Annotated in this window: 84 protein-coding genes, 1 tRNA gene and 3 pseudogenes; 34 read left to right on the forward strand and 54 right to left on the reverse strand. The window is 62.8% G+C overall.

What is annotated here, in order from left to right; all coding sequences use genetic code 11:
* A pseudogene (locus J6524_RS33410) lies at positions 1-128 on the reverse strand (IS110 family transposase); the annotation flags it as partial.
* Between the two features lie 196 nt (positions 129-324).
* On the opposite strand from J6524_RS33410, the gene J6524_RS33415 reads away from it, so the two are divergent.
* Positions 325-1,407, forward strand: a complete 1,083-nt coding sequence (locus tag J6524_RS33415) for a D-TA family PLP-dependent enzyme (RefSeq protein WP_225678158.1) — start codon at positions 325-327, stop codon at positions 1,405-1,407.
* Positions 1,408-1,509: 102 nt separating this feature from the next.
* Here the strand turns inward: J6524_RS33415 and J6524_RS33420 are convergent, their stop codons facing one another.
* From J6524_RS33420 to J6524_RS33455, 8 genes are all read right to left on the reverse strand, one after another.
* Complete coding sequence (locus J6524_RS33420; RefSeq protein ID WP_225678238.1) at positions 1,510-2,739, reverse strand: BaiN/RdsA family NAD(P)/FAD-dependent oxidoreductase; 1,230 nt, start codon at positions 2,737-2,739, stop codon at positions 1,510-1,512.
* A 152-nt stretch (positions 2,740-2,891) separates the two neighbouring features.
* Positions 2,892-3,809, reverse strand: a complete 918-nt coding sequence (locus J6524_RS33425; RefSeq protein WP_225678159.1) for an SDR family NAD(P)-dependent oxidoreductase — start codon at positions 3,807-3,809, stop codon at positions 2,892-2,894.
* Positions 3,810-3,946: 137 nt separating this feature from the next.
* A complete protein-coding gene (locus J6524_RS33430) occupies positions 3,947-4,426 on the reverse strand; it encodes a MaoC family dehydratase (protein ID WP_225678160.1) in 480 nt (159 codons plus the stop codon).
* Between the two features lie 3 nt (positions 4,427-4,429).
* Positions 4,430-6,160, reverse strand: a complete 1,731-nt coding sequence (locus J6524_RS33435) for an AMP-binding protein (protein WP_225678161.1) — start codon at positions 6,158-6,160, stop codon at positions 4,430-4,432.
* Positions 6,161-6,304: 144 nt separating this feature from the next.
* On the reverse strand, positions 6,305-7,192 hold the full coding sequence (mmsB, locus tag J6524_RS33440) for a 3-hydroxyisobutyrate dehydrogenase (RefSeq protein ID WP_225678162.1): 888 nt from the start codon (positions 7,190-7,192) through the stop codon (positions 6,305-6,307).
* A gap of 33 nt (positions 7,193-7,225) precedes the next feature.
* Complete coding sequence (locus J6524_RS33445) at positions 7,226-8,299, reverse strand: enoyl-CoA hydratase/isomerase family protein (RefSeq protein ID WP_376712111.1); 1,074 nt, start codon at positions 8,297-8,299, stop codon at positions 7,226-7,228.
* On the reverse strand, positions 8,296-9,441 hold the full coding sequence (locus tag J6524_RS33450; RefSeq protein WP_225678164.1) for an isobutyryl-CoA dehydrogenase: 1,146 nt from the start codon (positions 9,439-9,441) through the stop codon (positions 8,296-8,298). The genes J6524_RS33445 and J6524_RS33450 overlap by 4 nt, the downstream gene beginning before the upstream one ends.
* A 20-nt stretch (positions 9,442-9,461) precedes the next feature.
* On the reverse strand, positions 9,462-10,958 hold the full coding sequence (locus tag J6524_RS33455; RefSeq protein ID WP_225678165.1) for a CoA-acylating methylmalonate-semialdehyde dehydrogenase: 1,497 nt from the start codon (positions 10,956-10,958) through the stop codon (positions 9,462-9,464).
* An 89-nt stretch (positions 10,959-11,047) separates the two neighbouring features.
* Between J6524_RS33455 and J6524_RS33460 the strand changes: the two genes are divergently transcribed.
* A complete protein-coding gene (locus tag J6524_RS33460) occupies positions 11,048-11,962 on the forward strand; it encodes a LysR family transcriptional regulator (RefSeq protein WP_225678166.1) in 915 nt (304 codons plus the stop codon).
* Positions 11,963-12,100: 138 nt separating this feature from the next.
* Here the strand turns inward: J6524_RS33460 and J6524_RS33465 are convergent, their stop codons facing one another.
* Positions 12,101-13,258, reverse strand: coding sequence for an acyl-CoA dehydrogenase family protein (locus J6524_RS33465; RefSeq protein WP_225678167.1), 1,158 nt, complete (start codon positions 13,256-13,258; stop codon positions 12,101-12,103).
* 103 nt (positions 13,259-13,361) lie between these two features.
* Here J6524_RS33465 and J6524_RS33470 point away from each other — a divergent pair, with 103 nt between their 5' ends.
* A complete protein-coding gene (locus J6524_RS33470; protein WP_225678168.1) occupies positions 13,362-14,267 on the forward strand; it encodes a LysR substrate-binding domain-containing protein in 906 nt (301 codons plus the stop codon).
* Positions 14,268-14,313: 46 nt separating this feature from the next.
* Here the strand turns inward: J6524_RS33470 and J6524_RS33475 are convergent, their stop codons facing one another.
* Positions 14,314-14,931 carry a TetR/AcrR family transcriptional regulator gene (locus J6524_RS33475; RefSeq protein WP_225678169.1) on the reverse strand — a complete coding sequence of 206 codons (618 nt, stop codon included), beginning with the start codon at positions 14,929-14,931 and terminating at the stop codon, positions 14,314-14,316.
* Between the two features lie 61 nt (positions 14,932-14,992).
* Entirely contained in the window at positions 14,993-15,532 is a 540-nt protein-coding gene (locus tag J6524_RS33480; protein ID WP_225678170.1) for a PaaI family thioesterase, read from the reverse strand.
* Positions 15,533-15,667: 135 nt separating this feature from the next.
* On the opposite strand from J6524_RS33480, the gene J6524_RS33485 reads away from it, so the two are divergent.
* Positions 15,668-16,438, forward strand: a complete 771-nt coding sequence (locus J6524_RS33485; protein ID WP_225678171.1) for an enoyl-CoA hydratase — start codon at positions 15,668-15,670, stop codon at positions 16,436-16,438.
* Positions 16,439-16,725: 287 nt separating this feature from the next.
* A complete protein-coding gene (locus J6524_RS33490) occupies positions 16,726-18,012 on the forward strand; it encodes an MFS transporter (RefSeq protein WP_225678172.1) in 1,287 nt (428 codons plus the stop codon).
* A gap of 121 nt (positions 18,013-18,133) precedes the next feature.
* On the opposite strand, the gene J6524_RS33495 is transcribed toward J6524_RS33490, so the two are convergent.
* Both J6524_RS33495 and J6524_RS33500 read right to left on the reverse strand, forming a co-directional pair.
* The gene (locus J6524_RS33495; protein WP_225678173.1) at positions 18,134-19,693 is read right to left on the reverse strand and encodes an acyl-CoA carboxylase subunit beta; all 1,560 of its coding nucleotides are present in this window, start codon (positions 19,691-19,693) and stop codon (positions 18,134-18,136) included.
* The gene (locus J6524_RS33500) at positions 19,623-20,600 is read right to left on the reverse strand and encodes an IclR family transcriptional regulator (RefSeq protein ID WP_225678174.1); all 978 of its coding nucleotides are present in this window, start codon (positions 20,598-20,600) and stop codon (positions 19,623-19,625) included. Before J6524_RS33500 ends, J6524_RS33495 begins: the two co-directional genes overlap by 71 nt.
* Positions 20,601-20,734: 134 nt before the next feature.
* Here J6524_RS33500 and J6524_RS33505 point away from each other — a divergent pair, with 134 nt between their 5' ends.
* The 4 genes from J6524_RS33505 (at position 20,735) to glsA (ending at position 26,276) form a co-directional block, all read left to right on the forward strand.
* A complete protein-coding gene (locus tag J6524_RS33505) occupies positions 20,735-20,956 on the forward strand; it encodes an acyl-CoA carboxylase biotin carboxyl carrier protein subunit (RefSeq protein ID WP_225678175.1) in 222 nt (73 codons plus the stop codon).
* 158 nt (positions 20,957-21,114) lie between these two features.
* Entirely contained in the window at positions 21,115-22,278 is a 1,164-nt protein-coding gene (locus J6524_RS33510; RefSeq protein WP_225678176.1) for a TAXI family TRAP transporter solute-binding subunit, read from the forward strand.
* A gap of 52 nt (positions 22,279-22,330) precedes the next feature.
* Complete coding sequence (locus tag J6524_RS33515) at positions 22,331-24,394, forward strand: TRAP transporter permease (protein WP_225678177.1); 2,064 nt, start codon at positions 22,331-22,333, stop codon at positions 24,392-24,394.
* 22 nt (positions 24,395-24,416) lie between these two features.
* On the forward strand, positions 24,417-26,276 hold the full coding sequence (glsA, locus tag J6524_RS33520) for a glutaminase A (RefSeq protein WP_225678178.1): 1,860 nt from the start codon (positions 24,417-24,419) through the stop codon (positions 26,274-26,276).
* A gap of 139 nt (positions 26,277-26,415) precedes the next feature.
* On the opposite strand, the gene J6524_RS33525 is transcribed toward glsA, so the two are convergent.
* Positions 26,416-28,749 carry a Tex family protein gene (locus J6524_RS33525; protein ID WP_225678179.1) on the reverse strand — a complete coding sequence of 778 codons (2,334 nt, stop codon included), beginning with the start codon at positions 28,747-28,749 and terminating at the stop codon, positions 26,416-26,418.
* A gap of 227 nt (positions 28,750-28,976) precedes the next feature.
* On the opposite strand from J6524_RS33525, the gene J6524_RS33530 reads away from it, so the two are divergent.
* Positions 28,977-30,233: an Hsp70 family protein gene (locus tag J6524_RS33530; protein WP_225678180.1), complete on the forward strand. Its 1,257-nt coding sequence runs from the start codon at positions 28,977-28,979 to the stop codon at positions 30,231-30,233.
* 14 nt (positions 30,234-30,247) lie between these two features.
* On the opposite strand, the gene J6524_RS33535 is transcribed toward J6524_RS33530, so the two are convergent.
* Complete coding sequence (locus J6524_RS33535; protein WP_225678181.1) at positions 30,248-30,775, reverse strand: carboxymuconolactone decarboxylase family protein; 528 nt, start codon at positions 30,773-30,775, stop codon at positions 30,248-30,250.
* 316 nt (positions 30,776-31,091) lie between these two features.
* Between J6524_RS33535 and J6524_RS37500 the strand changes: the two genes are divergently transcribed.
* Positions 31,092-31,217, forward strand: a complete 126-nt coding sequence (locus J6524_RS37500) for a hypothetical protein (protein WP_283809278.1) — start codon at positions 31,092-31,094, stop codon at positions 31,215-31,217.
* Positions 31,218-31,306: 89 nt separating this feature from the next.
* Here the strand turns inward: J6524_RS37500 and J6524_RS33540 are convergent, their stop codons facing one another.
* From J6524_RS33540 to J6524_RS33600, 13 genes are all read right to left on the reverse strand, one after another.
* Positions 31,307-31,660: a Zn-ribbon domain-containing OB-fold protein gene (locus tag J6524_RS33540; protein WP_225678182.1), complete on the reverse strand. Its 354-nt coding sequence runs from the start codon at positions 31,658-31,660 to the stop codon at positions 31,307-31,309.
* Positions 31,657-32,793 carry a thiolase family protein gene (locus J6524_RS33545; RefSeq protein ID WP_225678183.1) on the reverse strand — a complete coding sequence of 379 codons (1,137 nt, stop codon included), beginning with the start codon at positions 32,791-32,793 and terminating at the stop codon, positions 31,657-31,659. The genes J6524_RS33540 and J6524_RS33545 overlap by 4 nt, the downstream gene beginning before the upstream one ends.
* A 124-nt stretch (positions 32,794-32,917) precedes the next feature.
* Entirely contained in the window at positions 32,918-34,084 is a 1,167-nt protein-coding gene (locus J6524_RS33550) for an acyl-CoA dehydrogenase family protein (RefSeq protein WP_225678184.1), read from the reverse strand.
* A gap of 11 nt (positions 34,085-34,095) precedes the next feature.
* On the reverse strand, positions 34,096-35,298 hold the full coding sequence (locus J6524_RS33555) for a CaiB/BaiF CoA transferase family protein (protein WP_225678185.1): 1,203 nt from the start codon (positions 35,296-35,298) through the stop codon (positions 34,096-34,098).
* Positions 35,299-35,418: 120 nt separating this feature from the next.
* A complete protein-coding gene (locus J6524_RS33560) occupies positions 35,419-35,634 on the reverse strand; it encodes a hypothetical protein (RefSeq protein ID WP_225678186.1) in 216 nt (71 codons plus the stop codon).
* A gap of 124 nt (positions 35,635-35,758) precedes the next feature.
* A complete protein-coding gene (locus J6524_RS33565) occupies positions 35,759-36,928 on the reverse strand; it encodes an acetyl-CoA acetyltransferase (protein ID WP_225678187.1) in 1,170 nt (389 codons plus the stop codon).
* 56 nt (positions 36,929-36,984) lie between these two features.
* On the reverse strand, positions 36,985-37,635 hold the full coding sequence (eda, locus tag J6524_RS33570) for a bifunctional 4-hydroxy-2-oxoglutarate aldolase/2-dehydro-3-deoxy-phosphogluconate aldolase (protein ID WP_225678188.1): 651 nt from the start codon (positions 37,633-37,635) through the stop codon (positions 36,985-36,987).
* A gap of 9 nt (positions 37,636-37,644) precedes the next feature.
* Positions 37,645-38,577, reverse strand: coding sequence for a sugar kinase (locus J6524_RS33575; RefSeq protein ID WP_225678189.1), 933 nt, complete (start codon positions 38,575-38,577; stop codon positions 37,645-37,647).
* A gap of 33 nt (positions 38,578-38,610) precedes the next feature.
* Positions 38,611-39,597, reverse strand: a complete 987-nt coding sequence (gene denD, locus J6524_RS33580) for a D-erythronate dehydrogenase (protein WP_225678190.1) — start codon at positions 39,595-39,597, stop codon at positions 38,611-38,613.
* Positions 39,598-39,705: 108 nt separating this feature from the next.
* Positions 39,706-40,641, reverse strand: a complete 936-nt coding sequence (locus J6524_RS33585) for a carbohydrate ABC transporter permease (protein WP_225678191.1) — start codon at positions 40,639-40,641, stop codon at positions 39,706-39,708.
* A gap of 83 nt (positions 40,642-40,724) precedes the next feature.
* Positions 40,725-41,678, reverse strand: a complete 954-nt coding sequence (locus J6524_RS33590; RefSeq protein WP_225678192.1) for a carbohydrate ABC transporter permease — start codon at positions 41,676-41,678, stop codon at positions 40,725-40,727.
* Between the two features lie 105 nt (positions 41,679-41,783).
* Complete coding sequence (locus J6524_RS33595) at positions 41,784-43,103, reverse strand: ABC transporter substrate-binding protein (protein WP_225678193.1); 1,320 nt, start codon at positions 43,101-43,103, stop codon at positions 41,784-41,786.
* A gap of 56 nt (positions 43,104-43,159) precedes the next feature.
* Positions 43,160-44,227 carry an ABC transporter ATP-binding protein gene (locus J6524_RS33600; RefSeq protein ID WP_225678194.1) on the reverse strand — a complete coding sequence of 356 codons (1,068 nt, stop codon included), beginning with the start codon at positions 44,225-44,227 and terminating at the stop codon, positions 43,160-43,162.
* Positions 44,228-44,421: 194 nt separating this feature from the next.
* Between J6524_RS33600 and gntR the strand changes: the two genes are divergently transcribed.
* The 7 genes from gntR to J6524_RS33635 all read left to right on the forward strand — a co-directional run bounded on the left by gntR (position 44,422) and on the right by J6524_RS33635 (position 50,684).
* A complete protein-coding gene (gntR, locus tag J6524_RS33605; protein WP_225678195.1) occupies positions 44,422-45,453 on the forward strand; it encodes an HTH-type transcriptional regulator GntR in 1,032 nt (343 codons plus the stop codon).
* Positions 45,454-45,645: 192 nt separating this feature from the next.
* Positions 45,646-47,466, forward strand: a complete 1,821-nt coding sequence (locus J6524_RS33610) for an IlvD/Edd family dehydratase (RefSeq protein ID WP_225678196.1) — start codon at positions 45,646-45,648, stop codon at positions 47,464-47,466.
* A 113-nt stretch (positions 47,467-47,579) separates the two neighbouring features.
* Positions 47,580-48,311 (forward strand): SDR family oxidoreductase, encoded by a 732-nt coding sequence (locus J6524_RS33615; RefSeq protein ID WP_225678197.1) that lies wholly within the window; start codon positions 47,580-47,582, stop codon positions 48,309-48,311.
* Positions 48,312-48,334: 23 nt separating this feature from the next.
* Entirely contained in the window at positions 48,335-49,081 is a 747-nt protein-coding gene (locus tag J6524_RS33620) for an SDR family NAD(P)-dependent oxidoreductase (protein ID WP_225678198.1), read from the forward strand.
* Between the two features lie 7 nt (positions 49,082-49,088).
* Positions 49,089-49,481 (forward strand): GFA family protein, encoded by a 393-nt coding sequence (locus tag J6524_RS33625; RefSeq protein ID WP_225678199.1) that lies wholly within the window; start codon positions 49,089-49,091, stop codon positions 49,479-49,481.
* 50 nt (positions 49,482-49,531) lie between these two features.
* Entirely contained in the window at positions 49,532-50,212 is a 681-nt protein-coding gene (locus J6524_RS33630) for a site-2 protease family protein (protein ID WP_225678200.1), read from the forward strand.
* A 40-nt stretch (positions 50,213-50,252) separates the two neighbouring features.
* Positions 50,253-50,684 (forward strand): hypothetical protein, encoded by a 432-nt coding sequence (locus J6524_RS33635; RefSeq protein ID WP_225678201.1) that lies wholly within the window; start codon positions 50,253-50,255, stop codon positions 50,682-50,684.
* A 36-nt stretch (positions 50,685-50,720) separates the two neighbouring features.
* Here J6524_RS33635 and J6524_RS33640 read toward each other — a convergent pair whose 3' ends face one another.
* On the reverse strand, positions 50,721-51,632 hold the full coding sequence (locus tag J6524_RS33640) for a helix-turn-helix domain-containing protein (RefSeq protein WP_225678202.1): 912 nt from the start codon (positions 51,630-51,632) through the stop codon (positions 50,721-50,723).
* Positions 51,633-51,801: 169 nt separating this feature from the next.
* Here J6524_RS33640 and J6524_RS33645 point away from each other — a divergent pair, with 169 nt between their 5' ends.
* From J6524_RS33645 to J6524_RS33670, 6 genes are read left to right on the forward strand one after another with little or no spacing between them, the layout of a single operon-like run.
* Positions 51,802-53,028 (forward strand): amino acid ABC transporter substrate-binding protein, encoded by a 1,227-nt coding sequence (locus tag J6524_RS33645; protein ID WP_225678203.1) that lies wholly within the window; start codon positions 51,802-51,804, stop codon positions 53,026-53,028.
* A 30-nt stretch (positions 53,029-53,058) separates the two neighbouring features.
* Complete coding sequence (locus J6524_RS33650; protein WP_225678204.1) at positions 53,059-53,928, forward strand: branched-chain amino acid ABC transporter permease; 870 nt, start codon at positions 53,059-53,061, stop codon at positions 53,926-53,928.
* Entirely contained in the window at positions 53,925-54,866 is a 942-nt protein-coding gene (locus J6524_RS33655; protein WP_225678205.1) for a branched-chain amino acid ABC transporter permease, read from the forward strand. The genes J6524_RS33650 and J6524_RS33655 overlap by 4 nt, the downstream gene beginning before the upstream one ends.
* Positions 54,863-55,612: an ABC transporter ATP-binding protein gene (locus tag J6524_RS33660; RefSeq protein WP_225678206.1), complete on the forward strand. Its 750-nt coding sequence runs from the start codon at positions 54,863-54,865 to the stop codon at positions 55,610-55,612. Before J6524_RS33655 ends, J6524_RS33660 begins: the two co-directional genes overlap by 4 nt.
* A complete protein-coding gene (locus J6524_RS33665) occupies positions 55,605-56,336 on the forward strand; it encodes an ABC transporter ATP-binding protein (protein WP_225678207.1) in 732 nt (243 codons plus the stop codon). The genes J6524_RS33660 and J6524_RS33665 overlap by 8 nt, the downstream gene beginning before the upstream one ends.
* Before the next feature lie 22 nt (positions 56,337-56,358).
* The gene (locus J6524_RS33670) at positions 56,359-57,810 is read left to right on the forward strand and encodes an aldehyde dehydrogenase (protein WP_225678208.1); all 1,452 of its coding nucleotides are present in this window, start codon (positions 56,359-56,361) and stop codon (positions 57,808-57,810) included.
* Here the strand turns inward: J6524_RS33670 and J6524_RS33675 are convergent.
* The 4 genes and pseudogenes from J6524_RS33675 to J6524_RS33690 form a co-directional block, all read right to left on the reverse strand.
* Positions 57,807-58,616, reverse strand: coding sequence for an energy transducer TonB (locus J6524_RS33675; protein WP_225678209.1), 810 nt, complete (start codon positions 58,614-58,616; stop codon positions 57,807-57,809). The two genes, J6524_RS33670 and J6524_RS33675, sit on opposite strands and share 4 nt — an antisense overlap.
* Positions 58,613-59,080, reverse strand: a complete 468-nt coding sequence (gene exbD, locus J6524_RS33680; RefSeq protein WP_057855220.1) for a TonB system transport protein ExbD — start codon at positions 59,078-59,080, stop codon at positions 58,613-58,615. The genes J6524_RS33675 and exbD overlap by 4 nt, the downstream gene beginning before the upstream one ends.
* Before the next feature lie 3 nt (positions 59,081-59,083).
* Positions 59,084-60,049: a tonB-system energizer ExbB gene (exbB, locus tag J6524_RS33685; RefSeq protein WP_376712112.1), complete on the reverse strand. Its 966-nt coding sequence runs from the start codon at positions 60,047-60,049 to the stop codon at positions 59,084-59,086.
* Positions 60,046-60,483, reverse strand: a pseudogene (locus J6524_RS33690) (2OG-Fe(II) oxygenase family protein); the annotation flags it as partial. The gene exbB and the pseudogene J6524_RS33690, both read right to left, overlap by 4 nt.
* Before the next feature lie 644 nt (positions 60,484-61,127).
* Here J6524_RS33690 and J6524_RS33695 point away from each other — a divergent pair.
* Positions 61,128-62,297 (forward strand): efflux RND transporter periplasmic adaptor subunit, encoded by a 1,170-nt coding sequence (locus tag J6524_RS33695; RefSeq protein ID WP_225678211.1) that lies wholly within the window; start codon positions 61,128-61,130, stop codon positions 62,295-62,297.
* Positions 62,294-65,434, forward strand: a complete 3,141-nt coding sequence (locus tag J6524_RS33700; protein WP_225678212.1) for a multidrug efflux RND transporter permease subunit — start codon at positions 62,294-62,296, stop codon at positions 65,432-65,434. The genes J6524_RS33695 and J6524_RS33700 overlap by 4 nt, the downstream gene beginning before the upstream one ends.
* A 469-nt stretch (positions 65,435-65,903) precedes the next feature.
* Here the strand turns inward: J6524_RS33700 and J6524_RS33705 are convergent.
* The 8 genes from J6524_RS33705 to J6524_RS33740 all read right to left on the reverse strand — a co-directional run bounded on the left by J6524_RS33705 (position 65,904) and on the right by J6524_RS33740 (position 72,845).
* Positions 65,904-65,977 (reverse strand) — tRNA-Gln (locus J6524_RS33705).
* 196 nt (positions 65,978-66,173) lie between these two features.
* Complete coding sequence (locus J6524_RS33710) at positions 66,174-67,208, reverse strand: tagatose 1,6-diphosphate aldolase (RefSeq protein ID WP_225678213.1); 1,035 nt, start codon at positions 67,206-67,208, stop codon at positions 66,174-66,176.
* Positions 67,208-68,110 carry a PfkB family carbohydrate kinase gene (locus J6524_RS33715; protein ID WP_225678214.1) on the reverse strand — a complete coding sequence of 301 codons (903 nt, stop codon included), beginning with the start codon at positions 68,108-68,110 and terminating at the stop codon, positions 67,208-67,210. Before J6524_RS33715 ends, J6524_RS33710 begins: the two co-directional genes overlap by 1 nt.
* The gene (locus J6524_RS33720) at positions 68,107-69,081 is read right to left on the reverse strand and encodes an alcohol dehydrogenase catalytic domain-containing protein (RefSeq protein ID WP_225678215.1); all 975 of its coding nucleotides are present in this window, start codon (positions 69,079-69,081) and stop codon (positions 68,107-68,109) included. The genes J6524_RS33715 and J6524_RS33720 overlap by 4 nt, the downstream gene beginning before the upstream one ends.
* On the reverse strand, positions 69,078-69,893 hold the full coding sequence (locus J6524_RS33725) for a carbohydrate ABC transporter permease (protein ID WP_225678216.1): 816 nt from the start codon (positions 69,891-69,893) through the stop codon (positions 69,078-69,080). Before J6524_RS33725 ends, J6524_RS33720 begins: the two co-directional genes overlap by 4 nt.
* Positions 69,887-70,831 (reverse strand): carbohydrate ABC transporter permease, encoded by a 945-nt coding sequence (locus J6524_RS33730; RefSeq protein WP_225678217.1) that lies wholly within the window; start codon positions 70,829-70,831, stop codon positions 69,887-69,889. Before J6524_RS33730 ends, J6524_RS33725 begins: the two co-directional genes overlap by 7 nt.
* The gene (locus tag J6524_RS33735; protein ID WP_225678218.1) at positions 70,797-72,098 is read right to left on the reverse strand and encodes an ABC transporter substrate-binding protein; all 1,302 of its coding nucleotides are present in this window, start codon (positions 72,096-72,098) and stop codon (positions 70,797-70,799) included. Before J6524_RS33735 ends, J6524_RS33730 begins: the two co-directional genes overlap by 35 nt.
* Positions 72,099-72,131: 33 nt before the next feature.
* A complete protein-coding gene (locus tag J6524_RS33740) occupies positions 72,132-72,845 on the reverse strand; it encodes an SDR family NAD(P)-dependent oxidoreductase (protein WP_225678219.1) in 714 nt (237 codons plus the stop codon).
* A 215-nt stretch (positions 72,846-73,060) separates the two neighbouring features.
* Here J6524_RS33740 and J6524_RS33745 point away from each other — a divergent pair, with 215 nt between their 5' ends.
* On the forward strand, positions 73,061-73,840 hold the full coding sequence (locus tag J6524_RS33745; protein WP_225678220.1) for a DeoR/GlpR family DNA-binding transcription regulator: 780 nt from the start codon (positions 73,061-73,063) through the stop codon (positions 73,838-73,840).
* A gap of 79 nt (positions 73,841-73,919) precedes the next feature.
* Here J6524_RS33745 and J6524_RS33750 read toward each other — a convergent pair whose 3' ends face one another.
* The 8 genes from J6524_RS33750 to J6524_RS33785 all read right to left on the reverse strand — a co-directional run bounded on the left by J6524_RS33750 (position 73,920) and on the right by J6524_RS33785 (position 81,408).
* Positions 73,920-75,128: a cytochrome P450 gene (locus J6524_RS33750; RefSeq protein ID WP_225678221.1), complete on the reverse strand. Its 1,209-nt coding sequence runs from the start codon at positions 75,126-75,128 to the stop codon at positions 73,920-73,922.
* 214 nt (positions 75,129-75,342) lie between these two features.
* Positions 75,343-76,293 carry a catechol 2,3-dioxygenase gene (locus J6524_RS33755; protein WP_225678222.1) on the reverse strand — a complete coding sequence of 317 codons (951 nt, stop codon included), beginning with the start codon at positions 76,291-76,293 and terminating at the stop codon, positions 75,343-75,345.
* A 144-nt stretch (positions 76,294-76,437) separates the two neighbouring features.
* The gene (locus J6524_RS33760) at positions 76,438-77,283 is read right to left on the reverse strand and encodes a type 2 periplasmic-binding domain-containing protein (RefSeq protein WP_225678239.1); all 846 of its coding nucleotides are present in this window, start codon (positions 77,281-77,283) and stop codon (positions 76,438-76,440) included.
* Positions 77,284-77,290: 7 nt separating this feature from the next.
* Positions 77,291-77,983 (reverse strand): 4-carboxy-4-hydroxy-2-oxoadipate aldolase/oxaloacetate decarboxylase, encoded by a 693-nt coding sequence (locus J6524_RS33765; RefSeq protein WP_225678223.1) that lies wholly within the window; start codon positions 77,981-77,983, stop codon positions 77,291-77,293.
* Positions 77,980-78,705 carry a PIG-L deacetylase family protein gene (locus J6524_RS33770; RefSeq protein ID WP_225678224.1) on the reverse strand — a complete coding sequence of 242 codons (726 nt, stop codon included), beginning with the start codon at positions 78,703-78,705 and terminating at the stop codon, positions 77,980-77,982. Before J6524_RS33770 ends, J6524_RS33765 begins: the two co-directional genes overlap by 4 nt.
* A gap of 53 nt (positions 78,706-78,758) precedes the next feature.
* Entirely contained in the window at positions 78,759-79,760 is a 1,002-nt protein-coding gene (locus tag J6524_RS33775) for a Bug family tripartite tricarboxylate transporter substrate binding protein (protein WP_225678225.1), read from the reverse strand.
* A 13-nt stretch (positions 79,761-79,773) separates the two neighbouring features.
* Complete coding sequence (locus J6524_RS33780) at positions 79,774-80,643, reverse strand: amidohydrolase family protein (protein ID WP_225678226.1); 870 nt, start codon at positions 80,641-80,643, stop codon at positions 79,774-79,776.
* Positions 80,644-80,682: 39 nt separating this feature from the next.
* On the reverse strand, positions 80,683-81,408 hold the full coding sequence (locus J6524_RS33785; protein ID WP_225678227.1) for a TetR/AcrR family transcriptional regulator: 726 nt from the start codon (positions 81,406-81,408) through the stop codon (positions 80,683-80,685).
* 92 nt (positions 81,409-81,500) lie between these two features.
* Here J6524_RS33785 and J6524_RS33790 point away from each other — a divergent pair, with 92 nt between their 5' ends.
* The 3 genes from J6524_RS33790 to J6524_RS33800 all read left to right on the forward strand — a co-directional run bounded on the left by J6524_RS33790 (position 81,501) and on the right by J6524_RS33800 (position 86,538).
* On the forward strand, positions 81,501-82,478 hold the full coding sequence (locus J6524_RS33790; RefSeq protein ID WP_225678228.1) for a tripartite tricarboxylate transporter substrate binding protein: 978 nt from the start codon (positions 81,501-81,503) through the stop codon (positions 82,476-82,478).
* 251 nt (positions 82,479-82,729) lie between these two features.
* Positions 82,730-85,129 (forward strand): alpha/beta hydrolase family protein, encoded by a 2,400-nt coding sequence (locus J6524_RS33795; RefSeq protein ID WP_225678229.1) that lies wholly within the window; start codon positions 82,730-82,732, stop codon positions 85,127-85,129.
* 11 nt (positions 85,130-85,140) lie between these two features.
* The gene (locus J6524_RS33800; protein WP_225678230.1) at positions 85,141-86,538 is read left to right on the forward strand and encodes an esterase/lipase family protein; all 1,398 of its coding nucleotides are present in this window, start codon (positions 85,141-85,143) and stop codon (positions 86,536-86,538) included.
* Here J6524_RS33800 and J6524_RS33805 read toward each other — a convergent pair.
* From J6524_RS33805 to J6524_RS33815, 3 genes and pseudogenes are all read right to left on the reverse strand, one after another.
* Positions 86,535-87,191, reverse strand: coding sequence for an ABC transporter ATP-binding protein (locus J6524_RS33805; RefSeq protein ID WP_225678231.1), 657 nt, complete (start codon positions 87,189-87,191; stop codon positions 86,535-86,537). The genes J6524_RS33800 and J6524_RS33805 overlap by 4 nt on opposite strands.
* A gap of 83 nt (positions 87,192-87,274) precedes the next feature.
* The gene (locus J6524_RS33810) at positions 87,275-88,534 is read right to left on the reverse strand and encodes an MFS transporter (protein ID WP_225678232.1); all 1,260 of its coding nucleotides are present in this window, start codon (positions 88,532-88,534) and stop codon (positions 87,275-87,277) included.
* A gap of 87 nt (positions 88,535-88,621) precedes the next feature.
* A pseudogene (locus J6524_RS33815) lies at positions 88,622-90,391 on the reverse strand (putative bifunctional diguanylate cyclase/phosphodiesterase); the annotation flags it as partial.
* 564 nt (positions 90,392-90,955) lie between these two features.
* Here J6524_RS33815 and J6524_RS33820 point away from each other — a divergent pair.
* The 3 genes from J6524_RS33820 (at position 90,956) to J6524_RS33830 (ending at position 93,935) form a co-directional block, all read left to right on the forward strand.
* Positions 90,956-92,725 carry an ATP-binding protein gene (locus J6524_RS33820; RefSeq protein WP_225678233.1) on the forward strand — a complete coding sequence of 590 codons (1,770 nt, stop codon included), beginning with the start codon at positions 90,956-90,958 and terminating at the stop codon, positions 92,723-92,725.
* Positions 92,726-92,834: 109 nt separating this feature from the next.
* On the forward strand, positions 92,835-93,419 hold the full coding sequence (locus tag J6524_RS33825; protein WP_225678234.1) for a peroxidase-related enzyme: 585 nt from the start codon (positions 92,835-92,837) through the stop codon (positions 93,417-93,419).
* A gap of 21 nt (positions 93,420-93,440) precedes the next feature.
* Positions 93,441-93,935 (forward strand): MgtC/SapB family protein, encoded by a 495-nt coding sequence (locus J6524_RS33830; RefSeq protein WP_225678235.1) that lies wholly within the window; start codon positions 93,441-93,443, stop codon positions 93,933-93,935.
* Positions 93,936-93,944: 9 nt separating this feature from the next.
* Here J6524_RS33830 and J6524_RS33835 read toward each other — a convergent pair whose 3' ends face one another.
* Positions 93,945-94,562, reverse strand: coding sequence for a ParB-like protein (locus J6524_RS33835; protein WP_225678236.1), 618 nt, complete (start codon positions 94,560-94,562; stop codon positions 93,945-93,947).
* A 262-nt stretch (positions 94,563-94,824) separates the two neighbouring features.
* Between J6524_RS33835 and J6524_RS33840 the strand changes: the two genes are divergently transcribed.
* On the forward strand, positions 94,825-95,202 hold the full coding sequence (locus J6524_RS33840; protein WP_225678237.1) for a hypothetical protein: 378 nt from the start codon (positions 94,825-94,827) through the stop codon (positions 95,200-95,202).
* Positions 95,203-95,676 lie beyond the last annotated feature (474 nt).

Genomic DNA, 95,676 nt, shown 5'->3' on the forward strand with positions numbered 1-95,676 from the left:
CGGAACCAGGCGATCAGCGCCTCCGGCTCGCTCGCCACCTTGGCCTCGCGCAAAATCTTGCCGTTGGCATCAACAACACACACGCTCGAGCATTCCAATGACACGTCGATTCCGGCATAGTGGTTCATGGTCGTCTCTCCTCGATGCTTGGAGCGAGGTCCGTCCTCGACTCCGTTTACACCATCAGTGTGAGGGACGACCGCCTCCCAAGCCAGCCGCGCGACGCGCGCTACCACATTGCGCCGTAGCTAGCGCGGCTGGCTTGGGAGGCCTCGGGGCCCGTTACCCCATCTACGGGTTCACGATTTCAACAGAGAGAAGAGCATGACAACGCCCCTCGCCGCCAAGATCGCCCGCGAATACGGCACGCCGTGCGCCGTGATCGACATGGACCGGGTCGAACGCAACATCGCCCGGGTCCAGGTCGCTTGCGACAAGGCCGGCGTCGCCAACCGGCCGCACATCAAGACGCACAAGAGCCCGATGCTGGCGCAGATGCAGGTCGCGGCGGGCGCGAAGGGCATCACGTGCCAAAAGCTCGGCGAAGCCGAGGTGATGGCGGAGGCCGGGATCGACGATATCCTGATCAGCTACAATCTGATCGGCGAGGAGAAGATGGCCCGCCTCGCTGCGCTGCAGGCCAAGGCCACCATGACAGTCGCCGCCGACAATTCGGTCGTCGTCGCCGACCTGCCGAAAGCCGCTGCTGCATCCGGGCGCACGCTCAACGTCGTGGTGGAATGTGACACGGGCCGCAAGCGCGCCGGTGTCGAAACGCCGGCCGAGGCGATTGCACTTGCCCGTGAGATCGCTGGCTCCAAGGGACTGCAGTTTGCAGGCTTCATGCTCTACCCAACCGAGACCGGCTGGGCCGAGGCGCAAAAGTTTTTCGACGAGGCGCTGGCCGGCGTCCGCGCGCATGGGCTTGATGCTGCGATGGTTTCAACCGGCGGCTCGCCGAACCTGAAGAACCTCGGCAAGCTCAAGGGCGCGACCGAGCATCGGCCTGGCACCTATATCTATAATGACCGCATGCAGGTCGCTGCCGGCGTCGCCGAATGGGATGATTGCGCGCTCAACATCTACTCCACGGTGGTCAGCCGCGCTGGGCCAGAGCGCGGCATTCTCGACGCCGGCTCGAAAACGCTGACCTCGGATCCGGGCGGCGGGCTCGACGGTTACGGGCTGATCCTGGAGCATCCGGAAGCCAAGATCGCGCGCTTTGCGGAAGAGCACGGCTTTCTCGACCTTACCCGCAGCAACACGCGGCCCAATGTCGGTGACGTCGTGCGGATCGTGCCCAACCATGTCTGCGTCGTCGTCAACATGATGGACGAGGTGGTAATGGTGCGCGGCGAGGAGATCATCGGCACGCTGCCGGTCGCGGCAAGGGGGAAGTTGCGGTAGCGCCCAACATCATCGAGGATTCGTAGGATGGGTAAAGCGCAGCGAAACCCATCATCCATCAGCTCGGCAATTCCCGATGGGTTTCGCTCCGCTCTACCTATCTTACGAATTGAGCCACTTCAACGCGCCGCGCCCCGCGGCCGCTCCCGTGGCAAAGGACGCCTGCAAGAGATAGCCACCTGTCGGCGCTTCCCAGTCCAGCATCTCACCCGCCGCGAACACGCCGGGCAAGCGGCGGAGCATGAAAGCGTCGTCGACTTCGTCAAACGATATCCCGCCGGCCGTCGAAATCGCGCGAGCGATCGGCGCGACACCGTTGAGCTGCACCGGCACCGCTTGGATCAAACGGGCCAAATCGGCGGGAGGAAGCGAAGCTAGCGTCATCCGCGATGCCTTGGCGGCCTCCTGCAAGAGGCCGATCGCGACGGGTGAAAGATTTGCCGCCTTGCGCAGAAAATTTGAGAAAGACTGCTTGCCCTTTGCAGTCGACAATTTCGTCGTCAGTTCGCCGACATCCACGTCAGGACGCAGGGCGATATTAAGCGTGGCTTTTCCATCACGCAGGATCGCCTCGCGCAATGCGGCTGACAGCGCGTAGATTGCGCCACCTTCGATGCCAGTGCGGGTGATGATGGCTTCTCCGCGAACGCCGTGCCTGCCGAATGCCAGAGCCACGCCCTTGAGCGGCTGGCCTTCAAAACGTTCGCGGAAAATATCCGACCAAGAGACAGTGAAGCCGGAATTTGCCGGCCTGAGTGGCGATATCTTCACGCCTCTCGCCGAAAGGATCTCCGCCCACGCGCCATCGGAGCCGAGCCGCGGCCAGCTTGCACCGCCGAGCGCGAGCACCGTTGCATCGGCATCGATGATGCGCGAGCCGCCCGGCGATTGAAAACACAAGTGGCCCTGCTCGTCCCAGCCGGTCCAGCGGTGACGCAGCTTCAACTTTACGCCCATCGTATCCAGCCGCCGCAGCCAGGCTCGTAGCAAGGGCGACGCCTTGAAGGCTTTTGGGAACACGCGGCCACTGGAACCGACAAAGGTTTCCTGCCCCAGCACCTCGCTCCAGTCGCGCAAGGCCTGCGACGGAAATGCTTCGATCGCGGCTTTCAGATGCGGCGTTGCCTCGCGGTAACGGGCAAGAAATGCGGGCAACGGCTCGCTATGGGTAAGGTTGAGCCCGCCTCGCCCGGCCATCAGGAATTTGCGGCCGGCCGACGGCATCGCGTCATAGACGGTGACGGCGGCACCGCCCTGCGCGAGCACTTCGGCTGCCATCAGGCCGGCGGGGCCGGCGCCGATGATGGCGACGTGTTGTGAAGTCGTAGGCATGGTGTGAGTGTAGGCCGAATTGGCCGCCACAATAACAGTCGTCATGCCCGGGCTTGACCCGGGCATCCACGTCAACTTCGGGCGGTGACAGAGACGTGGATGGCCGGGTCAAGCCCGGCCATGACGAGAGAATGTAACCGACGCAACGGCGCTTACAACTTGATCCCCGCCCGCGCCGCGGCCTGCGCGACATACTTCTGCGTCTGCTCGAACGCGCCCTGCAGTGCCTTGGCGTTGGAAGTGTCGCTGATCTCCGCAAAATGCGCCGCGATCGCGTCCGGCGTCCATTCCGACTCCGGCAGGTTGATGCCTTCGGTCTCGATGATCTTGATCACCGCGAAGGAGCCGGCGCCCGCGCCCATGATGGTGCGGGTTGGCGCGTCCTCGCTGAGCAGATATTCCACCGCCGGCGTGATCGCCTCGGGCTTCATCAAGGCCAGCGCCTGCGGCGGCAACAGCTCTTCCGTCATCCGGGTCGCAGCCGTCGGCGAGATCGTGTTCACGCGGATGTTGTTCTTGCGGCCCTCCTCGGCCAGCACGTTCATCAGGCCGACCATGCCGGCCTTGGCCGCGCCGTAATTGGCCTGGCCGAAATTGCCGAACAGGCCGGACGACGAGGTGGTGACGACGATGCGTCCGTAATTGCGATCGCGCATGCCGGCCCACACCGCCTTGCAGCAATAGAAAGTGCCGACGAGATGGACGTCCAGCACCTTCTGAAAATCTGCGACTTCCATCTTGCCGAAGGATTTGTCGCGCAGGATACCGGCATTGGCGCACAAGAGATCGACGCTGCCCCATTCCTTGGTGGCGCGCTCGACCATGGCGGAGACCTGCTCAAAATTCGAGACGTCGGCGCCGTCGGCCATCGCGGTGCCGCCCGCTTTACGGATTTCCTCGACCACGGCTTCGGCCGGCGACAGCGAGCCGCCGGTGCCGTCACGCGCGCCGCCGAAATCGTTGACCACCACTTTGGCGCCGCGGCTCGCCAGCCCCAGCGCATGCGCCCGTCCAAGACCATTGCCCGCGCCGGTGACGATTGCGACGCGTCCGTCAAACCCGATTGCCATGAGTGGAATTCCCGGATTCTCGTCATGCCCCGGGGCCTGCCCCGACTTGATCGGGGGTGACCAGGGCATCCATCAAAATGAAGGGCTTTTTGAGCAGTGATGGATTGCCGGGTCAAGCCCGGCAATGACGGCAGCGGTCAGTTGAAATAGATCAGGCCAATCCAGTCAGCGACCAAGGCCGGCTTTTCCTCGCCCTCGATCTCGACGGTGACGTTGGTGCGCGACAGCAGCTCTTTCGGCTTGCGCAACTTTGCTTCCGCGAGCGTAAACCGGCCGCGGACGCGCGAGCCGGCCCGCACCGGGGAGAGGAAGCGCAGCTTGTCAAAACCGTAATTGACGCCCATCGACGTGCCCTCGATGACCGGCATCACCTCATAGGACATGATGCTCATCAAGGACATCGTCAGGAAGCCGTGCGCGATGGTGTTGCCGAACGCGGTTTCCTTTTTCGCCCTTTCAGGATCGACGTGGATGAACTGATGGTCCTCGATCACGTCGGCATAGACGTTGATCCTGTTTTGGTCGATCAGGTGCCACGACGATACGCCGATCTCCTTGCCGACCATGGCCTGATAGGCCGATAGCGAGACCGGCGGCTTCTTCCAGACTTCGTTCATTCGTTAAGTCTCCAGCCCGGCGGTCCGCACCTTCTGCAGCTCCGGGAATTCTTCTTCGCGGAACTCGGCGCCGCGCAACGCATCGCTGCGATTATTCTCTTGTTCAAGCCGGCGCAACTGCACGCGGCGGATCTTGCCGGAAATCGTCTTCGGCAGTTCCGTCACCAGCTCGATCTTCCTGATGCGCTTGAACGGGGCGAGCCTTGTGTGCAGATGCTTGAAGATGGAGAGCGCCGTCTCCGGCGAACGCTCCACGCCCGATGTCAGCAGCACATAGGCCTTGGGGATGGCGAGCCTGATCGGATCGGGGCTTGGAACGACCGCGGCTTCCGCAACCTGCTCATGCTCCAGCAAAACGCTTTCCAGCTCGAACGGGCTGATGCGGTAATCGGAAGATTTGAAGACGTCGTCGGAGCGGCCGACGAAAGTGAGGTAGCCCTCATCATCCGCAAACACGACGTCGCCCGATCGGTAGAGATCGCCGTCTGCCCCGCTCAATTTGCCGTCCTCTCCTTGATAGCCCTGCATCAGGCCGGCGGGACGGTCGGCGCCCAGCAGCAGCGTCACCTCGCCCTCCTTGGTGATGTTACCGTCGATATCGGTAATCTGCACGCGATAGCCCGGCAGCGGGCGGCCCATCGAACCGATCTTGACCTTCTGGCCCGGAGAATTGCCGGCGAGCGCGGTGGTTTCGGTCTGACCGTACCCGTCGCGGATAGTGAGGCCCCACGCCGCCTTCACCTGATCGATCACTTCCGGGTTGAGCGGCTCGCCGGCGCCGCAGGCCTCGCGCAGGCTGACCTTGAAATCGGCGAGCTTCTCCTGAATGAACAGCCGCCACACCGTCGGCGGTGCGCACAGCGTGGTGACGCCGCAGCGGCCGATCGTTGCGAGCAACGCCTTGGCGTCGAAGCGCGGCTGGTTGACCACGAAGACGGTAGCCGCTGCATTCCACGGCGCGAAGAAACAGCTCCAGGCATGCTTGGCCCAGCCCGGCGAAGAAATGTTGAGATGCACGTCGCCCGGCTGCAGGCCGAGCCAGAACATCGTCGAGAGGTGGCCAACCGGATAGCTGCGCTGACTGTGCCGCACCAGCTTTGGCTTGGCCGTGGTGCCCGAGGTGAAATAGAGCAGCATCGGGTCGTCGGCGTTGGTCGGTCCATCCGGCGCAAATGCTTCGGAAGCACTCGCCGCTTCCTCGAAAGGTAGCCAGCCATCGTGCTTCGTCGTCGCGCCGACCACGATCCGCACCAGTCTGTCGCCTCCGATGCCGGCAAATTTTGTTACTTGATCTTGCGTGGCGACCACCGCCCTCGCCTTGCCGCGGTCGAGCCGGTCGCGCAGTTCGTCAGGCGTGAGCAGCGTGGTGGCGGGGATCACGACGACGCCGAGCTTCATCGCGGCCAGCATGGTCTCCCACAGCGGCACGACATTGCCGAGCAGGAGGAGCAGATGATCGCCGCGCTTCAGCCCCTGCGCGCGCAGGAAGTTGGCGACCTGGTTGGAGCGGCGCGATAGATTGCCGAATGAAAGCTTCGTCTCCTTGTCGCCGGGATCGACGATCCAGAGCGCAGCGCGGTCCCGGCTGTCAGGATTTTGCGCCAGTTCCGCATCGAACCAGTCGAGCGCCCAGTTGAACGGAACCGGATCCGGCCAGCGAAATCCCTTCACGGCCGCATCGTAGTCGGTGCGGTGCTTGAGCAGAAAGGCGCGCGCTTCCTGGAAGGTCGTCATACTCTTCTCTCTGATGCCTCCACACTCACGACCGTCATCCTGAGGAGCCGCGCCTGCGCGGCATCTCGAAGGATGGGCCACGCACACCGCCTTTATCATCCTTCGAGGCTCGCTGTCGCTCGCACCTCAGGATGACGCCATAGATCATTTCGCAGCGAGACTCCTAACGTGCTGGATAATACCGGAAAAATCCACCCCGCCATGGCCGGCGGCGTCGAAGGCCTTGTAAATCTCCTGCGCATGCTTGCCGAGTGGCGTCACGGCCCCAGTCGCGTTGGCGGCGTCCTGCGCCAGCGTCAGGTCCTTCACCATCAGATTGGAGGCGAAGCCCGGCTTGTAGCCGTTGTTGGCGGGCGACGTCGGCACCGGGCCGGGGACTGGGCAATAGGAGGTGAGCGCCCAGCACTGGCCCGAGGAGGTCGAGGCGACGTCGAACAGCGCCTGATGCGACAGGCCGAGTTTTTCGGCGAGCGCAAAGGCCTCGCCGACGCCGATCATGGTAATGCCGAGGATCATGTTGTTGCAGATCTTGGCCGCCTGCCCGGCACCCGCGCCGCCGCAATGGACGATCTTCTTGCCCATGTTCTCCAGCACAGGCTTTGCCGCCGCAAAGGCCTTCTCCTCGCCGCCGCACATGAAGGTCAGCGTCGCGGCCTTGGCGCCGCCGGTGCCGCCCGACACCGGTGCATCCACCGAGAGCATGTCGTTCTTGGCGGCCAGCGCATGCGCCTGCTTGGCGCTTTCGACGTCGATGGTCGAGCAATCGATGATCAGCGTACCCTTGGACATGACAGGAACGACCTCGTTCCAGACCGACAGCACATGCTTGCCCGCCGGCAGCATGGTGATGACGACATCGGCGCCCTTCACCGCTGCCGCCGAACTCTCGGCAATATCAGCGCCATCCGCCTTGGCCTGATCGCGCAACGCGGCAACCAGATCGAACGCGGTGACCTTGTGGCCAGCCTTGACCAGATTGGCCGTCATCGGCCCGCCCATGTTGCCGAGGCCAATGAATGCGATATTTGCCATCTCGAATCCTCCGCTTGCGATTGTTCTGTTTGATCAGGGAAATTTCAGTTCATCGGCGCCGATCTCGGCGAAGTAAGGCGTGACCATTTCAGGCGTCACGTCCTCGATCCGAGGCGGCGACCATTTTGGATTGCGGTCCTTGTCGATCACAGCAGCGCGCACGCCTTCGCGGAAATCGTCGCTGGCGAAGACTTCCAGTGCGGCGCGATATTCCCTCGCCAAGCACTCCTCGAGCGACGACGCCGTGCGTGCGAGGCGCAATAGCTTCAGCGTCACCACCATCCCGCGCGGCGATTTTTCGCTGAGCGTCTTCAGCGTCGCCTGCGCGAAATCAGAACCATCGCGCTGCAGCGCCGCGATAATGTCTTCCATGCGATCGTGGGAGAACAGCGCATCGATCTTCGCCCGCTGCGCAGCGACCGGCCCGGCCGTCTCTCCAGTCGAGAAGCCCTCGATCAGTTTTTTGATGTCGGCCGATGTCGTGCCAAGCGCCACCTCCGTCAGCGCCGCACGCAAGGCCGGCAGTTTTGCTGACGGTACCACCGCATCAGCGAATTTTGCATGGATAGCATCCGGGCCATTCATGGTCTGCCCGGTCAATCCGAAATAGGTGCCGATCTCGCCCGGCGAATGCGACAACAGCCATGTGCCGCCGACATCGGGGAAAAAGCCGAGACCGACCTCGGGCATCGCGAGCTTGGTCTTGTCGGTCACGACGCGGTGGCTGGAATGCGCAGAGAGCCCGACGCCGCCGCCCATCACGATGCCGTCCATGAAGGCGACATAGGGCTTCGGAAATTTCTTGATGCGGGCGTTGAGGATGTATTCGTCGCGCCAGAGGATCTTGCCGAGATCGCCCTTCACTTTAGAGCTTTCCCAGAGCGCGCGGATGTCGCCGCCGGCGCACAGGCCGCGCTCGCCCGCACCCTCCAGCAGAATTACGGCGACCGCGGGATCCGCCTCGAAGACATCGAGCGCCTTGTCGATATCGTGGAACATCTCCAGCGTCACGGCATTGATGGCCTTCGGCCGGTTCAGCCGGATAATGCCGGCCGAACCTTCCCTGCGCGCAATCAGGTCGCCTTCTGCACTGGCCGCATCCATCATCGCGCCCCCTCGATCAGCTTGCGCGACACGATCAGCCGCATGATTTCGTTGGTCCCTTCCAGGATCTGGTGCACGCGCAGGTCCCGCACGATCTTCTCGATGCCGTATTCGCTCAGATAGCCGTAGCCGCCATGCAGTTGCAGCGCCTGATTGGCGACCTCAAAACCGACATCGGTGCCGAAGCGTTTGGCCATCGCGCACAGCATGTTTGCATCCGGATCCTTGCGGTCGAGCGCGGCGGCCGCGCGCCACAGAAACGTTCGCGCCGCCTCAAGCTCGGTCGCCATGTCGGCGATCCGGAACTGCAGCGCCTGGAATTCATCGAGGCGCTTGCCGAAGGCCTTTCGCTCCTTCATATAAGCCAACGACTTGTCGAGTGCGCTTTGCGCGCCGCCGAGCGAACAGGCGGCGATGTTGAGGCGGCCACCGTCGAGCCCAGCCATCGCGATTTTGAAGCCGATGCCTTCCTCGCCCAGCCGGTTCTCGACCGGCACCCGGGCATTCTCGAACATCACCGCGCGAGTCGGCTGCGCGTTCCAGCCCATCTTGCGCTCGTTGGCGCCGAAAGACACGCCCGGCGTCTTGCCGTCGACGACGAGCGTTGAGACGCCGCCCGGGCCATCGCCACCGGTCCGCACCATCGCTACGAGGAGATCGGTGCCGCCGGCCCCTGAAATGAACTGCTTCTGCCCGTTTAGGATGTAATGATCGCCCTCGCGCACCGCGCGGGTGCGCAGCGCCGCGGCGTCCGAGCCGGCGCCCGGCTCGGTGAGGCAGTAGCTTGCGATCAGCTCCATCGTACAAAGCTTCGGCAGCCACTTCTGCCGCTGGGCGTCGTTGCCATAGGCATCGATCATCCAGGACGCCATGTTATGGATCGAGATGAAGGCTGACACGGTCGGGCAGCCCGTCGCCAGCGCCTCGAAGATTAACGCGGCATCGAAGCGGGTCATCGCCGAGCCGCCGACATCGTCCTTGATGTAGATTCCGCCCATGCCGAGGGTTGCTGCCTCGCGCATCACGTCAACGGGGAAATGCTTTTCCTCGTCCCAGCGCAACGCATGCGGCGCGATCTTCTCGGCGGCGAATTCGCGCGCCATGTCGCGAACCGCGATCTGATCCTCGTTGAGAGCGAACTGCATCCTTGCGCTCGCTCGCGCGCTTACTTCATCAGCGGGATCGAGAACTCCGCTCCCTCCTTGACGCCGGACGGCCAGCGCGAGGTCACCGTCTTGGTCTTGGTGTAGAAGCGGACCGAGTCCGGGCCGTGCTGGTTGAGATCGCCAAAACCCGACTTCTTCCAGCCGCCGAAGGTGTAGTACGCAATCGGGACCGGGATCGGCACGTTGATGCCGACCATGCCGACATTGACCTTGGCGGCGAAGTCGCGCGCAGCGTCGCCGTCGCGGGTGAAGATCGCGACCCCATTGCCGTAGTCATGCTCGGACGGCAGCGCCAGCGCTTCCTTGTAGTCGTGGGCGCGCACCACCGAGAGCACGGGGCCGAAGATCTCTTCCTTGTAGATCCGCATGTCCTTGGTGACGTTGTCGAACAGCGAACCGCCGAGATAGAAGCCGTTTTCATAACCCTGCATCTTGAAGCCGCGGCCGTCGACGGCGAGCGTGGCGCCCTCCTTGATGCCGATATCGATATAATTCTTCACCTTCTCGACGGCTTCGCGCGTGACCAGCGGGCCATAATCGGCCGCGGGATCGATCGAGGTGCCGATCTTCAGGCTCTCGACGCGCGGGATCAGCTTTTCCATCAACCTGTCCGCAGTAGTCTTGCCGACGGGAACCGCGACCGACACCGCCATGCAGCGCTCGCCGGCCGAGCCGTAGCCGGCGCCGATCAGCGCGTCGACGGTCTGGTCCATGTCGGCATCGGGCATCACGATGGCGTGGTTCTTGGCGCCGCCGAAGCACTGGCAGCGCTTGCCGGTCTGCGCTGCGCGCTCATAGATGTACTGCGCGATCGGGGTCGAGCCGACGAAGCCGATGGCCTTGATGTCGGGATCGTCGAGGATCGCATCGACGGCTTCCTTGTCGCCATTGACGACGTTGAGGATGCCGGGCGGCAGCCCCGCTTCCATCATAAGCTCGGCCAGCCGCATCGGCACGCCGGGATCGCGTTCGGAGGGCTTGAGGATAAAGGCGTTGCCACAGGCGATCGCGGGCGCGAATTTCCACATCGGGATCATCGCCGGGAAATTGAACGGCGTGATGCCGGCGACGACCCCGAGCGGTTGCCGCAGCGAGTAGATGTCGATGCCGGGGCCCGCGCCTTCGGTGTACTCGCCCTTCATCAGGTGCGGAATGCCGCAAGCGAATTCCACGACTTCGAGGCCGCGCTGGATGTCACCCTTGGCGTCGGGGACGGTCTTGCCGTGCTCGCGCGCCAGGAGCTCAGCGAGCTTGTCGTAGTCGCGCTGCACCAGTTCGAGGAACTTCATCATGATCCGCGCGCGGCGTTGCGGATTGGTATTGGCCCATTCGGTCTGGGCCAGCGCGGCGTTCTCGACGGCCGCACGAACTTCCGCCTTAGAAGCCAGCGCCACCTTGGCCTGGACGTCGCCGGTCATCGGCTCGAAAACGTCGGCCGTCCGGCCCGACGTGCCCTTGACCTCTTTGCCGCCGATGAAGTGTCCGATTGAGCGCATGGTAATCTCCCTAAGAGCCTGTTGAGGCTCTTTTTGACCCGCATTTCTTGGGATACAAGTCCAATATATTGCACCTTAGATGTGCGGAAATGCTGGATCAAGGCTCCGGGACGATCGACTGGGACGACTTCCGTTTTGTGCTGGCGATCGTGCGCGGCGGCTCGGTTTCGGCTGCCGCCAAGCAGCTATCGGTCGACCATGCCACTGTGATCCGCCGCGTCGACCGGCTGGAGCGGCACCTTTCGGCCAAACTGTTCGATCGCCGCAAGACGGGCTACCTCCTGACCGAAGCCGGCCAGCGTGTCGCCGACAGCGCGGAAGCGATGGAATCCACCATCGTCGCCAACCAGGAGGCCGTTGGCGGCTCGCGCGCCCAGCTCACCGGCACGGTCCGGATCGGCGCGCCCGACGGTTTCGGCAGCCATTTCCTGGCCGCCCGGCTTCTGAAATTCACCGAGCGGTATCCCGATCTCGACCTGCAGCTCGTCGCCACCGCCCGCCTGTTCAGCCTGTCGAAGCGCGAGGCCGATATCGCGATCAGCCTCTCGATGCCCAAGGAGGGTCGTATCGTCGGGCGCAAGCTGCTCGACTACAGCCTCGGGCTTTACGCCGCGCCGGCCTATCTTGATCGCGTGCCCATGATCAAAAGCCGCGCCGATCTGCCGGAGCATCGCTTCGTCGGCTATATCGAGGAACTACTGTTCACGCCGGAGCTGGATTACCTGCCGCAGGTCTCGCCAAAGATCTCGGCCAAATTCCGCAGCGCCAACCTGATCGCGCAGCTCAACGCCACCATTGCCGGCTTCGGCATCGCGGTGCTTCCGCACTTCATGGCGACCGCGCATCCCGAGCTGCGCCCGGTGCTGCCGGACGAGGTCAGGATTTCACGCTCGTTCTGGATGCTGATGCACGCCGACAGCAAGGACTTGGCCCGCATTCGCGCGGTGGCCGATTATATCCACGAGACAGTGGAGCGCGAACGCGCGCTGTTTGGCGGGCGGTAAGCTGTAGGTGGGTTAGGCGAAGCTGCTACCGATCGCGGGCGTGCCGCTTGTCCTAACTGTCGGCGGGCTACGCAGGCTCGCCCAGCCTACGATTCTGCCCCCTTGGCGCGACCCCAAGGGACCTCTCCGCAGCCGCACCTAAATGCGCGTGGTGCCGGGTTCCAGCCCCAGCATCAGGCGCCCCGCGACGGTGTAATTGTTCGCATTCATCGCCACATGCTTGGCGGCGGCATGGACGTCGCGAACCGAGCGCTCCAGCGTGCTGGTTTCGAAGATGGCTGCGGTGCCGGCCTCGGCAGCGATCGCATCGACAATTCGGATCGCAGTTTCGGCTGCGTTGGAGCAAGCGGCACGAAACAAGGCGCGCGCTAGCAAAAGGCGATGGCCTCCGACATCGGTCGCCACCATGAGCTCTGCCATGGCGTCAACGAGGTACGCGCGCGCGGCCCGCAGCGTTGTATCTGCACGACCCAGCATGCCCTGAACCAGCTCGCGATCGCGCATTAGTACGCTGCTACCCTGGCGCGCTTTCTTGCCGGCAAGGTCGATGAAGGCATCGATCGCTCCACGTGCGATCCCAAGCGGGACGACTGAAACCGTCCAGGCGAACGCCGATAGCCCGGGCAGGCGATAGAGCAGCGCCGGTTGCGTCGGCTTGAAGTCGATCAGAGGGTGCGTGTAGTCAATCGGCACAAACGTGTCGCGAACCTCGAAATCGCAGCTGCCGGTGCCACGCAGTCCTGAGACGAACCATGTATCGTGAAGCTGGACGTCCGACTTGACGAAATAGCAGCAGATGGGCGGCTCATCCCGGCCCTCGGCAGTTTTGACACCAGCCAGCCCCATAAATCTGGTCGCATGATGGGCTCCGCTGCCAAAAGGCCAGCGCCCGCTGACGCGATAGCCACCCTCGGTGGGCTCCGCTGTGCCGATCGCCCCAGTGGCGCTAACGATGAATGCGTGCTGGTCGGCGAACCAGTCCCGGGTCACCTTCTCAGGCAAGTAGCCGCCGATCCGGCTCATCCCGCCACCATTTCCGACCAGCCAACCAATCGAGCCGTCAAGCGCGGAAGCGGCCTCGACTATGGTCATGAAATCGAAGGGAGATAGTTCTGGCCCTCCCACCGCCTTCGGCAGATACAGTCGGAAGAGCCCTGCGTCGGCGAGTGCCTCGAACACCTCGTCAGGTATCCTGCGCTGCTCGTCGAAATGGCGTCGCTGGTGCTCAACAAGCGGCGCCAGTCGCTCGATGGCCGCCAAATATTCCGAGACACCGCCTTGAGCTGTCACGAGCACGAGCGTCTCCATTTTTCCAGCCGGTATCTTAGAGACCGGCAACCGGCGCAGCAAATTCGAAGAATTCAGGTGCAGATGAAATCAATTCATCTAGAATATCGGCATGCGCAAATTGCCGCCGCTCACCGAACTGCGTGCGTTTGAGGCAGCCGCTCGCCATCTCAGTTTCAAGCTGGCCGCCGCCGAGCTGGGCGTCACTCCGACTGCCGTCAGCCATCAGCTGAAATTGTTGGAGCGTCACTGCGGGCAATCGCTATTTAGACGACGTCCGCGGCCACTGGCGCTCACGCGTGCTGGTCAACAGCTTTTTCCCATAGTTCGCGACGGCTTCGAGACTTTCGCGGAGGCATTGAACAATATTCGCAGCGGCGGCGCTAGCGGACGGCTTAGCTTGACGGCGACCAATGCCTTCACCGCGCGATGGCTTGTGCCTCGGTTGCCCGACTGGCGTGCAATTCATCCGCGCCTGAAACTCGACATCATAGGTACCGATGCGGTGATCGATCTCGAGGCCGGCGATGCCGATGTTGCGATCCGCTACGCCCGCAAAGCTCCGACGATCGGTCCTTCCATCGAGCTGTTTCGCGACGAGTTTTACGCAGTGGCAAGCCCCAAGCTCGTTGGCGGTTTGCGACGATCGCTCAGTCTAGCTGAGCTCGGCCGGTTTCCTTTGATCGAAGCTGAGTGGCCAGCAACCGATTCCGATGCACCGCGATGGCAACGCTGGCAATTTGTGGCCAGTCGTCGCCATCGATCCGTGCCGGATATTGCGATGCTTCCCAGCCTCAGCTTTCGCGAGGAGTTACACGCCATCGAAGCAGCCATCGCAGGCCAGGGCATCGCGATCTGCAGCAATGTCCTCGTGCGGCCCGAACTGGCGAGTGGCGCTCTTGTGCCCGTCTCCCGGATCAAACTGCCGGGTTACGGGTTCTATATCGTACACCGCGCAGAACACCCAAAGATGGATTTAATCAAGGCGTTCATCAACTGGGCCCGGCTGATCAATTAGCAAGCTCAATGTGGCGAACGTCGGCAGCCCCGACGCGCTCGCGTACCTAGTTCGGCCTGGCGCGGGGCTTTCTTGCCGCCGGCTTCGCCTCGGCGCGCGCCAGCGCCGCCTCGCGGCCGGCGAGAAGAATTTCGTCGGAGAGCTCACCGCTGCCGGCGACGCGAGACATTACCAGCGTGCCCATCATCGTCGCGAGCGTGCCCATCGCCTGCCGGCGCGCGGTCTTCCGCGGCACGTCCGGAATCTGGTCGGCCATCACATCGATCAACTGGTCGAGCTTGGCGGCAAAGGCCTTGCGAGTCTTGGCGCTCTCGCGGGCGATATCGGCGCCGAGCGCGGGAACGGCGCAGCCGCGGCCGGGATCGTCGCGATGCACCGCCGAGACGTAGGAATCGATGATCGTCGGCAGCCGCTTCTCTGGCGGCGTCTCATCAGCGATCTTGCGCCAGTGCTCGATCGAGCGGTCCATCGCATAGGCAAAGGCCTCGATCACCAGCGCCTCGCGGGAATCGAAATGCGCGTAGAAGCCGCCATGGGTCAGGCCGGCTTCCTTCATCAGGTCGGCCACACCGATGCCATGCGCGCCCTTCTCGCGAAGCCGCACCGAGGCCTTCTTCACGATCCGGGCGTGGGTTTCCTGCTTGTGCTCTTTCGAATAACGCATGACGCGCCCTATTAAATGTCCCTGGTCATATAATAGCAGTTGTGGGTGGGAAAAGCTGCATCTATTTCGCTTTTCCACCCTCACCGATCATCGAGAAAGTCGCGGTTGCGTGCACCGCAAGATTGGCCGCGCCGTCGCGGACGAAGCCTTCGGCGTAGCTGGTCTGACGGCCGAGTTTTACCACTTTGCCTTCCGCCGAGATCGTGCCCGACCGTACTGACAACGGCCGCAGAAAGGTCAGCTTGAGGTCCAGCGTGACCGAGGTCTGGCCTGCCGGCTGCATGGTGGCGATGGCGCATCCCATGGCGGTATCGAGTAGCGCCGCGGCTGTTGCGCCGTGGAGCAGCCCGATGGTGTTCTCAAGGCTCTCGTCCGGATCGAGTTCCATCACGATCCGGCCGGGCTCGGCGACGGCCATTGTAAAGCCGATCAATCGGGCCATCGGCGGGGGTGGCAGGATTCCGTCGCGGATCGCACTCATGGTTTGAAGCCCGGACATCCCGAAGGCGGCCTTCGCCACCGGACCCGGCGCCTGCCATTCCACCACCCGGCACCTGCGCGTATCGAGCGAAAACAGATCGACGGTCTCGGCTATGGTCATGGCAGCTCCTTTAGATGATGATCATAATTCTATATTGGTGCGCACCGCCGCGCAATGCCCACCCGCCTGCCCTTGACAAGCCGGCGCAATGTCCCGGAAGTGGCGGCAACCGCCAGAACCAGTCGGGACAACAAGATGGAAATGCTCAACCCCCACTGCGGCATCGACCGCGACGACAGAGGCGTCGTTCGGCTCTCGATCTGCAACGCCGGCTCTCTCAATATCCTCTCTTCCGCCGTCATCAACGGGGTCCGCGAAGGCTTTGAAAAGCTCGCCGGCGACAAGGACATTCGCGCCGTGATCCTCGCCGGACAGAGCGAGAAGAGCATGATCGGCGGCGCCGATATCAAGGAGATGGCAAAACTCGACCAGAAGTCCGCGGAGGCCTTCATCACGCGACTGCGCGACCTCTGCGAGGCCGTGCGCCATTTCCCGGCACCTGTGATCGCCCGCCTGCCCGGCTGGTGCCTCGGCGGTGGCCTCGAAGTCGCAGCCGCCTGCGATTTCCGGATTGCGGCGCACGATGCCAAATTCGGCATGCCCGAGGTGCGCGTCGGCATCCCCTCGGTAATCCACGCTGCGCTACTACCACGCCTGATCGGCTGGGGCCGGGCCCGCTGGCTGGTAATGACGGCAGAAAATATCGATGCCCCCACCGCCCTCGCCTGGGGCCTCATCGATGTCGTCGCGAAGGAAGGCGAATTAGACGCTGCGGTCGAGCACACTGTGAAGGCACTGCTGGAATGCGGTACCGAGGCGCTGCGTTCGCAAAAGGCGCTGCTGCGCCAATGGGAAGAACTGCCGCTGACGGAGTCGGTCAACTTGAGCGTCGGCGTGTTCGGAAAATCCTTCCTCACCGGCGAGCCGCAACGGCTGATGCAGGGATTTCTCGATCGGAAGAAATAGCGACGCAAGTCCCAGGCGCTGGAATAGCGAGAGATCGCGACGTGCGCATGTCGCGCGCCGATCAATCAACTTATTTCATGCGAGCACGAGATTTTTTAATGCGATTGTTGGTTGCGATTTCTGGGGCACATAATATTATACCCGTAATTCAATAGCGACGCTGCGTCGTGGCCAGACCAGCCATGTCCCGAAATGAGGGAAGTATGACATTTAAGTCGAACTGCCCTCACGTCAGAATGCGCGAAGCAAACCAAGCAATCTTTCTGCCAGAAATTCACTGAGGCCCAATGATCTCGAACTGGCTGTCAGCCGCCCTTGCCCGCCGCAACATTCATTATGGCTGGGCGATGGTCGCCGTGACCTTTCTCACCGCCCTGATCGCCGCCGGCACGGTCGGCGCTCCTGGCGTCTTCATCGTGCCGCTGCAGAAGGAATTCGGCTGGACCACCGCGGAGATTTCCTCAGCGCTGTCGATCCGCTTCATCCTGTTCGGGCTGATGGCGCCGTTTGCGGCAGCGCTGATGAACCGCTACGGCCTGCGCAATGTGACGCTGGCGGCGCAGCTTGTCGTCGTCTCAGGCCTCGTCGCATCGCTGGCGATGACGGAGGTCTGGCACCTGATGCTGCTGTGGGGCGTGGTGATCGGGATCGGCACCGGCATGACGGCGCTGGTGCTGGGCGCAACCATCGCTGCGCGCTGGTTCGTGGCGCGGCGCGGCCTCGTCGTCGGCATCCTGACCGCGAGCGTCGCCACCGGGCAGCTCGTCTTTCTGCCGCTGCTGGCGAGCCTGACCGACGCCTATGGCTGGAGGCTCGCGCTGACCCTGGTGTGCGTCCTGCTGGGAGTCTCGGCCTTCGCCGTGCTGATGATCATGCGCGACCGGCCGAGCGATGTCGGCCTGCGCCCGTTCGGCGACGAAGGCACCGAGCCCCTGCCCGCGCCGCCACCGAACAATACGCCGATCATGGCGGCCGCGCTCGGCACGCTGCGTGACGCCTCGAAGTCCGGAGTGTTCTGGATCCTGTTCGCGACCTTCTTCATCTGCGGCGCCTCTACCAACGGCCTGGTCCAGGTTCATTTGATTCCGATGTGCCTCGATTTCGGCATTCCGCAGGTGCAGGCGGCAAGCCTGCTCGCGGCGATGGGCATTTTCGATTTCGTCGGCACCATCGCCTCCGGCTGGCTGTCCGACCGCTATGACAACCGCTGGCTTCTGTTCTGGTATTACGGGCTGCGCGGCCTGTCGCTATTGTTTCTGCCGTTCTCCGACTTCACGCTGTACGGCCTTTCGCTGTTCGCGATGTTCTACGGCCTCGACTGGATCGCGACCGTGCCGCCGACGGTGCGGCTCACGACACAGCGGTTTGGCGCGGAGCGCGCGAACCTCGTGTTCGGCTGGATCTTTGCCGGCCATCAGCTCGGCGCCGGCGTCGCCGCCTTCGGAGCCGGCCTGTCACGCACGATGCTGCAGACGTACCTGCCCGCCTTCTTCGTCGCCGGCGCGCTCTGCGTGGTGGCGGCGCTGATTGTGCTCGCGATCTCGCGGGCGCCGGCCAAGACGGTGCCGGCGTAGGGATTCCTCATCCTGAGGAACGGCCACTTGGCCGCGTCTCGAAGGATCGCCGCGGGCGAGAGCCGGGCCTCATGGTTCGAGACTGCGCAAGTGCGCCTCCTCACCATGAGGAACTGACAGCCTACGGCCGCGTCGACATATTCGTCGGCGGGCCGACGCGCCGAATCGGCTCCGCCAGTCGCGCGAATTCGCAGAGCAGCGAACGCGTCTTGCGGGGATCGATCACCTCCTCGACCCAGAATTTTTCAGCCGAGCGGAACGGCGAGCGCAGCTTGTTGAGGCGATCCTCGATCTCCTTCAGCTTCGCGGCCGGATCCTCTGCTGCGTCGATGTCGGCGCGGTAGGCGGCCTCGATGCCGCCTTCGAGCGGCAGCGAGCCCCAATAGGCTGACGGCCAGGCATAGCGCATCGAATAGCGGTTGGCGGGCTGGTGCACGACACCCGCCACACCGAACGCGTTGCGCACGATGATGGTGCACCAGGGAACGGTCGACTGGTTGACCGCCGCCATCGCGCGCACGCCGTGGCGGATGGTCGCCGACTTCTCAGCCTCGAGCCCGATCATGAAGCCGGGGCAGTCCATGAGATAGACAACCGGCAGATGGAAGGTCTCGGCGAAATCGACCCAGCGCACCACCTTCTGGCACGCCTCCGCTGTCCACGACCCGCCATAATGGAAGGGATCGCTCGCCAGCAGCAGCACCGCGCGACCTTCCAGTCGCGCAAGGCCGGTGATGATCGGACGGCCGAAATTGGCATTGACCTCGAAGAACGAGCCCTTGTCGACGACCGCGTCGATGATCGGGCGCATCTTGTAGACCTGCCGGCGGTTGCGCGGCACCGCCTTGAGCAGCGATTCCTCCGCGCGTTCGGGATCGTCATCGCAGGGAATGGTCGGCGGCAGGTCGTAGACCGACGACGGCAGATAGGACAGGAACCGCCGGGCGCGCTCGAACGCCTCCTCCTCGGTGTCGACGGCATCATCGACGCCGCCGGCGCGGGTCTGGATCTCGGCGCCGCCAAGCTCCGTCTTCGTCAGATCCTGGCCGAGACGCTTTACGACCGGGGGACCGGCGACGAACATCGCCGAGCTCCTGGTCATGACGGAATAATGGCTCGCGGCCAGCCGCGCCGCGCCAAGGCCCGCGACCGAGCCGAGCCCGAGCGCGACCACCGGGACGCGCGCCATGTTCGCCGTCGTGAACCAGTACCAGCGCGTACCGCCGACGCCGCCGGGCAGATTGGCAGCGCCGCGCGTTTCGATCGTCTTCACCGAGCCGCCGCCGCCGGAACCTTCGATCACACGGATGATCGGCAGGCGGAAATCATGCGCCATCTCCTCGGCCATCAGCGGCTTGGCCGAGATCGAGGCGTCGGCCGAGCCGCCGCGCACGGTGAAATCGTCCCCGACCACCACCACGGTACGGCCGTCGATCCTGGCGCGGCCGAACACGCAGTTGGCCGGCGTCAGGTGCTTGAGCTCGCTGTTTTCGTCGTATTCGGCGATGCCGGAAATCGCGCCGATCTCGTGGAACGAATTCTTGTCGATCAGTCTGTCGATGCGCTCACGAACCGTGAGCCGGCCCTGGTCATGCTGGCGCTTGACCTTGTCAACGCCTCCCATCTCGCGCGCGAACGCTTCGCGCCGAGCGAGCTCGTCGAGCTCCGGCTTCCAGTTCATTCGTATCCTCCGTCTTGATGATCTTGTTGTTGTTATGGACCGGCACCGGAAGCGGCTTTCTTTCGATTCGGCTTGCGAAGATGTCGCCCTCCGCGCCTTCCAGCAGGCTGCCGATCGCCGCGCCAAGTTCGATCATTTGCGGCGCCACTTCCCGGTGCAACCGCTCTTCATCAAACATCGCGGACAGAAGGCCGATCGTCACGACAACGAAGGTTTGATACTGCGGCGACCACACCGGCACCGCGCAGCCGTTGATATGCGGGCTCCAGGTGCCGCAGCCGACGACGTAGCCGCGTTCGCGCAAATGGCGGCGGTTGTCTTCGATGCGCGCCCTCAACAGCGCCGCGTCCGCCGGGATCTCACGTTCCATTTCGGCGATCAGGGCGTCGCCAACCTCGGTATCGAGCGCTGCGGTGTAGGCAAAGCCGGCCGCGGTGCTCGTCATCGAGATGCGGCTGCCGGTGCCCTCGTGCAGGCCGAGCGCATTCGCCGCGCGCGCGAATTCGAGATAGACCAGATGATAGCGATCCGGAATCACGAAGCCGACGGTTCCCGGCAATTGATCGGCGACATCCTGCAGCCGCATCCTGATCAGATTGCGAAGCTGCAACCCCTTCATCATCGAGGTGCTCATCGCTACCGCGCTTGGACCGATGCGGTATTTCTGGTCGCGCGGCAGATAGACGAGCTGGCCCATCCGCGTCAGCGTGTGGGTGAGTCGCGATACCGTCGAGCGCGGCAGCCCGCAGCGGCTCGAAATTTCGAGGTTCCCCAGTCTCGCTTCATGACCCTCGAAGCAGCGCAAGACGTCGAACGCCCGCGACACCACCTGGATCACATCCCCCTCGCCAGACAGATCACTGGCGAGCATTCCCTGCTTGCTAAGCCGTTCCGAGCGTCTTCCCATTGTTGCTGGCTCCATTCCGCTCTGCGGAATAAAATTCCACTTGCAGAACAAACTACCTCAGGCAATCTGCGGCCACAACAAAAAGCCGTTCACGAGGACAGCCAGTCCGTCAGACGGTCCTTGGGAGAACGGAAATGCCAGAAATCAAAATCGTCACCGAAGTCGCCGGGCGCGTGTGCGCGCTTCCCGTCACAACCGGTGGCCATGTCGGCGACGGCGACGAGATCGCTTTCGTCGAAGCCATGAAAATGGAAATTCCGGTTACGTCGACGGCAGCAGGAAAGATCAAGTCGATCCTGGTCAAACTCGACGATGTCATTGCCGAAGGACAGGTCGTCGCAATCATCGAAGCTTAGCGAGAATCGCGGCATAGATCTGCGCGACGTATTCCGCGACAATCTGTCCAGCTTAGATGTTTAGTCGTACGTACCCAACGTTGCTATCGCAAGCAGCCGATGACATGATTGACGGTAACGAAGAGATTTCGCATCGCGAAACAATCCGAGGGGAAAATATGATTCATCGCTTGAAGGCGCTCGCGCCAGTCGCACTCGCAGGCATCTCATGGCTGACCTTGTCAGCGGCATATGCCGAGGACGTCAAGCTGCCGCCGACCATGGTCGTCACCGCCTATGACACCGGCACCGCCGGCTTCAACATCGCCGTCGGCGTTGGCAAGATGATGAAAGACAAATACGGCACCGACGTCCGCGTGCTGCCTGCCGGCAACGACGTGGCGCGACTGGCGCCGCTGCGCGCCAAGCGCGCGGCCATGTCGGCGATGGGCTCCGGCACCTATTTCGCCCAGGAAGGCGTGTTCGAGTTCGGCACCAAGGAATGGGGTCCCCAACCCCTGCAGCTCGTGCTGTCCACGGTCGATTGCAACGCTGCCTCGCTCGGCGTCGCCAAGGATACCGGTGTGACCGAGATCAAGCAGCTCAAGGGCAAGCGCGTCGGCTTCGTGGTCGGCTCGCCGGCGCTGAACCAGAACGCGCTCGCCATCCTGGCGTTCGGCGATCTCAAGCAGAGCGACGTCAAGGCCGTCGAGTTCTCGAGCTATGGCGCAATGTGGAAGGGCATGATCAACAACGACATCGATGCGGCCTTCGCCACTACCATCACCGGCCCGGCGAAGGAACTCGAGACCTCCCCGCGCGGCATCATCTGGCCGCCTCTGCCCCACAACGACAAGGCCGGCTGGGAGCGCGTGAAGAAGGTCGGCTCGTTCTTCTTCCCGCATATGGCGACTTGCGGCGCCGGCATCACCAAGGACAAGCCGATCGAGCTCGGCAACTATCCCTATCCGATCTTCATGGTCTACGGCTCGCTGCCCGAGGCTGAGGTCTACGCCATTACCAAGGCGATGATTACCGGCTATGACGCCTATAAGGATGCCGCTCCGGGTGCAGCCGGCCTCGCAGCTGATCGGCAGACCAAGAATTGGGTGGTTCCGGTGCATCCGGGCGCCGCGAGGGCGCTGAAGGAAGCCGGCCAGTGGACCGACGCCCAGGAAGCCCATAACAAGGAGCTGCTGAAGCGTCAGCAGGTTCTGGCAGCAGCATGGACGGACTACGGCAAGTCCAATCCGCCGTCGGACGACAAGGCGTTTCTCGACGGCTGGATGAAGGCGCGCGCGGCGGCACTGGCTAAGGCGAACATGCCGAACGGGTTTGAATAACCTGCCTTATTCGTCGCTCAAAAGGTAGGCGAACAGCGTCTCGGGGGAAATGATGTCACCTTCTGCGAGCGACAGCACAGTCGCGCCGGCAAAACGCGTCGAGTTCGACGACCCGCATGCCAACATGCAGGAAGCCGAAGTCACGCGCGTACGAACGCTCCGCGGCGGGTGGCGCTGGACACTGGTGGTCGCGACGGCAGTAACCATCCTGCTGTGCATCAACCAGCAATTCTCGCTGCGCTTCTTCATCGGCTATACGCAGCTCAACACGGAGTACTTCTATCTCCTGATCGCGCTGATGCTGCCGTTCACGTTCCTGATCTTTCCGGGAACCACGAGTTCGCCGCTCGATCGAATTCCCTGGTACGATATCCTGCTCTTCCTCGTCACCTTCGCCTGCGCGATCCTCTTGATGCGCAGCGTTCGCAAGGCGGCGGAAGCCGGCTGGGAATTCGGCGGCGCCCCTACCTACGTGATTGTCGCGGGCGTGATCATGTGGGTCATGCTGATGGAGGCGTTGCGGCGCACCGGCGGCTGGAGCCTTTTGCTCAGCGTATTGCCCTTTACGGTCTATCCCCTGTTCGCCGATGCGAGCTGGCTCGGACCGTTCCGCGGCACGCAATCGACGCTCGAACAGGCGACGGCATATCATGTGCTGTCGGGTGAAAGCCTGCTCGGCATCCCGATCCAGGCTTTCGCCGATACCGTGATCGGCTTTTTGGTGTTCGGCACGGCGCTGATGATGACGGGCGCCGGAAAATTCTTCATCAACATCGCCTTTGCGCTGTGCGGCACCTTCCGCGGCGGCGCTGCCAAGGTCTGCATCTTCGCCTCCGGTCTGCTCGGCATGATGTCCGGCTCGATCATCTCCAACGTGCTGACCGCCGGCACGATGACCATTCCAGTCATGAAGAAGAGCGGTTTCCGCGCCTCCTATGCCGGCGCGATCGAAGCCTGCGCCTCGACCGGTGCGGTGCTGGCGCCGCCGGTGATGGGGGCGACCGCGTTCGTGATCGCGCAGTTCCTCAACGTCAGCTACGCCGAGGTCGCGGTGGCCGCGATCATTCCGGCAGTGCTCTACTATGCTGGCCTGTTCATGCAGGTGGACTCCTACGCGGCGCGGCATGGGCTCAAGGGTATTCCGCGCTCCGAGCTGCCGAAGGTGTGGGATACTATCAAGGAAGGCTGGTACTACATCTTCGTCATCGCCCTCCTGATCGTGATGCTCCTGTATTTCAAACGCGAGAGCCACGCGCCGTTCTACGCGACCGCGCTGCTGCTCGTGCTGAACCAGCTTTTCTCAAAGGATACGCGCTGGACATCGGCGACCATCAGCAAATTCTTTGAAGTCAACGGCCGTACCTTCGTCGAACTGGTCGGCATCCTCGCGGGCTGCGGCCTCCTGATCGGCGCATTCTCGATGACCGGCGTGGTCTCCAGCCTTGCCAATGATCTGCTCAGGATCGCCGGCGACAATGCGTTCCTGCTGCTGGTGATGTGCGCCTTTACCAGCCTCGTGCTCGGGCTCGGACTGACGACGACGGCCTGCTACATCTTCCTTGCCATCCTGGTGGCGCCTGCGTTGGAGAAGCTCGGCCTCAATCGCATGGCCGTGCACATGTTCATCTTCTACTGGGGCATGCTCTCCTCGATCACGCCGCCTGTCGCAATCGCCTCCTTTGCCGCGGCCGGCATTGCCGGTTCGCCGGCGATGAAGACAGGATGGGAGTCGATGTGGGTCGGCAGCATCATCTACTTCATTCCGTTCTTCTTCGTTCTGAACCCGGCGCTGGTGCTGCAGGGGCCGAGCCCGTATCTCGAAGGCCTCGGACTGATGGCGCTGGCGGGTTTTGGCACGCTGTTCATCTGCGGAGGGATTCAGGGCTATCAGGTGTTCGTCGGCGACCTCAGGGGCACGGGCACGCTGGAGTGGCCGCTGCGGGTATTGCTCGTCATCGGCGGGTTCGTGGTGGCCACGCCCGGCGGCGGGATTATGCCGCTGTCGCAAATGCAAGTGACGATGCTCGGTCTCGCCATTCTCGTACCCACCACGCTGATCGCGCTGGTGCTGATACGGCGCCGCAGCCCAATGCCGAACCAGTTGCACGCACCCTGATTGCGTTGCACAAGAGGAGGCGATGAAACCATTGCCTCCTCCGTTCCCGGCTGCGCCCGCAGCCTGGACCAGCTCGAAGCCGCCTTTGCTGCGGTTCCTGACCGCCTGTCACGCGGACTTCACGCCCGAGACCGGCGGCGCCGTCGCCGACTACATCCCGGAGCTCGGCAAGGCCAACCCTGATCATTTCGGCATCAGCCTCGCCACCCTCGACGGCCACATCTACCAGGTCGGCGACACCCAGGTCCCCTTCACCATCCAGTCTATGTCAAAGCCGTTCGTGTTTGCGCTCGCGCTGGACACGCTGGGCGCGGCACGGGTGGAAAGCGTGATCGGCGTCGAGCCCTCGGGCGATCCCTTCAACTCGATCCGCCTCAACGCCGAAAACCATCCTTTCAACCCGATGGTTAATGCCGGCGCGATCGCCTGCTCCGGCCTGATCCACGAGGCCAAGGGCGACGCCGCGTTCGAGCATATCCGGCAGGCACTGGGGCGGTTTGCCGGCCGCGAGCTCGACGTCGATGACGCCGTCTATGCTTCCGAAAGCGCAACCGGCGACCGTAACCGCGCGATCGGCTATCTCCTGCGCACCAACGCCGTCATCAAGGAAAATGTGGCTGAAGTACTGGAGGTCTATTTCAGGCAATGCGCCATCCTGGTGACGGCGCGAGACATTGCCGTGATGGCCGCGACGCTCGCCAACCGCGGCATTAATCCGGTGACCGGCGAACGGGTGATGAGCGCCTACGCCATCTCGCGCACGCTCTCGGTGATGACCAGCTCCGGCATGTACGACTATGCCGGCGAATCGATCTACCGGGTCGGCATCCCCGCCAAGAGCGGCGTCGGCGGCGGCATCCTCGCTGCCCTCCCGGCGCGGCTCGGGCTCGGCAGCTATTCCCCGAGGCTCGACAAGCACGGTAATAGCGTGCGCGGCATCAAGGTCTGCGAGGCGCTGTCGGCGCATTACGACCTGCATATGCTGAACCGCAGCGACGACGCCCGCAACAGCATCATCGCCGACTACGACATCGGCAACAGCCCGTCGCGGCGCGTGCGGCGCGCGCACGAACAGAATATCCTTGCCGCCCACCACCAGGACGTCCGCGTGATCGAGCTGGTCGGAACGCTGTCGTTTTCCAATGTCGATTACGTCTCGCGTCAGCTAGCGGCAAAACCGCGTCCACAACTGGTGATTTTCGACCTGCGCCGTGTCACGTCCATGACCCGCGCCGGCGCCCGCCTGCTCGCCGAGGAATTCCGCGAGCTTGCGGCACACCACGTCACCGTGATTCTATCCGGCATCAGGCGTTCGTCGCCGGACTGGAAAATGATCGCGGAATGGACGGAAGGGCTCAGCAACATCCGCAACTACTATCTGCTCGACGCCGCGATCGAATGGGCGGAAGACCAGGTGGTGTACCGCTACGGCGGCGCAATCGACTTTTTTGAAGCGACCGAGCTCTCCGAACAGTCGCTCCTGGCAGGTCTGACGGATGAGGAATTGACCGATCTGGCCTCGCTCGCTTCGGTCAGGACCTATCAGGCGAACGAAAAGGTCATCGCCGCAGGCGAACCGGCCGAGTCGCTGTTCTTTCTGAGAAGCGGTGTGGTGCATGTCACCTTGCCCGACGGCATCAGGCTGGCGACGCTGACGGCCGGAATGCCGTTCGGTGAGATGGCGCTCTTGGAGCCGCGTCGTTCAGCCGACGTATTCGCCGACATGGCGGCGACGGCTTACGAAATATCGCTCCGCGATTTCGAACGCTTCCGGAAGCAGCATCCGCGCGCCGGCGAACGGATCATGCGCAATCTCGCCCAACTATTGGCCGATCGGCTGATTCTCGCCAACGCCAGACTGAACCTGCTGACGTCGGGGTAGTTCTGGGCCTGCATGGTTCGAGACCCCCGGCTTTGCCGGGCTCCTCACCATGAGGGTCTTAGAGCGCATTCTGATTCAGACCTCATCCGAGGAGCATCGCAAAGCGATGCGTCTCGAAGGATGAAGCCCCGAACGGCGCCTACCCCGCCTTGCCCCGTCCGTTCTTTTCGGCCGCACGCCGCAAGGCCTCGGCGAGCGCACCGCCCTGCTCCTGCGGCTTGCGTGGCGAGGATGACGTCATCGCCGCCTTAGAATACTCGCGCATCTTGCTATCAGACAGCTTGGGACCCTTGGCGCCGACTTCATCATCGAGCCGCAGCGACAGTGCGATGCGCTTGCGGGCGACCTCGACCTCCAGCACCTTGACCTTGACGATGTCGCCCGGCTTCACCACCTCGCGCGGGTCCTTGATGAAGTTCTTCGACATCGCCGAGATGTGCACGAGGCCATCCTGATGCACGCCGATGTCGACGAAAGCGCCGAATGCCGCGACGTTCGTCACCGTGCCTTCCAGGATCATGCCGCGCTTGAGATCCTTGATCTCCTCGACGCCTTCCTTGAACACCGCTGCCTTGAACGCCGGACGCGGGTCGCGGCCGGGCTTTTCCAGTTCGCGCAGAATGTCGGTGACCGTGGGCAGGCCAAAAGTTTCATCGACGAAGGCCTGCGGCTTCAACTGGCGCACGACGTCGGCATTGCCGATCAGTGCCTTGATGTCGCTCTTGGTCGCGGCGAGAATTCTCCGAACCACAGGATAGGCTTCGGGGTGAACGCCGGACGCGTCGAGCGGATCCTCGCCGTTGTTGATGCGCAAAAATCCGGCGCATTGCTCGAACGCCTTTGGCCCGAGCCGCGGAACGTTCTTCAGATCCTTTCGCGATTTGAACGGCCCGTTGGCGTCGCGGTGCTGTACGATGCTCTGCGCGAGCCCAGCACCAATGCCGGACACCCGTGCCAGCAGCGGCGCGGAAGCGGTGTTGGCGTCGACGCCGACGGCGTTCACGCAATCTTCGACCACGGCATCCAGCGAGCGCGCCAGCTTGGTTTCGCCAAGATCGTGCTGATACTGGCCGACCCCGATCGCCTTCGGATCGATCTTGACGAGCTCTGCAAGCGGATCCTGCAGCCGCCGCGCGATCGACACGGCACCGCGCAAGGTGACGTCGAGATCCGGCAGTTCCTCGGACGCGAAGGCCGAGGCGGAATAGACCGACGCGCCGGCTTCCGACACCACGATCTTCGACATCTTCAGATCCGGCAGCATCTTGACCAGCTCGGTCGCCAGCTTGTCGGTCTCGCGCGAGGCGGTGCCGTTGCCGATCGCGATCAGGTCGACCTTGTGCGTGACCGCGAGCTTGCCGAGAATGGCCAGCGCCTCGTTCCACTGCCGCTGCGGCTCGTGCGGATAGATCGTCGTGGTCGCGACCACCTTCCCCGTGGCATCGACCACGGCCGTCTTGACGCCGGAGCGATAGCCGGGATCGAGGCCCATGGTGACGCGCGCGCCGGCCGGCGCAGCCAGCAAGAGATCGCGCAGGTTCGAGGCGAATACGCGTACGCCCTCGGTCTCTGCCGCGGTCCACAGCCGCATCCGCAGGTCGATGTTGAGATGCACCTGGATCTTGGTGCGCCAGGCCCAGCGCGCGGTATCGATCAGCCAGCGGTCACCCGGCCGGCCCTGATCGGTGATGCCGAAGCGCTGCATGATCTTGAGCTCATACGTGCCGGGAACGCCGGCCGCAGGCGGGTTAACCTCGGGCTGGATCTGCAGTTCGAGGATTTCTTCCTTCTCGCCCCGAAACAGCGCGAGAATGCGGTGCGACGGCAGCTTATGGAGTGCTCCGTTGTAGTCGAAATAATCCTTGAACTTCTCGCCCTCGAGCTTCTTGCCCTTGCGCACAGTCGAGGTCATCAACCCGTTCGTCCACATCTCCTCGCGCAGCCGGCCGATCAGGTCGGCATCTTCAGCGAATCGCTCGACCAGAATCGCGCGCGCGCCTTCCAGCGCCGCAGCCACATCAGGTATCTGCTTCTCGGCGTCGACATAGTTTGCCGCGACGGCCTGCGGATCGTTCTGCGGCTGCGTCAGCAACAATTCAGACAAGGGCTCAAGGCCGGCTTCCTTGGCAATCTCGGCCTTGGTGCGGCGCTTCGGCTTGAACGGCAGATAGATGTCTTCCAGGCGCCCCTTGCTGTCGGCGGCCATGATCTGAGCTTCCAGCGCGTCATCGAGCTTGCCCTGCTCGCGGATCGAATTGAGAATCGAAACCCGGCGCTCTTCGAGCTCGCGCAAATAAGTCAGGCGCTCTTCCAGGTTGCGCAGTTGCGCATCGTCTAATCCGCCCGTGATTTCCTTGCGATAGCGCGCCACGAACGGCACGGTGGCGCCGCCGTCCAGCAGTTCGACGGTTGCCGCGATCTGTTCCTCGCGAACCCCAAGCTCTTGCGCAATCTGTCGGTTGATGTTTGCCACGCGACCTCTTTCCAAAGCCGTTTGCGGCGAGATGACCCGCCGCGGGGACGCAGCTTATGGACCATCTCGGATTGATTTGCCAAGGCACCGGGCGAAAGAAATTGATCTGTGGATCGGCCATATCGGTCAACCACCGGCACGGGGGATTCGTAGGGAAAACACAGCGAGATAGGGGTGGATTGACGGCCTCCTAATGTGTAAACGGACGCTCCCTCCCGGAGCCTCCCATGTCGATCTGCGGTCTTGATTTCGGAACGTCGAACACGACGCTCGGCACCATCGAGGGTGCTGCGCCTGTTCTGGCGACACTGGAGGCGGCGCAGACCGCTATTCCGAGCGCAATTTTTTATGAGGCTGACAGCGGCGTCCGAATCGGCCGCAAGGCCGTGGAAGCCTATGTAGAGGGCGTTCCCGGTCGCCTGTTGCGCAGCCTCAAATCGGTGCTCGGAACGTCGCTGATCGACGAAACCACGCGGCTCGGGCGTGAGCGGGTCAGCTTCCGCGACGTGATTGCCTACTATGTGGGCGCGGTCAAACGCCGCGCAGAACAGGCCACGGGCCGCGAGTTGCGTCACGTTGTCCATGGCCGTCCTGTTCACTTCGTCGACAATGCGCCGAAGGCCGACCGCAAGGCGGAAGAGACCCTGCGAACGATTGCCAAGGGAATCGGTTTCGAGGACGTCACGTTCCAGTTCGAGCCGATCGCGGCGGCTCTGGACTATGAGCGACAGATCGCATCCGAGGAAGTCGCATTGATCGCCGATATCGGCGGCGGCACATCAGACTTTTCGATCGTGCGTCTCGGGCCGGAGCGACACCGCAACGCTGATCGGGCAGCCGATATTCTTGCCAATGACGGTGTGCGCGTTGGCGGCACCGATTTCGACCGTCAGCTCAGCCTCGGCGTGGTCATGCCGCTGTTCGGCTTCGGCAGCGCCATGAAGCGTGCCGGACTTGATGTGCCCTCAAGCTACTTCCACGACCTCGCGACCTGGTCGAGCATTAATCGCATGTATGAACCGCGCGTGCTTGCCGATATCCGCCAGGTACGGCAGGAAGCCGCCAGGCCGGAACTGCTCGACCGGCTGATCCGCGTGATCCACGAGCAGCGTGGCCACACGCTAGCCATGGACGTCGAAGACGCCAAGATCGCGCTGTCCGAAAAGTCTCGATCGGAGATCCCGCTCGCATGGGTCGCGCCGGGACTGAGTGCGGTCGTCAGCCAAGGCGACCTCGTCAGTCATACAAAACAGCTCGCCGCGCGCATATCGGCGCGCATCAAGAACTGTCTCGTTCAGGCCGGACTGAATGCCGACGCCATCGACGCCGTGTTCCTGACCGGCGGCTCGGTAAAACTTGCCCATGTGCGCAAGGCGATTACCCAAGCCGTGCCGACGGCGCGGATCGTCGAAGGCGACATCTTCGGCGCCGTCGGCAAGGGGCTGACGCTGGAAGCCTTGCGGCGATATGGGCCTTTGAACTGAGAACGACTGCCCGGTCAGCCCACTACTTCGGTCACAGGCTGCATGTCGATGGCAAACGTCTCCAGGAACTTCGACGTCATGATGTAAAAGCCGACCGATAGCTGCAGTTCGACCAAGGCGGCCGGGGTCAGCTTCGACGCAATCGCGTTGAAGGTCGCGTCCGTCGGCTTGTGAAGCCTGACGATTTCATCGGTGAAGGCGAGCGCGGCACGCTGCACGTCATTGAAGCAGGTTGCCGCTTCCCAGTTCTCCAGCGCCTCATTCTGCTCGTCCGTGACGCCGACATTCTTGCCGATCCGCTTGTGGGCGACGATTTCATACGGCGCCTCGCACAGAATGCCGGTGCGGGTGATGGCAAGCTCCCGCACGATCGGGTCCAGTTCGCCCCTGTGCCTGATCGCCCCGCCTAACCGGCAGTACTGTTCGAGATAGCTCGGCGAATGCGCCATCATCCGGAAGATGTTCGCATTGCGGTTTTTGCCGAGCAATTCGCGGGTGCGCTCGTTGTGCTTGGCGGGATCGCTGTATTCGATGCGGGCCATTCGTCACCTCGGGCTTTCACGATTTTCTGATTTGTTGACAGAGAGATCATGCACCGCAGCAGCGTGCCGATCAACCACTGAGGCGACTGCGCGGCAGGCTAAGGGCCCGCCTTCAAGCCGATCGAGACGCGCCAAAAAACTCCCTTTCTCGTGCACAAACCGGCTACGAGCGAGCCAAATTGCCGCCTCAATGCTGGTCGATTTTCGGGGCTGTCGATATTCGCTGAGTGGGGACTCAAGAGAGCGAATACTCGTCGCGGGGTGTTCCGAGTAAACCAAACTGAGCTCATCAGGCCTTCACGGGCAAGGATGACTCATGCCCAAGTCTAGGGAGTTCGGCATGAAGGAAGCCACCAGGAAGGCGGCCTCGGAAGCACTTGCGCAGATGTTGGCGGTAACAGCGATGCTCGTCATCGCCAGCGTTGTGTTCTACTGGCACTGAATGTTGACGCGTCGAAGCACTCAGATTTTTCACCCGTTCCGCGTAATCTGGGTTGCTTCGTTGCGTGAGCATTTCGCCTGACGCTCACCTCATTTCTCGAAATACGGCACTAGTCGTCCCGCAAACGGCCGATAGCTCGCAGTAACGGAATCGCCGATCGAAAGATCATTGGCGCCGTGGGCCATCATGCGAAACCCTTCGACCGTATCGACCAGCACGATATTGTAAGGAACATGCGCGCGCGTCTCAGGCGTCGCGGCACGACACACCAGCGACGTCGCATAAACTGTCCCTGCGCCACTGGCGCGCTTCTCTAGCGGATCAGGCGCACCGCAAGCGGCGCAAAAACTGCGGCGGAAGTACTGCACGTTCCCGCAAGCACCGCAGGATTGATAGACGATGGCCTCGGCACCCCTGGTCCAGTCGGCGATTCGATCGGTCATCGCACGCGCTCCAGGAACATGCTGACATGCGACGACAGCACGCCGCCATCGCCATGCAGCAGCGCAATAGAGGCGTCACGGACCTGCCGCGGGCCGGCGCGCTCCGTCATCTGCAGATGCGTCTCAACGAGGTGCGCCATCGCACCGCCGACACCGCAATGGCCGTAGCTCAACAGCCCGCCATGCGTGTTGAGCGGCACGACGCCGTCGCGGCCAAAATGCCCTGCCCGCACCCGCGCGGCCGCCTCGCCGCGGCGGGCCAGGCCGAGATCTTCCAGCAGCATAGCGAGCGTAATGGTGAAGCTGTCATAGACCGCGGCGTACCGTACGTCCGATATCGCGATACCGGATGCAGCCTTGGCCTTGCCGATCGCGATCTCGGCGCCGAGTTCGCTCAGAGCCGGCGCGGCCGAGACGTGCTGATGGGTATGCGCCTGTGCGCAGCCGCGCACACGGATGCCCGTTGCACCGGTAGGTTCGCGGCTGACTACGAACGCCGCGCCACCGTCAGAGACCGGGCAGCAATCCAGAAGTTTGAGCGGCATCGCCACCGGCTTTGAGGCCATCACGTCGGCGACGGTAATGAGCTCTTGGAACTGCGCGCCGGGATGGGTCATTGCATGGGCGCGCATCAGCACCGCGAATTCGGCGAGGTCTTCCTCCGTCACGCCGTATTCATGCATGTAGCGCGAGGCGACGAGGCCGTAATAGGCGGGTATCGTCGGCCCCAGTGTCACCTCGTAGTCGGGATGGCCGACCTGCGCCAGCGCCTGGATCGAGGCGTCGCGGCTCTGCCCGGTGAGGCGGTTTTCGCCGCCAACCACCAGCACATGCCTGGCCACGCCGGCATCGACCAGATGATGCGCCAGCATGGTCATGGCGAGCCCGGTTGCGCCGCCGACCTGCACGGCGTGGGCATAGGACGGCTGAATGCCGAAATGCTCGGCGAACACGGTCGCCAGCATGATATGTGGCGAGACGGTCGAATAGCCGCAGAGAATGCCGTCGATCTCGGATCGCTTGAGACCAGCATCGGCAATGGCGAGCTCGGCCGCCTTGCTCATGAGATCGAGCGAGGACGAGCCTTCGTGCTTGCCATAGGACGTCAGTCCGACGCCGGTGATGAAGCTCATGGTTCTCTCACCACGTTGAATGCCGTCATTCTGGGATGGTGCGAAGGACCAGACCCGGAATTTCGAGGTTCCGGGTTCGATGCTGCGCATCGCCCCGGAACGACGTTAGAGCGCCCTTTCATCCTCAGTACGACTTTGGCAGGCCCAGCACCTTCTCCGCGATAAAGCTGAGAATGAGCTGCGGACTGATCGGCGCGATGCGCGGGATCAGCGATTCCCGCAAGTAACGCTCGACGTGATATTCTTTCGCATAACCGAAACCGCCATGCGTCATCACCGCCTGCTCGCAGGCGTGGAAACCGGCTTCGGCGGCGAGATATTTGGCAGCATTGGCGGCGGGACCGCATTGCATGCCCTGGTCGTATTGCCAGCCTGCGCGCAGCACCATCATCCAGGCAGCCTCAAGCTCCATCCAGTTCTTCGCCAAGGGGTGCTGGATACCCTGGTTCATGCCTATGGGACGATTGAATACGACGCGGTTCTTTGCATAGGCTGCCGCTCGCGACAGCGCGACCTGGCCGAGCCCGACCGCTTCGGCGGCGATCAGAATGCGCTCGGGATTCATGCCGTGCAGGATATATTCAAAGCCGCGGCCCTCTTCGCCGAGGCGATCCTCGACCGGGATCTCGAAATTCTCGAAGAACAATTCGTTGGAATCGACCGGCTTGCGGCCCATCTTCTCGATCTCGTGCACGGTAACGCGCTGCTTGTCGAAATCGGTATAGAACAGGCTCAAGCCGTGAGTCGGGTTCTTCACTTCTTCCAGCGGCGTGGTGCGCGCCAAAAGCAAAATCTTGTTGGCAACCTGAGCGGTGGAAATCCAGACCTTCTGACCGTTGACGACGTATTTGTCGCCCTTGCGCACGGCGCGGGTCTTCAACTGCGTGGTGTTGAGCCCGGTGTTGGGCTCCGTCACCGCGAAACACGACTTGTCGCGGCCGTCGATAATCGGCGGCAACATGCGCGTGCATTGCTCCTTGGTGCCGAACACGACGACCGGATTGAGCCCGAATACGTTCATGTGCACGGCTGACGCACCGGACATGCCGGCGCCCGATTCCGCGATCGTCCGCATCATGATTGCAGCGTCGGTGATGCCGAGACCCGAGCCGCCATATTCCTCGGGGATGCAGATGCCGAGCCAGCCGGCGTCCGCCAGCGCGCGGTGGAAGTCGGCGGGATAGCCGCCCTCCTTGTCCTTCTTCAACCAATAGGCATCGTCGAAGCGCGAGCAGATCTTTCCGACCGCGTCGACGATCGATTCCTGGTTGGCCGACAGCGCAAAATCCATCTATCCCGTCCTCAACTCTTCGCTGCGTTCTTGGTGACGCCATCGCGCAGCAGCGCTGCAATCTCATCCGGCGAAAAGCCGGCCTCCTGCAGAATTTCCGCGCTGTGCTCGCTGAGGCGCGGCGCCAGCCGCTGCGTCTCGATCGGCGTCTCGGAAAACCGCGCCGATGGCCTCATGTTGCGGATGCGCCCCTCGGTCGGATGATCGACCACGGGGAAGAAATCGGTCGCGACGATGTGGGGATCACCGAGCAGACTTTCGAGATCATGCATCGGCATAACGGGCACGTCCGCCTTCTCCAGGATAGCCATCCACTCGGCGGTCGTCTTGGTCTCGAGAATGCGCGCCAGCTCGGCATAAACAGCGTCGATATTGGCGGCGCGACCGGCGAAGGTTGCAAATTTCGGATGGACGCGCAGATCATCACGGCCGGTGGCGTCGAAGAAATTCTGCCACTGCTTGTCGTTGTAGACGATCACGCAGATGTAGCCGTCTGAGGTCTTGTAGGGCCGGCGGTCCGGCGAGAGATGACGCGCATAACCGCCCTTGTCGAGCGGGGGCTCATAGGTGAGCCCGCCCATATGGTCGCCCATCACAAAACCGGCCATGGTTTCGAACATCGGGATGTCGACGCGCTGGCCGCGTCCGGTGCGGTTGCGATCAACGAGGCTGGCGCAGATCGCGCCCACCGCCGTAAGGCCCACGATCCGGTCGACGAGCGCATTGGGGACATAGCGCGGCACGCCGTCGGCGGTTTGCGCCATCAGCGCTGGCAATGCCGTCGCGCCCTGGATGAGATCGTCATAGGCGGGCTTGGCCGCATAGGGCCCGCCCTGACCAAAGCCGAACACGCCGGCATAGATCAGGCGCGGATTGATTTCCGACACCGCGTCATAGCCAAGGTTCAGCCGCGCCATCGCCTGCGGGCGCACATTGTATACCAGAACGTCAGCGGATTTGATCAGCCGCAACACGGCGTCGCGCCCGGCGGGCTTCTTCAAATCGAGGCAGATGGAGCGCTTGTTGCGGTTCGTGTTGAGGAACACCGGTCCCATGCCGGCATGCCGCGTCGGCCCGATCTGCCGCGTAACATCGCCATCGTGCGATTCAACCTTGATGACGTCGGCGCCGTAGTCACCGAGCATCTGGGTTGCATAGGGTCCCATCAGCACGGTCGTCATGTCGATGACCTTGATGCCCGCCAATGGTCCCATGGATCGGCCTGCTCCCGCTACACGGCCATTCCCGGCCGCATTCTTGTGAAGCCAAGTAACGGCAGGCAATCGCGAAGATCAAGGCGCGCCCAGCGTATGGCCGTATGCGTGCGGCAGCGGCTATTTCTTTGACGGCTCGTTTTTGGCTCTGGCGTCGCGCTCCCGGGTCAGGCGCTCCAGTTCTTCATTCTGCTGGCTAAGGCGGTCGGCGATGCGCGCTTCATTCTGTTCGCCGGAGGCGGCCGCAGCCTGTTCGATCAACTGCCGAATGTTGTCTTCCAGAATCCTGATCCGGTTGTTCAGTTCTGCCGTGGACAGCGAACTCTCATTCACCATGATGCACGCTCCGGATGATTTCGTAGGGTGGGCAAAGCGACGCCCATCAGCCTCATCTCGCGTCATTGACGGTGGGCACGGCGCCAGTGCGCCTTTGCCCACCCTACGATAGCACGTTTCGCGGCTACTTCACGGGCTCCAGCACGGAGACGTAATTGGCCACCGCCGCGCCGCCCATGTTGAAGATGCCGCCGAGCTTGGCATTCTTGAGCTGCATGCCTTCGGGGGCCTGGCCAACGAGCTGCATGGCGCTCATCACATGCATGGAAACGCCGGTGGCGCCGATCGGGTGACCCTTGGCTTTCAGGCCGCCGGACGGGTTCACCGGCAGCTTGCCGTCCTTCTGCGTCCAGCCTTCCTTGATGGCGCGGGCGCCCTGCCCGCGCGGCGTCAGGCCCATCGCTTCATATTCGATCAGTTCGGCGACCGTGAAGCAGTCATGGGTTTCAACAAAGGACAAATCGGAAAGCTGCACGCCGGCCTGCGCCAGCGCGCGCTGCCAGGCAACGGTGCAGCCTTCGAACTGCAGGATGTCGCGCTTGGACATCGGCAGGAAATCCTGCGCATGCGCAGTAGCGCGGAAGTTCACCGCCTTGCCCATGGTTTTCGCGCTCTCCGAATCCATCAGCACCAGCGCGGCTGCGCCGTCCGACACCAGCGAGCAGTCGGTGCGCTTCAGGGGACCTGCGACGAACGGGTTCTTCTCGCTCTCGGCGCGGCAGAACTCGTAGCCGAAATCCTTGCGCATTTGCGCATAGGGATTGGCGACGCCGTTCTTGTGATTCTTGGCGGCGATCATCGCGAGCGCGTCCGACTGGTCGCCATATTTCTGGAAATAACTCTGCGCGATCTTGCCGAACACGCCGGCAAAGCCGCCGACGGTCTCGCCGTCCTCGGGCAGATAGGACGCTTTCAAGAGGTTACGGCCGATCTCGGCCGAGGGCGTCCGCGTCATCTGCTCGACGCCAACCACCAGCACGGTCCTTGCCGCGCCCGAGGCGATCGCCCTTATGCCCTGATGCACCGCCGCCGAACCGGTGGCGCAGGCGTTCTCGACCCGGGTGGCCGGCTTGAAGCGCAGCTTGGGATCGGCCTGCAAGACGAGCGAGGCCGTGAAATCCTGTGGCGAGAAGCCGGCGTTGAAATGCCCCAGCACGATCTCGTCGACGTCTTCGGCGGTAATTCCGGCATCCGCCAACGCATCGGTCGCAACCTTCACCACGAGGCTTTCGACGGTCTCGGCGTCGAACTTGCCGAATGGCGTGTGCGCCCATCCCACGATGCTGGCTGTCATGGTGTTCTCCCTTTTTTCCGTTTCAGGAGACTATGTAACCTATCGGGGAACAGACTTCACGCCGGTTTCAGCGATTTCAGGGTCCGCGCGCACATGGCGGTTATGCCGGCCCAATTGCCGGACCGTACGTCCGCCGCCGGGCAGAGCCAGGAACCGCCCACCGCTACCACGTTCGGCTCGGCCAGCCAGGCCGCCGCATTGGCCTCGCCGATACCGCCGGTCGGACATACCCTGATATGCGGAAACGGCCCCGCCAGCGCCCGAAGTGCCTTGATACCGCCGGCCTGCTCGGCAGGGAAGAATTTGACGATATCGAAGCCGGCCGCCAGCGCCTGCATCAGCTCGGAAGCCGTCGCGATCCCCGGCGCAAACGGCAGGTCGCTCGCGGCGGCAGCTTTCAACAGTTCCGGCGTGGCGCCGGGGCTGATGCCGAACTTGGCACCGAGCGCCCTCGCCCGCGTCAGATCGTCGCCATTCAGGATCGTGCCGATGCCGACAGTGGCGTCCGGTACCTCCGCGATCATGGCCTTGGCGGCCTCAACGGCGACCGGCGTCCGCAGGGTGACTTCCAGGACGCGCACGCCGCCTGCCACCAGCGCACGCGCCAGTGGCACCGCATCTTCTGGCCGTTCGATCGTGAGCACGGGGATGACGGTCGCGGACTTGAAGATGGCAGCGAGTTTTTCCTGCCGTGTGGCTGGGGTCATGGCGATGCCTCAACGAGAATTGGCGTGGTTCGGGACGAGGCCGGAGGGCATCTCCGCGCGCGGGATGATGGCGCCGGGATGACATACCACAACGCCGGCCAGACGATGCCCCGCGCGGGCGGCCTCGATCGGATCCGCGCCCGCAAGGCGCGCCGCTACATACGCAGCCGCAAAACTGTCGCCCGCCGCCGTGGTATCGACCACGGGAGCCTCGACCGGCTTGGCCTTGATCGGATAAGGGACGCCTTCCAGACGCACGATGCTCGCCGGCTCCGAAAGTTTTAACACCACCTCAGCGCCTGGAATTCGCGCCAGCAAGCTTTCGTTGCTTAGGCCCGGATAGAGCGGCAGCAAATCCTCCGTAGAAGCCAGCACGATATCGGCAGCCGTGAAGGCCTCCTGAAAAACGGTGCGCGCGACATCGAGATCGGGCCAGCCGCGGGCGCGGAAATTGGTATCAAACGCAAAGCGCACCCCGGCTTCACGCGCGCGTTTCAGCGCCGCGAACAGGCGCGTCCTTCCCGCCGGCCCGTACAGCGAGAGCGTGATCGCCGAGAGATAGATCACATCATAGCCAGCGAGTGATTCAAGGATGTCCGGCGTCTCCGGCAGATCCATCAGACTGCGCGCAGCCGCGCTGTCGCGCCAGTGGAAGAAGCGCCGCTCGCCCTTATCGTCGGTCTGGATCATGTAGAGGCCGGGCAGCTTGCCGGCTAGTCGCATCACACGCCCAGTCCCGACTCCCTCAGCCGCCCAGCCGGCGATCATCTCATCGCTCAAGGCATCGTCGCCGAGCGCCGTGATGTAGTCGACGCCGACGGCAAGGCGCGCGAGGTAAACAGCCGTGTTGAGCGTGTCCCCGCCATAGCCGCGCGAATACAGGCCGTGCTCGGCCTGCTTCAGCTCGACCATGCATTCGCCGATGCAGGCTACCTTGCTCATGACCGCATCCGCGCAAATTGGCCTGAGCTCACCTCAAGCCGCGAACTTGCCGCCGAGTTCATCCTCGATATGGATCCGGATGATATCGTCGAACGTCTTTTCCGCGGTGGTGAAGCCGAGTTTGAGCGCGCGGTCGGTGACGAAATCGCGCGGCCAGCCCGAGACGATGCCGATGATGGTCGGATCGGGCACCCGCTTGATGCGCGCGGTGACGTTCTTGCCGGCGACGCGATCGAGCGCGGCGATCTGTTCGCCGACGGTCACCGACAGGCCTGGCATGCTGAGATTGCGCCGCGGCCCCATCGCGTTGAGGTCCATGGTGCCGGCATGAACCAGGAAGCCCACCGCTGATCGCGGCGAAGCGTGCCAGTGGCGCACGTCCTCGGAGACCGGCAACACCGCCTCCTCGCCTGCCAGCGGCTCGCGGATGATGTTGGAGAAGAAACCGGACGCCGCCTTGTTCGGCTTGCCCGGCCGCACACAGATGGTCGGCAGGCGAATACTGATGCCGTCGAGCAGGCCCTTGCGGGTGTAGTCGTTGATCAGGAGCTCACAGATCGATTTCTGCGTGCCGTAGCTCGTCAGCGGTGTATGGAAGAACTCGTCGCCGATCTTTTCCGGGAAGGGCGCGCCGAACACCGCGATCGAAGACGTGAACACCAGCCGCGGCTTGTAACCGCCGCCGGCATGGCGGATGGCGTCGATCAAGTAGCGCGTGCCGTCGAGATTGATGCGGTAGCCCTTGTCGAACTCGGCCTCGGCCTCGCCCGAGACGATCGCGGCGAGATGAAAGATCACCTCCGGCCGATCAGAGATCAGCGGCGCGGCCGCGCCGGGATCGGCAAAGTCGGAAGCCACGACGCTGATCGGGATCGAGGCGTTGGCGGGCTTGGTAGGCGCCACCACATCCTGCAGCGTCATGCGGGTGATTTCGTGGTTGCCAAGGCGCCCCTCGCGCAGCAGCCGTTCGGTCAGCTTGCGGCCCACCATGCCGGCGGCGCCGAGAATCAGAATGTGCAAGACCCGTCTCCTTTGCGAACTCTTCTATAGCGCTTTCAAGCGAAGTGGGATCCGGTTCGCGTGAAGAAAACGCGCCAAGAGATAATGTTCAGACCGGGCCTCGAGCGCTTACTCTTTCACGGCTCCCGTCATGGCCGACACATAATGCTCGACGAAGAAGGCGTAAAGGATGACCAGCGGCAGCGAGCCGGCCAGCGCCCCCGCCATCAGCGAGCCCCAGCGATAGACGTCGCCATCGACGAACTCGTTGACGATCGCGACCGGCACGGTCTTGTTCGCCGTCGATTGCAGGAAGGTGAGCGCGTAGATGAACTCGTTCCAGCACAGCGTGAAGCAGAAGATGAAAGCCGAGATCAGCCCCGGGATCGCCAGCGGCAGCACGATCTTGGTCAGAATCTGCCAGCGGCTGGCGCCGTCGATCAGCGCGCACTCTTCCAGCTCGAACGGGATCGTCTTGAAGTAGCCCATCAGCAGCCAGGTCGAGAATGGAATCAGGATCGTCGGATAGGTCAGGATCAGCGCAAGCGGCGAGTCGAACAGGCCATACTGGAACACGACGGTCGCGAGCGGAATGAACAGGATCGACGGGGGCACCAGGTAGGCGAGGAAGATCAGGCCGCCGACGAGGTTGGCGCCCTTGTAGCGCAGCCGCACGATCGCATAGGCGGCAAGCACGGATGCTACGATCGACAGAAAGGTCGCGCAGACCGCCACATACATCGTGTTCCAGAGCCACATCGGATAATGGCTCTCGAACAAGAGCTTGTAGAAGTGCTTGAAGGTCGGATTCCAGGTCCAGAACGGGCTGTAGGTCTCCATATCCAGGAGCTGCGCGTCCGGCTTCACGGCGGTGAGCGCCATCCAGTAGAACGGGAACAGCAGCACGAACACGATAATCGACAGAGGCAGGTACAGCGTCACCATGCGGCGCGGCACCGACTGCAGATAGCTCATGCCTTCGGAGTGGTCATCCTTGGCGACAGTCGGCGCGGAAGACGTCAGCACACCCTTGAGATTCACATGCGTGGTCGGGAGATCAGTCATTGTTTTCTCCCTGTTGCCACTTGCGGCGCAGCGCGCGCGAGGCTTGCCTCGTTCGCGCCAAATACGATGCAACGACGCAGAGATCAGTCATTGTTCTCTCCCTGCTGCCATTTGCGGCGCTGCAGACCGAACCAGGAAACCATGATGGCCGCGAGCAGGAACGGGATCATGGCGCTGGCGATGGCGGCGCCCTCGCCCAGTTGTCCGGCGATGATCGCGCGCTGATAGGACAAGGTTGCCATCAGGTGCGTTGCGTTGACCGGACCGCCGCGGGTCATCGCCCAGATCAGCTGGAAGTCGGTGAAGGTGAACAGCACCGAGAAGGTCATTACGACCGCAATGATCGGCGTGAGCAATGGATAGGTGATGTGGCGGAACATCTGCCAGCGCGATGCGCCGTCGAGCGTTGCTGCCTCATAGAGCGATGGCGAAACCGTCTGCAGGCCTGCGAGCAGCGTGATCGCGACGAACGGCACGCCGCGCCAGATATTGGCGAAGATCACGCAAATCCGCGCCCATGTCGTATCACCGAGGAAATTGATGTTCTCGTTGATGAGACCGAGATGCTTCAGCGACCAGGAGATGATCGAGAACTGGGAATCGAAGATCCACCAGAAGGCCAGCGCCGACAGCACGGTCGGCACGATGAAGGGGATCAGCACGGCGGCGCGCAACAGCGCCTTGAACGGCATGTTCTCGTTGAGCAGCAGCGCCAGATAAAGGCCGATGCCGAATTTAATGGCGCTGGCGACGAAAGTGTAGAGCAGCGTGTTGAAGACAGAGAGCCAGAAGATGGCGTCGTCCCACAGCCACTCATAGTTCTCGTAGCCGATGAACTGACCGACGCGGCCGATCTTGGTGTCGGTGAAGGACAGCCAGATGCCGAGGCCCAGCGGATAGGCCAGGAACAGGATCAGGAACGCCATCGCCGGCACCATGAACCAGAAGCCGAGCCAGTTCCGGTTGTGCTTGAGCTGGTCCCACGACGACGCCTCGCGGATCTGCGATTTTGCCGGCGTGATTGCGATGTCAGCCATGAGCCAGTTTCCTTGGGCCAGCCGATCCTGGCGATCTTCTGGGCGGTGAACCCGTTAGCCTTAAGTCAAACGGGCGGCGGACGAGCCGCCGCCCGCTTCCACATCTTAGCGATAGATGCGCTTCAGCTGTCGCTCGGCTTCCGCCATGGCGCTCTTGGCATCCTTGGCGCCGGTGCAGTAGTTGGCGAACATATCGACCACGATGAAGTCGGCGATCGCAGTCGCGGCCTTCTCGCCGACCTTGCCGATACCGGAAGCCGGCAGCGCGCGTTTGGAGGCCTGAGCGAACACAGCGTTCTTGGGATCGGCGGTCCACACCGGCGCGGCGTCATAGGAATTGAGCGTGTGGGTCAGATAGCCCCGCGCTCCGCTCAGCCACTTATCGTAGTTTTCCTTCTCCAGCATGAAGGCAACAAAGGCCTTCGCGGCGTTCGGATATTTCGTGAAGTTGAACGCCAGGATCGGCACCGCAAGCTGCAGCTCCGTCGGCTTGCCGATCGGGCCCACCGGCCACAGACCATGATAGGTGTCCTCGGCCAGGTCCTTCTTGCTGGCATCGTCCTTGGCCGCCACATAGATCGAGATGCCGTTGGCGGTGCAGTACAGTTCGCCCGCGAGGAACGCCTTGTTATTTGAAGAGTCGTTCCATGACGCCGTGCCGGAGACGAAGGTGTCGGAGAGCGCCTTGCAGTACTCCAGCGCCTTCATCGTTTCCGGCGAGTTGATGATGACCTTATCGTCCTTGTCGACGGTCCAGGCGTTGTGCCCCCAGAGGACCCAGTGCAGCCAGGCGTTGGCGTCGCCCGAGGCGTGACCGAGCGCAAAGCCCGCGGGCGTGTTGTTCGCCTTCAGCGCCTTGCACATTTCGAGGAAGCTCGGGAAGTCCTTGGGGAATTCCTTGAAGCCGGCCTTGTCGGTCGCGGATTTGCGGTAGGTCATGTAGCCGCCGACGGTGGCGACGGGAATGCCCAGCCAGTCATTGCCGAGCATGCAGGTCTTCTGCGCCGCATCAGTCCAGCCGCCGTACTTCTTGCCGAGGTAATCGGCAACGTCATTCATCTTCAGGACCTTGGTCGGGAACAGCTGCGGCAGCGTGTGCAAGCCCCAGGCGAGATCGAGGCCCGAGCCGGTGTTGGCGGCAACGGACGCCTTCGGCTGCACGTCCTCGAAGGACTCGGAGAACACGTTCATTTCGGTGCCGGTCGCGGCCTTGAACGCGGCGACCATGGCATTGAAGGCCTCGTCTTCTGCCGGCACGAAGCGCTTCCAGCGCATTACCGTCAGCTTGGCGCCCGACTCCGCCTTCCAGGGCGAAGTTTGCGCCCAGGCCTTGGCGAAATCGAACAGTGCCGGCCCGGTGAGCGCGCCGGCAGCGGCAAGCGCGGTGCCGCCCTTAAGCAGAGAGCGGCGGGTAAAATCGTGCATAGTCCATCCTCCCTTTGAATATTTTTTAGTTATTGCTCAGCCACTTCAGCTATTGCTCAGCCATTCAATCGCTTGCCCGTCGTCTCATCGAACAAGTGCACGAGCGAGGGATCCGGCTTGAGCCGGATCTTGTCGCCCGGACTGAATTGATGCCGCTCACGGAACACGGCGACCACCTGCTCTCCGCCGAGCTTGGCGAAGACCTGGGTTTCCGAACCGGTCGGCTCGACCACGATGATTTCGGCCTCCGCGCCATCATCGGCGATCGTGAAATGTTCCGGCCGCACGCCGTAGACAGCCGGCTGACCGTCGGAATTGGCGGGCGCGGTTTTCAGCGGCAGCTTAACGCCGTTCGGGCCTTCAAACCCGGCGCTCCCGTTCGACTTCAACTTGCCTTTGAGGAAGTTCATTGCCGGCGAACCGATGAAGCCCGCAACGAACTGATTTGCCGGTGTGTCATAGAGCTCCAGCGGCGTCCCCATCTGCTCGACGATACCGTCATGCATCACCACGATCTTGTCTGCCATGGTCATGGCCTCGATCTGGTCGTGGGTGACGTAGACGGTGGTGGTCTTCAGCCGCTGGTGCAGCTCCTTGATCTCGGTACGCATGGCCACGCGCAGCTTGGCGTCAAGGTTCGATAGCGGCTCGTCGAACAGGAACACCTGCGGATCGCGCACGATGGCGCGGCCCATGGCGACGCGCTGGCGCTGGCCGCCGGAGAGTTGCCGCGGATAACGTTCAAGCAGCGGCGTGAGCGCCAGGATCTCGGCAGCGCGCTTGACGCGGGTTGAGATCTCTTCCTGCTTGGCGCCGCGCAGCTTGAGCGAAAAGCCCATATTGTCCGCCACCGTCATGTGCGGATAGAGCGCGTAGTTCTGGAACACCATCGCAATGTCGCGCTCTTTCGGCTGGACATTGTTGACCACGCGATCGCCGATCGAAATCGTGCCCGAGGTGATGTTTTCGAGGCCCGCGAGCATGCGTAGCAGAGTCGATTTGCCACAGCCGGAGGGACCGACCAACACGACGAACTCGCCGTCCTCAATCGGAATCGTCACGCCGTGCAAAACTTCAAAATTGCCGAACGATTTGCGCACGTCGCGAATCTGTACCGACGACATCGAATTCACTCCCCTCATTGTCTGTTTTTGGCGCCGCAAGCGGGCAGCGGCGCCCTGCTGTTCTTTTTCGACTCTAATGCCGGAAGTCGAATTCAACGGTCATTATCATCCGCAGTTTGGCGGTTTTTAGCAATCCAATGGTAGCGCTGTCAATAATTGTTCAAACGTCTAATCTGGTGTGATATGAGCGCAAGATGGGACGAAAACAGACAAAGTCTGGCAAAATCCGCCTCACCGAAGTCGCCAAGCTCGCTGGCGTCAGCCCGATCACGGCATCGCGTTTTTTCAGGAATCCCGAAGCGCTGTCGCTAAGCAAGCGGGAACGCGTCGATAGTGCCGTGAAGGAACTGGGTTACGTTCCCAATCTCGCCGCACGCGCCCTTGCCTCGCATCGCACCGAAGTCATCGGCGTTGTGATACCTTCGCTCACCAACAACGTGTTCGCCGACGTGTTGCGCGGCATCTACGATTCGTCCGAAGGTAGCCGTTACACGATCCAGCTGGCCAACACGCGCTACAGCATCCTGCAAGAGGAAAAGCTGCTGCGCCTGTTCCGGGCACAGAAGCCCGCAGGCTTGATCGTCACCGGCATCAACCAGACCGCGGAATCGCGCAAGATCCTGGAGTCCATGAATTGCCCGGTTACGCAGATCATGGAAATCGGCGACAGTCCCGTCGACATGATGGTCGGCTTCTCGCATTATGATGCAGCATTTTCGGCCATTTCGCACATCCTCGAACAGGGACGCCGCCGGATCGGCTTTCTCGGCGCGCGAATGGACCCGCGCGTGCAGCGGCGACTCGACGGATATCGTGATGCCATGAAGGGAGCATCGCTGTTCGATCCCAACCTGGTCGTCACCACGTCGGTGCCGACCACGGTCACACTCGGCGGAACGCTGTTCACCGATCTGCTCGCCCAGACGCCTGATATCGATGCCGTGTTCTGCGTCAATGACGACCTGGCGCTCGGGACACTCTTCGAATGCCAACGCCGCCAGATCGCGGTACCCCGCGACCTTGCGATCGTCGGATTTAACGACCTGGAATTCGCCGCTGCCGCCGTTCCGTCGCTCAGCAGCGTGCGCACCAACCGTTATGAAATGGGCCGCCACGCCGTCACCATGGTGATCGACGCGATCGAGGGCCGCCGTCCGCGGGAGCCGGTGATCGACCTTGGTTTTCAGCTGATGGTCCGCGAGAGCTCGACGCCATCGACGATCTGACACAGCTTTCACGGCACGCAGCACAGGCGCGCGGCAGAAAATGGTAGCGCTATCTTTTGCGCGAGATTAAGATCGCGTCCGCGAAAATCTGAATTGGGCGCGCGGCTGCGTTGGCAGCAGATGAAATTTTCAGCATGGTGCAAAGGCTGCCATGCTTCGCGGCCACCAGTTTGCAAGTGCGGGGAGGAAACAATGAAAAAAAGCGACGACAAGGCCTCAACCAATGGCAAGGGCCGCAGACTCCGTTCCCTCGAATGGTTCGACAATCCGCATAACCCGGGCATGACTGCGCTCTATCTCGAGCGCTACCTGAACTACGGCCTGACGCGCGAGGAATTGCAGTCCGGCAAGCCGATCATCGGCATCGCCCAGACCGGCAACGACCTATCGCCGTGCAATCGCCATCACCTCGAACTGGCGCACCGAGTGCGCGAAGGCATCCGCGCGGCCGGCGGCATCGCGATGGAATTCCCGACCCATCCGATTCAGGAGACCGGAAAGCGGCCGACCGCGGCGCTCGACCGCAACCTTGCCTATCTCGGCCTGGTCGAAGTGCTGTTCGGCTATCCGCTCGATGGCGTGGTGCTGACCACCGGCTGCGACAAGACCACGCCGGCCTGCCTGATGGCGGCGGCGACCGTCAATCTGCCCGCCATCGTGCTTTCGGGCGGCCCAATGCTGAATGGCTGGTTCAAGGGTGAGCGCACCGGTTCTGGCACCATCGTCTGGAAGGCCCGCGAGATGCTTGCCGCCGGCGAGATCGACTACAACGGCTTCATCGAAATCGTGGCCTCCTCCACCCCGTCGGTCGGCCATTGCAACACTATGGGCACCGCCTCGACCATGAACTCGCTCGCCGAAGCGCTCGGCATGTCGCTGCCGGGCTGCGCGGCAATCCCCGCCCCGCATCGCGAGCGTGGCCAGATCGCCTATGAGACCGGAAAGCGCATCGTCGAGATGGTCTGGGAAGATCTCAAACCTTCCGACATCCTGACCCGCAAGGCGTTCGAAAACTGCATCGTGGTGAATTCGGCGATCGGCGGCTCGACCAACGCGCCGATCCACATCAACGCGTTGGCGCGGCATATCGGCGTCGAGCTCTCGATCGATGACTGGCAGAAGCACGGTCACGACATCCCGCTGCTCGTGAACATGCAGCCGGCCGGCTTCTATCTCGGCGAGGAATACCATCGCGCCGGCGGCGTGCCGACGGTGGTGCGCGAGTTGATGGCCCACAAGCGCATCCACGAAGACGCGCTGACGGTCAACGGCCGCACCATCGGCGAGAACTGCCGCGAGGCGCCCAAGCCCGACGGCGACGTGATCTGGAGCTACGACAAGCCGTTGGTGAAGGATGCCGGCTTCCTGGTGCTGCGCGGCAATCTCTTTGATTCCGCGATCATGAAGACCTCTGTGATCTCCAAGGAGTTTCGCGACCGTTATCTCAGTAATCCCCAGGACCCCAACGCGTTCGAAGGCCGGGCGATCGTATTCGAGGGGCCTGAGGATTATCACGAGCGGATCGATGACCCCTCGCTCAATATCGACGAACACTGCGTGCTGTTCATCCGCGGCGCCGGACCGATCGGCTATCCCGGCGGCGCCGAGGTCGTGAATATGCAGCCGCCGGCGGCGCTGATCAAACGCGGCATTCTCTCCCTGCCCTGCATCGGCGACGGACGGCAGTCCGGCACATCAGGCTCGCCGTCGATCCTCAACGCCTCGCCAGAGGCTGCCGCCGATGGCGGGCTTGCGATCCTGCAGACCGGCGACAAGGTGCGCATCGACCTCAACACGGGCGACGCCAACATCCTGATCACGAGCGACGAATTGAAGAAGCGCCGCGCCGAATTGAAGGCCAAGGGCGGCTTCCCCTACCCGGCCAACCAGACGCCGTGGCAGGAGCTCTATCGCTCGACCGTCGGCCAGCAGGCGACCGGCGCTTGCATGGAGCTCGCCACGCGCTATCAGAATATCGCCGGTACGGTCGGCGTGGCGCGGGACAATCATTAGCTGGTCGCCGTCATTGCGAGCGCAGCGAAGCAATCCATGCCTCCGCGCAGGGAACATGGATTGCTTCGTCGCTATCGCCCCTCGCAATGACGAAGAAAAAAGGAAAGAAAAACATGTCAGATCGACTTAAGGGAAAACGCGCTGTTGTCACTGCCGCAGCGGCGGGCATTGGGCGAGCATGTGCAGTAGCATTCGCGCGCGAAGGCGCCACGGTGATCGCTACCGACATCAATGAAAACGGCATCGCCACCCTGGGCAAGGAAGGCGTTGCCGAGACGGCACGGCTCGACGTTCGTAGCACCGCCGAGGTCGACGCCTTCGCCAAGCGCGTTGGAAAGATCGATATCTTGCTCAATGCAGCAGGCTTCGTACATCACGGAACCATCCTGGACTGTTCGGAGGAGGACTGGGACTTCTCGTTCGACCTCAACGTCAAATCCATGCACCGGACCATCAAGGCATTTCTGCCGGCGATGCTGGCGGGTGGAGGCGGCAGCATCGTCAACATCTCGTCTTGTGCGGCATTGAGGCCACCGGCCAACCGTTATGTCTACAGTGCATCCAAGGCGGCGGTTTCGCTGCTCACGCGCGCGATTGCGCTCGACTTTATTACCCAGGGCATCCGCTGCAACAGCATCTGCCCCGGTACCGTGGAGACACCCTCGATGCTTGAGCGCGCCGCGGCTGTCGGCCCGCAGGGCAAAGAGATGTTCATCGCCCGCCAGAAGATGGGGCGGCTGGGCACCGCAGAGGAAATCGCGGCCATGGCGGTCTATCTTGCGAGCGACGAAGCCGCGTTCACCACCGGCGTCGACCTCGTCGTCGATGGCGGCTACATGCTCTAACGTCCACGCAAAAGGCTTCCAACATGAACAAGATCGATCTGAACGGCCGCAGCGCCGTCGTCACCGGCGGGGCCCAGGGTTTTGGCCGCGCGATCACCGAGCGCTTCGTCGCCTCCGGCGCGAAGGTCGCGATCTGGGATTTCGACCTGCCGCTGGCGGAAAAGACCGCCAGGGAAATCGGCCCGGCCGTCACCGCCTTCAAGGTCAACGTGTCCGATCTCGGTGCTGTCGAGAAGACCCGTGATGAAACGCTGAAGGCGCTCGGCAAGATCGACATCCTCGTCAACAATGCCGGCATCGCCGGCGTTAACGCTACCGTGTGGGAAACCGATCTCGAGGAATGGCGCAAGGTGCTGCGCATCAATCTCGACGGTCCCTTCATCTGCTGCAAGGCGGTGGTGCCGGCGATGATCGCCCAGAAGTACGGCCGTATCGTCAACATCGCCTCGATCGCCGGCAAGGAAGGCAACCCGAATGCCGCGCATTATTCGGCCTCCAAGGCCGGCCTGATCGCGCTGACCAAATCGCTCGGCAAGGAACTCGCCCAGCACGACATCCTGGTTAATGCGGTGACGCCTGCCGCGGCGAAGACCGCGATCTTCGACCAGCTCACGCAGCAGCACATCGATTTCATGCTGTCGAAGATTCCGAAGGGCCGTTTTGTTCTGGTGGAAGAACTCGCCGCGATGGTGGCGTGGCTGGCGTCGGAAGATTGCGCGTTCTCCACCGGCGCGGTGTTCGACATTTCCGGCGGCCGGGCGACCTATTGAGGCAGCCATGATCCAGGAAGGCGGATGCCTCTGCGGCGCGGTCCGGTTCAAGACCGAGGGCGAGCCGCTCAATGTTCGCATCTGCCATTGCCGCAACTGCCAGAAGGCGATGGGCTCGCCGTTCTTTGCTAGGGCACTATTCGATCAGCGCTCACTTTCGGTCGAGGGTGAAACCGCGCGCTGTCCATCATCGGAAGCGCTCGACCGGGTATTTTGCAAGGTTTGCGGCACGCGGCTGTTCTCCCGGCGCACCAACGGGACCGTGGTCGGCGTTGCGCTTGCCGCCTTCGACGATCGCAACGCCTTTGCACCGACCGAGCACATCTGGGTCTCCGAGAAGATGTCCTGGGTGCGGCTCGACGACGGCTTGCCGCAATATCAGGAGACGGTTCCCCAATAACGCGGGCGTGCTAGGCTACAGGCCTCGAAGCGCAACCGGGGGCGGATCGTTTGAACATCTCGCTGTACGACATTTCGGTCTGGATTTTCCCCATCCTCATCGCCATCACCTTTCACGAGGCCGCCCACGGCTTCGTGGCATACCGGCTCGGGGACGATACCGCTTGGCAGCTCGGCCGGGTCAGCTTCAATCCCTTCAAGCATATCGATCCCTTTGGCACCGTGATTCTGCCGGGCGTGCTGTTCCTGGCGCACTCCCCGTTCCTGTTCGGTTATGCCAAGCCGGTCCCGGTGAATTTCAGAAACCTGAACCATCCCCGGCTCGACATGGTCTGGGTGGCGCTGGCCGGGCCCGCCACCAACATCATTCTGGCTGTCATCGCAGCGTTAGCCTTCCATGCGCTGCCTTGGGTGCCGGCCGAGGCCGCCAAATGGACGGCGGACAACCTAAAAAATGCTTTCTTGATCAATATCGTGCTGGCGATCTTCAACATGATGCCGATCCCGCCGCTGGACGGCGGCCGGGTCGCAGTCGGGCTGTTGCCGCGGGTGCTGGCATACCCGCTGTCGCGGCTGGAACCCTATGGAATCCTGATCCTGCTCGGCCTTCTGATCCTGCTCCCCGTCATCGGCGCGCAGCTCGGCCTAAATCTTGATGTTATTTCGGCGATACTGCGGACACTGATCGGTTATGTTGGCAGCGCGCTTCTCTTCATTACCGGCAACGCCTAGAGTTCTGATAGAATAACACAGGGAAGAACCGACCCGGGCCATGGCCACAAAAGCTGCCGATATGTTGATTGCACGCCGCGCCGATACCCGCGCGAGGGCAGATTTTGCAACCTGGAAAATGATAGCCAAGCTGAACGGCTTTTCCGCCCTGCCCCCCGAGGCGCAGAGCTTTCTCGAAGGCTACAGGCAGCTGCTCGCGAACATGTCGGAGGCCGACGCTTCCGAGGCCACCATTCAGCTGATGTACAAGCGATACTATTCCGAGATGGGCGGCAGCGGAAACCCGCCGCAGCTGCCTTCGCGTGCGAGCGATCCGACCAAAGACAGCAGTAACGTCACCGCATTCCGCCGCCCGCCCGCCCGGCCAAGACAAACCGCGCCGGATGCAACGGCAAGATCTCGGCTGCCCGTGGCGCTGATCTTTATCTGTCTCGCCATCGTTTACGTCAGCATTCGCATGCTCTGGCGCTGACGCGTTCCCGCCGCGAATTTCTGCGATAAAATTTCATCACGGCCACGCCGCGTAGGAAGGGCCGCTGCGCGCATGCTCCAACCGGATCTGCCGGCGATAATTTCCCGGCGACGCGCCGCGATACTTGCGGAAGAAGCGGTTGAAATAGGCGGGATCGCGGAAGCCGAGGCCGTATCCGATCTGCTCGACGGGAAGATCGAGCTGCTGCAGCCGCGTGCAGGCTTCGCGCAGCAGGCGCTCGTGGATGATCGCGCGCGGGCCGCAACCCTTCTCGCGCTGGCAATGCGCATGCAGCTTGTCGGAGGTGACGCCAAGCGCGTTGGCGTAGCGCGCGACCGGCCAGCCGTCGCGGTAGTGCAGTTCGACCATCTGCAGGAAATTACCAACCAGCGCCAGACCGCCGCCACGCACGGCCATCTCGTCGCGCGCATCGCGCGAGGCGCTAAGCCGCCAGAGCTGCAAGCACAGTAAAAGCAGATGCGAGGAAATCAGCGTCGCGCCGCCAAAACCGGGCATGCGTAGCTCAGTCACGATGGCACGGCAGGATTCAGTGACCGTGTCCAGATATGGCGGCAGCACTTCGCCTGCGATCAGCGCGACGCGCTCGGTGGTCCTGCGCAGATGCAGCGCCTCGGCATTGCCGGCAACGATCTTGATCAGGAAATCATCCTCGACCGACAGCAGAAATCCTTGCGCGCCCGGGCCCACTTCCACCGTCGCATCGATACCGCCCGGCAGCCAAAGCAAGCTCGGCGCGTCGAGCGCAACGCCGGTCCCCTGCCATGACGCACGGCCGCGATCCGATTGCAGCAGCAACAGATGCGCCCGCCGCTCGGACTTCTGGCGGATCACCCACGATCGGGCGGCCAAGGCAGCCGAAAATGCCTCCGCACGCACCGCCAGCGCGATACCGACCGGCAGTCCGTTCAGGCCCGATAATGCCGACATGACCCCGCCTCCTGAGACAATCCGCCGCCAGTAAACCGGGGCCTTCACCAGAAAAGTACAATCTTTCCCCGGTTTCGTCCAATTCCAAGCCGCCCAGGACCTCCCCTAACGTCAAGGCGATCACGAGCGCCAGCCAATGGCGCCAATCGAAACACCTGGGGAGGAGAACATGACGACATTTCTGACGCGGCGCGTCGCCCTGCTGGCGGCCGCCACCTGCGTCGCCACGCTGGGCCTGTCCGCCGCCGCGGAAGCGCAGACCTCGATCAAAATCGGCTATGCGATCTCGCGCACCGGCCCCAATACCGGCGGCGCGGCCGTCACCACGATTCCCAACTACGAATTGTGGGTGAAGGAAGTGAACGCCGGCGGGGGCATCAAGCTCGGCGACAAGCGCGTCCCGATCGAGGTCGTGCAGTATGACGACCGCTCCAACGCCGAAGAGGCGGTGCGCGCGCTCGAGCGGCTGATCAACCAGGACAAGGTCGATTTCATCCTGCCGCCATGGGGCACCGGCCTCAATCTCGCCGTCGGCCCGACGCTCAACCGCGAAGGCTATCCGCACCTCGCCGCGACCGCCGTCACCGACCGCGCGCCCGAACTCGCCAAGCGCTGGCCGAACAGTTTCTGGCTGCTCGGCACCAGCGGCGATGCCGCCAAGACGCTGGTCGACCTGCTATCCAAGCTGCGCGACGAAAAGAAGATCGGCGATACCGTAGCGATGGTCAGCATTGCCGACGGCTTCGGCATCGACCTGTCGACCGCGGCGCGGCCGGCGCTCACCAACGCGAAATTCAAGCTCGCCTACGACAAGAGCTATCCAATCGGCACGCAGGACCTCGCGCCGATCGTCAATGAGATCAAGGCGCTCAATCCTGACGTCTTCATCGCGTTCAGCTATCCGCCGGATACGCTGGCGCTGACCGAGCAATCACGGATCGCCGGCTTCAATCCGAAAGTGTTCTATACCGGCGTCGGCACCGCCTTCCCGCTCTACAAGCAGAAGTTCGGCAAGAACACCGAAGGCGTCATGGGCATCGGCGGCTGGAGCGGCGACAGCCCGGCGATCAAGGACTACCTCGCCCGCCACAAGGCCTCCGCCGCCAACGGCGCCGAGCCGGATCGCTGGGCGAGCGCGGTTACCTATGCCAGCCTGCAGATGCTGCAACAGGCGATCGAACGCGTCGGCAAGGTCGACCGCGCCGCCGTCATCAAGGACCTGCAGACCGGCACGTTCGACACCGTGATCGGCAAGGTCAAGCTCGAGAACAACATGCCGACCCGCTACTGGTGGGTCGGCCAGTGGCAGGACGGTGAGTTCTACGGCATCGCTCCGGCGAAGAACGAAGGTGCGCGCACCGCGATCGTGCCGAAGCCGGCGTGGGTGGCGCCCTAACATCACGTTAGCGAGACGGCCGGCCACGCCATGACCAACGCCATTCTGACCGGCCTGATGCTGGGCGGCATGTATGCGCTCATCGCCATGGGGCTCACGCTCCAGTACGGCGTTGCGCGCATCATGAATCTCTCTTACGGCGAGTTCCTGATCGCCGCCGCCTTTGCATCGCACTGGCTGTTCACGGGCTGGGCGGTCAGTCCGTTTGTCGGGCTGGTGTTGGTCGTCCCCCTCGCCTTCGTGCTGAACTTTGCGATCTATAAATTGCTGCTGACACCGCTGGTGCGTCGCGCGCCGAACCGCGACGCGCTCGAGGTCGACAGCATTCTCGCGACCTTCGGGCTCACCTTCGTGATTCAAGGCTCGATGCTCGCGCTGTTCGGCGGCGCCTACTACAGCTATTCCTTCCTCGCCTTTCCGGTGCAGTTCCTCGGCGAGACGGTGGCGGCCAACCGGCTCGCCGCGCTCGGGATCACCATCCTGCTCGGCCTCGCGCTCTATCTGGCGCTGACACGAACCCGGGCCGGCACGGCGGTTCGCGCCGTCGCCGTCGATCCCTTTGCCGCCCAGCTCGTCGCCATCAACGTTCCGCAAGCTTCCGCCCTGACCTTTGCACTAGGTGGCGCGCTGGTGGCCGCGGCGGGCGTGCTGGTCAGCACATTCCTCACCTTCAGCGCGTCATCCGGCGTGGTCTTCACCATGAAGGCTCTGATCGTGGTCGTGATGGGCGGCGTCGGTAACATGCTGGGCTGCCTGGTCGCGGGCCTTGCTCTTGGCCTCAGCGAGGCGCTGGTCGCCTCCTATGTCGATCCCGGCCTCACGCTGGCCGTCAACTTCGCGCTGTTTCTCGCCGTGCTGCTGGTGAAGCCGGCCGGCCTGTTTGGCAGGGCGACGCGATGAGCGCGCGTATTGCCGGTATCGGTTCTCTGGCGCTGGCAGCGATCGCGCTGCTGGCATTCGTGCCGCGTCTTGGCAACGCCTATTATCTCGCGCTTTCCATCAGCCTGCTGCAGTACACGGTGCTGGCGACCGCCTGGGGAATGTTTTCGGGCCCGACGCGCTACGTTTCGCTGGCAACGACCGCCTTCTTCGGCGTCGGCGCTTATACCGTGGCCGTGCTTGGCGAGATATTGCCCTGGCCGCTCGTGCTGCTGATCGCCGCGGCGCTCGGCGCCATGGTGGCAGGCGTCGTCGGACTATCGACGCTGCGCCTGAGCGGCGTCTACTTCGTCATCTTCACGTTTGGATTGACCGAACTGATCCGCCAACTCGTGGTCTGGTTCGAGGTCAACAAGTCGCGCGTGCTCGGCCGCTATGTCTTCGTCAACATCACCCAAGCCGATATTTACTGGCAGTTGCTGGCGCTGACCGCCGCGGTGTTCCTGCTTGGCTGGCTGATCGCGCGCTCGCGGCTCGGCTTTGCGCTACGGGTGATCGGCGAAGACGAGACCGTCGCAAAACATTGCGGGATCAACACCACCTTCGCCAAGGTCGCGCTGTTTACGATCAGCGCCACGATCATGACGCTGGTCGGCGCGATCATGGCGCCGCGCTGGACCTATATCGAACCGTCGATCGCCTTCAATTCGATGATCTCGTTTCAGGTGCTGATCATGGCGCTGCTCGGCGGCGCGCACCGGCTGTGGGGGCCGGTGCTTGGCGCCATCCCGCTCACCCTCTTGTTCGAGCTCCTGAGCGCGCGCTTTCCGAACACATTCACGATCATCCTCGGCTGCATCTTCCTTGTGATCGTCTACATGCTGCCGCGGGGTGTGGCGGGCTTGTTCGAGAGGCGATCGGCGCCATCAGCCAAAACCACGCAACGGGTGACCGCATGAGCTCCGACGGCGGGACACCAGTGCTGGCGGTCAACGGACTACGGCGCGCGTTCGGCGGGCTCGTCGCGGTCAACGATCTTGGCTTCGAAGTCGCCCTGGGCGAAATCATGGGCCTGCTCGGCCCCAACGGCTCCGGCAAAACGACGGCGCTCAACCTGATGTCTGGCGTGCTGCGTCCCGATGCCGGCACTATCCGCCTGATGGGCCAGGATATCGCGGGCCTTGCCTCGTACCGGATCGCGCGGCTTGGCCTGGCGCGAACGTTCCAACTCGTCCGCGTGCTCGATGGCATGGACTGCCGCGAGAACATCAGGGCGGGGCTGGCGTTTCAGAAACCTCACTTGACCGCCGCCGAGGCCGAGCTTCGGATCGGCGCCCTACTCGCGCGCGTCGGCCTTGCCGGCCATGACCAGCGGCCGGCGGCCGATCTCACCTATATCGACCGCAAGCGGCTGGAGCTCGCCCGCGCCCTTGCCGCCAAGCCACGGCTGCTGCTGCTCGACGAATGGCTCGCCGGGCTCAATCCATCCGAGCTTGCAATCGGCATCGACCTGATCCGATCACTGCGGGCAGACGGCATCACCATCGTGCTGGTCGAGCATGTGATGAGCGCGGTTCGCGCGCTGTGCGACCGCTGCATCGTCATGAGCAGCGGCCGCAAGATCGCCGAAGGCTTGACCGCGGACGTGCTGAGCGATGCGGCGGTGGTCAAGGCCTATCTCGGCGGAGTGGCCGCCGATGCTTGAGGTCGCAAATCTCAGCCTAACTTACGGCCTCCACCGCGCACTCGACGGTGTCGCCCTCAACGTCGGGCGCGGCGAGATCGTCACGATCCTCGGCGCCAACGGCGCCGGCAAGACCTCGCTGCTGAAGGCCATCGCCGGCGTGGTGCGTACACTTCCGGGCAAGCAGGTGCGCCTTGGCGGCCGCGATATCTCCGCGCTCGCCGCGCACGACATCGTCGAGAACGGACTGGCACTGGTGCCCGAGGGGCGCGGCATCTTCGGCGACCTCACGGTGAAGGAAAATCTCCTGCTCGGTGCCAATCCGAAGCGCGCGCGCGACGGCGAAGCAGCGCGGCGCGAGCAGGTGCTCGAACTTTTTCCGCGTCTGCGCGAACGCGCCGCCCAGATCGCGCGCACCATGAGCGGCGGCGAACAGCAGATGCTCGCCATTGGCCGTGCGTTAATGTCCAATCCGGACATCTTGCTGCTCGATGAACCGTCGCTCGGGCTCTCGCCAGCGATGGTGCAGGAGCTGTTCGCCACGCTGAGACGGGTGCGCGAAGCCGGCGTCGGCTTGCTGCTCGTCGAGCAGAACGCGCAGGAGAGTCTGCGCATCGCCGACCGCGGCTATGTGCTCGAAAACGGCATCATCGTCGGCCACGGCACGGCCGATCAGCTGAAATCCGATCCCGCCGTCCAGCGCGCCTATCTCGGCGGCGCACCGGCCGCCACACCATCATCGTAACGCACAGCCGAAGGAGAGAACCATGTACGAAATCTCGCTGCTGCTCGAGAGCAAGGATGTCCCGGCGTCGAACGGCGCGACGTTCGATCGCCTCAATCCAGTCACCGGCGATCTCGCCAGCCGCGCCGCGGCGGCCCAGCTCGCGGACGCCAAGCGCGCGGCCGATACCGCCGCTGCTGCCTTCCCGGCATGGTCTGCCACCGGCCCTAGCGCCCGCCGTGCGATCCTGCTCAAGGCCGCCGACTTACTGGCGTCGAAGACGTCGCAATTCGTTGAGCTGATGGCGGCCGAAACTGGGGCGACAGCCGGCTGGGCCGGGTTCAACGTTCATCTCGCCGCCGGCATGCTGCGCGAGGCGGCGGCGATGACCACGCAGATCTCGGGCGAAGTCATTCCATCCGATAAGCCGGGCTGCATCGCGATGGCGGTGCGCCAGCCGGCAGGCGTGGTGCTGAGCATGGCGCCGTGGAATGCACCGGTCATTCTCGGCGTGCGCGCGATCGCGCTGCCGCTCGCCTGCGGCAACACCGTCGTGCTGAAGGCCTCCGAAATCTGCCCGGGCACCCATCGGATGATTGCCGAATGCCTGCGCGACGCCGGGTTGCCGCCGGGCGTACTCAACGTCATCACCAACGCGCCGGAAGACGCCCCTGCCCTGATCGAGACGCTGATCGGCCATCCCGCGGTACGCCGGGTCAATTTCACGGGCTCAACGCGCGTGGGTCGCATCATCGCGCAGGTGGCGGCGAAATATCTGAAGCCCGCCCTGCTCGAACTCGGCGGCAAGGCGCCGATGATCGTGCTCGACGATGCCGATATCGACGCGGCGGTTGCCGCTGCGGCCTTCGGCGCCTTCATGAACCAGGGGCAGATCTGCATGTCGACCGAGCGTCTCGTCGTCGACGAGAAGATCGCCGACGCCTTCGTGACCAAGCTCGCGGCAAAAGCAGGATCGCTGGTCGCCGGCGATCCCCGCAAGGGCAATGCGCCGCTTGGATCCTTGATCGGCACTGATGCCGCGGCGCGCATCCAGGCCCTGATCAACGATGCCGTCAGCAAGGGCGCCAAGGTGGTTGCAGGCGGACGCAGCGAGGGCACGCTGATGTCGGCAACCGTGATCGACGGCGTCAACTCGTCGATGCGCATCTATGGCGAGGAGTCGTTCGGCCCGGTGGTCTGCGTCGTGCGCGTCAACGGCGTGGATGAAGCCGTTCGGGTCGCCAATGACACGGAATATGGGCTGTCGGCCGCTGTGTTCAGCCGCGACATCCCCCGTGCGTTGGAGGTCGCCAAGCGCATCGATTCCGGTATCTGCCACGTCAACGGGCCCACCGTTCACGACGAGGCGCAAATGCCGTTCGGCGGCGTCAAGGCTTCAGGCTATGGGCGCTTCGGCGGCAAGGCGGGTATCGCCGAGTTCACCGAGCTGCGCTGGATCACCATCGAGACGGGACCGCAGCACTATCCGATCTAGCGGGAAGCGCGGGCGTCACTCTTGTTCTTGACGCGGAAAATCACCGGCAGGGTGAAGGTCAGGCCTTCGTCGGCGATGACAGGCGGCGGCATCGGCACTGGATCGGAGCGCCGCACCATCGCCAGCGCCGCCTCGTCAAAGGCCGGATCGCCGGAGCCCTTTTCGATGTCGGTCGAGAGCACGTGGCCCATGCGGTCGAGGGTAAAGCGAACCTGGATCTCGGCGGATTTCTGCTGCCGCTCCTTCGGATAGCGCTTGTGCTTGTCGAGATGCGCGACCAGCTCCTTCTGCCATGTCGCGCGTATACGCCGCGCGCTCTCACCGGTGCCGATCGCGGGCGCGACGGAACGTTGCCCTTCCGGCATTTCCTCGGAACTCGGTGTCGCGGTCGCCTCCGAGGCGACCGACTCGGGGGACGCCTGCGTCTGCACCGCCGCGATCTTCGGGTCGTCCTCTTTCGGTTTCTTGGACTCGGTCTCCGTCACCACCCGATCGGCCTCTTCGGGCTCGGTCGGCTTGTCCTGCGGCAGATCGGTTTCCTTCGCCTCCGCATTCTGCTCTGGAAGCGGCGGCGAGTGCGCGGCAGCATCGGTGTCCGGCCCCGGCGGCAGGTCGGTCACCTCGCGGCGCACGGCGGCCATTTCGAGCCCGACCTCGATCGCCGTCGCGCCGAGGGCGTCATCGGCCTCTACGGTCTGCAAATGCGCAATCGCCAGCGCTGCGCCGCCGACGTGGAGCGCGAACGCGATCACCGCGGCTGTAATCCAGAGCCGCCGGGAGGGTTTTTGGTCATCGAGCCCGGTCAAGGTTTTGCCGGCGCAGCTTGCGCCGCCGCTGCTTCGGGAACGCCTTCGAGCGCAACCAGCTTGAGCTTGGAATAGCCGCCGGCGCGCAGGATTTCGAGCACGTTCATCAACTCGCCATAGGGTACGGCGCGGTCGGCACGCAAGAAGATGTAACGCTCCTTGCTGGCGTCCGGCATCGCATCGAGCGAGCGCACCAGATCGACGCGCTTGACCATGTCCTCCCCGATCGCAACCGAGAGATCCGGCTTGATGCTCACATAGGTCGGCTTGTCCGGCTTCTTCTGCGGGGTGGCGGTCGATGTCGGCAGATCGATCGGCAGGTCGACCGTCGAGAGCGGCGCCGCCACCATGAAGATGATCAGGAGAACCAGAATGACGTCGATGAATGGCGTGACGTTGATCTCGTGCGATTCCGCGAAATCGCTGTCGTCGTCGTGGTCATGTTCTGCGATCGAGGCGCCCATCGCCTACTCCGCCGCTGTGCGCGCATGCGCGCCGCTGATGACATGGGTACGGTCGAGATCGCGCGACAACAGCCGCCCCGCGGCGCCCGACGCACGGCTGACCAGCTCCATGTAGCCTTTGGTCACCCGTGAAAAGTGATTGTAGATGATGACGGCAGGGATCGCAGCGACCAGGCCGATCGCGGTCGCGAGCAGCGCCTCTGCGATGCCGGGCGCCACCACGGCGAGGTTCGTGGTCTGCGATTTCGAAATGCCGATAAAGCTGTTCATGATGCCCCAGACCGTGCCGAACAGGCCGACGAAGGGCGATGTCGCGCCGATGGTTGCCAGAAGGCCCATGCCGAGCCTGATCCGCCGCGCCTCGGCGCGCACGATTTCCGCAAAGCTTGACGCAGCGCGCTCCTTGATACCGGCATCGCTCGATATGCCCGCCGACAGCCGCGCCTCGCGCATCGCCGCCGCCAGGAAGGACGCCAGCACGCTACCCTTGGCACCCAGCGCGAATTGCGCTTCCGCCAGCGACCGTGCGTCGGCGATCTTGGCCAGCGCCGAGCGCACCTTGCGCTGCACCACGGCCAGCTCGATCATCTTGGCGATGAAGATGGTCCAAGTCACCAGCGACGCAAAGGCAAGGCCGACCATGACCGCCTTGACCACCACGTCGGCCGACATGAACATAGTCCACGGCGACAATTCCTTGAGCTCGGCGGCCGCCGCTTTCAAAAGCTTTCCTTCACGCCCGGCTGGAGTGGCAGCCGTGTCCGAGGGCGCGGAAGGCTCAGCCGCCTGTGCTGCCGGGGATGGAGAAACCGGTGCCTGCGAAACGGCCGGCGCCTGCTGGACCGCAGGGGAGGATGGCGCTGCAGGGATGGTGTTCTGCTGGGCCGAGGACGGTGCCGCCAGCGACAGCATCGCCAGCGCGGAGATCACCGCAAAAATCATCACGCGAGAAAGAGGCATGTTCTTCATACTTCGGCCCAGTAGCGGATCAGGTTGTGATAGGTACCGGTCAATTTGACCGTTTCGGGGTCGTCTCGTCCCAGCCGCTCTACCAGGGCCTGAATCGAGGTATCGAGATCGAAGATCAGGCTCCGGGCATGTGCATCCCGTACCACGCTCTGCAGCCGGAAAAAAGATGCCACCCCCATACACCGGACGACCGGCGTGACCAGATGCAAGCTAGACGCAGGATAAAGCACGTCGTCCCCGGCTGCGAGTTTGAGTTCGTGGGAACCGGCGAGGTCCTCCATCACCGGCTCGCCGCCCTCGTACTCATCGGGGATCCGCAAGCCAGTGAGCCGATCTCCCCTCACCGCATTGTCGACATGGAGGCCAAAATGGTGCCCGTCATAGGCCGCGTAGCGGTTAATTAGCGGCGGAACGATCTGCAGCGGGATCGCGCCTCGGTGCGCCGGCGGCGAACATCGTCGCACCGCGGTGGAGCGCGTCGCAATAGAGCTTGTCGGTGAGTTTCTCGCGCTGAGTTTCATGATCCAGTTCTTGTCGATCTTCTTCTCGACAAGGGCGTCGAAGCGCCCAGTCGCTCGGGAGCAGCGTGCCAGCACTGGCACCGAAAGCATCCTTGCACTTCGGCGCCAGAGAACGGCGCCACCAATTCGCAGCAATCGACATGCTGCGAACGGTCCCGCGGTAGGTACCGAGCGAAAGATTTTGGGTCAACGCGCTTGGACAAATAGTCCGGTTAAAACCGCAGAGATCACAGCGATTCTAATCTGCAGTTTGAAACGGCTCCAAAGAATACTTTGTAAGGGTTCTAAAGAGACAGCTTTGATCTCATCGCGAAGGTCGGTGAGGAATCGCAAACGATCAGGCAAGTCTTTCGCGCGCCCGCGACCGCGTATTCACCTTGCACAAAAACTCGCGCCACAGATCACGCAAGATTTTTTCGGCGGCGCGGAATCATGCCCACCGCAGCGTCAAACCTTTCCAATTGTTTAGGATTCTCAACCCTTAGTGTTTGTACTCGATAAGCGTGCGGACGTTATACCGGCAGTGCCGGGGGAACTCCTTCAATCGATGAGCATGCATGCCGAGGCCGCGCACAATCCTTTGGGCTTTGCTGATCGTGGCGATTGCTGCGCTGGGCTACTTGAGCTGGCAGCGCTTCCGAAGCGAGGATCATCAGGCGCAAACTGAAACCCAGAAGCGCGCCCCTGTCCGTGCTGCCGTCCCAGTACGGATTGCCCCGGTCGAAAAGGCCGATTTCCCGGTTTATCTGACCGGTCTCGGCACCGTGCAGGGCTTCAACACCGTCGTCGTCCGTAGCCGCGTCGACGGTCAGATCAACCGGATCGCGTTTCAGGAGGGCCAGGTCGTCAAGGAAGGCGACACTCTGGTCGAGATCGATCCACGGCCGTTCCAGGCTGCACTCGATCAGGCCAAGGCCAAGAAGGCGCAGGACCAAGCCAATCTCGCCAATGCCAACCTCGACCTGCAGCGCTCCACTCGGCTCGGTGAGTTCGCGACCCGCCAGCAAACGGATACTCAGCGTGCTTTGGTCGCGCAATTGGCGGCGCAGGTGGCCGGCGACGACGCCGCAATTGCCAATGCGCAGACGCAGCTCGATTACGCTACCATCAAGGCGCCGATCTCCGGTGTGGTCGGCATCCGCCAGGTCGATGTCGGCAACATCGTCAACGCCGCGACGCAGACCGGTATCGTGACCATCGCCCAGATCGAGCCGATCGCAGTGATCTTCACCGCGCCGGAAGACCAGTTGCCCGAGATCAAAGCGGCGCTGGCCGCAGGCTCTCCCAAGACCATCGCGCTTTCCACCGACGGCAAACGCGTGCTCTCCACCGGCACGCTTTCGCTGATCAATAACCAAGTCGACACGTCGAGCGGCACCGTCAGACTCAAGGCCGTATTCGACAACAAGGATCGCGCACTATGGCCGGGCCAGTCGGTTTCAACCCGGCTGCTCGTTGCGACGCTGAAGGACGCGACCGTCATTCCCGACGACGCCGTCCAGCATGGACCGAATGGTCTTTACGCATACACGGTCAACAAGGAGAACAAGGCTGAACTCCGCAAAATCAAGGTGACGCGCTCGATCGACGGCCGCTCGGTGGTCGATGAAGGGCTGGCGCCCGGCGAGCAGGTGATCTCGGCAGGCCAGTACAAGGTTCAGCCGGGCACGCTGGTGACGACGGCGGTCGCCAGCTCGGATCAGGCGCAGGCAAAGGCCAGCGAATGAGCGGGGGAATTTCCGCACCCTTCATTCGCTATCCGATCGGCACCTCGCTGATGATGGCCGGCATCATGTTCGTCGGCCTCGTCGCCTATCCCCTGCTGCCGGTTGCGCCTCTGCCGCAAGTCGACTTTCCGACCATCCAGGTCACCGCCAACCTGCCGGGCGGCAGCCCGGAAACCATGGCCTCGTCGGTGGCGCAGCCGCTTGAGCGCCAATTCGCGCAGATTCCAGGCGTCGCGCAGATGACGTCTACGAGCTATCTCGGCACGACCGCAGTCAACATCCAGTTCGATCTCAACCGCTCGATCGACGCCGCCGCCAACGATGTGCAGGCCGCGATCAATGCCGCCAGCGGCCAATTGCCGAAAAATCTCCCCTCGCCCCCAATCTATCGCAAGGTCAACCCCGCGGACTCGCCGATCCTGATCCTGTCGGCGACTTCGGACACGCTGCCGCTTACGTCAGTCAGTGACGCCGTAGACGCCCAGCTCGCGCAGCAGATCAGCCAGATCTCAGGCGTCGCCCAGGTCATCATTGGCGGCCAGCAGAAGCCGGCGATCCGTATTCAGATCGACCCGGCGAAACTCGTGGCCAAGGGCCTGTCGCTGGAGGACGTGCGCAGCCAGATCGCGATCACGACCGTTGACAGCCCCAAGGGCAACATCGATGGCGAGCGCCGCGCCTACACCATTTACGCCAATGACCAGTTGCCTGATTCCAAGGACTGGAACGACGTCATCATTGCCTATCGCAACGGCGGCCCCTTGCGTATCAGAGATATCGGCCAAGCCGTCACCGGCCCGGAGGACGCCAAGCAGGCGGCCTGGGCCAATGGCAAGCGCGGCGTGTTCCTGGTGGTGTTCAAGCAGCCTGGCGCCAACGTCATCGAGACCGTCGACAAGATCAAGGCGACGCTGCCGCGGCTGGTCACGGCAATCCCGCCGACCGTCAAGGTCGAGGTGATGAGTGATCGCACCACGACCATCCGCGCCGCGGTCGAGGACGTGCAATTCACCATGCTGCTCACGATCGCGCTGGTCGTGATGGTGATCTTCATCTTCCTGCGCAACTTCTGGGCGACCGTAATCCCGGCGGTGACGGTGCCACTTGCGCTGCTCGGCGCGTGCGCGCTGATGTGGTTGTGCGACTATTCGCTCGACAATCTGTCGCTGATGGCGCTCACCATCGCCGTCGGCTTCGTGGTCGACGACGCCATCGTGATGCTGGAAAATATCACGCGCTATGTCGAGGAAGGCGAGAAGCCGATGGCCGCCGCCTTCAAGGGCGCCAGAGAAATCGGCTTCACCATCGTATCGATCAGCATCTCGCTGATCGCGGTGCTGATCCCGCTATTGCTGATGGGCGGCATCATCGGGCGGCTGTTCCGCGAATTCGCGGTGGTGCTCGCGATGACCATTTTCGTATCGATGGTCGTATCTCTGACGCTGACGCCGATGATGGCTTCGCGCTTCCTTCGCGCGCACGGAGAAACCAGGCATGGCCGGCTTTATCAATGGAGCGAGCGCGGTTTCGACGCGATGCTGCGCGTCTACGAGCGCGGTCTCGATCTGGCGCTGCGCTGGAAGCTCACAACGCTGATGATCTTCTTCGCCACCTTGGGATTATCGGTCTACCTGTTCATGATCATTCCCAAGGGGTTCTTCCCGCAGCAGGACAACGGCCTGATCACGGCCACCTCGGAGGCCGGTCAGGACATCTCCTTTGCCGAGATGAAACGGCGTCAGGAAGAACTCGGAAAGATCGTGCAGGCCGACCCCGACGTGGCGACGGTCGCGATGGTGATCGGTGGCAGCGGCCGCGCCGGGAACAACGGCAATCTCTTCATCACACTAAAGCCGCGCGACGAGCGCAAGGCTTCCGCGCAGCAGATCATCGCGCGCCTGCGGCCGCAGCTTGAGAAGGTCGAGGGCGCCCGCCTCTATATGCAGGCGGCGCAGGACGTGCGGCTCGGCGGCCGGCCGACGCGCACACAGTTCGAGTTCACGCTGCAGGATGCCGATCTAGCCGAATTGAACGAGTGGGCGCCGAAGATCCTGGCGAAGATGCAGACGCTGCCCGAACTTCGCGATGTCGCCACCGACCAGCAGACCAATGGCACCACGCTGGAGCTCAAGATCAACCGCGACACCGCCGCGCGTTACGGTATCCAGCCGCAGCTGATCGACGACACGCTCTACGACGCGTTCGGCCAGCGCCAGGTGACGCAATACTTCACTCAGCTTAACACCTACAAAGTGGTGCTCGAAGTGCTGCCCGAGCTGCAGGGCAGCATCGATACGCTGAACAAGATCTATGTGAAGTCGCCCACGACCGGCGATCAGGTGCCGCTGTCGACCTTTGCCACCTGGACCAGCGTGCCGGTGCGGCCGCTATCGATCAGTCATCAGGGCCAGTTTCCGGCGATCACGATCAGCTTCAATCTCGCGCAGGGCGTGGCGCTGGGACAGGCGACCAATGCCGTGCAGAAGGCGATGGTCGAACTGGGCGCGCCGGCGACGCTCAATTCGAGCTTCCAGGGCACGGCGCAGGCATTCCAACAGTCGCTTGGCACAGTGCCGCTGCTTATCCTAGCCGCCCTCGTCGTGGTGTACCTGATCCTCGGCATCCTCTACGAAAGCTACATCCATCCGATTACGATTCTTTCAACGCTGCCGTCCGCCGGCGTCGGCGCGCTCGCGATCCTGATGCTGTTCGGGTTCGACTTCAGTCTGATCGCATTGATCGGCATCGTGCTCCTGATCGGCATCGTGAAGAAGAACGGCATCATGATGGTCGACTTCGCCATCACGGCCGAGCGCGACGAGAACCTCGAGCCCGAGGCCGCGATCCGCAAGGCGGCACTACTCCGCTTCCGCCCCATCATGATGACGACCATGGCGGCGCTGCTCGGCGGCGTGCCGCTGATGCTCGGCACCGGCACGGGATCGGAAATCCGCCAGCCGCTCGGCTATGCCATGGTCGGAGGCCTCCTCGTCAGCCAAGCGCTGACGCTGTTCACGACGCCGGTGGTCTATCTCTATCTCGACCGGCTCTCGAACCTGTTTACACGAAGGGGCCGTTCGGTCGATGACGAGGAGCATCCCGATGCCCGAGCGTCGGTCAAGCAGGCGGCCGAATGAGTTGGCTGCGCAGACGCCGCAGCAGGCTTCGCTGCGGCGTATGAGAAGGTCAGGTAACACCGCAGCGGCGAAACGAAAGCGGCGAACTTAGCCGTAGTGGTCATGCCCCGCGAAGGCGGGGTATCCAGTACGCCGCGGCTTCTCAATTCCATTACTATTGTCTCGGAATACTGGATCGCCCGCATGCGCGGGCGATGACAGCTTGGCCGTGCGGCACTACTGCCGCGCCATCTCCGCCGCACCAACCCCTCGCCATTCAGCGACCCCGGCCCGCTCTCGATTCACGACCGCGAGATGGAGGAACGGCTGGCAAACTGCCTCTTGCTGTTACTACAAGCAGAGATGACGGCGGATCGGGCCGGCGCGTCGGCGCGCAAGACGCGCGGACGCAGGAAGTGAATCCGGAGGCTAGAACACGGCGTTGGGGGATTGTCGTTCAGATCGGAGAAAGGGCAGCAGGGGACGCCACTGGCTGGGGAACCTGGATTCGAACCAAGACAAACAGAGTCAGAGTCTGTTGTGCTACCGTTACACCATTCCCCAATGAATTACCCAATTCAATCAATAGCTTACTTGGCCATCTGGGTAAATCGCCGGAAGCGGGATTTGGACAAATCACCGTGCCGGGGTTGGCGTCGTTCTACTCGCTTGGTCCGGTCCTTGGCAAGCACGGAAGCAGGCCATTTTGGCGGTTGCAGGCAACACGACTTCATGTCGCCTCTCGCGCCTGCCCCCTTTTTCACGCCGCCTCAAACGACGGATAGTCCTTCGGAAACAGCTGCTGCTGTCCCGCCGGGGCCGGCATCTTGCCGGCGAAACTGGCATGGGCGTGCCACGAACTCCCCTTCCGATCCGTCAATTCATTGAGGCGGTCGAGAACCGCGACGCTGTCGGAGGCGAGCGAGCGCTCCATCGCGGCGTAATCGGGGAAATGGCGGAACGCCTGCGACCAGATCGCGCGCCCTGCGAGATATCCGGCGGCGCCGGCGCGATACGCATAGTTGAGCGAGCGCTCGAAATCGTCGGCTTCGGCGCCCGCCGACAGCATGACCCATGGACGCGGCAGCATCGCCGCCATCTTATCGTAGCTTGCCTGCAGCGCGGCTGCGTCCTTGCCGTCGGGATCCGGCACGTTGTGCACGGGACCGGGAGGCTCAAGCTTGAAGATGTCGACGCCGAATTTCGGATCGCAGAACGGACGGATCGAATCCAGCACCAGCTGTGTGCGGCGCGGCTCGAGCGAGGCGGCGTTCTCGCCAGGCAGCGGGTAGATCAGCACTTCGAGCAGCATGACGATGTCGTGCTCGCGGCAGGCTTCGCCGGCCGCCTGCACAAAGGCTTCCTGGTGCGCGCAGACCTCGCGCGGCGCGTCGGGCCGATACCAGACCAGCACCTTGACGGCATCGCCGCCGATGCGCCGCGTCTTGGCCACCGACCAGTTCGGGATGTGGACCGACTTCCTGCCCTGCGGCGTGTTCTCGGTGACGGAGTGCTCGTAACTCAGCACGAGACCTTTGCTCGCGGGAATCTCGTCGATGGTGGAGAGATAACCGTAGATCGGATCGGTCAGGATGGCGGATGCCTGCGGCGCGAGGTGACGCACCAGCAGTCGCTTTACGGCCGTCACGTCTTCCACCGGCGGCTCTTTTGTGCCGCGCTTTGCCGCGATCGGCTCGAACAGCGGCGTGCGCTGGTCGATGGCGACCATCTTCCAGTGGCCGGCTGCGTCTGCGAGGCGGCGCAGGCCCCAAAGCTTGCCCGGTGAAATGTTCATTAGTTCTGCTCCTCACGCATCATGCTGTCGATCAGTTTACGGTCCGGCATGCCGTCCCATCCCATGCCGCGCGCCGCCTTGGCGGCGGCCGCGGCGGAAGCAAAGCGCGCCGCGGCGAGCGGCGGCATCGCTTCGGCAAGTCCCAGCGCATAGGCGCCGTGAAAGACATCGCCGCAGCCGGTGGTGTCGCGCGCCGCGACACGGAAAGCGGCCACTTGCGTGATCTTTCCATCGATCCACCACAGGCTGCCGGCGGTGCCGCAGGTCACGGCGACGATCCCCTGGACGCGCTCGGCCGCGCGCTGCAGCCGCGCTTCGATCTCGCCGGCGCCGACCAGATCGGTCAGGCCTTCATCGGAGAACACGACGTGGTCGGCGAGGCCGGCGAGCCGCGCCAGCATCTCGCGGTCGCCGCCGTCGGCATCCAGCACGCGGGGAATGCCGGCGTCGCGGGCGCGCCTCAGCGCAAGCTCAGAGCCTTCAGGCCAGCGGCTGTCGGCGAGCAGGACTGCGGTTTCCTTGAGGTCGTCCGCCGGCAGGTAGGACGCATCAGACGGCAGCCCCTTGCGATCGACAAAGATGCTGCGTTCGCCGGAACGGTCGACGATCACGGCAGCGCGCACCGTACGCGCGCCGGCAATGACGGCAAGGCCCGACAGGTCGACGCCATGTCGCGTCAATGCGGTCCGCAAAGCGTGACCGGCGCTGTCGTCGCCGACCCGCCCCCACCAGCTCGCTTGTCCACCAAGGCGAACGATGGCGAGCGCGGCGGTGGCGGCAGGTCCGCCGCCGCTTTCGCGAAAATTGAGCGCCGTCGTCTTGAGCGGCGCGCGCGGCAGCGCCTCGACCTCGTAAACCTGGTCGAGCACGCCATTGCCGACGCAGACGATCCGGCCGCTCATGACAGCGCCAGTTGCGGCTTCAGCCTTTCGCCGCGGGCAAAGGAGTTGAACAGCTCGGAAAGGCCGTCGAGATCGGCCTGCGCGTCGACCAGGCGCTCATATTTGTCGCGATCGGCGCGCAGCAGATCGAGATTTGCCTCGTAATCGCCGATCGGAAAATAAAACGAGCGGATCAGGAAGAAATCCTTCAGGCGGACTGAGCGCGTCTCTGAGATCGACCAGGCGTCGGACTCGCCGAGCTGAACGATCGCCCCCTCCGCCGCGACCGCTTCGAGGGCGAGCTGCCGTGCGGGATCCTTGCCGGTCGCCTCGATCACCATGCTGTAGCGGCCGGCGGTCGCCGCTTCAGGCGTCGTGCGCTTGACACCAAGCGTTTCGGCAAAGTGCGCGCGATAGTCCGATGGCTCCACCACTTCGATCGGCCCAAAGCCCATCCGATTGAGCACGATGATGGCACCGAGCCCGATCGGACCGGCGCCGAGCACCAGGGTCTTGCCTGAGGTCACGATGCGCCGCGCCAGCCGCACGCCATGCGCCGTGGTGCCGATGGTATCGAGCAACAGCGGCGCCAGCCGATCCGGAATGTCGTCCGGCACCGGCAACAGGCAACGCTCAGGCGCGGTAAGCTTCTCGGCATAGCCACCGGGCCGCTGCCAGCCGATCAACTGCCGGACGCCGGTGCCGTGATCGCACAGATGCGTGCGGCCGGCGCGGCAGGCCTCGCACGTTCCGCAGAACACGGGGATGTAGACGACGACACGCTCGCCATGGCGCGAATGGCCGGGCTGGTCGATACGTCCAGCGATCTCGTGGCCGGAAGTAACCGGCCAGCCCTGCCGCCACGGGCGGAAATCGCTGCCGCAAAGCGCGCAGGCCGCAACACGCACGACGACCTCATTCTCCGCAGGACGGGGATCGTCAGCCTCTTCGATCGTGATCCGGCCCTGGCCGTGAAACTTTGCCACTCTCATCCCTTGACTGCTCCTGCCGCAAGACCACCGACCAGCCGGCGCTGGATCAACAGCGTGAGGATGAGCGGCGGCAGCGCAATGACTACCGCGGCCGCCATCAGCGCGCCCCAGTTGGTCACGCCCTCGCCGATGAAGTTGAAGCTCGCGACAATCGCCGTCTTGGTCTCGATACCCGACAGCACCAGCGCAAACAGAAAATAATTCCAGGAGAAGACGAAGCTGAGGATCGAGGCGACGACTACGCCGGGCATCGCGATCGGCAGCACGACAAGGCGCAAGGTCTGATCCTGCCGCGCGCCATCGATCTGCGCGGCCTCCACCAGCTCGCGTGGCAACGCATCGAAATAGGGCAGCAGCACCCAGATCACGATTGGCAGCGTGATCACCGCATGGGTCAGGATCAGCACCAGATAGCCACCGACGAGGTTGATCTTGCTGAACATCATCAGCCACGGCAGCAGGAACAGCGTGCCGGGCGCCATGCGCGCGAACAGCGTTGCGGTCGCAGGCCACGACATACGGTGCCATGCGATGGCAAAGGCGGCGGGAACGCCAAGCACCAGCCCGAGCAGCGTGGAGCCGCCGGCGACGATCAGGCTGTTCAGCGTGTTGTGCAGGAAGTCGTTGCGCGAGAACAGCTCGATGAAATTGTCAAGAGTCGGCGTGAAGAACAGGCGCGGCGGTATGGCGGCGACCTCGGTGCGCGGCTTGAACGCGGACAGGAAGGTCCACGCGATCGGGAGCACGAGCACGATCAGCACGACCACGAGCTGGGTCGCGTCGGCCATGCGAAGGAGGCGCCGCTTCACCATGCCGCCGCCCTCCTCAGCCGCGCGAACATCAGCACCGAGCCGAACACGATAGCCGACAGTGTCACCATGATTGCGCTGGCGTAACCGAGCTCGAAGAACTCAAAGCCGCGGCGATAGGCCAGGATGTTGAGCGTCGTGCTGGAAAAGCCGGGCCCGCCCTGCGTCGTCAGATAGATGATGTCGAAGAAGCGGAGGATGTCGACGCTGCGCAGCACGGCGGCCGTGATCAGCGTCGGCCCGAGCAGCGGCAGCGTCACGTAGCGGAAGCGGGTCCAGCCGTGGGCGCCGTCCATCTCCGCGGATTCGAAGACGTCGTGGGGAAGCGAAAGATAACCGCCCATTACGATCAGCGCGACGAACGGCGTCCATTGCCAGGTGTCGAGCGCGGCAATCGTGAACATCACGGTGTCCGGATTGGACAGCCAGAGTGCCGGCGGCAGCCCCAGCTTCGAGAGCAGCCAATTGGCGATGCCGAAGCTGGGATCGAGAATGACGATCGCCATCATGCCGACCACGACCGGCGGCAGCATGAACGGCGACACCATCACGGTGCGAACCAGTCCGCGCGCGGTCTGGAATCGCGCGAGCAGCAGGCCGAGCCAGGTCCCGATCACGAGTTGAAACGACAGCGAGACGACATAGAGCAGCAGGGTGAGGTAAAGGCCGTTCCAGAATTCGGCATCGGAAAGCATGCGGCGAAAATTGCCGACGCCGATGAAGCGCGGCGCGCTGCCGAGCTGCACCTCGCTGAGTGCCAGCCACACCGCGTAGCCGAACGGAAAGGCGATCATGGCGCCGGCAAACAGCAGCGCCGGCGCGGCCATCCAGCGAAAATCATTGCCGGCAAGCACAGTCGTGAAGCCGCCGACGCCGGCGGCTTCCGTTGTCTGGCTTACTACGGCATCACTGTAGCTTGGCAAGGTCTGCGTCCGCAGCACGCGCCGCTTCCGCCGGCGTCGCACGCCCCTGCACGATCGCCTGCATGGCGCCGCCGATGATGTCACGCGCTTCGGGAATGCGGTCGGTCGGCGACTGATAGACGCCGGTGCCGGTGCGGCCAATCTCGATCAGCGCATTCGCCCACGCCCGCCGGATCGGCAGTTCCTTGGCCCAGGCGTTGAACGCCTCGCCCTCGAAGACGCTGGCGCGCGGCGGCGCCACGCCGGCCTGAACCAGCTTGGCCTGCACCTCGCGGCTGGTGGCCCATTGCAGGAACAGCCAGGCGGCCGGCTGCCGCTTGGAATGCGCGGAGATCGCCACCGTCCAGCCGATCGCGACCGGCTTCGAGATCTTGGTGTCGCGGCCGGGCGGCAGCACCTTCACGCCGAGATCGTTGGCGCGATTGGGGAAGCGCACGATATTGGCGAATTCGTTGCTGCTCTCATGGGTCATCGCGATGCGGCCCTGCCCGAGCAGTTCGATCACCTGGGTAAAGGTATGATTCAGCGCGCCGGGCGGGCCATAGTCCTTCAGGAGATTCGAATACATTTCGAGGCCGCGAACGCTGCCCGGTTGCGACAGGCCGGGCTTGCCATCCGGCGTCGCGAACGAGCCGCCCGAATTGTAGATGAAGCCAGCCATCGCATAGGGCGTGACGCCGCGGATGCCACGCGCGGCCCACACGCCCTGGTTCGCATCGCACGCCTTGATCGCGGCAGCCGCGGCCGGAATGTCCTCGAGCGCAGCCGGCTCGGCGATCTTGCAACGCTCGAAAATATCCTTGCGCCAGTAGAACAGCGGGCCTTCCTGGTTGATCGGCAGGGCGACGATCTGTTTTCCGAAGGTCGAGGCTTGGCGGATCGAGGCGGCGAAATCCTCATAGTTGAAGTCCGGCATGGTCAGCGACTTGTCGGCCATCAGCGGTGCGAGATCGGCATACCAGCCGGCGCGGTGGAAGACCGCGCCCTCGCGGCTGGTCAGCGACATGTAGACGTCCATGTCGGCCGAACCGCCCTGCATCAGCGTGGTGAGGCGGGCGCGGAACTGCTCCTCGTTGAAGATCTCGATGCGCGCCTTGATGCCGGTCTTGGCGGTGAAGTCGGCCACCATGTCGCGCATTGCCTGCGACCATGGATGGTTGTTGAACATCAGATTGATCGTCTGCCCGTCCTGGGTGCGCCAGTTAAAGCCCTGGGCGGCCGCCGGACCCGCGACGGCAAGAGCAGCGGCAAACAATACGCTGCCAAAAAGACCGAACTTCCTCATGATCGTTCTCCCTCCCCTGCTCTCGTTCTTCTCTCAGGATGCGACGTAGCCTCCGTCCACCGGAATGGTAACGCCATTGATCAGGCGCGAGGCGGGCGAAGCCAGGAACACCGCCGTTCCGGCCAATTCCTCCGGCTCCGACCAGCGCTTGGTCGGCAGGCGCGCCATCACCTTGTTGTTGAAGGCCTCTTCCTCGCGGCCACGGCGGCTGATCTCGGTGTTGATCCAGCCGGGTGCAATCGCGTTCACGCGGATGCCGTCTTCGGCGTAAGCGACCGCCAGCGACTTGGTCAGACCGACGATGGCAGTCTTGGCCGCCGCATAGCCCGGGATCATCGCCGAGCCGAAATAGGAATACATCGAGCCGATATTGATCAGGCAGCCCTTGGTCCTCGCCAGATGCGGCCGGAACGCAGTGGCAAGCCGCAAATTGCCGACCAAGTGGATATCGACGATATCGCTGAAGACTTCCGGCTTGTGCTCCTCGTGGCGGATCAGCCGGCCGGCACAGTGGATCAGCACGTGCAGCGTCTGGATCTTGTCAGCAAGCGCACGCACCGCTTCGTTGTCGCGCACATCGAGGGGTTCGAAGGCAAATCCCTCGTCGCGCGCGGGCGGCTTGATATCGCAGATGGTGACGGTCGCGCCGGCATCGCGGAACGCGCGGGCGAAGGCAGTGCCAATGCCACCGGCGCCGCCGCTGATCAGGACATGCTGGCCGCTGACCGAAAAATCCGGGGCGTTCATCGCACCAGCCCTCCGGCACGATCACGCCAACGCTGAATTTGCGAACGCTGATAGCTTCGCATTTCCTGTCCTCCCGGTCCCGTCGCTGGGCGACGATGTTCGTTATTGAAAAGGAAGGATAGTTCAAATGTTCTATTCCGCAAGCCATATTTTCGATTTCGCGCATTCCGCTGCACGGGTATAATCCGCCCGGAACCACCGGAGCCCTCTGCCCCATGCAGATCGATTCCCGCCAGGAGCGCATTCTCGAAATCCTGATGCGCCGCGGTTATGCCGGCATCGACGAGCTGGTGGCGAGCTTCGACGTCACGCCGCAAACCATCCGCCGCGACCTGCAGGATCTTGCCGATCGCGGCCTGCTGCGCCGTCATCATGGCGGTGCCAGCGTGATGTCGAGCACCGCCAACACCGACTATGCGCGCCGGCACATCGAGAACGCCGCGGAGAAGGCGAACATTGCCGCGGCCGCCGCCAGCTTGATCACACCCGGCTCCTCCATCTTCATGACACCCGGGACCACCGTGGAAGCCACGGCGAGCGCACTCGTTGAACGCAAGCTGACGGGCCTGCGCGTCATCACCAACAGCACGGCAGCGGCGCGCATCCTCGGCCGTGACTCGGGGATCGCGATCCACGTCACCGGCGGCCTCTGGCAGCAGAACAATCACGCCCTCTCGGGGCCGGCCGCCGCCGAGTTCGTCGGCCGTTACCGGTGCGACGTGCTGCTCACCAGCATTGGATCGATCGATTCCGACGGCTGGCTATTGGAATTTCGCGACGAGGAGACCCTGGTGGCCAAGGCGATGCTTGCGAATGCACGCCGGCGCATCCTGCTTGCCGACCATTCGAAGTTCACGCGCGTGGCGGCCTGCAAGCTCGCCGAGCTCAGCGACATGACGACCGTCATCACTGATCGGCCGCCATCGAGCGCGATGATGAAGAAGATCAAGGACAGCAAATGCGAACTGATCGTGGCCGGCGACGATCAGAAGTGAGGCCGCTCGCGCCCTCAAACAACTTCATGTCGCGAAAGCTCTTGCGCCCTTCGGACGACGAGACGCAGGCATTCAAACATCAACTGTCCGCCACAACCGGCAGCTCCGCGATCATGCGAATGCCGGGCCGCCGTCGCCAATGAATCTGTGACGGCTCGATCGCCAGCTTGAGTTTGGGCCAGCGCGTGAACAGCGCCTGCAGCGCGCAGATCGCCTCGATGCGCGCGAGCTGGTGGCCGAGGCAGAAGTGAATGCCCGTTCCGAACGCGAGATGCCGGTTCGGCCGCCGCTCGAGATCGAGGCGCTCAGGATGCTCGTTTGCCTTCGGATCCAGATTGGCGGCGACGATCATTGCCATGATCCGGTCGCCCTTCTTCAGCTTCACGCCCTCGATATCGACGCCCGCGCGCACGTAGCGCGGCTTTGAGAACTGCACCGGCGAGACGAAGCGGAGGAATTCTTCGACCGCGAGGCTGGCGCGGCTCCAGTCCGCCGTGAGCCAATCGCGGCGAACCGGATCTTTCAGCAGCTCGAAAACCGATCCGCTGATCAGATGTGTCGTGGTTTCGGAACCGGCGCCGAGCAGCAGAAACACCATCGAGACCATCTCGTCCGGCGTGATGCGGCCGCCTTCCCTTTCGACGCGTACCAGCTCGGCGATCAATCCCTCGCCGCCTTGCTCGCGGGCAACCTGCAGACGCCCCTGCAGATAGCGGCGCATCCTGAACAGCCCACCCATCAGGCGCACCAGGCCGAATGCGCTGGCAAGATTGGCGATCGAATTCGCCCAGGCGATGAATTTCGGCCGATCGGCCAGCGGCAGGCCGAGCAGCTCGCAAATCACCGCCAGCGGCAGCAACCGCGCATAGCGCTGCACCAGATCGGCGGGGCTGCCTGCCATAAACAATTCGTCAGCGAGGCGATCGGCGATGGCGCGGATATGCGGCTCCATGTCGAGCACGGCGCGACGGCGAAACGCCTCATCGACGATATCGCGCAGACGGGTGTGGTCCGGCTCATCCATCGTCAGCATATTATTGGCGACGGCTGCGATGGATTTCGGCATCCACCAGGGCAGCCCTGCGAGCCACCCGCCCTCCTTGCGCAGCGTGAATAGCGCGCTGTCTTTCAAGACGCGCGCCGTCGCCTCGTAGGTCGTGGTGACCCAGACCCGGCCGATGATCGGAAATTTTGTCGCGACGACCGGCCCATTGGAGCGCAAGCTCGCCACGCCTGCCTGTGGATCGCGCAAAAAGGCCTCGCCGGCGAAATCGACAAGCTCTGCCATCGGCACACCTCACGACGTCTTTCCACGCCCGACATCAAGTGGTGCGCAACATGCTCGGCGCAATACGGCGGAGATGTCTCTCACCGAGGGCTGCCATGCATCCGGGACATTCGGGTCGATCGGTCTCGCCGATTGTGGCCCCGCTCTTGCTAACGGGAACCACGACCTGAAAGTGAGCCGGATCAGTAGGCCGCAGAGATGCGCGGTCCGATCCTCAGACCGGCGGCGTGCCGTGTGTGTGAAACGACTCGATCGTCTTCAACCCCCAGGCCTGGCCCTTCTTACGCTCTTCCTCGGTCCAGACGATCGGCTTCCAGTCGGGCGCGAGGATCAGACGTGCGCCGGCGTTGGCGACCTCGACGCGGTTGCCGCCGGGCTCCCAGACATAGAGGAAGAAGGTCTGCTGGATCGCGTGCTTGTGCGGGCCGGTTTCGATGTAAATGCCATTTTCGAGAAAGATGTCGGCGGCGCGTAGGATCTCCTCGCGGCTGTCAAGCGCATAGGTGACGTGATGGAAACGGCCAGCCTTGCCGTAGTGGTCGCGGGTGTAGGCGAAGTCATAGCTTTTGTTCGACATCGTCATCCACATCGCCGCCTCAGTGCCGTCGTTGAGCACGATCTGCTCGGTGGTGCGCAAGCCGAGATAGTTTTCGAAGAAGAGACGGTTCGCCTTGATGTCAACGGCAAGGCAATTGAGATGATCGAGCCGGCGGACGTTGACGCCGCGCGCGGGAAACCGCTGCGCCTGGTTCTTCAGGGCCGGCTTGAGTTCGGGTGGCGCCTGATACCACTCGGTCTCATAGTAGAGCTCGACGATATGGCCATCGGGATCGCGGCAGCGGAATGTTGGTCCCTGTCCCAGGTCGCCATCGATCCAGCCAATATCAAAGCCCGAGCCCTTCAGCGCGGCGACACGGCGCTCGAGCGCCTGCGGGCTGCGCGCGCGGAAGGCCATGTGCTCCATGCCTGACGTCTTCGAGGCCGTCAGCTTCAGCGAATAGCGTTCGTAGTCGTCCCAGCCGCGCAGGTACACCGACTCGCCTTTCCGGCCGCTGATCGTCATGCCCAAGACATCGACGAAAAATTTCAGGCTCTCGTCCGGCTTCGGCGTCAACAATTCCATGTGGCCGAGATGGGCGAGATCGAAAATCGGCTCGGGGGTCATTGCATGCTCCTGATGACCAACATCCTGGGATCGTCATACCCCGCGAAAACGGGGTATCCAGTACGCCGAAGCTCTTCCGTAAAACCTAAGCCTTCTCGGAGCACTGGATCATCCGCTTTCGCGGATGATGACAGCTGTGCGGGACTACCAGAGTGCCCGCGTCACATCGTCGAATAATTCCTCCACCGCATACGCGCGGGGAATAAGTTTTTGTTGCGCGGAATAATTGATGATTAGTTGCAGCGAACGCTGCATCTCGTCTCGGCTAAAACGCGGCGCGGCGGGCGAAGCGGTGGCGGACGCGGCAAGCAGCCGATGGACCTCTCGCACGGCGTCGGGATGCTTTTCGGACATTGCCTGGCTCACCACCACCATATGGTTGACTGGCACAACCTTGTGCCTTTCGAACCAGGCCTTCTCTTCCGCGCCAACGTCAGCAAACAGCGGCTTCAAATCCGGATGATCCGATTTTTCGCCGAGCACCGCGTCAAGCTCTCCATCGATCAGCATCTGGATGATCTGCTTGCCCGCAGGCGCGCGCTTGGTCGTATCGACGAATTCGGCCACATGGGCGCCTTCGAACGTCACCCAGTCGATCGAATCGAGATCGACGCCATAGTCATTGGCCAGGATGCCCCGCAGCCAGGCGCCTGTCGTCGTCGTAAAGGAGCGGAGGCCGACGCGCTTGCCGTCGAGGTCGCGCGGCCCAAGCTTCCCAGCTTTCGCATTGTAGAGCGCATGCCCATGTTGAAACCGCGCCAGTACGACGTCGGGCAACAGCACCATCGGCTTACCGAAGCTTTTCGCCATCAGATAGGTGACGATCGCCATCTCCGAGACGTCGAACGCCCCTTCGCGAACCATCGGCTTGAAGCCCTTGTTGGTCGGCGAGTACTGCGCGAAATCGAACTCGACCAAATCCGACCGGATCGATCCATCCTTGAGCGCGGCCGTGCCGGGATGGTCGCCGAGCAAGGTGCGCAGGCGCATCGCCACCTCAGTCCTCCTCCAGCTCGTCGACATAGACGAGCCCGGCCTTCGCCAGCGACTCGCGCATATTGTACATATCGAGGCCGAGCACGCCGGCGGCGAGCTTCTGGCGCTTGCCGTCCTCGTCGGCGCGGCGCTTCTCGCCCTTGGTGACCACATCGGCCGCATCCCTGCGCCCGATGACTACGACGCCATCGTCATCGGCGACCACGGCATCACCCGGCTTCACATTGATGCCAGCGCACACGACCGGCACATTGACCGCGCCGAGTGTTGCCTTGACGGTGCCCCGGGCCGAGATCGCCTTCGACCACACCGGAAAGCCCATTTCACGAAGCGACTTGGCGTCGCGAACGCCGGCATCGATGACGAGCCCCTTGACGCCGCGCGCCATCAGCGAGGTGGCGAGCAGATCGCCGAACATGCCGTCAGTATTGTCTGTCGTGCAGCCGACCACCAGGATGTCGCCGGGCTGGCATTGCTCGACCGCGACATGGATCATCCAATTGTCGCCGGGCTGCGCCAGCACGGTCACGGCGGTGCCGGCGACCTCCGCCCCGCTCCACACCGGGCGCAGATATGGCTTCATCAGCCCAAAGCGGCCATAGGCCTCATGCGCGGTGGCGACGCCAAGCGAGCCCAATCGTTTCACCAGATCAGCATCGGTGCGCTTGATGTTACGGACGACAACCGTCTTCATGCCAATTCCTCCAGCGCCATCGGGAACAGCCGCTGATAGGCCTCGCCGTAAGTCATCGGCTTGCCCGTATTGCGGCCACCCTGCACGCCCCGCTGCAGCGCGACGCGTTCGTAATAGGCCCACAGATGCTTCTGCGCGGCGAGAATCTCGAACGTCTTGCGCTTGATGTCCCAGACCTCGTCGATGTTGAGGATCACCTGCGGCTTGAAACTGCACATCTCCGGCTGATGCGGCTCGAACAAGAAGACCGGCGGCGCCGAATAGGTGTATTTGGCGCCGGGCTTGTGCCCCATCGCCTGCGCGACCACACGGGTCTCCTGGGCGAAATGCGCGGCGTTGGGATGATCGAAATTATAGGGATCCTCCAGCGCATGGGTGAGCACGAAGGACGGATTGAGCTCGCGGTAGATATCGACCATGCGGTCGAAATGTGCCTCAGTCAGCCGCAGCGGATAGTCGCCGGCGTCGAAGAATTCGATTTCCGCGCCCAACATCTCGGCTGCGCGTTGCGCTTCGTCGCGCCGCCCGGCCTTGACCTTTTCCAGGGTCGCGCCTGTTTCCTTCCAGGCGAACTGGCTTTCGCCGCGCTCGCCGAACGAGAGGCACGCGATCTTGATGCGGTAGCCCTTCTTGGCGTGCAGCGCGATTGCGCCTCCCGCGCGCCAGACGAAATCACCGGGATGCGCCGTAACCACCAGGCCCGTTTTGCCAGCATTGGTCATGATCGGGATTTCCTCCTTATAGCTGCACGTTGCCGGCCGCACCGGCCGCGTGATTACTGTTTGGCAATTCCTGCCCGCTCGATCACCTGCGCCCACTTGTCGATATCGCGCTTCAGCCGGTCGAGGATTTCATTGGGCGAACTGGCTTTGGCCTCGATGCCGAGATCGAGCGCGCGCTTCTTCATGTCCGGCGCCCCGAGCACTTCGCGCAACGCGGCGTTCAACGTATTGATCACCTCCGGCGGCGTGTCCTTGGGCGCGAAAATCGCGTTCCAGGAGCGCGCCTCGAACTCGCCACCGCCCGCCTCCCTCACCGTCGGAACGTTTGGCAGGAATGTGGTGCGCATCGGGCCGGACGAGGAGACGGCAATCGCCGCCTTGTCGGCGACATGCGACTGCACCGCACTGTAGTTCTCGATCGCCAACTGGATATCGCCGCGCAGCAGCGCGATCAGCACTTCTGGCGAACTGCGGAACGGCACGATGGTAACGTCGACGCCGGCGGTCGACCTGAACAATTGCGCCGCAAGGTTCTGCGTCGACCCGACATTGATGGTGCCGACGTTGAGCGTCCCGGGCTTCTGCTTCGCAGACTTGATGAATTCAGCGAGCGTCGGATATGGCGAACCGGCCTTGGTGACGAAGATGAAGTCGAAATAGCCCATGCTCGACACCGGCACGAAATCGGTCACCGGATTGAACGTGAGGTTCTTGAACAAAGAGACGGAAATCGCGGTGCCGTTGCTGAAGAGCGCCAGCGTATAGCCGTCCGCAGGCGCGGACAGCACGGCGCGCGCGGCATTGATGCCGCCGGCGCCCGGCATGTTCTCGATGATAAAGCGCTGGCCGAGCTTTTCGCCGAGCTTCTCGGTGACGAGCCGCGCGGTGACGTCGGCCACCCCGCCCGCGCCGAAGGGCAGGATCAGCCGTACCGGCTTGTTCGGATAGTTTTGCGCATGGACAATTTGCGGCAGGAACAATGCCGCGAACAGCGCAGCCGCCGCGGCGAACGACGCGCAGCGCCGGCTCAGGCTATATCGGTCGCGTTTGTCCATCGCACGCGCTCCCTCAGAACTCGAACAGCCTCGCCGGGTTGTCGACCAAAATCTTCTGCTGCAGTTCCGCTTCCGGTGCAAACAGCGGAATGAGGTCGACCAGATCGCCGTCATTCGGCATCACCTTTACGTTCGGGTGCGGCCAGTCGGTTCCCCAGATTGCGCGGTCCGGCGCAGTTTCGACGATGCGACGCGCAAAGGGCACGGCATCATGGAATGGTGGTCCGGCAGAAGACACCCGCTCGCAGCCACACACCTTAACCCAGCATTTCTCGTCCCGCTTCATCAGGTCAATCAGCGTCCGGAACGGAAGCTGGTCGAGACCGTCAGACGCCTTGACGCGACCCATATGGTCGATGGTGTAGCGCACCGGCAGTTTTGCCAGCATCTCCGCATATTCGGGCAAGTCGATCGCATCGAAATGCAGATCGATATGCCAGCCGAGCGGCGCCACCATCGCAACGATGCGGTGGAATACCCTCATGTCGGGTACGCCGCCGAGGTGGCGCACGAAATTGAAGCGGCAGCCGCGAAAGCCGCCCTCGTGCAGTTCACAAAGGCCGCGCTCGGTGATGGTATCGTCGATATTGGCGACGGCGCGGAAGGTGCCATCGCTCACGGCAATGGCATCCAGCGCCACCCGGTTGTCGGTGCCGTGCACGCTGGCATTGACGATCACAGCGCGGCCGATTCCGAGTTTCTTGTGCAGCGCCCGGAACTCCGCAAGCGGCGCGTCGGGCGGCGTATAGGGCCGTCCCGGCGCGTAAGGATATTTGTCAGCGGGTCCGAAGATATGGGTATGCGCATCGCAGGCCAGCGGCGGCAGCTTGAATTTCGGCGTTCGCGTATTGGGATCGGGTCCGGGAATCGTGGGCTTGTTCATTTGCCTTCTGCAGTGCTTGGCTCGCGCTCGATGATGTAGCTAGTCGGCCGGACTTTCTTTCCGCCTTCGCGTAGCGGTCAGCGTGCGTGGTTGAACAGGTTTGGTTTTGCGTGACGCATCATCGATGTGATCAACATCGGATGCTTGCAACGAGGCGACCGTCGCCGAGACGATCTGCTCGATCGCTTCCGCCATATCGCCGCCGTCGGCTTCACCGCGGGAGAGCCGCGTTACCCGCTCCGGATTGACAAGGGTATAATAGAGTGCACCCAGCAGGAATTGCGACCGCCACACGATCGTCGTTCGCGGCAGATGCGGCAGGCTTTCCCCGATCGCCTCGATGAACGCGTTGGTGGTGTCGTCGAAGATCTCCGCGATGATGCGGCCCACCACGGGGTTGCCTTCGGCCGACATCACGGCGCGCAGCCGCGTGAACCGCGCCCCGCCGCCGGCAAGATCGGTGCTGGATGAAAACGCCGGCTGCACGTAGGCCCGCACGATCGCTTCCAGCCGGTCCTGAACGTCGCGCACGCGTTTTGCCGCCACCAGTAGCTCGATGCGGCGCTTGTTCATCGGCCCGCAATGGCGCTTGTAGATTTCGAGCAGCAGCCCGTCCTTGCTTTTGAAATGATAGGTGATGCTGCCCGGATTGGCGCCGGCCTCGAGCGCAATGTCGCGGATCGACACGGCATTGAAGCCGCGCGTCGAGAACAACAGCTCCGCCGCGCTCAGGATGGCTTCCCGCATGTTGGGGTTTCGCGTCATAGCATTTGCTTTCCGTTCTCGACTTTTGTACGTTTGTACAAATAATAAGGTCTAGTCAACAAAAATCCTGAGTCCAGAGGAAGGCGCCCCGCATGTCCGTTTTCAGCAAGATCCTGCGCATCGTATTCGCAGCCGCCACGCTTTCGCTGGCGGCCACACACGCCTACTCGGAGCAGTTCCCGAGCAAGCCCGTGCGCCTCCTGGTGCCCTACGCCGCCGGCGGCGCGGTCGACGTGCTGGCGCGCACGCTCGGGCAATCGCTGTCCAAGATCTGGGGGCAGCAGCCGGTGATCGAAAATCGTCCGGGCGCCGGCGGGATCATCGCCTCGCAGGCGCTCACGCAATCGCCGCCGGACGGCTACACGCTGATCCTGGTCGCCAGCGGCCATCCGCTGAACCAGTTCTTCTATCCGAAACTTCCCTATGACACCTTCAAGGACTTTACCGCCATCAGCGAGATCGCGTACTCGCCGCTCGCGATCGTGATCTCCAAGAACAGTCCGGTGAAGAATTTGCAGGAGTTGCTGGCGACCGCGCGCGAAAAGCCAGAGTCATTATCGTATGGCATGTCCGGCAACGGCACCTCGGCGCATCTCGCGGGCGAACTCCTCAACTATATGGCCAAGGTCAAGATCCAGGCGATCCCCTATAAGGGCGGCGCCCCTGCCCTCACCGCCGTGATTGCGGGTGAGATTCCGATGAGCGTCAATCCACTGCCGGAGGTGGTCGGCCAGCTCGAAGGCAACGCGGTGCGCGCCCTTGCGGTGACAACGGCCCAGCGCTCGAAGGCCTTGCCCGATGTCCCAACCGTCGCCCAGGCCGGCATCCCCGGCTATGACGCTTCGGTTTGGTGGGGCTTTCTTGGGCCCGCCGGCATGGCGCCTGACCTCGTCGCCAAGATCCACGCCGATCTGGCCGCCGCCCTGAAGGATCCGGTCGTCGTGACCGCACTGGAGAAGATGGGCGCGACGCCGGTCGGCAGTTCGCCCAAGGATTTCGACCACTTCATGCGCGCGGAAGCAGCGAAGTGGGAGCCGGTGCTGAAGGAGGCGAACATCAAGGTGCAGTGAGGAAGGCAGGCGGCTGGCCATCGCGCCGGCCGCCATGCCGCGACATACCGTCGGGCGCACCTTCCGCTCGGCTGCCAGGCTGTCTGGAATTCGTGACGCTACCGAACTGATTGCTGCTGCGACGCAAGCCCCTTTGCGAGACGCCAAATCTTTGCTAATAAGCGTCGACTACTTTAACGTGCATTCATTTTTTATGACATTTCAGGGGCTCGGCGCCACGCCGCCCTCATTTCCCAGCGGGAGCCATCTTCATGGCGAAAAAACCGGGGCGGAAGGCTACCAAGAAAGCCAAATCAAAAGCTGCGGCGAGCGTAGCAGAGTCGGCTCCTAAGCCATCGGCTGAGCATTCGGATTCGGATCATGTGATCACGATCCGTGCGCATGACAAAGAGCTATTTGAATCCAGTATTTCACGTACCGCAAAGCTCGAACAGCTAGCCGAAAAATGGGCGTATATCCTGCGCGCTCGGTCGCGTTGGTGTCACGACCTCGAGCAGCGCAAGTATTTCGGTAGCCAGGCGATAGAGGATCTCAAGGATCTGGGCGTAAAGCGCGACTTCATCGAAAGATTGTCAACGGTCGTTCATATCGAGGTAGAACTGCATCATTGGGATCTCCAGGATGTGGAAGCCGCTCGAATTGGCGAGGCGGCGTCGGAAATCCCGTGGGAATACCTGCTCAGCACCGCCACGCGCGCGGAAGGACGCTATCAGCCGCTGCTGATCACAAGGCTTTTCCGCAATAACGCGCCAGCGGTAGCACCACCCCCACCCGAACTTGTGTTCTTTGTCGAAAGCGCACCAGGCCGGCTTGAAGGCCTGTACGGCTTTGACGACGAGGAAGATCGCATCCGTGCAGCGGTCAACGCGACCGGCGCGCGGGAAGATCATATGGAGATATTGAAGACGCCGCAATTATCCGAACTTTCGGGCCATGCTCGGCGCAGAAACTGGGAAGCCATCCACGTCAGCGGCGTTGACACGCAGCAAGCGGGCTGGTTCCTGCAGGACTTCTACAAGGACTTGCGGAAGCATCATCCCGAGCGCTTGCAGGGCATCGTCGACTCTTCCGACAGACTCTGTGACGGAATGCTGCTGCGTGAAGGTCGCGAAATCGAGAAGCCGGTTTGCTACAGCGATCTCGCCCATGCGCTGGTAAATCCAGACGCCCCACCTTACGTGATTACGCTGAACTTGTATTATTCCGGCGCCCGCACCGCGCGCGAACTGGTCCGTCGGGGCGCACATGCCGCGCTTGGTTTTCTCGATGAGATCGCCGACGAACCGGCCGAACGATTCTTCCAGGCGTTCTATTGGGGATGGTGTCGCCCCGGCAATGGAACGACCATTACCCTTGCCTTCCTCAGAGCGTGGGAGGCAATGAGAGAGGAAGGGCTGCATGGCACGTCCATTGTGATCTGGATGGGCAACAGTGTGTTCGACGAAGTGCGATTGCTGCCTCGAAAAGACGCTGGAACGGATCCGACAGCAGCCAAGAGGCCGGAGAGCCGGCAAGAGAAGTTGGAACGATACGCGGCGATGCCGATCCACAAGGTGCTGCAGGTCGACTTCGTCGTCGACGACGAAGTCAATTACTCGCTGCTGCACAACAATCGAGAGCTCGTTAGCAAGCTTACCTTGACCAAACTTGTGGAAGGCGCACTGGAAGATATCACCGTGCAAGTCGAACTTTGCGTCGGCGCTCTGAACTATCCCTATCGATACACTCACCTTGTCCTGGATGAGGTCCAGTTGGCTCTCGCGCCACGGGTCAAGATTCCATTGACGGCCAATCTTCAACGCTCGCTGCGCGAGCGCGTACAATCGACAGTCTATGTAAAAGTCACCTGTGGCGGACGGACCGCGTGGGAGGAAACTAGGCGTGTAACGCTCATACCCGTCGACGAGTGGGTCGACGACACCAACAACAATCCGTGGCTGCCCTCGTTTGTATTGCCGAGGGATCCGGCGATCCTGGAAATAATAAGTTCGTCGCGAAGATATCTCATTGGGATCACCGACGATCCGGCCGCGGGCTTTGACGGATATCAGTCAGAAGCCAGCGTGGTCGACCAGCAGGTGCAGGCGGTCTGGACGGCACTCGTCAACGAGTACAGGCTGCAATATATCAACCCTCCCCCCGCGTATTCCCATCAATCCCAGCGATTGCGGACACCAAGCGAGATACTCGCATCCAAGTCCGGCACCTGCATCGACCTGGCGCTCCTGATCGCGTCATGCCTCGAATATATCGGCATCTATCCGGTGCTGGTCCTGCTGACCGGCCATGCCTTTGTAGGCTACTGGCGGTCAGAGGAGGCCCACGACAGTCTCGTTTCCATCGAGACCATTCCACCAAAAGTCCCGATCGTTGGGGACAAATCCTCCCGCGAAGGTGGATTGCCGTATGTGGACCCCTATGGGTGGCGCCTGACCCGGCTGAATCTGGATGAGATCAAGGAATACGTGGCGTCGGGCGATCTCGTTCTGCTGGAAGCTACCTTCTTGACCGGAGCCAACGGCTTTCACGACGCCATGAAAGAAGGCCGGGCGAATCTGCGCAGCCGCCAGGAGTTCGACAGTCTCCTGGACATCCAACTCGCGCGCACGGCCGATCCTGCAGTGACTCCCCTTCCGATCATCAACGAGTGACGGAATCGATCATGGCTCAAGACACAGCCGAAGCCTCCTTGCGGTTCCTGTCACACATCGAGGCCGCCGACCGCACCGACGACCTGTTCGCCGGGCTCCATGTGGAGTTTGATCCGGAAAGCGAATCGGTCGCCGGACTACGGCGACGCCGGCGGCGGGTCGCTAACAGCCCAGATAGCCCAATCAAACTTGTTTCGCTGGTCGATGAAAATGGCGTCCTCTACTGGCGCGATGGAATTCCAGCGCCCGAACCCGGTTCGGTTCGCCGCAGACGCCGGGCACGGGCACGCGGCGAACCGTTCGCGAGGGAAGGATCTGTCGTGCTGGCGAAAGAGTTTCCGGTGCTGGCCCCCAACCAGGTCATCGCCGCCCTCGGCAAGATCGATCAGCGGCTGAATGCAGCGATCGGCGTCTCGCTGCGCTCATGGTTGAGGCAATTGCAGGGAAGCAACGGCAACTTCACCCTCGGTAACGTCGAAGTCTCCGGGCCCTTCACCGGCCGTACCCTGCTGTTTGTTCACGGTACATTTTCGAATGCCGCCAATATGCTCGACGAGTTCATGGCAACACCGGCCGGGCAGCGGTTTCTCAACGACGCGATGAGCGGCGCAAAGAAATATGACCGCGTGATCTTCTTCGAACACGCCACTCTGTCGGTCAGTCCCGTGATCAACGCGCTCGAGCTCGGAAGGGCCTTTGCAGGCTCAACCGGTGCGATCGACGTCATCGCCCATAGCCGGGGCGGCCTAATCGTACGCTGGTGGCTGGAAGCGTTCGGAAGCTCGCTGCAGCTTGCACGCAAGCCGGTACGTGTCGTCTTTGCCGGCTCGCCGCTGCACGGAACTTCGCTCGCGGCTCCCGATAAACTTCAGAACGCCATGAGCCTGATTTCCAACATCGGCTCTTTCGCGGAAGTAACTCTGAAGCTCGCCGGCACGGCAAACCCATTTCTGTGGGTCGGAGGCAAGCTCGTCGAAGTCATCGTATCGGTCACGGGCGCACTCGCAAAAACGCCGCTGGTGGATGCGCTGGTGGCTCTGATTCCGGGACTCGCGGGACAATCGGCCGTCAGCAACAACCACGAGATCAATCGTCTTCGGCTCGGGCCGTGCGCGGTCGATCCAATGTACTATGTGGTCAAATCAAACTTTGAAACTGAAAATCCGAGATGGAAGTTCTGGCGAAATTTCCGGAAAGAGCGGATGGGCGATATCGCCGCGGATATCGTTTTCCCTGGCAAGAATGATCTCGTCGTGGACACTGCGTCTATGACAGACCTCGGGGATTCCGAATTCAAGCTAAAGCTCGCCGCGGATCCCTGCGACTTCGGCACGTCGGATACGGTCTGGCACTGCAACTATTTCCGACAGGACAAGACTATCGCCTACATCACCGAAAAATTCGGCTAGCGCGCCGGCAGGGAAAGCCCTTTCGCATGCTGCCTGAACAGCATCCGCAGCTTGCGGCGCAAGGGAATGAGCGGCCGCGACACCGCGCCCAGTTTGCCGGAAGGCGCTACGATATAGGCCTGGACTTCGTCGGGAATGACGTGGCGGGCATAGCCCGTCTTGGCCAACTGCTTTTCGAGCGCGGATGTGTCGTAATCACGCATCGCCTCGCGCACGGCCTCCCGGTAGGCATCATCGATGAAGAATAGCGCGTGCGCGAACTCGTGGGTGAGTGTCCCCTTCTTTCCACCTTCATAGATACCGATGATGTAGAAGCGCCCCCGCAAATTTCTGAACAACCCGAGCAGCCACTTTTCCTTGCTGGTCAGCGGATCGAATTTGCCCTCATAGAATGGCCGAAGGGCCGTCGAAGGGACGTTGAAGCCCGACCAGTCCTGAAAATAGGTGAAGGCGCCATTCTCGGCGACGTACCAGTCCATATATTGCTCGAGCGTGAATATCCGGCCGTGAAACTGTGGTGATTCGTAATGTTCCTGCACGCGGAGGAACGTCGAGGTCAGCTCATACTGCGTCTTGAACCGAAGCAGATAGATTCCGTCGGCGACCTTGTGCTTGGTGATCGCGGTTTTCCGCTGCGGCTTGCGTTTCGTCATGGCGTGCGTTCCAGCCTGCCATGGAGCAATCGCACCCGCAATCGGAAGTTCCGGCCGCAGGACCGTGATCGACTGGCGATCGTCTATCGCGCGTTCGCCGGCGCGTGTACGTGCCAGAGATCGGCGCGCCAGTGCAGCACGATCGCCATCATCAACGCGAGACCGGCCGCGGCATAGAGCGTTCCGGTCGCCGCAAATCCGATCTCGTCGATCAGGCTGCCGGCGGCCAGCAGGCCGATCGGCAGGCCGTAGATCACCATCATGCGCACGCCCATCACGCGGCCGCGGAAATTTTCGCTCGCGGTCCGCATCAGGATGACGGCGATCGAGATCATGGCAAGGCTCTGCGAGAAGCCCGCCACCACCAGGCACATGATGGCGGTCGGCACGGTCTGCATCTGCGCGAATACCAGCAAAGTCACGTACCAGACAACGGTCGAGGCGATCATCAGCCGCGCCACCCTGATATCGCGGATCAGGCTCAATACGATCGACCCGGCCAGCGAGCCGATCGCAAAGCTCGCCGACAGATAGCCAAGCCCGGTCTGATTGGTGCCGTAGATCGTTTTGGCGATGTAGGGCAACAGGCCGTTGGAGAGCGGATAGGCGGTCAGGTTGGCGAGGAACGCCACCCAGAGCGCGGCCTGCATCCGCGGCGTGGTCCAGACATAAGCAACGCCCTCCTTGAGATCGCGTAGCGGCGAGCGTTGCAGCGCCTCGCCGGCTGCTTCACCCGCCGCATTCGGCTTTGCCGGCGTCACGATGCACAGCGTCAGCGCGGTCGCGATAACATAGAGACAGACGATCGCCACATAGGCCGGCCCCATGCCGAGCGAGGCAAACAGGCCTGCGCCACTCAGCGCGCCGGCGATGCGCGCGGTATCCATCGTCGTGCGTGAGATGCTGATCGCCCCGACCAGTTGGCCTTGCGGCATGATGGTCGCAACAAGCGCGCCGCGCACGCCGAGGTCCGATGGCCGGACGACACCCATCACGGCCGCGACGATGAAGACGTAGACCGGTGCAAGCTGGCCCGACAGCGCCAGCGTCATCAGTACGCCGGCGAGCACGGCGTAAGTCGCTCGCATCATGCCTAAGAGATCGCGGTGGCCAATGCGGTCGCCGACAACCCCGAACATCGGCGCAACCAGCGTACCGATATAGCCAAGGGAGGCAAACAGCGTGAGCAGCACCACTGAGCCGGTCTCGACCAGCACATACCAGCCAAGAATGATCAGTTCCATCTCGAACGCCCATGAGGTGAGCAGATCGGCGGGCCACTGAAATCGATAGTTCCTGACCTGGAATGGTGCGAGCGCGGAAGGTCGCGCGGGCTCGCTCAAGATGCGTTCTCGCGATTCATCGCGGTCCACCCTGCCCTGTTTTCTTGTTTTTGCCTGCTCCGTCGATAGCAAGCCGTGCCCGGCGTTTCAAGCAGCGGACATCGCCATGCCGCTATGCGTTAGCAACAGCCGCCGCACCTCCGCGGCCGGTATCGCGGGGCTGAACAGATAGCCTTGCATCTCCGTGCAGCCGAGGATGTACAGGAGATTCTTCTGCTGCTCGGTCTCGACGCCCTCCGCCGTCGTCGTCATGTCGCTGGCGGCCGCGATGTTCACCACCGCCTGGACGATGGATAAGGATGCGCCGGGACCTGCGATATCCCGAATGAAGGAGCGATCGATCTTGATCTTGTCGAACGGAAATCGGTGCAGGTAGCTTAGCGAGGAATAACCGGTACCAAAATCGTCGAGCGCGATCCGGACGCCGAGCTTGCGCAATTGATGCAGCGCGTCCAGCGCCGCGTCGTCGCGAATGAGCACGGCCTCGGTGATCTCGAGTTCGAGCCTGCCGGCAGGCAGGCCGGACGCGGCCAGCGCCGCCGCCACATTCAACGCCAGCGACTGGCTTCTGAACTGGACCGGCGAAACGTTGACCGCGACGCGGACATGATCCGGCCAGTTGACGGCCTCGGCGCAAGCCGCATTGAGCACCCATTGGCCGAGTTCATTGATGAGGCCGGAATCTTCCGCGATCGGGATGAATTCCGCCGGCGAGATCATGCCGCGCTCACGGTGCCGCCATCGCAACAGCGCTTCGCACGAACTGATCTTGCCGTCCTCGATGTTGACCACGGGCTGATAGTAGGTCTCGAGGCTGCCGTCGCTGATCGCCTGGCGCAGCTCGAGCTCCAGGCTTCGCCGCGCCTTGGCGCGCTGATCCATGCCGACCTCGAAGAAGCGGTGGGTCCGCCGGCCGTCGCCCTTGGCGCCGTAGAGCGCGAGGTCCGCATTCCTCAATAACTGGTCGAGGTTCATCCCATCGCCGGGCGCAAGCGCGATTCCGATGCTGGCATCGGTCGTGATCAGATGGCCCGCGCATTCAAAGGGCTGCCGAATCGCACAATGGATCTCGTCAACGAGCCGAGTGGTTTCCGCGCGATGCTCGATAGCCATTTGAATCACGGCGAACTCGTCGCCGCCGAGTCGCGCCGCTACATCGCTATCCTTAAGGCAGCCGCGCAAGCGGTCGGCGACGCACTTGAGCAGCTCATCGCCGATCGGATGGCCCAGTGCATCGTTGACGCTCTTGAACTCGTCGATGTCGATATAGAGCACCGCCAGTTGCTCACCCGCCTGAATCGCTTCGAGCGCCTGTTCGAGCCGCGCGCGAAACAGAATCCGGTTCGGCAGGTCCGTCAAACCGTCGAAATGCGCTAGATGCGCGATCTTCTCGTCGGCCCGCGTGCGCTCGGTGATGTCTTCAATCGTGGCGACCCAACCTCCGCTCTTCAGCGGCCGGTTGATGATCTCGATCGCCCGCCCGCCCGGCGCCTCTGTGAGCTGACGCGTGGCTTTACCAAGTGACACCGTCTTGATGATCGCGTTGCAGAATTCATCGACATCGCCGTCGAAGGAACCGGTTTCCTTCCGATGAGCGATCAGGCGCTGCATGGTGCAGCCGGGCTTGGCCACCTCAGGCGACAGGCCGAACATGTCGAGATAAGGCTGGTTGCAGATTATGATCCGCGCGGACGCATCATAGAGAACAAGGCCTTGCGGGATATTGTTCACCGCAATCGAGAGCTGGCTCCGCTCCGCCGCCAGCCGTTGATCGGTCAACCGGTCGCGCCTCACCAGGAGACCGGCGATCACGGAAAGAACGGTGACAAGCGCAAGCAGCACGCGTTCGCGAACACTCCACGCCGCCGGATCGGCCGCAATCACAGCCGCGAGCACGATGGCGCACACCACAAGGAGTTTGACCGTTCCGCTTCCCAGCGCGAAACCGGCCGAACCGCCTGATATTTGCTGACCGCCCTCGTTGCTCACCCGACATGCCCTCGGAATGCGGCGGGAGCCCGTGCAATGGAACTCAGATCGCAAATCGTGTGCTCCGCGGCATTGTTGCGCAGCACTGATGGAGGACGCGTTACAACTTGCAGTTAGAAATCGGTTACCTCGCACGCGCGCCAGCTCCGATCCGCAATCCCAAATCAAGAAGTTATCGGGACAGGGGGCACGGACCGCGCCTCTCGTCCGAAGTGGTAAACGAACGATTAATTCCGCAGCGGCGGCGCGCGCCGCGGGAAATGCAAGAAAGCCTTTATTTTCCAGTGCGACTCGCATTGGGCGACCGTGGCGGCACTCCGCTGCAAAAATGAATCCTGACCGAGATGCCACGGATTTAGCTGATACGAAAACTCGTCTGTTTAACCGTTTCGCTAACCGCGGCTGCCCATAATAGGGGTCAGACCCCAATTCATGAGATCCAGGTTCAACACCGTGACATCCTTCGGACGTGTGATTTCCGTGCGCGGCTCTCTCGCCCGAGTCGGACTTCTGGCAGCGGGCCAGAAGATGCCCGCCTCCGAACTGCGCGCCACCGTTGGCCGCTTCATCAGTATCCGCTGTGGGACGACCACCACGATTGTTGCGATGATCACCGAGGTGTCTTGCGAGGAACTGCCGAGCTCCGATGAATACATCGCGACCGCTTCGGTCGACCTGCTCGGCGAGATTTTCGGCGGGGACCGCCCGAAGTTTCAGCGCGGCGTGACCAACTATCCGACCATCGGCGACGCCGTCGACCTCATCACCGCCCAGGACCTGCGCACCGTCTATGCGCCGAGCGGTTCGGATCAGATCAATGTCGGCAATCTGCAGCAGGACCGTTCCGTCATCGCCTATGTCGACGTCGAGGAAATGCTGTCCAAGCACTTCGCGGTGCTCGGTTCCACCGGCGTCGGCAAATCGACCAGCGTATCGCTGCTGCTCAACGAGATTCTGAAGGCGCGGCCGAACCTGCGGGTTTTCCTGCTCGACGTCCACAACGAATATGGCCGCTGTTTCGGCGACCGCGCGCTGGTGCTCAACCCGCGTAACCTGAAACTGCCGTTCTGGCTGTTCAATTTCGAAGAGATCGTCGACGTGCTGTTTGGCGGCCGGCCCGGCGTGCCCGAGGAACTTGATATTCTCGCCGAAATCATCCCGATGGCGAAGGGCATCTATACGCAGTATCAGAACTCTGACCGGCTCGGGCTCAAGCGCATCGACCCGAAGGCCGGCGGCTACACGGTGGATACGCCGGTGCCGTACCGGCTGGTCGATCTCATCTCGCTGATCGACGAGCGGATGGGCAAGCTGGAGAACCGCTCCTCGCGCATCATTTATCACAAGCTGATTTCGCGCATCGAGACCGTGCGCAACGATCCGCGCTACGCCTTCATGTTCGACAACGCCAATGTCGGCGGCGACACGATGGCGGAAGTCATCAGCCATCTGTTCCGCCTGCCGGCCAACGGCCGGCCGATGACCATCATGCAACTCGCCGGATTCCCCGCAGAAGTCGTCGATTCCGTGGTGTCGGTGCTGTGCCGCATGGCGTTCGATTTCGGCCTGTGGAGTGACGGCGTCTCGCCATTGCTGTTCGTCTGCGAGGAAGCGCACCGCTATGCCTCGGCCGACCGCAATATCGGTTTCGGCCCGACCCGCAAGGCGGTATCGCGCATCGCCAAGGAGGGCCGCAAATACGGTGTCTTTCTCGGCCTCGTCACCCAGCGTCCGGCCGAACTCGACGCCACCATCATTTCCCAGTGCAACACGCTGTTTGCAATGCGCCTTGCCAACGACCGCGACCAGGCGTTGTTGCGTTCGGCGGTCTCAGACGCTGCCGCCAACCTGTTGTCGTTCGTGCCTTCGCTCGGCACCCGCGAGGTGCTGGCCTTCGGCGAAGGGGTGGCGCTGCCGACGCGCCTGCGCTTCAAGGAGGTTCCGGTTCACCAACTGCCCCGCAGCGAAGCTACCATCGCATCCGTGCCGTCGGTCGCGGCCGGCCATGACATGCATTTCGTTTCCGCCGTGCTGGACCGCTGGCGCGGCGCCACGTCCAACCGTGACGTGCCGAACGATCCCTCGATCGGCGGCGATCGACCCACCGCCCGCATCATGACTCCGGTGGAGGCGCCGATGCTGCAGCCCTCGATGGGACTCGATCCCGACCGCTTCTCGCTCTTGAAGAAGCCGCTGCGCTAAGGCGGCACGGGTTCGCACAAATTCTTCGCGCGAGCCGGTACCCACTTCGCCATAATAGGATGTATGGTTTCGGCAACGCCGCCACGCGGCCTTTAGCCGGAACCCTTTCATGACCAAGCCTGCCATCAGCCGATTTCAGCCGCCCGCCATCGACAAGCTGCCGGAGGATATCCGCACCCGGATTCTCGCGGTGCAGGAAAAATCCGGCTTCGTGCCGAACGTCTTTCTGACTTTGGCTTACCGGCCTGACGAGTTTCGCGCCTTCTTTGCCTATCACGACGCGCTGATGGAGAAGGACGGCGGCCTGACCAAGGCCGAGCGCGAGATGATCGTGGTGGCGACGTCGGCCGCCAACCAGTGCCAATACTGCGTGATCGCCCATGGCGCGATCCTGCGCATCCGGGCCAAGAACCCGCAGATCGCCGATCAGATCGCTGTCAACTACCGCAAGGCCGACATCACGCCGCGGCAGCGCGCCATGCTCGACTTCGCCATGAAGGTCAGCCAAGCGGCGAATGAGGTCTCGGAAGCCGATCTGGCTGACATGGCCGGCCACGGCTTTTCCGATGACGACATCTGGGACATCACGGCGATCGCGGCCTTTTTCGCGCTGTCGAACCGGCTCGCCAATGTCACCGCGATGCGCCCGAACGACGAGTTCTACATGATGGGCCGGCTGCCCAAGCAAGGTTGAACCGGCCGGGAGGCTGTCGCGTTGCTGGATTGGACCGAAATCATACTGCGTCTCGGTGTCGCCACGCTGGCCGGCGCCCTGATCGGTCTCAACCGCGATCTGCACGGCAAGCCGATCGGGCTGAAGACGCTGGGGCTGGTTAGCCTTGCGACGGCCATGATGCTGGTGCCGGTCCATTCCGACGAAACCAGGATCGTGTCGGATGCCGGCAGCCGGGTGGTGCAGGGAATCCTGACCGGGATCGGTTTCCTTGGCGCCGGCGTCATTGTCCACGCGGGAAGGCATTTCAGGGTTCGCGGGCTCACCAGCGCCGCCTGCACTTGGCTGGCGGCCTGCATTGGAATTGTCTGCGGCCTCGGACAATGGCGACTGGTCACCGTCGCATTGATCATCACCTTCGCGATCCTGATCATTGGCGGCCGAACGGAAGGCTGGCTGCACAAGAAGCTTGGCGGCGAGGACGAGCCCCCGCTGCAACCTCCTCCCGCCGCTTCGTCGGACAATCAACTGACGTAGCACCGTCATCTAATCCGGTCCGCACCACCCCGGCAGATAAACCGCGTCCTTGCTCTTCGCACAGTCGAGCGCCTGCTCCATTGCTCTGGAGAAATCCTCCTCCACGCTTTTGCGGGAGATTTTCCGGCGCAGGAAATCCGCCCACAGGAATTCGCTGAACGGGGTGACGTCCTTTGCAAAACCGCCGACGCGGCGCAATTCCCCGGCAAGGCTGCGGAACGGATCATCCTCAAGCCCGGACACCGATTTCGGAAGATCCCTGTAGTGCCGGCGCTCGCCTTTGGCGTCGTACGGATAGGCCCATCGCTTGTGATCCATCACGGTCCAGAACGCGTCGCGTTCGATCATGGTGAGATCGCCGATGACGGTCACCAGGACATGCTCGACGCCCTCATCATGCAACGCACGCGCCAGATGATGATGGTCGACGACGTAATGGTGCTCGTCCGGGCCAAGCACGACGGGGATCATGTGCTTGCCGAGCAGTTCGGCACGTTTCTTGTCGGACTTATGCTCCCGCCAGCGCTTGCGCTTTTCATTCACCTCCCGCATGCCGACCGTCATCTGGGTCGGACGCAATGACAGGATCGGGATCGGTTTGAGGATTGGGTCGCGCGTATTGGCCATGGCTTGCCCCCTCTACGTCAATCTTCATGCTCTAACCGGCAAAATTTGCCCCACTGATTCACTATGCCGTGATGGTGCGTTCCCTCGAACGGTCCGCACGCAGCCATGCCGCGATCGCCTGGAAGGCGGCCGTCCTCTGATCGACGACGGCAGGTTCCAGCAGACATTGCGGCGATGGATGGCTGCCACGCCGAAACATTTCATGTCGAAAGTGCCGCCGCCGTGCTAAGAATGGCGCAGGAATTCTCGCGGACCGGTAGCAGTGAAAACCGAGCGGCCCATTATCTCTGATGATGAGCACGTTGTGCTCAAGTTTCGGCCGCGCACCTCTGCCCATCCGCCCACAAAGCGAGAAGAGTCCGGTCGGGCCAGAACAACTGACAAGACGACAACTGCCAAAACGTCGTCCGGGACCACGCCTGCGGCCAACGATCTGTCCCGCTACGAGCAGCCGCACGACGAGGGTGATGATTTCCGTCATCGTATGCTCGCCAATGTCGCAGCCTTTGCCTTTACGGTGGCGCTGACCGCGATCGGCATCTGGCTTGCCGTGAGCATCGCCGATCTCCGCAAGACCCAGGACTGCGTCCTGATGGGCCGCCGCGACTGCGCGCAGGTTGCGGTGACGCCGCCGGGGTAGGCCGCCGCTCGATTCAATTTCAAACAGCGTGCGGACGGATCCCCGTCATTGCGAGCCAACGGGTCGCGCGAATGCGCGCCCCGTTGGCTCGCAATGACGCGGCAACAGCAACCCAACACTCGATCGTCATCCCCCGCGCATGCGGGGGATCCAGTACGCCGCGGCTCATCGGTTCAATCACTGCTGCCTCTGGAATACTGGATCGTCCGCCTTCGCGGACGATGACAGGTGAATGTGTGCCGGCGTTCTCGCGACGCGACTTGCGTCCGAGCTTTGCCAAGAAAACTTGTCTCCCCAACGAGAGGGAGCAGGGAATGCCGGGTGCACGCTGCACCCGCGGTCTCGTGTGCAATATGCGCAAAGCAAAACGCACACGAGCATACAGGTACAGCCGAAGCACTCCGGCATTCCCTGCGCAATGGTTTGACGGCTTATGCCGCGATCTCCCCGGAGCCGAATTCCTCTGGCCTCCGT

Source organism: Bradyrhizobium hereditatis, from assembly GCF_020329435.1.
In the GTDB taxonomy this organism is placed as follows: Bacteria; Pseudomonadota; Alphaproteobacteria; order Rhizobiales; family Xanthobacteraceae; genus Bradyrhizobium; species Bradyrhizobium hereditatis.

Excerpts from the sequence above, each read along its gene's own strand:
- J6524_RS33415 (WP_225678158.1), top strand. The coding sequence starts at position 325 with ATGACAACGCCCCTCGCCGCCAAGATCGCCCGCGAATACGGCACGCCG.
- J6524_RS33420 (WP_225678238.1), bottom strand. The coding sequence starts at position 2,739 with ATGCCTACGACTTCACAACACGTCGCCATCATCGGCGCCGGCCCCGCC.
- J6524_RS33425 (WP_225678159.1), bottom strand. The coding sequence starts at position 3,809 with ATGGCAATCGGGTTTGACGGACGCGTCGCAATCGTCACCGGCGCGGGC.
- J6524_RS33430 (WP_225678160.1), bottom strand. The coding sequence starts at position 4,426 with ATGAACGAAGTCTGGAAGAAGCCGCCGGTCTCGCTATCGGCCTATCAG.
- J6524_RS33435 (WP_225678161.1), bottom strand. The coding sequence starts at position 6,160 with ATGACGACCTTCCAGGAAGCGCGCGCCTTTCTGCTCAAGCACCGCACC.
- mmsB (WP_225678162.1), bottom strand. The coding sequence starts at position 7,192 with ATGGCAAATATCGCATTCATTGGCCTCGGCAACATGGGCGGGCCGATG.
- J6524_RS33445 (WP_376712111.1), bottom strand. The coding sequence starts at position 8,299 with ATGATGGATGCGGCCAGTGCAGAAGGCGACCTGATTGCGCGCAGGGAA.
- J6524_RS33450 (WP_225678164.1), bottom strand. The coding sequence starts at position 9,441 with ATGCAGTTCGCTCTCAACGAGGATCAGATCGCGGTTCGCGACATGGCG.
- J6524_RS33455 (WP_225678165.1), bottom strand. The coding sequence starts at position 10,958 with ATGCGCTCAATCGGACACTTCATCGGCGGCAAAGAGGTCAAGGGCACG.
- J6524_RS33460 (WP_225678166.1), top strand. The coding sequence starts at position 11,048 with ATGCTGGATCAAGGCTCCGGGACGATCGACTGGGACGACTTCCGTTTT.
- J6524_RS33470 (WP_225678168.1), top strand. The coding sequence starts at position 13,362 with ATGCGCAAATTGCCGCCGCTCACCGAACTGCGTGCGTTTGAGGCAGCC.
- J6524_RS33475 (WP_225678169.1), bottom strand. The coding sequence starts at position 14,931 with ATGCGTTATTCGAAAGAGCACAAGCAGGAAACCCACGCCCGGATCGTG.
- J6524_RS33480 (WP_225678170.1), bottom strand. The coding sequence starts at position 15,532 with ATGACCATAGCCGAGACCGTCGATCTGTTTTCGCTCGATACGCGCAGG.
- J6524_RS33485 (WP_225678171.1), top strand. The coding sequence starts at position 15,668 with ATGGAAATGCTCAACCCCCACTGCGGCATCGACCGCGACGACAGAGGC.
- J6524_RS33490 (WP_225678172.1), top strand. The coding sequence starts at position 16,726 with ATGATCTCGAACTGGCTGTCAGCCGCCCTTGCCCGCCGCAACATTCAT.
- J6524_RS33495 (WP_225678173.1), bottom strand. The coding sequence starts at position 19,693 with ATGAACTGGAAGCCGGAGCTCGACGAGCTCGCTCGGCGCGAAGCGTTC.
- J6524_RS33500 (WP_225678174.1), bottom strand. The coding sequence starts at position 20,600 with ATGGGAAGACGCTCGGAACGGCTTAGCAAGCAGGGAATGCTCGCCAGT.
- J6524_RS33505 (WP_225678175.1), top strand. The coding sequence starts at position 20,735 with ATGCCAGAAATCAAAATCGTCACCGAAGTCGCCGGGCGCGTGTGCGCG.
- J6524_RS33510 (WP_225678176.1), top strand. The coding sequence starts at position 21,115 with ATGATTCATCGCTTGAAGGCGCTCGCGCCAGTCGCACTCGCAGGCATC.
- J6524_RS33515 (WP_225678177.1), top strand. The coding sequence starts at position 22,331 with ATGTCACCTTCTGCGAGCGACAGCACAGTCGCGCCGGCAAAACGCGTC.
- glsA (WP_225678178.1), top strand. The coding sequence starts at position 24,417 with ATGAAACCATTGCCTCCTCCGTTCCCGGCTGCGCCCGCAGCCTGGACC.
- J6524_RS33530 (WP_225678180.1), top strand. The coding sequence starts at position 28,977 with ATGTCGATCTGCGGTCTTGATTTCGGAACGTCGAACACGACGCTCGGC.
- J6524_RS33535 (WP_225678181.1), bottom strand. The coding sequence starts at position 30,775 with ATGGCCCGCATCGAATACAGCGATCCCGCCAAGCACAACGAGCGCACC.
- J6524_RS37500 (WP_283809278.1), top strand. The coding sequence starts at position 31,092 with ATGCCCAAGTCTAGGGAGTTCGGCATGAAGGAAGCCACCAGGAAGGCG.
- J6524_RS33540 (WP_225678182.1), bottom strand. The coding sequence starts at position 31,660 with ATGACCGATCGAATCGCCGACTGGACCAGGGGTGCCGAGGCCATCGTC.
- J6524_RS33545 (WP_225678183.1), bottom strand. The coding sequence starts at position 32,793 with ATGAGCTTCATCACCGGCGTCGGACTGACGTCCTATGGCAAGCACGAA.
- J6524_RS33550 (WP_225678184.1), bottom strand. The coding sequence starts at position 34,084 with ATGGATTTTGCGCTGTCGGCCAACCAGGAATCGATCGTCGACGCGGTC.
- J6524_RS33555 (WP_225678185.1), bottom strand. The coding sequence starts at position 35,298 with ATGGGACCATTGGCGGGCATCAAGGTCATCGACATGACGACCGTGCTG.
- J6524_RS33560 (WP_225678186.1), bottom strand. The coding sequence starts at position 35,634 with ATGGTGAATGAGAGTTCGCTGTCCACGGCAGAACTGAACAACCGGATC.
- J6524_RS33565 (WP_225678187.1), bottom strand. The coding sequence starts at position 36,928 with ATGACAGCCAGCATCGTGGGATGGGCGCACACGCCATTCGGCAAGTTC.
- eda (WP_225678188.1), bottom strand. The coding sequence starts at position 37,635 with ATGACCCCAGCCACACGGCAGGAAAAACTCGCTGCCATCTTCAAGTCC.
- J6524_RS33575 (WP_225678189.1), bottom strand. The coding sequence starts at position 38,577 with ATGAGCAAGGTAGCCTGCATCGGCGAATGCATGGTCGAGCTGAAGCAG.
- J6524_RS33585 (WP_225678191.1), bottom strand. The coding sequence starts at position 40,641 with ATGACTGATCTCCCGACCACGCATGTGAATCTCAAGGGTGTGCTGACG.
- J6524_RS33590 (WP_225678192.1), bottom strand. The coding sequence starts at position 41,678 with ATGGCTGACATCGCAATCACGCCGGCAAAATCGCAGATCCGCGAGGCG.
- J6524_RS33595 (WP_225678193.1), bottom strand. The coding sequence starts at position 43,103 with ATGCACGATTTTACCCGCCGCTCTCTGCTTAAGGGCGGCACCGCGCTT.
- J6524_RS33600 (WP_225678194.1), bottom strand. The coding sequence starts at position 44,227 with ATGTCGTCGGTACAGATTCGCGACGTGCGCAAATCGTTCGGCAATTTT.
- gntR (WP_225678195.1), top strand. The coding sequence starts at position 44,422 with ATGGGACGAAAACAGACAAAGTCTGGCAAAATCCGCCTCACCGAAGTC.
- J6524_RS33610 (WP_225678196.1), top strand. The coding sequence starts at position 45,646 with ATGAAAAAAAGCGACGACAAGGCCTCAACCAATGGCAAGGGCCGCAGA.
- J6524_RS33615 (WP_225678197.1), top strand. The coding sequence starts at position 47,580 with ATGTCAGATCGACTTAAGGGAAAACGCGCTGTTGTCACTGCCGCAGCG.
- J6524_RS33620 (WP_225678198.1), top strand. The coding sequence starts at position 48,335 with ATGAACAAGATCGATCTGAACGGCCGCAGCGCCGTCGTCACCGGCGGG.
- J6524_RS33625 (WP_225678199.1), top strand. The coding sequence starts at position 49,089 with ATGATCCAGGAAGGCGGATGCCTCTGCGGCGCGGTCCGGTTCAAGACC.
- J6524_RS33635 (WP_225678201.1), top strand. The coding sequence starts at position 50,253 with ATGGCCACAAAAGCTGCCGATATGTTGATTGCACGCCGCGCCGATACC.
- J6524_RS33640 (WP_225678202.1), bottom strand. The coding sequence starts at position 51,632 with ATGTCGGCATTATCGGGCCTGAACGGACTGCCGGTCGGTATCGCGCTG.
- J6524_RS33645 (WP_225678203.1), top strand. The coding sequence starts at position 51,802 with ATGACGACATTTCTGACGCGGCGCGTCGCCCTGCTGGCGGCCGCCACC.
- J6524_RS33650 (WP_225678204.1), top strand. The coding sequence starts at position 53,059 with ATGACCAACGCCATTCTGACCGGCCTGATGCTGGGCGGCATGTATGCG.
- J6524_RS33655 (WP_225678205.1), top strand. The coding sequence starts at position 53,925 with ATGAGCGCGCGTATTGCCGGTATCGGTTCTCTGGCGCTGGCAGCGATC.
- J6524_RS33660 (WP_225678206.1), top strand. The coding sequence starts at position 54,863 with ATGAGCTCCGACGGCGGGACACCAGTGCTGGCGGTCAACGGACTACGG.
- J6524_RS33665 (WP_225678207.1), top strand. The coding sequence starts at position 55,605 with ATGCTTGAGGTCGCAAATCTCAGCCTAACTTACGGCCTCCACCGCGCA.
- J6524_RS33670 (WP_225678208.1), top strand. The coding sequence starts at position 56,359 with ATGTACGAAATCTCGCTGCTGCTCGAGAGCAAGGATGTCCCGGCGTCG.
- exbD (WP_057855220.1), bottom strand. The coding sequence starts at position 59,080 with ATGGGCGCCTCGATCGCAGAACATGACCACGACGACGACAGCGATTTC.
- exbB (WP_376712112.1), bottom strand. The coding sequence starts at position 60,049 with ATGAAGAACATGCCTCTTTCTCGCGTGATGATTTTTGCGGTGATCTCC.
- J6524_RS33695 (WP_225678211.1), top strand. The coding sequence starts at position 61,128 with ATGCCGAGGCCGCGCACAATCCTTTGGGCTTTGCTGATCGTGGCGATT.
- J6524_RS33700 (WP_225678212.1), top strand. The coding sequence starts at position 62,294 with ATGAGCGGGGGAATTTCCGCACCCTTCATTCGCTATCCGATCGGCACC.
- J6524_RS33710 (WP_225678213.1), bottom strand. The coding sequence starts at position 67,208 with ATGAACATTTCACCGGGCAAGCTTTGGGGCCTGCGCCGCCTCGCAGAC.
- J6524_RS33715 (WP_225678214.1), bottom strand. The coding sequence starts at position 68,110 with ATGAGCGGCCGGATCGTCTGCGTCGGCAATGGCGTGCTCGACCAGGTT.
- J6524_RS33720 (WP_225678215.1), bottom strand. The coding sequence starts at position 69,081 with ATGAGAGTGGCAAAGTTTCACGGCCAGGGCCGGATCACGATCGAAGAG.
- J6524_RS33725 (WP_225678216.1), bottom strand. The coding sequence starts at position 69,893 with ATGGTGAAGCGGCGCCTCCTTCGCATGGCCGACGCGACCCAGCTCGTG.
- J6524_RS33735 (WP_225678218.1), bottom strand. The coding sequence starts at position 72,098 with ATGAGGAAGTTCGGTCTTTTTGGCAGCGTATTGTTTGCCGCTGCTCTT.
- J6524_RS33740 (WP_225678219.1), bottom strand. The coding sequence starts at position 72,845 with ATGAACGCCCCGGATTTTTCGGTCAGCGGCCAGCATGTCCTGATCAGC.
- J6524_RS33745 (WP_225678220.1), top strand. The coding sequence starts at position 73,061 with ATGCAGATCGATTCCCGCCAGGAGCGCATTCTCGAAATCCTGATGCGC.
- J6524_RS33750 (WP_225678221.1), bottom strand. The coding sequence starts at position 75,128 with ATGGCAGAGCTTGTCGATTTCGCCGGCGAGGCCTTTTTGCGCGATCCA.
- J6524_RS33755 (WP_225678222.1), bottom strand. The coding sequence starts at position 76,293 with ATGACCCCCGAGCCGATTTTCGATCTCGCCCATCTCGGCCACATGGAA.
- J6524_RS33760 (WP_225678239.1), bottom strand. The coding sequence starts at position 77,283 with ATGCGCCTGCGCACCTTGCTCGGCGACCATCCCGGCACGGCCGCGCTC.
- J6524_RS33765 (WP_225678223.1), bottom strand. The coding sequence starts at position 77,983 with ATGAAGACGGTTGTCGTCCGTAACATCAAGCGCACCGATGCTGATCTG.
- J6524_RS33770 (WP_225678224.1), bottom strand. The coding sequence starts at position 78,705 with ATGACCAATGCTGGCAAAACGGGCCTGGTGGTTACGGCGCATCCCGGT.
- J6524_RS33775 (WP_225678225.1), bottom strand. The coding sequence starts at position 79,760 with ATGGACAAACGCGACCGATATAGCCTGAGCCGGCGCTGCGCGTCGTTC.
- J6524_RS33780 (WP_225678226.1), bottom strand. The coding sequence starts at position 80,643 with ATGAACAAGCCCACGATTCCCGGACCCGATCCCAATACGCGAACGCCG.
- J6524_RS33785 (WP_225678227.1), bottom strand. The coding sequence starts at position 81,408 with ATGACGCGAAACCCCAACATGCGGGAAGCCATCCTGAGCGCGGCGGAG.
- J6524_RS33790 (WP_225678228.1), top strand. The coding sequence starts at position 81,501 with ATGTCCGTTTTCAGCAAGATCCTGCGCATCGTATTCGCAGCCGCCACG.
- J6524_RS33795 (WP_225678229.1), top strand. The coding sequence starts at position 82,730 with ATGGCGAAAAAACCGGGGCGGAAGGCTACCAAGAAAGCCAAATCAAAA.
- J6524_RS33800 (WP_225678230.1), top strand. The coding sequence starts at position 85,141 with ATGGCTCAAGACACAGCCGAAGCCTCCTTGCGGTTCCTGTCACACATC.
- J6524_RS33805 (WP_225678231.1), bottom strand. The coding sequence starts at position 87,191 with ATGACGAAACGCAAGCCGCAGCGGAAAACCGCGATCACCAAGCACAAG.
- J6524_RS33820 (WP_225678233.1), top strand. The coding sequence starts at position 90,956 with ATGAGATCCAGGTTCAACACCGTGACATCCTTCGGACGTGTGATTTCC.
- J6524_RS33825 (WP_225678234.1), top strand. The coding sequence starts at position 92,835 with ATGACCAAGCCTGCCATCAGCCGATTTCAGCCGCCCGCCATCGACAAG.
- J6524_RS33835 (WP_225678236.1), bottom strand. The coding sequence starts at position 94,562 with ATGGCCAATACGCGCGACCCAATCCTCAAACCGATCCCGATCCTGTCA.